Below are 115,343 nucleotides of genomic sequence, written 5' to 3' on the forward strand. Positions count from 1 at the left end.
AGGGTCCAGGCGACCGACCAGGCAAAGGCGGAATGCCCGCTGGGATAGGCCTTGAGCGCCTGCTCGCCCTTGCCGCAATGCGGCAGGGCGGGATCGACCATGAACGGTCGGGCGCGGCGGAAGTGATGCTTGGCAGCAGCGACCACGCGCTCCACTTCGTCCTGCACAAGATTGGCCAGCGCCAAAGTATGGGGCAGCGTGGCAATGTCCTTGCCCAGCGCCTTGTCAAAGATCGCCGGCTCCTTGTGCTCGCCATCCCAATCGGCCTGGGTGATCCGCTCGGGCGACGAGGCCGCGATCAGCGCGCGCAGGCGATCGAGATCGAGCTTTTCCTCCAGCGAGCCGGGCGCGGGCGGCGGGGCAAAGGCATGGTCGGGCGCAAACGTCGTTGCCGAAAGCCAGCGCGGCGCCGGATCGGCATGATCGGCCGCGTGGGCCGCAGGCACAACCATGCAGGCAGCCGCCAGCGCGGCCGCAGACCGGAAGAATCGCATTGTGTGAAACCCCATGGGCGCCGGGCCATTCCCGTTGCGCCTGCCGACCCGCTAGGCACCGTCCATGACATTTGTGCGACAAGTTCCGCACCTGGCATGATTTGCCCGCAACATTGCAAATTGAGAATGTTTTGGGGCGTGGGTGTTAGGTTTCGCACCACCCCCCGACCCCCTCCTCTGAAGAGGAGGGGGAGAGCCACTTTAAGCCCCATCCTCTTTAGAGGAGGGGGTCGGGGGGTGGTGGAAACCTAACGCAAACGCCGCAATCACCCAGGAAACATCATCCGCACTTCCAGCCCCGGCGCATTGTCGGCCAGGGCCAGCGTGCCGCCGTGAAAGCGCACGATCGCTTGGGCGATCGACAGGCCCAGCCCGCTGCCGCGCCGGCCGGCGGTTTCCGGGCCCCGTTCGAACGGGCGCACCACGCGGCTGCGATCTGCCGGGGCGAGGCCTGGACCATCGTCGGCCAGGATCACCATCGCGCCCTCGTCGCGCTGCTCCACCCGCAGCGTGGCCGTGGTGCCGGGCGGGGTGTGCGTCGCCACGTTTTCAAGCAGGTTGACCAGCAACTGGTTGACCAGCCCGGCATCGGCCCGCACCACCGATGAGTCCACCCGGCCCAGGCGCAGCGCGCCGCCGTGGTCGGCCAGCACCGGCTCCATCGTTTCGGCCACGTCGGCCACCAAGGCACCCAGGTCGAGCGGGGCGACGGCAGTGGGATGGCGACCCGATTCCAGCTCGGCCAGGCGCAGCAGCGCATCGAAAATGGCGATGACCGAGGCGCACTCGCGCTCTGCCCGCTCGACCAGCGCATCGGTATCGGCGGTGGCATTGGCCGCAGCCAGCAGGCCGCGCAGCCGGGTCAGCGGGGTGCGCAGGTCATGCGCCAGGGCGCTGGAAAACTGTCGCTGCGCGTTGACCAGTTCTTCCATGCGATCGAGCATGCGGTTAAGACTGGCCGCCTGCTGGGCAAACATGCCATCAAGCCGATCGGTGGCGATGCGGCACGACAAGTCACCGCGCGCGATGGCATCGGCTGCGGCCTGGGTTTCCGCCAGGCGCAGCGCCGTCTGCCGCGCAAACAGCATGGTTGCGGCCAGCCCCGCCAATAGGGCGCTGGCAAAGATCGCCACGATCACGCCAGGCAGGATCGCCTGTAGGCTTTCGGCCGCCTCGCTGTGCTGCACCACCACGAACAGCGCACCATCGGGCAGGCGTGTGGCCAGCGCCCGCCCCTTGTGCACCACATGCGCGCGGCTGACATAGCGCACCGGTGAAAAGCCCGGCGGCGGCGGCGGAATGCGCAGCCGCCCGGCCAAGAGGCGGCCATCGGCGGCAAACAGGATATAGGTGCGCTCGCTCAGCGCCTTCTGCTGCTGCCACGCCTCGATCCGCGCGGCGACGATCGCGGCGTTCACCGACTGGCCGTTCTCCGGCGCCAGATACTTGCTGCTATGGTATTCCAGCGCATCGTCGATGCGCCGGGCAATGCGTTGCTGCGCCACGGCAAAGACCACCAGCCCCATCGCCAGCATGGCCAGCGCAAACAGCGCGCCGAACTGGATCGCCAGGCGGCCCATGCCCAGCGGGAACGCCGCCTCGCGCCCGCCGCGTGCGGAAGCGATGCTGCCGGCGATCACGCGCATAGCCCGCTGCGCAGCACATAGCCGTGCCCGCGCTGCGTCTCGATCGGATCGATGCCCAGGTCGAGCAGGCGGGTACGCAGCCGGCTCATGTTGCTTTCGACGATATTGGTAGTGGGCGCAAAGGCATAGCCCCAGACATGTTCGAGCAGCATGTCGCGCGTCACCACCTTGTCGGCATGGCGCATCATGTGCGCCAGCAGCGAATAGAGCTTGCGGTTGAGCAGCGCCTGTTGCCCGGCAAAGGCAGCGCTGTGGCGCGAGGGATCGAGTTCCAGCCGCCCCACGGCCAGGCGCGCCGCCTCGGCCGGGCCTGACCGCCGACGGGTGATGGCGTTGAGACGCGCGAGCAGTTCTTCCATGGCAAAGGGTTTGGCCAGGTAATCGTCCCCGCCCGCTTCCAGCCCCTCGATCCGGTCGGCCAGCGAACCAAGCGCGCTCAGCACCAGCACCGGAGGCCGCGCGTCACCAGCCGCGCGCATCGCGCTCAACACTTCAAGCCCGCCCAGATCGGGCAGCATGCGATCGAGCACCACGGCGTCATAGCGTCCGCGTGACAGCCGCTCCAGCGCAGCACGCCCGGTCGCGGCATGATCGGCCGATCGCCCCGCAGCGCGCAAGCCGTCGAGCACGTGCGCGGCGATCACCGGATCGTCTTCCACCACCAGGCAATGCATCGCCACCCCCATGGAAAAGGCGTGACCTAGGGTCGGAATGTTGCCGTGGTATGACGGCAATCGAACGATTGCGCGCGATCCCCGCCGGTCAACGCCAAATGCCCGGCACCGAACATGTTTTGCAGCGTTATCTGGCGCATGACCCCACCCACCATGACCTTTCGCCCCGCCTCCGTCGCAATCGTGACCGGGGGTGAATCCGGCATTGGCCGGGCCACCGCGATCAAGCTGGGCCGGGCCGGTGTGCCGGTGGTCTTGACCTATTTCAAGGATGCCAATGCTGCCGATGCGGTGGTGGCAGAGATCACCCACACCGGCCGACAAGCCGCAGCGATTGCTGCCGATGTTGGTGACGAGGCCGCCGTGGAAAGCCTGTTCGAACTGGCCGAGCGCCGCTTTGGCCCGGTCAACCTGCTGGTTAATTCCGCCGGGCTCAACATGACCGGGGTGATGATCGAGGATATGGCGCTGGCCCAGTTCGATCGCTTGATCCGCGCCGATCTCTATGGCCCGTTCCTCACCTGCCGGCGCATGGTGCGTGGACTGGCATCGGCAGCCACGCCACATGGCGGTCGCATCGTCAACATCTCGTCGATCCATGAAAACGCGCCGCGCCCCGGCGGCGTAGATTATGACGCGGCCAAGGGCGGGTTGGCGCAGTTGACCAGAACTCTCGCGCTCGAACTCGCGCCCAAGGCCATCGCGGTCAACGGCGTGGCGCCGGGCATGATACTCACGCCGATGAACCAGTCCGCGTTGGATCACCCTGAGGAATTGCGGCGCAAGCAGGCGGCGATACCCTGGGGCCGCGCCGGCACGCCAGAGGAAGTGGCCGATCTTGTGCTGTTCCTGCTCTCGCCCCTGGCCGACTATATCACCGGCACCACCGTCACGATCGACGGCGCGCTGTCGCTTACCGTTGCGCAAGGAGCCTGAGCCATGGTCGCCTATGTGGTGGAAGAACTCCAGGACGTGACGCTCGATATCGCCGGGCCGGAAGGCCGGCTGGCGCATTACGATCTAATGAGCCCGTTCGTCTGGACCGAAGGCAGCACTTACCGTCTCTTGGTAAGAGTGCTGCCCAACCCATTGGAACAGAACGATCCCACTGGCATCATCTGGGCAGGCGATTCCACCGATGGGCGCTGCTTCAGGATGCGGGACGCCCCCGCGATCGTGCCAGGCCCCCACCCCGACGACGCTGGCGGATGCGAAGATCCCACCGTGGTGCACGGCGAAGACGGCAACTATACGATCTTCTACACCGGCGTGGACGCCAAGCGGTCGCAAGGATCGCTGCTGGTGGCGCAAGGGCCCTCGCTGACCGACCTGCGCGAGCATCGCGTGCTGCTCAAGGCGCCAGAGGGCGAAGGCAATATCAAGGAAGCCACCGTGGCCCAGGCGCCGGACGGAACGTTTCGCCTGTTCTACGAATATGCCAAGGACAATGCCTCGCGCATTGGCCTGGCCACCGGGCTATCGCTGGAAGGGCCGTGGACGGTGATCGACGATCCCTTCACCGTGCGCGACGACAGCTGGGACAATTGGCACCTTTCGACCGGGCCGATCGTGCAGCGCGATGGCCAGGATCCGGTGATGTTCTACAACGGCGCCACTGCCGATGCGCGCTGGCGCATTGGCTGGATCAGCTTCTCGCCCGATTTTTCGCGCATTACAGGGCGCGGCATCGAGCCGATCCTGTTGCCCCCGCCCGCGCGCAGCCGCGACGCGACAGACATTGCCTTTGCCGCCTCGTGCCTCGTCATGCCCGATGCAATCTGGCTCTATTATTCGTTGGAAGACAAGATCCTGCGCCGCGCGCGGATCGCCTGCTACGGTTGATCGCCGTCAGTCTATGGCGATGCCCTGCTCGGCAAAGAACGCCGCCACTTCGCCCAGCGCGGCCTTGTGCCGCTTCCATCGCGCCAGGGCATCGCGATAGATCGGGCGACGGACCTGGGCGGCGCTGGGCGTGGAAACCGGGGCTCTGTTGCGGTGAAAATCGAGGCAGGCCGCGTCCCACGGCAGCCCGGCATGATCGAGCATGCGGCGCGTCACGCCTTCCTGGTCTGCCACCAGGTCTTCGTAGGAAACCTCGAGGATGCGGCCCGGCATGGCCGCTTGCCAGAAGCGCATCAGCCCGTCGAAGCGCGCATAATAGCGGGCGATGTCCATCAGGTCATAGCTGTAGTCGTAATAGCGCGAGGTGATCGCAAACAGGTTGCGGAAGTTGCTCAGCACCGTGTCCATCGGATGGCGGCGCAGGCATATGATGCGCGCGTTGGGCAAAGAACCGGCCACTATTCCGGCATAATGAAAATTTCCGGGAAATTTGTCGACAAAGCGCCGCGTCGTGTCGCGTCGGTGATGGCGCGCGCGGACAAGGTAATCATGGCCGATGGCGCCCAGATCCGCCGCACGCAGCGCGGCGATGGTGTCGGGATCGAGCACGGTGCGCGTGCGCGTGCCGGCGGCGTGCTTCACCGCCAGCGGCATGGCCTGCAGTTCGCCGGCGCTTTCCACCGCAGGATGCGAAGACAGGATGCGGTCGACCAGCGTGGTGCCGGTGCGCGGCATCCCGATCACGAAGATCGGCGCCTCCGTCGGCGCGCCAGACACCGCCGCCCGCGACAGCCCCGGCCAGGCCGCCTCGATCGCGTCGAAATTGGCGGCATCGCTGGCAAAGCGATAGGGCAGCCGGGCGCGATGCTCCGCATTGGCAGCAGCCAGCGCGGTGAACGCGGCGTCGTGCTCGCCAAGATCGTCAAGCTCCTTGGCCAGGGCATAGCCCAGCAGCAGGCGATCGCGCGGATCGTGCGCCGCGTCCAGTTGCGCGCGCAGGCGTGGCACATGGTGGCTGTCTGCCGTGTGCCGCTTGAGGCTGGCGAGCAGATGGTGCGCGCGGCCATGGCCCGGCGCGCGCGCGATCAGCGCTTCGAGCGCGGCCTCCGCCTCGCTCACCTGCCCAACGAAATTGAGCGCGGCAGCATGGTTGTAGCGGTATTCGAGAATGTCGGGCGCTTGTGCCACGGCATGGGCAAAATGGGGCAGCGAGGCGGCATGGTCGCCCAGGCGGGCATAGACGCAGCCCATGGTATCGCGGCTCAGCGCATCATCGGGCAGTGCGTGTTCGGCCTCGGCCAGGGCCTGCGCGGCAGCGCTGTCCTGCCGGGTCATGATCAACAGGCGGGCAAGCTGCGCGCGGTATTCGCCCTGTGGATCGCGCGCCACAGCCTGGCGCAGCAGGGCGATCGCGGCGCTGATCCGTCCCTGCCCGGCTTCGGCCAGGCCCAGCAGGAACAGCGCCTCCGCCCGCTGCGGGGCCGCATCGCCAACCATCTGCGCCGCGCGCGCAACGGCCGGCCAATCACCCCGCGCCAAGGCGGCGCGCGCGGCGGCAATCTGCGGATCGGTCTTGCTCATCCCGCCCTGTGCCATGGGCGCGGTGGAACTGGCAAGCGTCGCCACGAGGTCAGCGCTGCACCGCTTCCTCATTGCCCGCGCGGCGCTGCTTGATCGCATCGATCACCGGCACGAAGGGGAACATGAACTGTTCGCGGATGGTCAGGCGGCGTCGCTCGTCCTGGCCAACCAGGATCCCCTCGCCCTCGCGATAGGTGCCCAGCACGCGATCGATCAGGATCATCGAGTTGGCATAGTTGCAGCGGGTTTCTTCATAGCCGACCGAATGGTGCAGGCTGTGATGGCGGATCGTGGTGAAGAAGAACGAATAGAACCACGGCGGGTCAGACTTGACGTTGGCATGGGCAAAGCCAGCCACCACGTTGCCCACGCTCGCCGCACACAGGATCGCCACCGGGCTGAAATCGAGCAGCGTAATCACGCCCAGGCTGATCAAGAACAGCTCCAGCGGATTGCCGACATAGCCTTTCAGCGCGTTCAACTGGGTAATATGATGGTGCGGCGCATGGGTCAGCCACAGCGGCGTCCAGTTGTGCATCGCGCGATGCATCCAATATTGGCCAAATTCGAACAGGAAGAAGATCAGCCCCACCTGTGCCAGGAACGGCAGGTGTTCCAGCCAGGGCGTGGCCAGCCCGGCGCTGGCCTTGGCGGCCTTCATCGGCGCATCGGCAAAGAAATCGGTGGCACGGGAAATCACGGTGGAACTGAGCACGACATAAAAGGTGTCGGTAAAGAACTCGCGCCAGTTCATCCGCCAATCGGCGTGGCGTTCGAACAGCCATTCCAGCAGCAGCAGCCAGGCGGAAATCGCCGTGGCCACGATCGTGAGAGTCCACGGGTAATCGATCACGCTCTTGGGCGCATAGGCCCAGAACAGGATCACTGCCAAAAGCGTGGCGGGCGGAATCAGCCCGATCAGCCGCTGTTTCATGTCTGTCCCATCCATGGCGAAGCTCTGTTACGAAATTCTGGGAAATAGCGGGACCCCGGATCAAGTCCGGGGTCCCGCTTCCTGTCGTCACGATCCATTCACGCAGCAACAGGAAGCGGGCTTTTCGCCTCACTTGTAGTGGAAGGTCATTTCCAGGCCGACGCGGCGCGGCGTCAGGACGCCATAGGCATAGAACCGTTCCACTACGCCGCTGCGGGCGCGGTTATAGGAACTTGTGTCGTTCTCCACCGCCGTCACGGCATACTTGTCAAAGATATTGTCGGCATAGACGCCCACGTCGAACATCGGGCTGTGATAGGTTACCGAGGCGCGGTGCGTGGTATAGGCCGGGATCACTTCGCCATTGCCGCGCAGGCCGACGCGGGAATAGATGTCGCCGGTATAGGTCATCGCCCAGGTCGCTTCGATATCGCGGCCCTCGGTCAGCGGGTAGGTATAGGTGGCCCCAACGCTGCCCGAATGCTTGGTCGAACCCGGCAGACGATCGCCGGCAAAGGCATCATAGTTGACCCCACTGCTCACCACGATGCCCGGGGCATCGGCGGTAAGGTGCGCGTCGTTGTAGGAATAGGTGCCATCGATCGTCAGTTGCGGCGTGATCTTGAGGTGTCCCGAGAAATCGATGCCCTTCGACACGGCGGTGCTGCCGTTGACAGTGATGCCCACTGCGCCGTTGACCGTCTGGCTCGGCACCTGCACGCCCGCCCAGGTGACGATGAAGCCGCTCAGCGTAAACTGGAACTTGCGGTCAAACAGCGACCCACGCAGGCCCAGTTCACGGTTGCGCGTCTTGTCCGGGCCATAGGCCAGCTCGTTGGGCAGCGCGCAGACGTTCTGCACCTTGGGATCAAGCGGCAGGACGCATGGCGCCACGCGGTTCACGTTGCCGGTACGATAGCCCGTGCTGTAGGTGAAATAGGCCATGAGATCGGGGCTGAACTTGTAAGACGTGTTGGCCTTCCAGACAAAGCCGTCCTTGCCTGTGCTGCCCGACTTGATGCGCTGCGGGGCGAAGACCACCAGCGGATAGGGCGTGTACTTGCTGAACAGCGGCGTATCCGTGCCGCCCTCGGCAAAGGCGTCATACTTGAAGTAGCGCAAGCCGCCGGTAACCTGCCAATCCTTGGTGATGTGGAACGTGCCTTCGCCATAGGCCGCCTTTTCCTTGGTGCGGGTGTTGACGAACGACATGTATTCGAGGTTGTCGGGCCGATAGATGCCGGCCCAATCGGGATAACCGGGCACATATTCGCGATACTGCGAACCATAGCGCATGTTGTTGTAGAACCCGCCGATCACCCAGCTGAACGGGCCGCCATGGGTCGAAACCAGGCGCACTTCCTCGTTGAACTGGTGATACTTCGAGGTCGCCTGATTGTAGGACGAAAACTCTGGAAAGGCTTCATAGCCATAGTCCAGGTCCAGCAGCAGGTCGGTGTTGTCGCGCTGGGTATAGATCTTCTGGTTGGTAAAGGCCGTGGTCGCCACCAGCTGGGCCACGTCGAACACGTTGACGTTGAACTCGGCCGAATAGAGGTCCGACGTGCGGTTGGTCGGTTCCAGATAGCGCCAGGGCGCTTCATACTTGCCAGTGCCCAGCACGCCAGCGCCGTTGGCCTGGCGGCCCTGCGTCTTGGTGATCTGGTGGGCGTAGGTCAGATAGACCTTGAAGTCCGGGCTGGCTTCCAGCAGCAGCTGGTTGCGCGTGGTGAAGGTGTGTTCATAGTTCACATCCTTCTTGGAATAGAAGTTCGCCGCCTGCTGCGCCGGTGTGCCAAACGAGCCATCGGCCGCCGTCGTGCCGCGCACCGGCTGCGGGTTGGACACGCCGGGCTGGCGCAGCAGGTAGTTGTAATCCATGAAACCGGGGTTGTCGTAATACCCCACGGTGCTGCGCAGCGCGATGTGGTCTTTCACGATCGGGATATTGACCGTGCCATCGGCATTCACGCCGGCTTCGCTGCTGTGGCTTTCGCCAAACCAGCGGCCATGCAGATCGACGCTGTAGTGGTCGGTATCGGGCCGGTTGGGCATGTAGCGCACCGCGCCGGCCAGCGTACCCAGGCCATAGAGCGTGCCCTGCGGGCCCTGCAGCACTTCGACGTGGTCGATATCGAGCAGCTTGAAATCGAGATAGAGCGGCACTTCGCCCAGGTAGACACCCACCGCGCTGTTGGCGCTGGCGCCTTCCACGCTGGAATCGCCCGAGTTGATGCCGCGCAGCACGATCTTGCCGGTGGAGCCCGGGCCGGTATCGGCCACGGTCATGCCCGGCGTGAACGCGGCAAGCGACTTCACGTCGTCGATACGCTGGCGGGCAAGTTCCTGCGGGCTGACCGCGCTGATGTTGATCGGCGCATCCTGCAAGGTGGTGGCGCGCCGCGTGGCCGTCACCACGATGTAGTTGGCGTCGCTGCCAGACGCGGCCGCGGCATCGGCCGCTGGCTCGCCTTGCGGTTGCGGGGCTGCCTGCGCGTAGGCCGAATTCGGCGCCAAGGCCGGGATGAGCAGCATCGTGGCGCCCAGCAGGTTCGTTCGGAAAGATCGCTTGGTCACTTCAGCCCCTCGCTTTGTTCTCAAAAAGCCTGTGCTGTGACATCCCCTCCCAGGGATCAGCCCGCTTGCCGGGCAAGTGCCGACCGCTAACCGGCCTGGCACCAAGATTTGCGTGGCAAGCGAACCCATCCGGCTCGCTTGCGCCTGCCTTGCCAAAAGTGGTCGGGATCAAAACGCGGCGCCAGGCCCTGGCAGGGTGGGAGCGCTTGCTGTCGCTCCGGCAGTCAGCAACCGGCCTGAAATCCGCACTATTACCCATCGCCCGCACCGCAACGCGGCGTGGCTCTGGTGACCCGCTCTTGGTATATTTATTGTGTCGCCCTGAACTATCGACACCTGCCACGGTACCGATATTACATAATCGGTCAAGCGTAATAATTTTCGTGGCATTCAGTATGATTCACTCACAGGAAATACGAGGAAACCCGCCATTTTTCCTCGCACTTGCGGCATTGCGGGGTACCGTCACCGCACACGCGCGGCCCACAGCGATGCCGTTGCTGGCCAAAATTGCCGCTTGATTCGCGACTCAATCTGGCGTCAAAGTGTGATCGCTGCACAGCATGCCGTTCACGGAATATCGCGATGAACGCTGGATAGGCGGCGTATGCGTCGCTTCCAGCATGGCGATGCCAGAACGCGCTGCTGCATTTCTCACCCATGGCGTGTGTTATTACAAAAATGACGATGGGTAATATTTTTGCCATGGACAAGGGTGGGCTTTGCAACCATGGTGCAGTGCGAAAGGGGCGCGAATCATGATGAAGATGATCGGCACGGCGGGTAAGATCGCACTTCTGGCCAGCACACTGATGATGGCGTCATGCTCCTCGGCACCCGATGCCGGAGCCGCGAAGAAAACCGAATTCAATATCGGCTGGTCGATCTATGCTGGCTGGATGCCATGGCCCTATGCGCAGCAGGCTGGTATCGTCAAGAAATGGGCCGACAAATACGGCATCAAGATCAATATTGTTCAGGTGAACGACTATGTCGAATCCGTGAACCAATATAACGCCGGCAAGTTTGATGGTGTTACCGTCACCAACATGGATGCGCTGACCATCCCTGCCGCCGGGGGCAAGGATACCAGCGCGATCATCGTCGGTGACTATTCCAACGGCAACGATGGCGTCCTGCTCAAAGGTGCCAATTCGGTTGCTGCCCTCAAGGGTAAGCAGATCTACCTGGTCGAGCTCTCGGTGTCGCACTACCTGCTCGCCCGCGCCCTGGGATCGGCCGGCCTGTCGCTCAGCGATGTAAAGACAATCAATACGTCAGACGCTGATATCGTGGGCGCCTTTTCCAGCCCCGATGCCCCGGCCGCAGTGGCCTGGAACCCGCAGCTGTCGGTCATGCGCGGGCAGCCTGGCGCCAACGAAGTGTTTTCCTCGGCACAGATTCCGGGCGAAATCCTCGATCTGATGGCGGTGGATACCGCCACGCTCAAGGCCAATCCCGCGCTGGGCAAGGCACTGGCCGGCATCTGGTATGAAACCATGGCGCTGATGAAGCGCCAGGATGCCCAGGGCAAGGAAGCGCGCGCCGCAATGGCCAAGCTCGCCGGGACCACGCCCGATGTGTTTGACAAGCAGCTGACCACCACGTTCCTCTATGACCAGCCCGCCGCAGCAGTGGCCGCGGCAGACAGCCCGGCGCTGGTCACGACGATGACGCGGGTGCGCGATTTCAGCTTTTCCAAGGGTCTGTTCAAGGGCGCCAGTTCGGCTGACGCGGTTGGCATGGCCTTTCCGGGTGGCAAGACGCTGGGCGATCCCGCCCATATCACGCTGCGCTTTGACGACAGCTTCATGAAGCTGGCAGCCGCCGGCAAGCTCTGATCCGGCGGTTCTAATCCGGCAGGCCCGGCACGCTGCCGGGGCTTGCCGTCTGTTTCCAAGGGGTTCACGCGATGCGCTGGGTCAACCGCAAGATGCGCCGCAATGACAGGATGATCGCTGGCGCGGTCCCGATCCTGGCGCTGCTGGTGCTCTATCTCGTCTTGGCGGCGCAGCGCCACGCGCTCAACCCCAGTGACAAGATCCTGCCGCTGCCCGATGCCATGGCGCGCGGCCTTTCGGCCCTGCTGTTTCAGGCCGATCCGCTTTCGGGCCACTTCCTGTTCTGGACCGACACGTTCGCCAGCCTTCAGCGGCTGGGTCTGGGCCTGGGCATCGCCACGCTGGGCGCGCTGGTCGCCGGGCTGGTGCTGGGCGTGTTGCCGCCGGTGCGCGCCACGCTGGGGCCACTGGTCACCGCGATTGCGGTGATCCCGCCGATCGCGCTGCTGCCGGTCTTGTTCATCGCGCTGGGCCTGGGTGAAACGGCCAAGGTGGCGCTGATCGTGGTGGGCATCGCCCCGCCGATGATCCGCGACATCACCGATCATATCGCCAGCCTGCCGCGCGAACAGATTATCAAGGCGCAGACCCTGGGGGCCAGCAGCTGGCAGATCATGATCCGCGTTGCCCTGCCCCAGGCCATGCCGCGCCTGATCCAGGCGGTGCGCTTGGCGCTTGGGCCGGCCTGGGTGTTCCTCATCTCGGCCGAGGCGATCGCCGCCGATACTGGCCTCGGCTATCGCATCTTCCTGGTGCGGCGCTACCTCGCGATGGACGTGATCATCCCCTACGTCGCATGGATCGCGCTTCTGGCGATTACCCTGGACTTTGCCCTGTCCCTCGCCAGCCGCCGCCTGTTTCCCTGGGCTCATGGAGCAAGCCATTGACCGCGCTCCTTTCCCTTCGCGATATCTGGGTCGAATTCGGGGACAAGATCGTCCTGGAAAAGATCAATCTCGATGTGGCGGCCGGCAGTTTCGTCTCGATCGTCGGGCCATCGGGCGCGGGCAAGAGCAGCCTGCTACGCCTGGTCCTGGGGCAAGAGGCGCCAAGCCAGGGAACGATCAGCCTGGATGGCGCGGTGCTGCCGCCCGAATGCGGCCCCGATCGCGGCGTGGTGTTTCAGCGCTATTCGGTGTTCCCCCATCTCACCGCCTTACAGAACACCATGTTCGGCCTGGAATGCGCGCAAGCGCCGCTGCTCGCGCGCCTGTTTGGCAGCGCCCGCCGCGCCGCGCGGGACGAAGCTGTCGCCATGCTCGAGGCGGTTGGCCTGGGCGATGCACTGCAGCTCTATCCCGCGCAGCTGTCGGGCGGGATGCAGCAGCGCCTGGCGATTGCCCAGGCCCTGCTCAAGCGGCCGCGCATCCTCTTGCTGGATGAGCCGTTCGGCGCGCTCGATCCCGGTATCCGTGCCGACATGCACGTGCTGATCCGCCGTCTGTGGCGCGAACACGCGCTGACGGTGATCATGGTCACCCACGACATCCGCGAGGCGTTCTCGCTCGGCACGCGCGTGCTGGCGCTCGACAAGCGGCGCCACGATCCCCACGCGCCGCACCGCTATGGCGCCACAGTGGTCTATGACCTGCCGCTGCGCCCGCGCGAAGACGAAGCGCCGGCCGAAACCGCCGAGCCGGAAGACAAGACGCCGCCGCAAAAGGTGGCCGTATGACAAGAGAGGAACTCGCATGAGCAGCGAACCCGCCAGCCTGGCGCGGCTCAGCATGAGCTTGCCGGCCGATCTGTTCCGCAAGCTCGACATGATGGTGGAAGAGCGCCAGTTGCCCTCGCGCTCGCAACTGATTGCCGAGCTGATCCGCCACGCCCTGGCCGACCACGAAGCGCTGACCCGCCCGGACGAGATGCTCGCCGGCACGATCACCATGGTCTATCGCGGTGACCGTGGCCGCGTGCGCCACCAGCTGGCGCAGACCCAGGCCGATTACCTCAAGGAGGTGATTTCCGCCCAGCACGTGTTCCTGGAAGACGACCAGAGCTTGGAAGTCCTGCTCGTTCAGGGTCCGGCCGTGCGGCTGAAAGAACTTTCCGATGCGCTGCGCCGCGTGCGCGGCGTGCAACAGCTTGAACTTGTCACCACCACTGCCCTGCTGCCGCCGATCTATGTTCAGGACGACGGCAAGAGCACCAGCAATGGAGCGGCCGCATGACCGATACGCTCACCCCTTCCCCGGCCCCAACCCCGGCCGCAACCCCGGCCGCCGCCGGAGGCAACCTCGCCAACCCGCTTGCCGCGCGCGATCATGCCCGCAGCATGGGCGGCACGGTGGTGGAAACCATGCCGGTGCTGCCGCCCAAGGCTGATGATCTGCCCGAGGGGGTCGATCCGGCAGACCTGGTGTGGGAAGAAACCACCGCTGCCGGCGGCTATGCCACGCGGGTTCTGGCACGCGGCACGCGGCTGCGCCTGATCGATACGCGCGGCGATGCCTGCGCCGGGCTGCAAGTATTCAACGCCGCCATGCCGACCGAGCGGCTCAACGTGGCCGATACGGTCAAGGTGCAGTGGAACGCCTATCTCGGCGCGGGCAAGCTCCTGCTGTCGGACATGGGCCGCGTGCTGCTCAGCATCGTGGAGGATGAAGCCGGTACGCACGATTGCTTTGCCGGCACATCGAACGCGGCCAGCAATGCTGCCAAATATGGCGAGGGCCGCAACAGCGGCGCCTGCCCCAACGGGCGCGATCGGTTCCTGCTCGGCGCAGCCAAGCATGGCCTGACACGGCGCGACGTGCATCCCTGCATCAATCTGTTCAAGGGCACACGGATCGAGGAAGACGGCACGATCACGCCGCTGGTCGGCCCGTTTGCGCCCGGCCGGCAGGTGCTGCTGCGCGCCGAAATGGACGTGATCGTGGTCATTGCCAATGTGCCCCACGTGCTTGATCCGCGCGCGGAATACAGCGTCACCCCGCTGCGCGCCACCGCCTGGCGCGGGCCGGCAACGCTGGGCAACGATCCCATCCGCAACGCGACACCCGAAGGCCTGCGCGCCTTCCTCAATGTCGAAGACTATTTCCGCCGCTAAACGCGAAGGACGGATTGCGATGTCAACCGATACCCACCTCGCCGGCCTGTCCGGAACCATCGTGCATGACGAGATCGTGCCCGCCCGCGCCCCCTGGCTCTATCATGTCGCCAAGGGGCAGACGCTGCGCATCGTCGATCTGGAGGGCAACCAGGCGGTCGATTTCCTGCTCTACAGCGCGGCCGACGATGCCGAACGCTATTCCGCGCAGGATACCGTGGCGGCGCAGGGCAACCTGTTCCTGCGCGCGGGCACCACGCTGTTGTCCAACGAAGGGCGCCCGATGATGACCATCGCGGCCAGCGCGGTGGACTATCACGATACGATTGGCGGGGCCTGTTCCTGTGAATCCAACACCTTGCGTTATGGTCATCATACCAAGTGGCAACATGCCTGTGTCGAAAACTTCCTGGAGGCCAACCTGTGGGAAGGGCGCGGCAAGCGTGACATCGTGTCGAACATCAACTTCTTCATGAACGTGCCGGTGGAGGCCGATGGCGCGCTGGGCATCGTCGACGGGATTTCCGCGCCGGGCCTGACGGTGGACCTCAAGGCCGAGATGGACGTGGTGGTCGTCGTGTCCAATTGCCCGCAGATCAACAACCCGTGCAACGCGTTCAATCCCACCCCCGTGCGCATGATCGTGGCGGCATGATGTTCGATACCGTCCTCATCGCCAATCGCGGGGCGATTGCCACCCGGATCATCCGCACCCTGCGCCAGATGGGCCTGCGCTCTGTCGCGGTCTATTCCGAGGCGGACGAGGGATCGGCCCATGTCGCCCTGGCGGACGAGGCCGTGTGCATCGGCCCGGCACGCGCCAGCGAAAGCTATCTCAATATCCCGGCGATCATCGCCGCGGCCAAGCAGACCGGCGCCGGCGCGATCCACCCCGGCTATGGCTTCCTGGCCGAAAACGTCGAATTTGCCGATGCCTGCGCGGCAGAGGGGATCGTCTTCATCGGCCCCACCCCCGACAATATCCGCACGTTTGGCCTCAAGCACAGCGCGCGCGAACTGGCCAAGGCCCATGGCGTGCCGCTGGCGCCGGGCAGCGACCTGCTGACCAGCGAGGACGAAGCGGTGGAGGCGGCGGCGGCCATCGGCTATCCCATCATGCTCAAGGCCACGGCCGGCGGTGGCGGCATCGGCATGCGCGTGTGCGAGACCGAGGCCGACGTGCGCGAGGGCTTTGCCACCGTGGCGCGCCTGGGGCAGAGCAATTTCGGCGACGCCGGCGTGTTCCTGGAACGCTATGTGCGCCGCGCCCGCCATGTCGAAGTGCAGATCTTTGGCGATGGCGCGGGGCGCATCGTCGCCCTGGGGGAGCGCGATTGCTCGCTGCAACGCCGCAACCAGAAGGTGGTGGAGGAAGCCCCCGCGCCGCTGCTGCCCGAAAGCGTCCGCGCCGATCTCTATGCCGCCGCCATCCGCCTGGGCGAGGCGGCGCGCTACCGCTCGGCCGGGACGGTAGAATTTCTCTACGATGCCGATCGTAAGGAGTTCTTTTTCCTGGAAATGAACACCCGGCTTCAGGTCGAACACGGCGTGACCGAAGAGGTTATGGGCATCGACCTGGTCGCATGGATGGTGCGCGGCGGCGCGGGTGACTTCACGTTTCTGGACAGCGCGCCCACCACGCCGTCGGGCCATTCGGTGCAAGTGCGCCTCTATGCCGAGGATCCCGCGCTGGACTACCGACCAACCTCCGGCACGCTGACAGCGGTGGAATTTCCCGCCGATATCCGCACCGAAACCTGGGTGGTCGCGGGCACCGAAGTGAGCGCATGGTACGATCCCATGCTGGCCAAGCTGATCGTGCATGCCCCCACGCGCGAGGCGGCGGTGGCAGCGATGCAGCAGGCGCTGGCCGCCACGCGCATCGACGGCATCGAAACCAACCTGCGCTGGCTGCGCCAGGTGGTGGCGAGCCCCGCGTTTACCAGCGGCGAGGTTTCCACCCGCGTGCTCGACACGATCAGCTTCGTGCCCGCCAGCCTGCGCGTGATCGCCGGCGGCACGGCCACCACGGTGCAGGACTGGCCCGGCCGCCAGCATCTGTGGGCCGTGGGCGTGCCGCCGTCGGGGCCGATGGACGATCAATCGTTCCGCCTGGGCAACCGCCTGCTCGGCAATCCCGAAGGCATGGCTGGCCTCGAAATGACGCACACCGGGCCCACCCTGGCGTTCACCGCGCCGGCGCGCATCTGCCTGACCGGGGCCGATTTTGGCGCGACGCTCGATGGCGTGGCGGTGCCGCTGGGCGAAGTTATTGCCGTGGCTGCGGGGCAAACCCTGGCCACCGGACGCACGCGGGGCGGCGGCATGCGCGGCTATCTGCTGATCGGCGGTGGTCTCGATATCGCGCCCTACCTGGGCAGCCGCGCCACGTTCGAACTGGGCCAGTTCGGCGGCCATGCCGCGCGGCGCCTGGTGGCGGGCGATGTGCTGCACCTGGGCGACGAGGAAACCGCTGCGCCACTTCCCGCCGTGGCTTTGCCCGCGATGGGCAGCGAATGGACGCTGCGCGTGCTCTATGGCCCGCACGGCGCTCCCGATTTCTTCACCGATGAAGACATCGCCATGGTGGTCGGCGCCGATTGGCAGGTGCACTACAACTCCAACCGCACCGGGGTGCGCCTGATCGGCCCCAAGCCGCAATGGGCGCGCGCCGATGGGGGCGAAGCCGGACTGCATCCCTCGAATATCCACGACAATCCTTATGCCATCGGCGCGGTGGATTTCACCGGCGACATGCCGATCATCCTTGGCCCCGATGGCCCGTCGCTGGGCGGGTTCGTCTGCCCGTTCGTGGTGATCGCGGCCGATCGCTGGAAGATCGGGCAACTCGTGCCGGGCGATCGCCTGCGCTTCGTGCCCGTGTCCATCGCCGATGCGCAGGCCGCCGATGCGGCGCAACGCGCGCTGGTGGCAGACGGCACGCCGCCGGCGCCGCGCCCCGCGCGCGAGATCGAGACGCTTTCGCCGATCCTGGCGGAGATCGCCGGGCACGGCACGCGCCCGCGCACGGTCTATCGCCAGCAGGGTGATCGCAATATCCTGGTCGAATACGGCCCGATCACGCTGGATATCGAGTTGCGCATCCGCGTGCATGCCTTGATGACCGAGCTGGAACGCATGGCGTTGCCCGGTGTGATCGACGTTGTGCCGGGCATCCGCTCACTGCAGGTCCATTTCGACGGGCAAAGCCTCGATCAGCAGGCCATGCTCGCCGCGCTGGTGGAGGCGGAGGAGCGCCTGGGCGATCTGGAAGATTTCACCATCCCCTCGCGCATCGTCCACCTGCCGTTGAGCTGGCGCGACCCCGCCACGCTGGAAACCATCCAGAAGTACATGGGCGCGGTGCGCGACGATGCGCCTTGGTGCCCCGACAACATCGAGTTCATCCGTCGCGTCAACGGCTTGCCCGATGCCGCCGCGGTGGAGAACCTGATCTTCGAGGCTAACTACCTCGTCATGGGCCTGGGTGACGTGTACCTGGGCGCGCCGGTGGCCACCCCGGTCGATCCACGCCACCGCCTGGTTACCACCAAGTACAACCCCGCCCGCACCTGGACCCCGCCCAATGTGGTTGGCATCGGCGGCGCCTATATGTGCATCTATGGCATGGAGGGGCCGGGCGGATACCAGCTGTTTGGCCGCACCATCCAGGTGTGGAACACCCACCGCCAGACCGACGCCTTTATCGAGGGCAAGCCCTGGCTGCTGCGCTTCTTCGACCAGATCCGGTTCTATCCGGTGAGCGCCGATGAACTGGTGGAATGGCGCCGCGACTTTCCCACTGGGCGCCGGTCGATCCAGATCGAGCCATCGGAGTTTCGCCTCGCCGATTACCGCCAGTTCCTGGCCGACAATGCCGCTGAAATCGCCGCGTTCGAAGCCCAGCGCGTGGCCGCTTTCGACGCGGAACGCGCCGATTGGCAGCGCCGTGGCGAGTTCGACCGCGTGACGGACCTGGCCGATGCCGATGCCCCCGTGGCCGGCAGCGTGGACGTGCCCGATGGCGCCGATCTGGTGGAAGCGCCCTTTGGCGGCAGCGTGTGGAAGCTGCTCGTCGCCGAAGGAGACGAGGTCAAGGCTGGCGATACCATCGCCGTGCTGGAGGCAATGAAGATGGAGTGCGCGGTGGAAAGCCCCGGCAGCGGCGTGGTCGCCGCGCTCTACATGCAGGAGAAGCAGGCCCTGCAACCCGGCGCGCCGATGCTCGCCCTGCGCCGGCACGCGGCATGAGCGGGCCGGCGCCGCGCCTATCGGCCGCCGCCCTCGCCCAGGCGGTTGGCAGCGGGCGAACCACAGCGCTCGCTGCGATGGAACAGGCACTGGCGCGCATTGCCGCCTATGATGCCGTGCAGCCGCAGATCTGGATCAGCCGCCCGGCCGATGCCGCCCTGCTGGACGCTGCCCGCGCCGTCGATGCGCGCGTGGCGGCGGGCGAACACCTGCCGCTGGCCGGCGTGCCCTTTGCGGTGAAAGACAATATCGACGTGGCGGGGCTCGATACCACCGCCGCCTGCCCCGCCTTTGCCTATAGCCCGTCAGGATCGGCTACGGTGGTGGCGCGGCTTGAGGCGGCCGGCGCGATCTGCGTCGGCAAGACCAACCTCGATCAGTTTGCTACCGGCCTGGTTGGCACGCGCAGCCCCTATGGCATTCCGCGCAATGCCAGCAACCTGGCCTATGTCTCGGGCGGGTCCAGTTCGGGCTCGTCGATCGCGGTGGCCGCTGGCTTGGTACCGTTCGCGCTCGGCACCGATACCGCCGGATCGGGCCGCGTGCCCGCCGCGTTCAACCATCTGATCGGCATGAAGCCCAGCAAGGGCCGCTGGTCCACATCTGGCCTGGTGCCTGCCTGCCGCTCGCTCGATTGCATTTCGGTTTTCACCGGCGATACCGCCGATGCCCGGCTGATCGATCATGTTGTCGCTGGCTATGACGCCGCCGATCCCTGGTCGAAATCGCTGGCCGACAAGCCGATCGCCGGCCGCGTGATCGGCGTGCCCAAACGCGCACAGCGCCAGTGGTTTGGTGACGCGGAATCCGAATATTTCTATGATCGCGCGCTGGCCCAGCTGGCCGAAATCGGCACCTTGGTTGAAATCGATTATGCCCCGCTGCAAGAGGCGGCGCTTCTGCTCTATGGCGGGCCGTGGGTGGCGGAACGCACCGCCGCGCTGGCGCCGCTGCTGGCCAGCAACCCCGGCGCGATCGATCCCACCGTGCGCGCCGTGGTCGAACCCGGCCTGGAAAAAAGCGCGGTCGAGCTGTTCAACGGCATCTATCGCCTGGCCGAATTGAAACGCCATGCCGACCAGCTGTGGGACGAGATCGACGCACTGGCGTTCCCCACCACCGGCACGGCCTATCGCGTCGCCGAATTGCAGGCCGCGCCCATCGCGCTCAACAGCAACCTTGGCGCCTATACCAACTTCGTCAATCTGCTGGACATGGCTGCGCTCGCCGTGCCGGCCGGGGTGCGCCACAACGCCACCGGTTTTGGCATCACGCTGATCGGCCCGGCCGACAGCGACCGCGCGCTGCTCGATCTGGCCGATGCCTATCTTTCCGTGGCCCAGCTGCCACCCCCACCCCCGCTCGATCTGGAGGGCAAGATGCAGACCGTGAAACTCGCCGTGGTTGGCGCTCATTTGAAGGACATGCCGCTGCACTGGCAGCTGACCAGCCGCAACGCCACGTTCGTGGAAGCAACCACCACCGCGCCCAGCTATCGCCTCTATGCCATGGCCGACAGCGTGCCGCCCAAGCCCGCGCTGATCCATGCCGGAGACGAAGGCGCGGCGATTGCGGTGGAAGTCTACGAACTGGGCGTGGCCGAGTTCGGCAGCTTCACCGTCGAAGTGCCCGCGCCGCTGGCGATCGGCACGGTGACCCTGGCCGATGGCAGCAGCGTCAAAGGCTTCGTCGCCGAACCACGCGCGATCACTGGCGCGCAAGACATTACCGACCTCGGTGGCTGGCGCGCCTTCATTGCGCAGAAGGCCTGACCACCATCATATTTCGTCACCCCGGGCTTGATCCGGGGTCCCGCTTCCTTTGAGCGGCGGGAGAGGAAGCAAGCTGGACCCCGGATCAAGTCCGGGGTGACGAAGAGGAGGAAAGCCGATGAAGCGCTTTGTTGCCGCCACGCTCTTGGCGCTCGCCCCATTTGCGGCCCCAATTGCCGCCCACGCCGCTCCCAAGCCCAAGGTTATCGCCGTGCCCGGCTTTGCCGATTTTCTTGCGGTTGACGGCGACACCGTCTGGGCGACCAATCGCGGCCGGGTGGAGCAATGGTCACTCACCGGCATGAAAGCGACAGTGCCGCTGGCCCATCCGTGCGGCGGGATGGCTGTTGCCGATGGCGCACTGTGGGTGGCCAATTGCGCCGATCGCACCGTCAACCGCATCGACACCGCCACCGGCAAGCTTGTCGCCACGATTGCCAGCGGCATCGCCAACGACAAGGAAGGCGAACTCAATGTCGTGGCGGGCGCGGGCTCGATCTGGGTGGCGAGCGATGCCAAGGGCGTGGTCTCGCGCATCGATCCGGCGACCAACACGGTGGTTGCAACCGTCACGGTCGATCCCGGCAGCTGGTACATGGCCGCTGGCGAAGGCGCGATCTGGGTGGTCAGCGCCGCACAGCAAAGCCTGCAGCGCATCGATCCGGCCACCAACACCGTCACCGCGCGCACCCCGCTGGGCAAGGCGCCGGGTTTCCTGGCGGCCGGCGAAGGCAGCGTCTGGGTGCAGGAACAGGGCGATGGCACCCTGGCGCGTATCGACCCGAAGACCGGCGCGCTGCTCGGCCGGGTAAAGGTGGGCGAAAATCTCAAGTGGGGGGATATCGATACCGGCGCCGGCAAGGTGTGGCTGCGCACCACCGATGATCAGGTCTTTGCCGTGATCGACGCCCAGACCATGGTGATCGACGCGCGCGTGGGCAAGCCCGCTGGCAGTGGCGGCCTGCGCTTTGCCCCGGCAGGAATCTGGACATCGGCGCATGATGCCCACACGCTGACATGGTGGCCCAAGCCGCGCAGGTATGGGAAGTAAGCGTTAGGGTTCCACCACCCCCCGACCCCCTCCTCTGAAGAGGAGGGGGTTTGGGGTTGGTGGAAACCACGCACCAACATCACTCCGTCACCCACCCCCCAGCCGTCGCCACATAAAGCCGCGCGACATTGAGGAACTGCTGCGCGCGCGCCTGCACCAGCGCGGTGCTGGCGCGCTGCCAGGTGCGCTGGCTGTCGATCACCTGCAACACGCCGCTGTTGCCCACGTCAAAGCTCTTGCGCGACAGCGTGCGCGCACGGTCTGCCACGTTCAGCGCATCCTGCTGCATCGCCAGGCCTTGCGCATCGTTGTCGAGCGCGTGGAGCAGTTCGGCCACTTGGGCAAAGGCGGTGAGGACGGTCTGGCGATAGGTGTGGTCGGCCGCCCGCGCCCGCGCCACGGCCGCCTCGCGCTGCGCCTTGAGCGTGCCGCCATGAAAGATCGGCGCAGTCAGCCCGGCGAAGATATCATATCCGCGAAAGGCATTGGCGGTAAGATCGCCCAGCCCCGGCGCCCCTTGTTCCAGCGTCGCGCCCAGGGTGATGTTGGGATAGAGCCGCGCGGTGGCCACCCCAATCTCGGCCGTCGCGGCATGCAACTGCGCCTCGGCCGCGAGGATATCGGGCCGCTTGTGCACCAGCGCCGATGGCAGCGAGACCGGCACTTGCGCGGGCAGGGCAAACTGTTCCAGCGTGAAATCGGTCTTCCCCAGCGTATCGGGCGTCATGCCCAACAGCGTGGCGAGCATCGCCCGCGCCTGGGCCAGTTGCTGCTGCAAAGCAGGCAAGGCCGGCCGGTCTGCGGCAAGCTGGGCCTGCGCGCTCAGGACTTCTACCGCCGTGCCCTCGCCGCCCTGCTGCCGCTTTTGCATGAGGTCGAGATTGCGCGCGTCATCGCTGAGCAGCGCCTGCTGCGCGGCCATCTGGCTGCGGATTGCAGCGATGGTCAGCACCTGGTTCACCACCTGGCCGGCCAGTGCCAGATGCGCGGCCTCGGTCTGGCGCTGCTGCGCCAGGGCCAGTGCGCCGCTCTGTTCAGCCTGGCGCTTGAGGCCACCGAACAGATCGAGGTCATAGCTGACGCCGCCGCCCACCGAATAGAGATGGAAATCGGGATTGCCATCCAGCCCCAGCGCGGGTGAGGCGCCAAATCCGAAGGCCGCCAGGTTCACCTGCTGCTGTTCGGCGCGGGCATTGGCATCGATCTGCGGCGCGCGGCGGCCCAGCACGGCGCGCCATTGCGCCTGCGCCGCTGCCAATGTCGCATCGCTGGCGGCCAGGCTCTCGTTATGGGCCAGCGCCTGATCGACCAGCTGATCGAGCGCATCCGAACCAAACGCGCGCCACCATTGCGCCTGCGGCCCTTCGCCCAGGCTGGCCTGCGGCGGGGCGCCGGCGGCAGGCGCGACATCGTCGGCCGCGCGATAGGCGGTGGCCACAGGGGCGGCCGGGCGATGGAAATCGGGGCCGACCGTGCATCCGGCAACCAGTGCAGCCGGGAAGAAAGCCAACGGAACAAGGCATCGTCTGGCGCGCATCGGTCAATCCATGTGCAGATGAAGATCGTCACCATCCCGGCTGCGGCGTGGCCCGCGCAGGAACAGCAGCAGCGGAATGGCCAGCAGCGTGACCAGGAACAGCGCCCAGAACGCATCGATATAGCCGACCATGGCCGCCTGGTTGGTGATTGCTGCGTTGATCCGCGCCACTTGGTCCGGCGCGTGGAAATCCAGGCCCGGCGCCGTCCAGGGCAGCACGGGATTGTCGGGCCGCACCCCTTCGACCAGGCGGGCATGCACTGTGGCGGTGTTGCGCACGGTCATCGCCTGCAGCACCGAAATGCCGATGGCCGAGCCGATGTTGCGGATCAGCGTGAACATCGCCGCGCCTTCGTTGCGGAACCGGGGATCGAGCGTGGCAAACGTGATGGTGGACAGCGGCACAAAGATCATGCCGGTCCCCAGACCCTGGATGAAGCCCGACCAGATCATCAGGCTTTCATCCATGCCCAGCGAAAACGCGCTCATCCGATACATCGACCAGGCGCTCAGGATAAACCCGATCAGGATCAGCAGCCGCGCATCGACACGCTTGATCAGCCGCCCGGCCAGCATCATCGCGATCAGCGAACCCACCCCGCGCGGCGCGGTGACGAGGCCGGTCAGCACCACCGGATAGTGCATCAGCCCTTCCAGCATGGGCGGCAGCACGGCGAGCACCGAAAAGATCAGCACGCCCAGGAAAAAACCGAAGATCGAACCCAGCGTGAAATTGCGGTTGGCAAACAAGGCCAGATCGATGAACGGGCGCCGCGCTGTCAGGATGTGCACCACGAACAGATAGGCAAAGAGCAGCGCGAGCATGGCCTCGACCACGATCTCGGTGGCGCTGAACCAGTCCTTGGTCTGTCCGCGATCAAGCATCAGTTGCAGCGAACCTACCGCCAGGCCCAGCATGGCAAAGCCGAACAGGTCGAGCCGGGTCTGCGTACGTTGCGGGCTTTCCTTGAGGAACAGCGACAAGCCGGCAAAGGCCAGCGCGCCGATCGGCAGGTTGATGAAAAACACCCATCGCCACGTCAGGTTATCGGTCAGCCAGCCGCCCAGCGCCGGGCCCACGATCGGCCCCAGCACCGCGCCCATCGACCACACCGACATAGCCGGGCCATGGCGTTCCGGCTGGTTGATATCGAGCAGGATGGCCTGGCTCATCGGCACCAGCGCCGCGCCGAACACGCCCTGCAACAGGCGGAATCCCACGATTTCGGTAAGATTGGTGGCCATGCCACACAGGCCCGAGGCGATGGTGAACCCCACGATCGACCACAGCATCAGCCGCCGCCGGCCAAACCGTCCGGCCAGCCACCCGGTCAGCGGCGTACAGATCGCGGCGGCGACGATGTACGATGTCAGCACCCAGGTGATCTCGTCGGCCGAGGCCGAGACGCTGCCCTGGATATGCGGCAGGGCGACGTTGGCGATCGTGCTGTCGAGCGAGTTCATCACCGTGGCGGCCATGACCGAGGCGGTGACCATGCGCCGCACCCCGGCCGGCGGATAGCCCGCGGTCATCGCCGTGGTCATGGGCGCGCGGCCTGCCCGCTGCCGGCACCCCTGGTATCGACCGTCACTTCCGCGCTCAAACCGGCATGGAGCGGCACCCCGGCCGGCGGGTTCTCGATCTCGAACTCCACCGGCAGGCGCTGCACAACCTTGACCCAGTTGCCCGTGGCGTTTTCGGCCGGCAGCAGGGCAAAGCTGTTGCCCGTGCCAGGGCTGAAACTGGCCAGGCGCGCGCGCAGGTGGAGCGACGGAAAGGCATCGAGCCGCACAGTCGCCCGCTGCCCGATGCGCATCTGATCAAGCTGGTTTTCCTTGAAATTCGCCTCGATCCACAGATGCGTGCCGGCCAGGGTGAACACCGGCTTGGCCGCCGTGACATAGCTGCCCACCTGCAATTGCGGCACCTTGGTCACCACGCCATCCTGCGCGGCGCGCACCACCGTGTAAGACAGGTTGAGCCGCGCCTGATCGAGGGCCGCCTGCGCGCGGCGGACGGCAGGTTGGTCGGCGATCGGCGCATCGACCTTGCCCGAAAGGCCGGCGGCAAGGCTGGCATTGTGCTGCTGCGCGGCGACCACGGCGGCGCGCGCGGTGCGCTCGGCCAGCACCGCCTGATCGGCCTGGTTCTGCGAGGAAATGCTCTGCGCCAGCAAGGCCTTCTGCCGCGCCGCCTCGCGCATGGCGTAGTCCAGCTGGGCGCGCGCCGTCGTCAGTTCCGATTGGCCTTGGGCATAGGTGGCGCGCTGCGCCTCTACCTGGGTGCGGGCATTGGCCAGGTCGGCCTCGGCCGCCGCCACGGCCACCTGGAACGGCGCGGGATCGATGCGGAACAGCACGTCGCGTTTCTTGACGCGGCTGTTTTCGTGCACCTCCACCGCGATCACCGGCCCGCTGACATTGGCGCTGACGGCGACAAGGCCGGCCTGGATATAGGCGTTGTCGGTGGTTTCGTGCCCCTGGCTGCCCAGATAGAGCCAGGTTCCCACCGCCGCAGCGATTACCACCCCGCCGACCAACAGGGGCAGGCGCCACCGCTGCCGCCGTGCCGGCGGTGCCGGATCTGCCACCACGTTGGCGTTCGGGCCACTGCCCGCCACATCATCTCGTGCCATTCTTTTGCCCACATCGCGCCCCGGCGCGCAAAGACGCCGTTTCGGGGTTCTCGTATCGCTGCATGCCCATAAGTCGAATGATTATTTGGCGATTTAGATATAAGCAGTGTGCATGATGGCTCTCGATCTCAACCTGCTGCGCGTGTTCGATGCGCTGATGGAAACCCGCAGCGTCACCCGCGCCGCGCGCCAACTCGGGCTTACGCAGCCTGCGGTCAGCCATGCCCTGGCACGCCTGCGCCGCGCGATGGACGATCCGCTGTTCCGGCGTCAGCAAAGCGGCTTGCAACCCACTGCGCGCGCAGAGGAAATTGCCGGCGGCGTGCGGCGCGGCCTGGTCCAGTTCCAGGCCGCCCTGGCCCCCACGGCGTTCGAACCGGCGCGCGCCGATCGCACGTTCACCTTGGCGGCCAGCCCCTATTTCTGCCACCTGATGGTGCCGGCCCTGGTGGCGCATGTGCGGCAGGTCGCGCCCGGCGTCAGCCTGCGGATCGTCCCTTCCGGAGAGGCGGTGGTCACCCTGCTGGACCATGGCACGGCTGATCTGGCCCTGGGCGCCGCGATGAGCCTGCCCGAACGGATCGTGGTCGAACCGTTTTACGAAGAACAGATGGTGTGGATCGCCGCGCCGGATAATCCCGTGGTGACCCAGCGCCTGCCACTGGCCGCGATCGATCCCGCCGCACGGATCACCATTACGCCCGGCGGCCCGGCGCCGCTGCCGGGCTTTCCCGCCGGGATAGGCGCCACGGCGCAGGCGGATCTGGGCGATTGGCGCACCAGCCCCACCGTACCCAGCCGCATCACCGTCTATGAATCGCAGACCGCCGTGGCCCTGGTGGCGCGCACCGATCTGGTCGCCCGCGTTTCCGCGCGCATCGCAGCGCCGGCGGTGGCGCGCGGCGATGTCGTCGTGCTCGATGGAGTGGATGAGGAAGTGCGCATTCCCATCGCGCTGATCTGGCATGCCCGCCAGCGCGCAGACCAGGGCCTGGCCTGGCTGCGCGCGACGATCCGCGCCTTATAGCTTAGACCAGGCGCTCCACGATGGTGACGTTTGCCACCCCGCCCCCTTCGCACATGGTCTGCAGGCCATAGCGGCCACCCGTGGCCGACAGGGCGTGCAACAGCGTGGTCATCAGCTTGGTGCCCGATGCCCCCAGCGGATGGCCCAGGGCAATCGCGCCGCCGCGCACGTTGAGGCGCGCCGGATCGGCCCCGAGCGCGGCCAGCCAGGCCATCGGGATGGAGGCAAACGCCTCGTTCACCTCGAACAGGTCGATATCGCCCAGCGCCATGCCGGCGCGTTGCAGCGCGCGGCGCGTGGCCGGGATCGGTTCTTCCAGCATGATCACCGGATCGCCGGCGGTCACCGTCAGGTTGACGATCCGCGCGATAGGCGAAAGGTTGTAGCGCTTGAGCGCCGCCTCGCTCGCCACCAGCACACCCGATGCGCCATCGGTCATCTGGCTGGCATTGCCCGCCGTGAGCGAGCCGCCTTCGATCAGCGGCTTGAGGCTGGCCAGCGCATCCAGCGAGGCATCGGCGCGGACGCCTTCATCGCGTGCAAACGGACCGTCTGCCGTCATCACCGGCACGATTTCAGCGTCGAAATGCCCTGCCGCGATCGCTGCAGCGGCCCTCTCGTGGCTGGCCAGGGCATAGGCGTCCATCGCCTCGCGGCTGAAGCCATACTTGTCGGCAATCGCCTGGGCGCCATGGAACTGGTTGAAGGCCGGCACGCCAAAGCGGCTCTGCACCGTTTCCGGCCAGGGGCCCTGGCCCAGCCCCGCCGCTGTGTGCAGCGCCACGTTCGACCCCATCGGCACGCGCGTCATGCTTTCCACGCCGGCGGCGATGACCACGTCCTGGGTTCCGCTCATCACCGCCTGCGCGGCAAAGTGCAGTGCCTGTTGCGACGATCCGCACTGGCGATCGATCGTCACGCCCGGCACCGATTGCGGCAGATTGGATGCCAGCACCACGTTGCGGCCCAGGGCCGAACCCTGCTCGCCCGCCTGGGTAACGCAGCCCAGGATCACGTCATCCACGCCGGCCGGGTCCATCCCCGCGCGCGCGATCAGGGCATTGAGCACCACGGCGCCAAGATCGGCCGGATGCACGCCAGACAGCGCGCCCTTGCGCCGGCCGCCGGCAGTGCGCGCGGCGGCCACGATATAGGCTTCAGGCATAAGTCATCTGTCCTTGTTGCTCGGGAAAAGGCACGCCGCCACTCAGCGCGGCGCCATGCGGATGCCGCCATCGAGGCGCACATCCTCACCATTGAAATAGCTGTTTTCGATCAGCCCGATCGCCGCCGCGGCGTATTCGGCCGGCATGCCAAAGCGCTTGGGAAACGGCACCGATGCCGCCAGCGTTTCCTTCACCGCGTCGGGCGCGGCATTCATCAGCGGGGTATCGAAAATGCCCGGCAGGATAGTGTTGATCCGCACGCCATCGCCCATAAGATCGCGTGCAATGGGTAGGGTCATGCCGACGATGCCACCCTTGGAAGCCGAATAGGCGGCCTGGCCCACCTGGCCATCCTCGGCCGCGACCGAGGCGGTCATCACGATTGCGCCGCGCTCGCCATCCTCGCCAGGTTCCAGCGTCAGCATGCCGGCTGCCGCCTTGGCCACGCAGCGGAACGTGCCGACCAGGTTGACCTGGATAACCGAATTGAACGCATCGAGCGGGAAATGCCCGATCGTGCCATCCTTGCGCGATCGCGCGGCGGTCTTGGCGGGAAAGCCGATGCCGGCGCAGCACACCAGCACGTTTTCCTGGCCGTGCGCCGCGCGCGCAGCGGCAAACCCGGCATCGACCGATGCCTCACTGGTCACGTCAACCTGCGCGAAATGGCCGTCGATTTCTGCCGCCAGGCTGCTGCCCAGGGTTGCATTGAGATCGAACAGCGTCACCTTGGCGCCGCGTGCCGCCAAGGCGCGCGCAGTCGCGGCGCCCAGGCCCGATGCGCCGCCGGTGACCACGGCAACAGTGGATGGTCCAATTTTCATCTGATCGGCTTCCTCTCGATTAGGCGTAAGCGGTAATGCGCTCGATGATGATCGCCGGGGCCATGCCGCCGGCCGCGCACATCGTGGCGAGGCCCAGGCGCTGGCCGGTGCGCTCCAGCTCGTCCAGCAACGTGCCCACCAGGATGGCGCCGGTTGCGCCGATTGGGTGGCCCAGCGCGATCGCCCCGCCGTTGACGTTGACCTTGTCGCGATCGAGCCCCAGGTCGCGGATGACCTTTTCCGGCACCACGGCAAACGCCTCGTTGATTTCCCACAGATCGATGTCCGCCACCCCCAGGCCGGCACGGGCCAGAGCCTTGCGGGCGGCGGGCACCGGGGCATTGAGCATCAGCGTGGGATCATCGCCCGCGTTCACTGCCGCCACCACCCGGGCGCGGGGCACCAGGCCATGACGCTCGCCAAATGCGCGGGAGCCGACCAGTACGGCTGCGGCGCCATCGACCACGCCCGAACTGCTACCGGCGTGATGCACCGGCACGATCTCAAGATCGGGATAGCGCCGCGCGATCTGCCGACGAAAGGTATCGCCGGCCGCGTTATAGGGCATGTCCATCAGGTCGGCGAAGGCGGGCTTGAGCTGTGCCAGGCTTTCGGCCGTGGTCTGCGGGCGGGGGAACTCCTCGTGGTCGAGCACCACCGCCCTGGCGTCGTCGAGCACGGGCACGACCGAGCGGGCAAAGCGCTTTTCGGCGATGGCAATCGCCGCGCGACGCTGGCTTTCAGCGGCAAAGGCATCGAGCGCCTCGCGCGTGATCCCCTCCATGCTGGCGACCGCATCGGCACACACGCCCTGGTGTGATTGCGGATGCCGCTGGTCGAGCCGGTCATTACCCGCCCCCATCATCGTCGGGCCAAGCCCGGCCGCCACTTCGGCCCTTTCGCGATCGGCGGTGAAGCTCATCATTTCGGTGCCGCCGGCGATCACCGCGTCTTCCAGACCGGCCATCACCTGCCCGGCGGCGAGCGCTATGGCGGTGATCCCCCCACCGCAGAACCGATCGAGCGTCATGCCCGAGGTCTGCACGTCCATCCCGGCGTCGAGCAGGGCCATGCGGGCAAGGTCGCCGCCCTGCTTGCCGCGCTGCGAGGAGGTGGACCAGATCACATCGTCGATCACGGCGCCCGCGAGACCGTTGCGGGCGACGAGAGCCTCAAGCACTGTTGCCGCGAGGTGCTGTGGGTGAAGATGGGCGAGTGCGCCCTTGCCCGACTTGCCGATGCCGCGCGGCGTCCGCACCGCGTCAAAGATATACGCATTGCCCATGGCGAGTCGGCCTCCTCTGGCTGCATCGATCTTTATTAATCGATTGATTGGTTTTGTAGAGCGCGTTTTACGCAAACCGCGTCGCTTGTAAACCGCCTTGACGCGCGCATTCGCTCCCGACGCGCGCAGTCGAGGAAAAAAGATCAATTTCTCAGCGGTTCAGTCCTTGCCCGGGCGCAATCCGCGCAGGAACAGGTCGCGCAGCAGCGTGGCGTAGGCCTGCTTGATTCCCACGTCGACCTTGGCCACACCCAGCGTGGTGGGCACCGAATAGGCGGCGAAGAAGATATGATCGGCCGCGCCGACCAGCGCGTAATAGAGCAAGGCCGGATCGACATCGACCATTGTGCCTTCGCGCACGCCCTGGGCCACGATCTGGCGATAGGCGGCCATCATCGGCGTGATGAACATGTCCGACACGCGCGCGCTGGCTTCCGGTCCGCCGGCTTCGACCATGTAATGCACCAGCCGGTTGAGATAGGGCGAACGGTAATAGGCGTTAACGATCCCCTCGACGTGGATCGTCATCTTGCGCTCGGCCGAGACATCCATCGCCACCAGCGCGTCGAGGCCGCTCATTTCCCGTTCGGCCTCGCGCTCCAGCAAGGCCATCAGCAGTCCCTGCTTGTCACCGAAATAATACTTGATCATCGCGGAGTTGACGCCGGATCGCCGCGAGATTTCGCTCAGCGATGCTTCGATCTGGGTGGCTTCGGACAGGATTTCTGCCGTGGCATTGAGCAGCGCGGTGCGTGCCGTCTCGCGCCGGGCGGCACGCAGGGTTCCTTCGCGGGCGATTTCGGATGCCGTCGTCATCCCAGCAGTCATAAACCGATCAATTAACATCGCAAGGGGGGATGCAGACGGGCGCGGCGGAGAATTCTCCGAAGCAGGCGTATTGACACCGCCGTGCGACCGCCGATAGAAGTTAGCCAATCGATCGATTAACTTTGACGAATGGGCGCGCCGGACTTCCTGCCGATCAGACGCCCGCCATACCGAGAGAGGATACCCCATGAGGCTTCAGGTGGTTACCGCGCGACTCGCATTCCTGCTAGGATGTGCATGGTCCCCCGCTTTGGTTCACGCGCAAGCTATGCCTGAGGCGTCGGCCGAAGCCACGCCCGCAGCCGCGCCCGACGACATTATCGTCACCGCGCAGCGGCGCTCGCAGTCGATCCAGACCGTGCCGATCGCGATCACCGCGCTCAGCGGCGACCAGTTGGGCAACAAGGGCGTGACCAATGCCAATCAGCTTGGCCAGATCGTGCCCAACCTGCAGATCAACAGCGCCATGGGCGATACCCAGCCCAACTTTGCGCTGCGCGGGGTCAGCGTGGCCAACGAATATAACCCGAACCAGGTCTCGCCGATTGGCGTCTACATCGACGACGTCAACATGGTGAACCGCGTGGGCCAGGGCGGCGGGCTCTATGATCTTCAGCGCGTGGAAGTGCTGCGCGGGCCACAGGGCACCCTGTTTGGCCGCAATACCACAGGTGGTGCGATCAACTTCATCACCAACACCCCGACGCTGTCGGGCAATCGCGGCTATGCCGAAGCCGGATATGGCAATTTCAACACGTTCAAGGCGCAAGGCGCGCTCGAAACGACGATGGTGGAAGACGAACTCGGCTTCCGCGTGGCCGCCACTTATGAGAAGGGCGACGGCAAGTTCCGCAACATCTATCCCGGCCAGCCCGACGCCGGCTCGGTCGATAGCCTCCAGGTGCGCGGCACGCTGCATATCCGCCCTGGCGCAGGCCCGCTGGATATCGTGATCAAGGCCTATGCCAGCCGCGCCAACGGCACGCAGCAGCCGATCAAGGGTCTTGCCGCCACCGCCGCGCCCGGTTTCTTTGAAATCAACGAAAATCGCATCGGTCAAAACCGCACGCGGCAATACGGCACCTCGGCCAAGATTTCCTACGAACTGTCGCCGCGCCTCTCGTTCACGTCGATCACCGCCATCGGCAATGGCCTGCTCGACGCCGCATTCGATGCCGACGGTTCGCCACTCGATATCCTCGATCTTCAACAGAAGGCCAAGTTCGACCAGTTCAGCGAGGAAGCCCGCTTCAATTACGAAGGCAAGGCGGTCAAGGCCGTGGCCGGCGTGTTCTATGGCTGGGACAAGACCGTCTCTGACAACGGCTTCGATATCGGCAGCGCCATCGCGCCCGGCGTGGACGGTGGGTTCTTCCAGCATTTCCGCCAGGTGCGGCGTACTTATGCGGTGTTCGGGCAGACCGACGTGAACCTGACGCCCAAGCTCGTGGCCACGGTCGGCCTGCGCTACAGCGCCGATCGCTCGGCCTATGACGATGGCTATGCCTATCTCTTCATGGGCGCTTTCGGCGGCACGCGCACGCCGCTGTTCACCACGGTGCCCTGCACCACCGGCGTCGGCACCTGCCCTTATGACGCCAACGCGCGCTATGCCATCAAGGGGCGCAACAACGCGCTCACCGGCCGCGCCGCGCTGACCTATACGTTCGACAGCGGTACGCTGCTCTATGCCAGCTACAACCGCGGCTATCGTTCCGGCGCGTTCAACGGCGGTGGCTACACCAATTCGGCCGGGATTACCTATATCAAGCCGGAATACGTCAACGCCTATGAAATCGGCGCCAAGGGGCGTTTCCTCGATCGCCGGCTGTCCCTCGCCCTCGCCGCCTTCTATTACGATTACCAGAACCAGCAGTTGCAGGATACGCGGCCCGGTCCGGTCTCGTTCCTGCTCAACGCGCCCAAGTCGGAAAGCTATGGCTTCGAAGGCGAGGCGACCTATCGCGCCTCTTCGCGCTTCTCGGTCAATGCGTCGGTCGGCTATCTCCACGCCACCTACAAGGAACTCACGCTTTCCGGCACGAACCTTGCCGGCAACGACCTGCCTTTCGCGCCGCGCTGGACCGCGCAGGGTGGGTTCGACTGGGCACCGTTCGACATTGCCGGCGGGCCGCTGACCTTCTCTCCCAACCTCAACTACGTCAGCCGCCAGTTCTTCTCGCCGTTCAACGCCGTCAACGCCGCTGGCGGTGCGCAGGTCAATTCCGAATTGCAGCAAGGCGCCTACATCAAGGTCAACGGCGCGATCACCTGGACGCGCGGCAACGTCACGCTGCGGGCTTGGGTGCAGAACCTGTTGCAGGAAAAAACCCTGGCCTACGGCCTCGATCTGCGCGGCGCCGGCTTCCCGTTCAACTATCTCGTCCCGGCCCAGCCCCGTACCTATGGCGGGTCGGTTCGTTTCACGTTCTGATCCCGGCACCAGGAGCCTTCATGATCCCTATCGAGACCCGGCCCGCCGCCAGCGACGAACTCGCGCTGTTCCGTGATGCCGTGCGCAAGTTCTTTGCCGCCCACTTGCTGCCCAACCTTGACCGTTGGGAGGAGCAGGGCATTGTCGACCGCGCCTTCTGGCACGCTGCCGGGGAAGCGGGTCTGCTCTGCCCCACCGCGCCCGAGGACCATGGCGGGCTGGGTCTCGATTACCGCTACAACGCCGTCATCGGCGAGGAACTGGCCTATACCGGCAGTTCGGCGGGCCTGGTCCTGCAATCAGACATCGTGCTGGACTACATCGTCCACTATGCGTCCGAGGAACTCAAGGCACGCTGGCTGCCGCGCATGATCACCGGAGAGGCGATCGTCGCCATCGCCATGACCGAGCCGGGCACGGGCAGCGATCTTCAGGGCATCCGCACCACGGCGGTGCGGGATGGCGACGCCTATGTGATCAACGGCAACAAGACCTACATCACCAACGGTCAGCTCGCCGATCTGGTAATCGTGGTGGTCAAGACCGATCCGGCTGCCGGGGGCAAGGGCATTTCCCTGATCCTGGTGGAGGCCGATCGGCCCGGTTTTGCCCGTGGGCGCAATCTCGACAAGATCGGCCAGCACTCGGCCGATACCTCGGAACTGTTCTTCAGCGATGTGCGTGTGCCGGTCGACAACCGGCTGGGCGAGGAAGGCGCCGGCTTTGCCTATCTCATGGCACAATTGCCGCAGGAACGCCTGTCGATCGCCATCAGCGCGCAGGCCCTGGCGCAGCGCGCGTTTGACGAGGCCGTGGCGTTCACCAAGGATCGCAAGGCTTTCGGCAAGACGGTGTTCGATTTCCAGAACACCCGGTTTCAGTTGGCCGCGCTCCAGGCAGAACTGCAAGTGGGCTGGAGCCATATCGACTGGGCGCTGGAACGCCACGTGGCGGGGAAGCTGACCACTGCCGAGGCTTCTGCGGCCAAGCTCTATCACACCGAGTTGCTCGGACGCGTGGCGGACGCGGCGCTGCAATTGCATGGCGGCGCGGGCTACATGAACGAGTATCCGATCGCCCGGATCTGGCGCGATGCGCGCGTGATGCGGATCTATGGCGGCACGTCGGAAATCATGAAGGAAGTGATTGCCCGCAGTCTCTGACGGCTGTTCGGCAATCCGGGAAAAAGGCGCCGCCCGATCGTTGGATCGGGCGACGCCTTCTTGCGTTCAGAGGAAAGTTTCGCCTGCCGCTGCCTTGGTGCGCAGCAGGTTGGACACCGTGATCGGCGCACCTTGGGCAATCTGCTCGTCCAGCGCGGCCACGATCCGCACCAGGCCGCAGTGGTCGCCCCAGAGCATCGGCCCACCGGTATAGACCGGCCAGGCATAGCCCGCCACAAGCGCCATATCGATGTCTGACGCACGCAGCGCGATGCCTTCTTCCAGCAGCTTGGCCCCTTCGTTGACCACCGGAAACAGCAGGCGCTCGATGATATCCTGCGCCGACAGCGTGGGTGCAGGCTGGCCCGGGCGTGCGGCAAAATCGCGGATCGTGGCTTCGGCGAAAGCCGAGGGCGTGCCGCGCCGCTGCGCGTCATAGTCGTAATAGCCGCTGCCCGATTTCTGGCCCAGGCGCCCGGCTTCGCACAGCACTTCCTGCACGGTGCGCCCGGCGGTGTTTTCCTTATCCCAGCCGATCACATCCAGGCCAACAAGGTCCATCATCTGGAACGGCCCCATCGGAAAGCCATAGCCGACCATGGCCGCGTCCACGTCCCACGGCATCACGCCCTGCTCCAGCAGGCGATCGGCCGCTTCGCTGCGCCGCGCCATCGCCCGGTTGGCAATGAAGCCATCACACACGCCCGACAGCACCGCCACCTTGCCCAGCTTGCGGCCCAGCGTCATGGCGGTCTGGATCACGCGGTCGCTGGTCCTGGCCCCGCGCACCACCTCGAGCAGGCGCATGATGTTGGCCGGGGCAAAGAAGTGCAGCCCGACCACGTCCGCCGGGCGGGCGGTGACGGCGGCAATCGCGTCAAGATCGAGGAACGAGGTGTTGGACGCCAGCACCGCGCCCGGCTTGGCCAGCGCATCGATCTGGCGGAACACCTGCTGCTTCAAGTCAAGCCGTTCGAACACGGCTTCCACCACCAGATCGGCATGCGACACGGCATCGAGCGCCGCGGCCGAGGCAAAGGCGGCTAGGCGCGCGTCGCGCACGCCTGGCGTGATCCGGCCCTTGCTGGCCAGCGCCTCCAGCGTGGCGCGCACATGCGCGGCGCCACGCTCCAGCGCTGCCGGGTTCACGTCGATCATCGTCACCGGAAAGCCGGCGTTGAGGAAGGCCAGGGTGATGCCGCTGCCCATCGTGCCCGCGCCCACCACCGCGACCGAGGCAATCGCCACTTCGCCGCAATCGCGCGCCACCGGCACTTTGGCGGCGGCGCGTTCGGCGAAGAAGATGTGGCGCTGTGCGGCCGATTCCGGGCTAGCCATCAGTTCCTCGAACAGTTCCCATTCGCGGGTCAGCCCGGCCTCGAACGGGCGGTCGGTGGCCGCCTCGATCGCGCGCACGATGTTGCCCGGCGCCTTGAAGCCGACGAAGCTTTTCGCATGGCGGGCGCAATAGTCGGCGATCGTGGCGGCGGCCTCCTGCGGGGTAAGGTCGGCCGGCAAGTCGCGCGTGCGGCGCAGCGGGGCGCCGCTTGCCACCAGTTCGCGGGCATAGGCCACAGCCTCGGCGCGCATGTCCTGGCCTTCCAGCACGCGATCGATCAGGCCGATGCGCAGGGCCTGCGCCGCAGCGACCGGTTTGCCGCCGACGATCAGGTCCAGCGCATGGGCCACGCCGATCAGACGCGGGGCGCGCTGCGTGCCGCCGGCGCCAGGCAACAGGCCCAGCGCCACTTCGGGCAGCCCGAGCTTGGCGGTGGGCACGGCAACGCGATAATGGCAGGCCAGCGCCAGTTCCAGCCCGCCACCCAGCGCCGTGCCATGGATCGCGGCAACGATCGGCTTGCTGGCCCCGTCAAACCGATCAAACATGTCATGCAGGCCAGGAGCGGCAAAGGGCTTGCCGAACTCGGTGATATCGGCCCCGGCAAAGAACGTGCGCCCCGCACACAGGATCACCACGGCGGTCACTGCCGGATCAGCCAGGGCCTTGCCCATGGTTTCGTGGATCGCCTGGCGCACCGCCTGGCCCAGCGCATTGACCGGGGGCGAATCGATGGCGAGCACGGCCACGCCGTCCTCGTGCGTCAGAGTGCAAAGCGGATTGGTCATCGATCGGAAAGCCTCTCACCATGGCGGCCGGAAACAGCCCCGGCCCACCTTGATGGCTGGCTTAAAAACTCCACATGGCGAAGTCAATTGATCGATCAGTTAAGTTCATTGTTGCACCGCTGGCCCGGTCGTGGCTATGCTGCTGGCCAGACGATCGCCGGCCACGGCGCGCGTCCGCAACGGCGCCCCGGAAAGAGACCGCGCCGCCCGAAACGAGAGGTTGTCGATGCACCCCAGCGAGTTTGCCCGCGCCACGCCGGACAAGGCAGCCATCATCATGGCCGGCTCGGGCCAGACCATCACCTTCGCGCAGCTGGAAGCCCGTTCCAACCAGGGCGCGCATCTGTTGCGTGGCGCCGGGCTGCAACCGGGCGCGGTGGTGGCGATCATGCTGGAAAACGACGCGCGCTATCTCGAGATCACGTGTGCGGCCCATCGCGCCGGGCTCTATTTCGTATGCCTGTCCACCCGCCTCGCCCCTGCCGAGATCGCCTATATCCTGCAAGACAGCGGTGCCCAGATGCTGATCGCCTCAGGCACGCTGGCGCCGCTGCTGCAGACGCTGGGTGATGCCGCGCCGGCCTTGCGCTATACGCTCGGCCCGGCTGTTCCGGGCTGGCAGACCTGGGAAGACGCTACCGCCTCGCTGCCGACCACGCCGATCGCGGACGAGCGCGCCGGGATCGACATGCTCTATTCTTCGGGCACCACCGGCCGTCCCAAGGGCATCAAGCCGCCCCTGCCGAGCGATCCCGCCATCACCACGCCCTCTCCGCTGGGCACCGTCTGCGCGCGCTTGGGGTTCGGGGCCGAGACGATCTATCTCAATCCCGCGCCGCTCTATCACGCTGCGCCCCTGCGCTGGTGCCGCGAAGTGCTGGCGCTGGGCGGCACGGTGGTGATCATGGAAAAGTTCGATCCCGAAGCGGCCCTGGCGCTGATCGCGCGCTATCGCGTCACGCACAGCCAGTGGGTGCCCACCCATTTCGTGCGCATGCTCAAGCTGCCGGACGAAGCACGCGCGCGCCACGATTGCTCGTCGCTGCGCCTCGCGATCCACGCCGCTGCACCCTGCCCGGTGCCGGTCAAGCAGGCGATGATCGACTGGTGGGGCCCGATCCTGTTGGAATACTATTCCGGCACCGAGGCGATCGGCATGACACTGATCACCGCGCCCGAATGGCTGGCCCATCCCGGTTCGGTGGGACGCGCGATGATCGGCACGCTGCACATCTGCGATGAGGACGACAATCCCCTGCCCCCGCGCCAGGAAGGGCTGGTGTGCTTTGCCGATGGCCCGGCCTTTTCCTATCACAACGACCCCGAAAAGACCGCCGCAGCCCATAATCGCCATGGCTGGGCCACGTTTGGCGACTTGGGCTGGCTTGACGAGCACGGCTATCTCTATCTCACCGATCGCAAGAGCTTCATGATCATCTCGGGCGGGGTCAACATCTATCCGCAGGAAATCGAGAACGCCCTGGTGGTCCACCCGCGCATCGCCGATGCTGCCGTCGTCGGCGCGCCGGATGCGGAAATGGGCGAATGCGTGGTGGCGGTGATCCAGCCCATGGACATGGCCGATGCCACCCCGGCTTTTGCCCGCGCGCTGATCGACTGGCTGCGGCCACAGCTTTCCGGGGTCAAGATCCCGCGCCGCGTGGAATTCATGGCCGAGCTGCCGCGCCATCCCACCGGCAAGCTCTACAAGCGCCTGCTACACGATCGCTATCGCCAGCCTGACGCCGCACTGCCGGCGCTGCTGGCATAGCGCCTGCCAATTTGACCAGACACAAGACCGGAGAGTGCCAAGATGAGCGGGTTTGTCGTCAACCAGATCGCCGATCCCACGTTGTATGGAGACCCGCAGCGGCTGCACCAGTTCTATGACTGGCTGCGCCGCGAACATCCGGTCGCCTGGGCCGATCCTGAGGGCTTCCGCCCGTTCTGGGTGGTCTCGCGCCACGCCGATATCCGCGAACTGGAACGCCAGCCCGAAATCTTCAACGCCGGCCCGCGTATGACTCTGCTGCCAATCCCGGTGGAGCAGGCCAACGTCGCGATCTTCGGCGTCGAATCCGGGGTTTTCCCGCTCACCGCGATGGACGGCGCCCACCACCAGGCGATGCGCGCGCTGACCCAGGATTTCTTCCTACCCAAAAACATCCGCAAGCTGGAAAGCGCCATCGCGCAGCATGCTGCCGCGTTTGTGGCGCGCATGGCGCAGGATGAAGGGCAATGCGACCTCGCCACCGATATCGCCTTCTGGTATCCGCTGCGCGTCGCCATGGCGATCCTGGGCATCGACGAGCAGGACGAGGCGCGCATGCTGCGCCTCACCCACGAGTTGTTCGGCGCGTCCGATCCTGCAGTGCGCCGTCCCGGCCTGACCGAGGCCGAACATATCGTCGCGGTCAAGCAGGACTACATCGCCTTCTTCGATGCGATCACGCGCGATCGCCAGGCCAACCCGCGCGATGACGTGGCCACGCTAATCGCCACCGGCATGCCCGGCGGCGCCGAGATGAGCGCGGAAGAGCGCTTGGGCTATTACGTGATCATTGCCACGGCCGGGCACGATACCACCGCTGCCTCGATCGTGGGCGGCATGCAGGCGCTGCTCGACAATCCCGAGCAGATGGCCCTGCTCAAGGCCCATCCCGAATTGTTGAAGACTTTCGTCAACGAGGCGATCCGCTGGACCGCGCCGGTCAAGCATTTCATGCGCAATGTGACGCAGGACTATACGCTGCACGGGCAGACCCTGCGCGCGGGCGATCATGTCTTGCTCTCGTTCGGCGCGGCGACGCGCGATCCCGAGGCCTTTGGCGATGCCGACCAGCTCCGCATCGATCGCGCGCTCAACAACCACCTCGCTTTCGGACACGGCCCGCACACCTGCCTTGGCCAATATCTCGCCAAGTTGGAGATCGAGGCGTTTTTCACCGCCTTCTTCGCGCAGATCGCCACGATCGAGCCGGCCGGCCCGCCGATCTATACCGAAGGCTCGTTCGTCAGTGGCATCCGCGCCATGCCGGTGCGCTATTCCCGCCTGCCGCAGCCGGTGGAACCGGCATGACCGCCGCCGCATTCGAACAGATCACGCTCGCGGTTGACCAGGGTGTCGCCACGCTCACGCTGTACCGGCCGGACAAGCTCAACGCCTTCACCACGCAGATGATGCGCGAAATGGTGGCGGCGTTCGACGCGATCGATGCCGATGACGCGATCCGCGCGGTGATCATCACCGGCAGCGGCCGGGCGTTCTGCGCCGGGGCAGACATTTCCGGCGGCGCCGCCAACTTCCGGGTCGACGCCAGCGCGGCCAGTGCGCCCGACTACAGCGATCCGGCCACGCGCGATGGCGGCGGCATTCTGGCCCTGCGCATCTTCCAGCTGAAGAAGCCAATCATCGCCGCGATCAACGGCCCGGCGATCGGCATTGGCGCCACCATGCTGCTGCCGATGGACCTGCGCATCGCCAGCGACACCGCGCGTTTCGGCTTCGTCTTTGCGCGGCGTGGCATCGTGCCGGAAGCGGCATCGAGCTATTTCCTCCCCCGCCTGGTCGGCATCAGCCGCGCGCTGCGCTGGTGCTACACCGGCGCGGTGTTCGGCGCCGATGAGGCGCTGGCAGGCGGCCTGGTGGAACAGGTCGTTCCGCCCGCAGACCTCTTGCCCACCGCCCAGGCCCTGGCGCGCGAGATCGCCGATAACGCCGCGCCGGTTTCCGTCGCACTCACCCGCCAGATGCTGTGGCGTGGCCTGGGCATGAGCGATCCGATGGAAGCCCATCGCATCGAAAGCCGTGGCATTCTCACCCGCAGCCAGAGCGCCGACGCCCAGGAAGGCGTCGCCGCCTTCCTCGAAAAGCGCCCGGCCCGCTTCCCCGATCGCGTCTCGGCCGACATGCCGGACTATTTCCCGTGGTGGGAAGAGACGCCCTATGGCTGAGGCGCGATAAGCGCCAGCGCCTGCACTTCGCTCACCACCTCGGCATATTTGGCCTGAAGGTCGAACAGATTGGCCTGGTGCGGCGCGGGGTGGCGGTCGCCGCAGGCATCGGCCACCACAAACGGCAGGAAACCATGCTGGCACGCATCGAGCGCGGTGGCGCGGATGCAGCCGGAGGTGGAGGTGCCGCAGATCAACACCGTATCCACGCCCATCGCGGTCAGCGTGGCGGCAAGATGCGTGGCGAAAAATGCCGAGGCATAGCGCTTGGTGATCACCACGTCGCCGTCCTGCGGGGCGAGAACGGCGGGAAAGGCGCCGAGTGGAGAGCCTTTTTCGAACGCCTTGAGCGCAGGCACCTTGCGGTAGAAGACGCCGCCATCGGCCCCGCCGGGCTGGTATTCCACATTGGTGAAAATCACCGGCAGCCCAGCAGCGCGTGCGGCGGTGGTGATCCGCACGGCGCTGTCCAGCGCGCTTTCGATCCCAGCATAGAGCGGCGATCCCGGCTGGAGATAGGCCTCCACCAGATCGACCAGCAGTAGCGCCGGGCGCTGCCCGAACGGCAGGCGCCCGTCGAACGCGCCGGCATAGTTGGCATCGAGATCGCCGGCGTCCTTGGCCATCGCCTCAGATCACCCCGCGCGCGGCCAGGTCGTCCAGGTCATCGGCACCCAGGCCCAGCAATTCGCCATAGATTTCCGCATTATGCTGCCCCACCACCGATGGTGCCGGGCGGCGCACGCCGCCGGGCGTGGCGGAAAACTTGGGGAACGTCGATTGCATCTTGAGCGGGCCGAACCGCTCGGTCTCCACCTCGATGATCGCCTCGCGCGCCTGGAAATGCGGATCGTCCAGCATGTCGGGGGCGCGATAGACGCGGCCGGCGGGGATCGAATGCGCGATCATCAGCGCGTCCACCTCATCCATGGTCAGCGTGCTGGTCCAGGCATTGATCAGCGCGTCCAGCTCGGTCTGATTTTCGCCCCGCGCCAAATGCGTGGCATAGCGGGGATCATCGCCCAATTCGGGCCGGTCCATCGCCGTGGCCAGGCGCTTCCACAGCGAATCCTTGTTGGCCCCGATCATGAACTCGCCATCCTTGCAGGAATAGACGTTGGACGGCGCGATACCCTTGAGGATGGAGCCCGACCGTTCGCGGATCAGGCCCATGCGATCGTATTCCGACACCAGGCCTTCCATCACCTGCAGCACGCTTTCATAGAGCGCGGTGTCGATCACCTGGCCCTGCCCGGTCTTGTCCTTGACGTGCAGCGCCGCCAGCACGCCCATGCAGCCATAGGTGGCGGTCAGCGTATCGCCGATCGAAACGCCCATGCGGCTGGGCGGCCGATCGGGTTCCCCCACGATATAGCGCCAGCCGCCCATCGCCTCGCCAATCCCGCCAAAGCCGGCGCGATCGGAATAGGGGCCGGTCTGGCCATAGCCAGACATGCGCGCGATGATCAGATGCGGGAATTCAGCCAGCAGCACGTCAGGCCCCATGCCCCACTTTTCCAGCGTGCCGGGCTTGAAGTTCTCGATCACGACATCGGCGTGGGCGATCAGCCGCCTGACCAGCGCCTGGCCTTCGGGCACGCGCAAGTTGGCGCTGACCGAGCGCTTGTTGCGCGCGATCACTTCCCACTGCACCTTTTCGTTGCCCTGGCCCCACTCGCGCATGGGATCGCCGGTGACGGGCGGTTCCACCTTGATCACGTCGGCGCCCATGTCGCCCAGCAACTGGCCGCAGAACGGGCCGGCCAAAAGCTGGCCCAGTTCGACGACGCGGATATCCTGCAAAGCACCTTTGGTCATGGTCACTCCGCCGCTTCTGCTTGCGGCCACACCGGCGGGATGGGCGCCGGCAACCCGGTTTCCGCCTGGCAGGCCGCGCGCAGGGCATCAAGCCCCGGCCCGGTGTTGAACACCGGCAAGGCGCCGCCCCGGTCGGCCATCATCGCGTCGCGCAGGGCCTGCGTCGCTGCCGCGTCCACCACGCCGGCGTCATCGGCCACTACGCCATAGGCGCGCGCGCCCTGCGGCGTGACCAGCCCCTGCACGATCTCCTTGCCCACCAGCGCCGGATCGCGTGCCAGCGGATCGCCCCAGCCACCGCCGCCCCAGGTGATGAAGTGCAGCTGGTCGCCTTCCTCCACGGCCAGGTCTTCCACCTTGTTGCCGACGATGACCTGGCTGCCATCGGCCTTTTCCAGGATCTTGCGCGCGCGCTTGCCCGGATCGCCGCCGTTCACGCCCCAAGGCGGCACGAACCAGCGATCGTCATGGATGGCGATCGTGCCCGCGCTCAGGAAACGGTAGGTCATGTGAATGCCGTTGCCGCCGCGATGCAGCCCCGCCCCGCCCGAATCCGGTTCGGTGGAATAGCGCTCGATCATCATCGGGAAATAGCGTTCGAGGAACTCGTTGGGCACGTTGGTAAAGCCCGGCCATAGCGAATGGCCATCCGGCCCATCGCCCAGCGGCCGGCCGGGAATGCCGCCAAAGCCGATCTGGAACAGCTGGAACCAGGCATGCCCCTTGCCCGGCCGCGTATCGTTGCCGGCATAGAACAGGTGCGGCGACGACGAGAACCCTGCGGCGTTGAGAAACTCTGGCGTCTTCTGCCCCAACAGACCGCCCAGGATATCGAAAATCCGGCCCAGCGCATGGGTGCGGCCCGATAGCGCGGCCGGAAAGCGCGGCTTGAGCAGGCTGCCTTCGGGAATGCGCACATCGATCAGGTCATAGAACCCGTCGTTGAACAGGATCTGCGGATCGAACACCATGATCATATAGATGCCGAAGAACATCTTGAACATGTTTTCATTGAGATAGAAATTGATCGAGGCCACGCTCTGCGGATCGGTACCATCGAAATCGAGCACGACGGTCTCGCCATCGCGCCACATCGTGCACTTGATGCGATAGGGGCCAAAGCCCATGCCATCGTCGCAGATATAGTCTTCAAAGCTGACCGGCTCTTCGCTCACCGCCTGGCCCAGCAAGGTCTTCATGGCGCGGTGGTTGCGCGCCAGCAGTTCCTGCGTCGCCGAAACATAGACATCGTCGCCAAACCGCTCGGCCATTTCCACCACGCGGCGCGCGGCCACCCGGCAGCTGGCGATCAAGGCATTGAGATCTGCCGCGCACCAATCGGGCTTGCGCGTCTGGTGCATCACCAGCTTCATCAAGTCGGCGTTGTATTCGCCCTTCTTCCAGATCTTGACCGGCGGAATGCGCACCCCTTCTTCATAGATGGAGCGGGCATTGATCGGCATCGATCCCACCACTTTGCCGCCGATGTCGCTCTGGTGCCCGAACATCGAGGTATAGGCGATTAGGCGCCCGTCCTTGAACACCGGCAGCAGCACCAGCCAATCGTTGGAATGGCTGATCGCTCCATCCACCGAATAGGGATCGGACAGAAAGATCATGTCGCCATCTTCCAGCGTCCCGTCATAGTTGGACAGGAACCCGCCGATGAAGCTGCCGAACTGGCCCACGATCATCTTGCCGGTATGATCGGCAATCAGCGGAAAGGCATCGCCCTGCTCGCGAATGCCCGGTGACATCGCGGTGCGCACCAGGGTGGCATCCATTTCCACGCGGGCATTGCGCAGCGCGTTCTCGATGATGTCGAGCGTGACCGGATCGATCGCCACCTTGGCAAACGGGGTGTGGTTGGTCTGGACGATTGTTGCAGGCATCGGGCTTCCCTTTCGTCAGGCCAGGGTGATGAGGATATTGCCCACGGTATCGACCGTGGCGATGCAGCCGGTCTCGATCAGCGTGGTCGAATCCATTTCGCACACGATCGCCGGGCCATGAATCACGTCACCGGCCTTGAGCCGCGCGCGGTCATAGATCACCGCGGCCTGCTCGGCCCCATCCATCCACAGCACATGATCGCGGATCTTGGCGGCGGCAGGATCACCGTTGCCCTGCTCGAGCGGTGCTGCCGGCAGATCGAGCGCGCGACCCAGTGCCACGGCGCGCAGGTTCACGATCTCGTGCGGGGTGTCCATGTTGAACGTGAACAGTCGCTTGTGCTCTTCGTCAAAGCGGGCGAGCACGCCGGCAATGCCATCGTCGGCCAGGGTCTGCGCGGTGATCGACAGCGGCACTTCAAAGGCCTGGCCGGCATAGCGCACGTCGATTTCAAAGCTGGTGGTGATTTCCGCCTCGGGCACGCCATCGGCCAGCAGTTCGCCGCGCACGTGGGTGGCCATTTCCTCCAGCACGGCCACCAGATCGGCCGGCGCGGTATCACGCGCCAGGCGCGACCACGATCGCGCGGTTTCGGTGCGCATGCGCGTGGTGGCATCGCCCAGCGCGCACAGCACGCCGGGGCTGACCGGCGAGACGGCGGGCCACGATCCCATCAGCCGCGCCACGGCATTGACATGCAGCGGACCCGCGCCGCCAAAGCCCATCAGCGCAAAATCGCGCGGGTCATAGCCCTGCTGCACCGAAATCATGCGCAATGCGCCGAACATATTCTCGTTGACGATATCGATGATGCCGCGCGCCGCTTCCATCAGGCCGATGCCCAGCGCATCGGCAATGGTCTGCACCGCCGCCTTGGCGCCTTCGCGATCGAGCTGGAACGTGCCGCCCAGCAGGTTTTCCGGCAGATAGCCCAGCACGACATTGGCATCGGTTACGGTGGGGGCCGTGCCGCCTTTTCCATAGGCGACCGGCCCCGGCACCGCTCCTGCGCTCTGTGGCCCGACCCGAAGGGCTCTGGTCAGCGCGGGAACATAAGCGATCGAGCCACCCCCGGCGCCCACCGTCTTGACGTCCAGCGCCGAGGCGCGAACGGAAAGGTGGCCCACTTCGGTGGTGCGCTGGCGGCGCGGCTCAAGGTTTTCGATCAGGGCCACGTCGGTGCTGGTGCCGCCCACATCGAGCGTGAGGATATTGCGGATGCCGGCATTGCGCCCCACCCAGATCGCCCCGGTCACGCCGCCCGCCGGGCCCGACATGAGGATGTTGACCGGGTGCTCCTCGGCCTTTTGCGCGCTCATCAGCCCGCCGTCCGAGCGCAGCAGCGAGAGCTTGCCGGTCATCCCCTCTGCCGCCAGGCGATTGCGCAGGTTTGACACATACTTGCCCACCACCGGGCGCACGCTGGCATTGGCCACCGTGGTCAGCGTGCGTTCGTATTCCTGCATTTCGGGCAGCACTTCATGGCTGAGCGACACCGGCACGCCGGGCAGCACCTGGGCGGCCAATTCGCCGATCCGCGCCTCGTGCGCGCCGTTGGCATAGGCGTTGATCAGGCTCACCGTCACCGCCTCCACGCCCTGCGCCTTGAGCCTGGCCAGCTGCGCGCGCACGTCCGCTTCGTCCAGCGGGCGCACTTCCTGGCCCTCGGCGTTCATCCGGCCTTTCACCGTCACGGTATCTTCCAGCGCGGCGAGCGGCTGTGGCTTGGGCCAGATGATCCAGCCCGCCAGGCCGCCGGGCACATAGCTGCGCGCGATCTGCATGATATCGCGATAGCCTTCGGTGGTGACCAGGCCGACGCGCGCACCCTTGCCTTCCAGCACGGCATTGGTGGCAACGGTGGTGCCGTGCAGGAAATAGTCGATCGCCCCGGCGGTGATCCCCGCCTTGGCGCAAACGGCGGTCACGCCGTTGAGAATGCCTTCGGAACTGTCATGCGGGGTCGATGGCGTCTTGTGCCGCCAGAACGCGCCGCTGTCGGTGTCGAACAGCAAGAGGTCGGTAAACGTGCCGCCAACGTCCACGCCAAGCCGGTAACCCATCGATCAACCACCCTTTCCAAAAAGCGTTCGTGCGTGCCGGTGCATCCTGCGGTTCAGGCTTGCGCCGGCCGGGGGAACGGCGGCGCCTTGGCCACCATGCCCGGAAGCGTGCGATCCATCACCGAGCCCAGCCAGTGATTGGCCTCGACCAGGGCGGCCAGGTCCAGCCCGGTGCCCACTCCGGCGCGTTCAAGCATGTAGACCACGTCCTCGGTCGAAACGTTGCCGGCCGCGCCGGGCGCAAACGGGCAACCGCCCAGGCCACCGATCGCGGCATCGACCGTCACGGCGCCCGCGCCGATCGCCGCCCAGACATTGGCCAGGCCGGTGCCGCGCGTGTTGTGGAAATGCACCCGCACCGGAATGGCCGGCACCGCCGCGCGCACTTTGCCCACCAGCGTGGCGACATGCGCCGGGTTGGCCACGCCGATCGTATCGGCCAAGCCGATTTCAACGGGATTGGCCTGGGCCAGTGCCACGGCCATGGCCACCACGCGGTCCTCGCTCACTTCGCCTTCGAACGGGCAGCCAAAGGCAGAGGCGATGGTTACCTGGCCGGTCTTGCCCGCCTGGCGTGCCATGGCGATGATCTCGCTGGCGGCCACCACCGAGCCGTCGCTGGTCTGGCCCTGGTTGGCCTTGGCAAAGGTGTCGGTCGCCACCGAGACAGCACCCAGCTGGTCGATCCGCCCGGTCTCGATCGCGCGGGCCGCACCGCGCGCGTTCATCACCAGGCCGATATAGGTCACGTCGTCGAGGCGCGGCAGGCCGGCGCAGACCGCCTCGGCATCGGCCATCTGCGGCACCGCCTTGGGATTGACGAAACTGGTCACCTCGATCCGCCGCGCGCCGGCGGCAATGGCGCGTTCGACCAGCGCAATCTTGTCGGCGGTGGAAATCATGGTCTTTTCGTTCTGCAACCCGTCTCTCGGGGCAACCTCGACCATTTCGATGGATTCTGTATACATTACTCGGCAGCCTCCCGCTGACTCTGCTCGGCCAGCCCGCGGTGTGCATCGGCATAGGCGTGATAAGCGCGCAGGATGTGGCCGGTCATGATCGCTTCGGCCCAGGCGCCGTCCCGCCGGGCAAAGGCGGCGATCAGTTCTTCGTGCTCGCCGTAAGAGCGGTGTAGCGCCTCGCGCCCGTAATGGTGCGCCGTGCGCCACACCACTGGCTGCTCGATCAGCGTGGCGAGAAGCGCGGCGAGGCGGCGCGATCCGGCCACGTCCAGGATGGCAGCGTGGAAATCGCGATTGCCTTCGAGGAACCCGGCGACATCGGGCACGGGCTTGCGAATCGCCTCGCCCAGCCGGCGATTCGCCGCCCGGATGCGCTCCAGCGCTTCATCGCTCATCCGCTCGGCGGCGCGGCGGGCGGCCTTGCCTTCCAGCATCGCGCGCAGCTCGAACGCATCGGCCACATCGTCGATCGACCAATCCGCCACAAAGCTACGCTGGGTATCGGTGCGCGTCACCAAAAGGTCGGATTCCAGCCGGCGCAGCGCCTCGCGCACCGGGGTGCGCGACACGCCGCAGCGTTCGGCCAGCGCCTCTTCCGCCAATTGCGCGCCGGCGGGCAGTTCGCCCGACAGGATCATGCTGCGGATCGCCTCATAGGCGCGGTCAGAAGCGCGTGACACATCCTTCTCCAAAGACCTTGACCTGAGATTTGTATACAATACTATTTGTATCCATCAAGCCGCGTCAGCCATGGGGGCACGAAAAAGACCGGCGGGTGATATCGGCGCCAAGCCCTGGGTGGGGCCGCGCCAGCGAACAGGGAGAATGCAATGCGACTTTCCCACTCGAGCTTCCTTGCCACCGTTTCGGTGCTGGCCGCCATGGCCACGCTTGCCACCACCGCGCCTGCCCTGGCGCAAGAGGCGCCACAGTCTGGTGCCGCGTCTGGCGACGATAGCGGCATCATCGTCACCGCGCGCCGCCAAAACGAGCGGTTGCAGGACGTGCCAGCCTCGGTCGCCGTGCTCACCGCCGATGCCCTGCAGCGCACCGGCGCGGTCAAGGCAGAGGATTTCGTCAAGCTGACGCCGGGCGTTACCATCGTCACCGGCACGGCCGAGGCCGGCGATACCCAGATCAACATCCGCGGCATGAACGGCGCGCGCGACGCGGAAAGCTCGGTCGCGCTGGTAGTCGATGGCATCCTCAAAACCAACACTGCCCAGCTCAACCAGCCGCAGGGCACGCTGCAACAGGTGGAACTGCTCAAGGGTCCGCAGGGCGCGCTCTATGGCCGCAACGCGGCCGCCGGCGCCATTGTGATCCAGTCGCTCAAGCCCACCGACACGATGACCGGCGCGGCCAAGCTGTCCTATGCCGATTACAACACCTGGGAAGCGAGCGCGCACATCGCCGGCCCAGTGGCCGACAATGTCGGCTTCGTCCTGGCGGGCTATTACTACAAGACCGACGGGTTCTACAAAAACACCTTCACCAATTCCAAGACGGTGGACGACAAGGAAAACTGGGCGGTCGATGGCCGCGTGATGGTGGGCCAGGGCGGCCCCACGCAGCTGGATATCAAGGCGCGCTACAGCGAGTTTCACGGGGCCTCCTTGCCATTCAACGCCGCGTTCCACCTGCCCAATTTCGGTGGGGCGTTCTATGAGAACGTCAACACCCACCCGTTCCATTTCTACAACAACATCCGCCCCACCAACGACCAGACCAGCTTTGACGCCTCGATCAAGCTGGACCATCAGCTGACCGACAAGATCAAGCTGGTGGGCTGGGCGCTCTATTCCAACGTCAACCAGGATCTGGTCGCCGATGGCACCTCGGCCGATTTCGGCCGCTTCCTCAGCGCCGCCAATCCCCAGGCGCAGGCCGCGGTCAATTCCTGCTTTTCCAGCACGGCGGCGCTTACCGGTTATCCGGTCAACCCGCCCGGCTTCATCGGGCAGACCCCGGTGCCGTTCATCTTTGCGCCGACCACGGGTTCAACCTTTGGCCCCTACAGCCCGACCACCTGCGACGGCACGCAATACCAGGTGCGCAAGCAGCAGGATTTCAGCACCGAATGGCGCCTGATCGGCGATGCCGGGGCGATCAACTGGCAGCTCGGCGCCTATTACCTGCACATCAAGCGCACGGTCGGCGTGAGCCTTGGCGCCGATACCGGCAACGGCGTGATCAAGCAGCTCTACAACGCGCCCGATTCCACCAACCCCACCACGCTGCTGCTGGCCGATCGCTTCAAGACCAATGTCTATGCCGCGTTCGGCTCGGTGGAGTGGAAGCCCAACGAAAAGTTCGATGCCGGCCTCGCGCTGCGCTACGATATCGAGGATCGCAAGTCGTCCTCGCTGGTGCCCACCGCCACCGATCCCTTCACCGGCGGCCCGATCAACCCCGGCCAGGCGTTCGGCCCGTTGACCGACAAGCATGCCCGCTTCGAACAGTTCGAGCCCAAGGTCACGCTCAGCTACAAGCCCACCCGCGAATTCAACCTCTATGCCAACTGGGGCATCGGCTTCAAATCGGGCGGCTTCAACAACCAGGGTTCGGCGCAGATCATCAAGGACAACTTCGTCAACGCCTTTGGCGCCAATGTCACGGTCAACGACCAGTATCGCAAGGAATGGTCGAGCGCGTGGGAGGCCGGCCTCAAGGGCAATCTGCTCAATGGCGCGCTCACCTTCGACCTCGCCGGGTATTACACCCAGGTCCACGACATGCAGTTCTTCGAATTCTTCGTCGGCAGCTTCGGCCTGTTGCGCGTGGTCTCGAATATCGATCGGGTGGACCTGAAAGGCATCGAGGCCAGCGTCACGGTCAAGCCGGTCAAGGGCATCAAGCTGTTCGGATCGTTCAACTATACCGACAGCGAGATCAAGAAGAACTCGTCGCGGCCCTATACCGTGGGCAACAAGTCGCCCTATACCGCCGATTACACGCTCAACGTGGGGGGAGAGTTCGAGCAGGCGATCAGCGGTGACCTGCGCTTCTTCACCCGCGCCGATTATCGCCTGACCGGGCCCACCTGGTTCCACACCGTGCAGAACCAGTCGGTGCCCACGGTATTTTCGGGCCTGCTGCCGATTTCGGCGCTGCAGCTCCCGGCCTTTGTCGGCGATGGCAAGTATGACGTCGCGCGGCGCGATGCCTTTGGCATCGTCAACCTGCGCGCCGGCATCCAGACCGATCGCTTCAGCCTGGCGGTCTTCGCCAACAACCTGCTCGACAAGCAATATCTCAATGAAGTGATCACGGCGGTGGAATTTGGCGGGTCGTTCATCACGCCCGGCACCCGCCGCCTTATCGGCGTGGAAGGCAGCGTGAAGTTCTAAGGTTTCCCCACCTCTTCATGCCTGCCAACCATGAACCCGGCCGCATCTGGATCGGTGCGGCCGGGTTTTTCCTGAATGATCAGCCCTGGCGCGCGATGGCAACCGGCGCGACATCGCTTTGGCCCGGCGCGATCGGCACGGCCTGCCCAGCAATCACCGCCGTGCCGCGCTCGCGGCGCTTGGCGGCATAGAGCGCGGCATCGGCATTGCGCAGCAGGTCACTGCGGCTCGCGGTCTGCGCATCGAGCCAGGCAGCACCGATCGTTGCGGAAACACGGAACGTCTGCTTGTCGGCGCGGATCGAATAGCGCAGGTCAAGCAACAGGCGGCGCAACAGACCGCGCAGATCGCGCAGCAAGGCCTGGTCGGTGATCAGCAGCACGAATTCATCGCCGCCCAGCCGCGCGGCAAAGCTGCCGGCCAGATAGGGCGCCTGCAGGCGCGAGGCGATCACCCGCAGCACATCGTCACCCGCCTGGTGGCCCAGGCGATCGTTCACCGCCTTGAAGTGATCGAGATCGATCAGCAGCAGCGCACAGCGTTGCCCGGCGGCCGCAGTCGTCTTGATGCTGTCATCGATCACCTGGTTGCACCGCCCACGGCTGGCGATCCGGGTCAGATCGTCGGTATGGGCGGCGTGGCGCAGCGCCTCTTCCATCTTGTGGCGCTCGGTAATGTCCTGGAAAACGCCAATCAGCGCAACCGGCTTGCCGTTTTCCAGTTCCAATTCACCCATGCTGCGCACGCGGCGATAGTTGCCACGTGCGGTGGTGAAATCGGCTTCGACATCGAATGGCTCGCCCGTCACCAGCGTCTGCTCGATCGTGCTCACCAGGATTTCACGCGACTTTTCGGCATAAAAATCGAGTGCGGCTTTCAACGATATCTCCGCGCCACACTCCATCTCATGAATGGCATAGGTCTGGTCGGACCATTCCAGCTGGTTGTCCCCCAGCGTCAGCCGCCACGAGCCGATGTTGGCAATGCGCTCGGCCTGGCGCAGTTGCCGGTGCTTGCGGCTCAGATCGCGCAAGTTGTGCCCGCGCTCTTCGGCCATCTGTACGGCCAGCGCGGCCGTGCGCCGCGCCGAAATGAGCGTTTCCACCAAGGTGGCCAAATGCCCAAGCATCTTGAGTCCGGCCGGATCGATCGTGCGCGGCTGGTCATCGATCACGCACAACGTGCCCAGCGGCAGGCGCGGCGATGTGTCATCGCTTGCGTCCTCGGCGGCATGGATCGGCACGCCCGCGTAGAACCGGATATCGGGCGCACCGGTGACCAGCGGATTGTCCGCAAAGCGGTCATCCTGCCGCGCATCGGGAACGACGAGCACATCATCGGCAGCCACGGCGTGGGCGCAAAAGGCGATGTCGCGCGGGGTTTCGTTCACGTCCAAGCCGGCCTTGGCCTTGAACCACTGGCGGTGTGCATCGACCAGCGAAACCAGCGCGATCTTGCAGCCCGTCAGCTGCTGCGCCAGTTGCACCACCGCGTCGAATTCCTGCTCTGGCGCGCTGTCGAGCAGTTCCAGGCGTTCCAGCAGCGCAAGCCGTGCCTCTTCCGATGTGTCTACCACATCCCGTCCCTTTCCTGTCCCGACCCTTTGCCAAGAAATTAACGAACCAGGGTAAACTTTTCCCTAATCCCTGCACTTCGGGTGGCAGCATAGGGCCGGTCGTATTACTATTTATTGTTATAGGTCAAAGCGTTGCAACAAAGAAGAAAATCTGTCCGCCTGGCCGGGTAAAACCCGATATCTTAAGGTGCGCGCCTAACCCAAACCGGTTCGGCTCATTCGGAATGTCCGCTGATTTCCGCCCCGGCATCGGGCGCGAAGCGGCGGTTCCAGATCGTGGCGCACAGCGATATGGCGGTCACCGTCCAGAACGCCGCGGCAAAATCGTCGAGCAGCGGCCGCGCATGGCCGTGCAGCAGCATCGCCACGTGCAGCGCTGCCGCCGCCAGACAGATGCCCAAGGACAGCATCAGCTGCTGGAACGTGGCATAGAATGCGGTGGCGCTGCTCATCTGCTGCGGGGCGATGCCGTCATAAGCGATGGTGTTATAGGCGGTGAACTGCAACGACATGAAAAAGCCCGAGAGCACCAGCACGCCAAACATCGCCCATACCGGCCAGCCTGGCCCGAACAGCCCGCAGATGGCATAACCCGCCGTGCCGATCACGCCATTCCACACCAGGGTGCGGCGAAAGCCCAGCGCCCGCAGCACGCGCGGCGCAGCGGCCTTCATCGCCAGCGAGCCGATCGCCGTCGCTACCGTGATCATCCCGCTGCGCGCTGCGGAAAAGCCGAAACCAACCTGCATCATCAAGGGCAACAGAAATGGCTGCGCCCCTTGCGTGATCCGCGTGACGGAGCCGGCAATCACCGACAGGCGGAACGTGCGATCCTGCAACAGCGCGAGGTTGAGGATTGCCCCTTCCCGCCCCTTGGCGTGGCGGACATAGAACACGCCGGCGACGGCGCCGACCGCGAGCAGGCTGCCGGCCAGTGTCCCCTGGCCGGCACGGCTGGCCATTTCAAAGCCGAACAGCAGGCAACCCAGCGATACGCCGCTGAGCACGAAGCCAGCCCAATCGATCGTGGCCGGCACGTCTTCGCGAAAGTTGGCGATATAGCGACTGACCAGCCAGAGGCCGAGCACGCCGACCGGCAGGTTAAGGTAGAAAATCCAGCGCCAATCGAGATAGGTCACGATGAAACCGCCCAGCGGCGGCCCGATCACCGGCCCGATCAAGGCCGGCACCAGCAGCCACGACATGGCATTGACCATATCCTGCTTGGCCACGCTGCGCAGCAGCACGAGCCGGCCAACCGGGATCATCATCGCCCCGCCCATCCCCTGGAGAAAGCGCGCGGCGACCATCAAGGAAAGGCTGGGTGCCTGGCCACAGGCAAAGCTGCCCGCCATGAACAACGCGATCGCGGCGCGAAACACGGTGCGCGATCCGAACCGGTCTGCCAGCAGGCCCGACGCGGGAATGAACACCGCCAGCGCCAAGAGGTACGAGGTCAGCGCAATGCTCATTTCCGCCGGCCGCACGCCGAAATCGCGCGCCATTGTCGGCAGCGCGGTGGCGAGCACGGTGGCGTCGACGAATTCCATGAACAACGCCGAAGCGACGATCAGCGCAACCAGGCGATAGTTTGCGCCCGATGCCTCCGGCCCGCCAGGATCGCGCGCCGGGGTGAGCGCGTGGGCGGCCGGCACGATGCCATCGCGGATCTCGGCGTTGACCGTGGCAATCCCCCGGCGGCGCGGCGCTAGCATGGGCAGCCCCACGGGCCGAGCCGGGTGCAGGCAGGAAAGATCATGGGCAAACGTTCACTTCTGGTCTGACGAGACAGCGCACCACCATCGCCGGGAAGCGGGGCGCGCAGCAACGGGAAAGGCCACGGGCAACCCCGCCAGCCTTATGCTTGCCCGCGATATAGGCACCATGGCCGGATTTGAAACCCCGCCCCTTTGGCTGGCTTTGGGCTTGCCGATCAACGCTTGCCCGGGGGATCGGCAACGAACGCGGGCGGTGTTGCCTCGTCGGCAAAACGCCAGGCGGAAAGATAGGCCAGCTTGAGGATGCGCGTCATCTTGCCGTAGTTGATCTTGTCGGCCGTGTCGGTGGTGTGGTGATAATCGGGATGGAAACCGGTGAAGAACCAGAACGCGGGAATGTTGTTGAGCACGAAGGGAAACTGGTCGCTGCGGAAAAACACGTTGAGCGCGTTTTCGTGGTCGAACCGGTCGTCCAGCACCAGCCCGACGCTGCGGTTGGCCTCCGCCACGGTGCGCGCATAATCCGGGCTATAGGCCGCGCCTATCAGGTTGAGGCGGTTGGTGGTGTCGGCGGGAATGTCGATCAGCCCGGTGGTCTGGTCGCTGGGCGCCTCGTTGCGGCCGATCATGTCGAAATTGATCATCGCGCGCGTCGTCGCCAGCGGGCGCAGGGGATGGGCGGCCATGTAATAGGCACCCAGCAACCCGCGCTCTTCGGCGGCAAACACCGTGAACAGGATCGATCGCCGTGGCCGCGCACCATTGGCCATGAACGCGCGCGCCAGCTCCACCACGCCCACCGTGCCCGAGCCGTTGTCATCCGCGCCGTGCCAGATCTCCGGGCCGTTGGACCCGTCGTGATCGTGATGCGCGCTGATGATCACGGTTTCGGGCGCCAGGGTAGGGTCCGATCCATTGAGCAGCCCGGCCACGTTCCAGGTGGTCCCGCGCGAGCGCACGGTGTTTTCCAGGTGCAGCGTTACCTCGGCCCCGGGCACGGCGCGCGATTGTGGCACCAGCGCGCGGTCGATCGCAGCCTGCAGCGCACTGGCGCTCTGCCCCGTGCCGGCCAGCAGCGCCGCCCCGGCCTCATCATCCACGGTGATCACCGGAATATGCAGCGCATCATCGACCAGGGCCTGCGCCGGGATCGGCGGTGTACGCTTGGCGCTGCCGCCAATGCGCATCATGCGGTCGAAATTCGAGGGATGCTTGCGGTTGGGCTCGGCCATCACCACCAGCGCCAGTGCGCCATGGGCCTGCGCGTTCAGGGCCTTGACCCGGTTGGTGGCATAGCGGGTGTTGCCCGTGCCGCCAAAGCGCGAGGCCGGATCGTTTTCCTGCGGCTCGTGCTCGAACACCACCACGATCCGCCCCTTGGCGTCAATCCCGCGATAATCGTCATAACTCACGCCAGGGGCGGTGATGCCATAGCCGGCAAAGACCAGCGGCGCGGTGATATCTACGTCATCGCGATAGCCGCCCACCAGATGCGGCGCCTGCCAGCGGCGCGTGGCATTGCCGCTGCGCAGGGCCACGAAATTGGCCGCCGCATTGGGCCGGTATTCGACCAGCGGCACGCTTTGCAGGAAGCTCGGCGCGCCAGCGGCGTCCTGCGCCACCGGTTCGAGGCCCGCCTTGGCAAATTCGGCCGCAACCCACTGCACCGTGGCATCGTCACCGGGTTGCAACGACATGCGCCCCTGCAATGCATCCGACGCCACCAGACCCAGATCGGCGCGCAGATCGCCCTCGCGAATGCGGTCAAACCCGGCGGCCTGGTTGGCCGGAACCGGCACGCCGGCGCCATCCTGGGCCAGGGCAGCAGCGGGCAGGGCCACTGACAGCAAAAGGGTGAGTGCGGCCTGTTTCATGGGGGGCATGCTCCACGACGATTGGGGGATATGGCCCAGCTATACCCCCCTGATCATCGCTGGCAATCATGCCCGCCAACGCAGCGGTTCAAAACCGGTAGCTGATCCAGCCGGCAATGAAATCCGAACTGCGATAGCCCGCATCGGTCAATGCCGCGCGCGCCATCAGGTGTTCATAGCGGCCCGTCAGCGTCAGGCGCGGCGTGGCATTCCACACCATCTGCGCGCGCACCACATCGGCAATCTTGCGCCCGCGCCCGTTCTGCGTGCCGGCAAAGGGCTGGCCATTGGCGCGATAGACCGCGTCGTGCACATCATCGCGCCAGGCCAGTTCGTATTCCGCGCTGATCCGCGCATTGCGAAACGGGGTGAAGCTGGCGTTCGGCGTCACCGCCACCAGGTTCGACGGGGTGAGATAGAGCTGATAGCTGAAATAGATGTTGTTGCCGAACGGGGCATAGGCATTGCGCAGCTTGCCCTGGCCATAGCCACCGCCGCCGCTGGCATAGTCGACATGCACGCCAATGCGCGGCGCGGTCTTGGCCGGGCCGTTGCCGATCCGCCAGGTCTGCGCCAGGAACGCCTGCCAGGCATCGATGCCCTGGTTCATGAACGTGCCCCACTGGTGGTTGACCGACCAGTCCAGCCCCAGCCGCCCAACATCGCCGCGCAGCTGCGCCCCGGCGTAATACCGCGTGGCCGGGCCGATCCGCCCGCCCCAGGTGCCCACCAGGTTGCGCCGCCGCCAGGCAAACAGATCGAGATAGAGCTGCGAGCCGCCCAGCGTGGTCTTGGGCAGGACAAACCCCGCCGTCACCCCGGAGAAACGCCGCGCGGGATCGATCACGTCATCATCGGTGCCCAGGTCGCCATAGGCCGTGGGCTTGAGATCGAACACCGTCAGCCGCGCCTTGGCCCCGCGCACCCAGCCGCGAAAGCCGTTGAGGGTATAGCGGATGGTGTTGTTGTCGCGCTGGGAAACCAGGATATTGGGCCCATCGGTAAATTCCTGCCGGCCATAGCGCGCGCCAACCTCGGCGCTGCCGATGTCTGCCCCCACTTCGACGAAATGCTGGAGCAGAACCAGGTCGTTGCGCAGCGTGGCCGCCGGCGTGCCGAGATTGCGCCCGCCCAGCCCACCGTGCGAAACTTCGCCATAGAGGCGCAGGTGCGGCCCGATATGCAGATCGGCGCCCAGCGTTTCGCGGTTGATATCCTGCCGCTGCGCCTGGGCATCGCGCAAGTTGGGGTTCGTCGTCAGGTTCATGCGCAGGCGCAATTCGCCCGAGACCGTGAGATAGACATCGCCATCGTCATCGAGCGGGATGAACTTGAGCCGGTCGAGCGGATCGTCGCGCTTGGCCGGGTTCTGCATCACCCGCCAATCCTCTGCCCAGCGCGACAGGGCATAGCCGCCCGGTGCCGCCGCCGCATCGCCATTATAGGCGGCCGGATAGCTCTTGCGCTGGGCTTCGCCAGCCGGTTCGGCGGTGGTTTCGGCCAGGGCCGGAGTGGCGGAAAGCAGGCAAAGCGGGGCCGTGGCGGCCCGCAGCCGCGAAAAACGCAGGTCCATGATGGTTTCTCTCCCTAGATGCGCCGCTGCTTAGGCAGCGTGCGCCTGTTCCACCGCGGCCGGCAGCGACCGGCCGTGCAGCGCAGCGTCGAGGCGTTCATGATCGAGCGCGTTTTCCCAGCGCGAGACGACCACGGTGGCCACGGCATTGCCGATGAAGTTGGTCAGGCTGCGGCATTCCGACATGAAGCGGTCGATGCCCAGGATCAGCGCCATGCCCGCCACCGGCACGCTCGGCACGATCGACAGCGTGGCGGCCAGCGTGATGAAGCCCGCGCCGGTAACCCCGGCCGCGCCCTTGGACGAGAGCATCGCCACGCCCAGCAGCAGCAGTTGCTGCCCCAGCGTCAATTCCACGTTACACGCCTGGGCGATGAACAGCGCGGCCAGCGTCATGTAGATATTGGTGCCATCGAGATTGAAGCTGTAGCCAGTCGGCACGACCAGGCCCACCACCGTCTTGGAACAGCCGGCCCGCTCCATCTTCTCGATCAGCGCGGGCAGCGCGCTTTCCGAAGACGAGGTGCCCAGCACCAGCAGCAGTTCTTCGCGCAGATAGGCAATCAGGCGCAGGATCGAAAAACCCGCGAGGCGCGCCACCACGCCCAGCACCACGAGCACGAACAGCGCGGAAGTGACATAGAACGCCGCCACCAGCTGCGCGAGATTGGCCAGGCTGCCCACGCCATACTTGCCGATGGTGAATGCCATGGCGCCAAAGGCACCGATCGGCGCGGCCTTCATCACGATGGACACCAGCTTGAACACCACGCCCGAAACGTCTTCGAGCAGATCGAGCACGCGCTGTCCGCGATCGCCGACCGAGGCCAGGGCAATGCCGAACAGCACTGCCACCACCAGCACTTGCAGGATATTGCCCTGCGTCAGCGCCGAAAGGAACGTGTCCGGGATCATCGCGCCCAGAAAGCCCACGATCGTGCTTTCGTGCGCCTTGGCGGCATAATCCGCCACCTTGCCGGCATCGAGCGTGGCGGGGTTGATATTCAGCCCCGCCCCCGGCCGCAGCACATTGGCCACGATGAGGCCCACGATCAGCGCCAGCGTCGAAAAAAACAGGAAATAGGCAAAGGCCTTGGCCGCCACGCGGCCCACTGCCGCCAGATCGCGCATGCCGGCAATCCCGGTGACGATGGTAAGGAAGATCACCGGGGCGATCACCATCTTGACCAGCTTGATGAACATATCGCCCAGCGGCTTGAGCGCTTCACCTGTTGCCGGATAGAAATGCCCCAGCAGCACACCCGCGGCAATCGCGGTCAAGACCTGGACATAGAGGTGGCGATACCACTTGCGAGGCCGCTGTGGCCCCTGCCCGGCCACGGGCGCAGACGGAGTGGTGACAGCGAAATTCATCGTGGGAAAGCCTTTCGTCCTCTCGGCAGGGCGCGTTGCTCGGTCCTGCTCAGCCATTACCATAGGCGGTGGCCCTGCCTCCCGAAAGCTTTTGCTATTGCTTGCATAAGCGGCGCTTTTTCAGCACATTATCAAATCGCGATGGCATTCTGTGTCCAGAAATCGGCACACTGGAAAATCCAGATGTGCAGATTTTGACACATCATGCTATACGTCTGGCGTGGGTAGTTTGAACCGATTCCGCGCCGTGGCGATGGCGCTGGTGGCCGCCGTGCTGGTGGCCATGGCGGCGGCCGGGGTGGCCGGCGCGATCACGCGCCATGTCATGCTGGCCCGACTGCAAACGCGCGCCGGGCAAGACCTGCGGCTGCGCCAGGCCCTGCTCACCAGCGAAATCGCGCGTTTTCGCCTGCTGCCTCGCGCGCTGGCTGATGACCGGGACCTGGTGGCAGCCACGCCTGTCCCTGGCCATACGCCCGCCCCGGCAGCGCAAGCCGCGCTCAACCGCAAGCTGGAGGCACTGGCCCAGGAATTCGGCGCGGCAGCGATCTATGTGATCGATCGCCAGGGCATGGCCTTTGGCGCCAGCAACTGGCGCCAGCCGCACAGCTTCATCGGGCGCGACTACACCTTCCGCCCCTATTTCCAGCAGGCCCTGCAAACCGGGCAGGCACAGCAGTTTGCCCTGGGCACTGCCAGCCACCGGCCTGGGCTCTACCTCGCCACCCGCGCCGCCGGCGGGGCGGCGGTGGTGGTGGTCAAGCTGGAGTTCGACGGCATCGAAAGCGCGTGGCGCCGCGCGGGCGGGATCACCTATGTCACCGATCGCGCCGGCGTGATCCTGGTGGCGAGCCGTCCGGCCTGGCGCTTTGCCGCAACAACCGCGCTCGATCCTGGCCTGGCGCGGGTCGAACGGCTGTCGCTGGGTGTGGCAGCCCTGCCCACGTCGCCCTTTGCCCTGGCCCGCGACGGCATGGTGGTGCCCGCCGGCACGGATACGCCGCACCTTGCGGTCGCGACGGCGCCAGATGCAGCGGGCTGGCGGGTCAACCTGGCGCTGCCCTTGGCCGGCGCGGTCTATCCCGCCGTGCGCGTGGCCCAGGCGATCACCGCGCTGATCGTGCTGCTGATCGGCGCCGTCGCCGCCGCGCTGGTGGAGCGCGCGCGGCAACGGCGCCGCCGCACTGCCCAGTTGGAAAGCGCGGTGGCCCAGGCGACAGCTGAACTGCGCAGCGAAATACACGAGCGCGCCGCGGCCGAAGCCCGCGCCGCCACCCTGCGCGAAGGGCTGCGCCAGGCCAACCGCCTGGCCACGCTGGGCCAGGTCACGGCCAGCGTGGCCCACGAAACCGCGCAACCTGTCGCCGCGATCCGCAACTATGCCGCCAGCGCCGCGCTGCTGCTCAACCGCGGCGAGAGCGCCGAAGTTGCGCAGAACCTGGCGGCGATCACCCGCCTGGCCGATCGCATCGGCGCCGTGACCGAGCATCTGCGCGGCTTTGCCCGCAAGGGCAGCCGGGGCGATCGCGCGGTGCCCCTGGCCGAGGCGATCGATGGCGCGCGGCTGATCCTGAAAGAACAGCTGGGCCGTGTGGCGCTGTCCCTTCCCGCGCCCGATCCGGCCTGGCAGGTACGGGCGGAAAAGACCCGGCTGGAACAGGTGCTGGTGATCGTGCTGCAAAACGCGATCGAGGCGCTGGCCGGCACCGCCGCTCCGGCGATCCGCCTGGATATCCGCCGCGATGGCGCGATGGTCGATGTGGACATCGCCGACAATGGCCCCGGCCTTGCCCCCGATATCGCCGCGCGGCTGTTCACCCCGTTTGCCACGAGCCGGCCGATGGGCCTTGGCTTGGGGCTGGTGATCGCCAAGGACATCATGGAAGAATTCGGCGGCAGCCTGGTCCATGTGCCCAGCCCCACCGGCGCTTGTTTCCGCATCAGCCTGGCCGTGGCGGAATAGCCAGTGGCAGAACCTGCCCGCCTGATCGCCCTGGTCGAAGATGACGAGGATCTGCGCGCCTCCACCGCGCAACTGCTGCGCCTGGCCGACTTTACCGTGGAAGCCTTTGCCGACGCGCCCGCAGCGCTGGCGGCGGTGGGTACTGCGTGGCCCGGCCTGGTGATCAGCGACGTGCGCATGCCCGGCCTTTCGGGCATAGACCTGTTCCGCGCGCTACATGCCCGCGATGCCGAACTGCCGGTGATCCTCATCACCGGGCATGGTGACGTTGGCATGGCGGTCGATGCGCTAAAGGCAGGCGTCTGGGATTTCCTGACCAAGCCTTTTGCCGCAGAGGCCCTGATCGCGGCGGCAGAGCGCGCCGCCCATGCCCGCGCCCTGGCCCTGGAAAACCGCCGACTTCAGGCCCTGGCGCAAGACAGCGGCGGCAGCGCGCTGATCGGCGCCTCGCCCGCGATCCGCCGCCTGCGCGACATGATCCCGACGCTCGCCGATGCCGATCTCGACCTGCTGATCGAGGGCGAAACCGGCACCGGCAAGGAACTGCTGGCGCGGCTGATCCACCAGGGCGGCAAGCGCCGGCGCCACCGCCTGGCCACGATCAACTGCGCCGGTCTGGCGCCCGCGCTCGAGGACGAGATATTCTCGCTGTCGGGCGGGGCCAGCCTGGTCCACGCCAGCTATGGCACCGTGCTGCTCGACGATATCGACGGCGCCAGCAGCCGCTTTCACAACCTGCTCGTGCCCGTGCTGGAAGAGCGTGCCCTGGCCGTGCCGGGCAAGGCGCCCGTGCCGCTCGACCTGCGCGTGATTGCCACGGCCGGCGCGGGCGGCCAAGGCAGCGAGGCGGCCGCCCCCCTGCCCCCAGCCCTGCTGCACCGCATTGCCGGCATGCGCATCGCCATTCCGCCGCTGCGTGCCCGGCGCGAGGATATTCCGCTATTGTTTGCCCACTTCGCGCAAGAGGCCGCTGCCCGCGCCCGGCTGCCAGTGCCACGCCTGGTGCCCGCCGTGCAGGATCGGCTCGATCATCACACATGGCCCGGCAATGCCCACGAACTGGCCCGCTTTGCCCAGCAGTTCGTGCTGGGCCTGGTCACGCCCGACAGCAGCGACAATGCTGCACCTGCCCCGCAACCCTTGGCAGACCGCGTCGATGCGTTCGAGCGCGAGGCGATCATCGCCGCCGTGCGCGCCGCACAAGGGCGCATTGCCACGGCGATCGCCACGCTGGGTCTGCCGCGCAAGACCTTTTACTACAAGATCAACAAGCTGGGCATCGATCTTCAGGCTCTGCGGCAAGAATGACAGCGCCGCGCCAAAACGGAACGATGCCGTTCAATTGAGCAGGGCGGCTTCTCCCCACACCACTGGATCGGGCGCCACGCTGGCATTTTCCGGGCGAGCGATCAGCTCGATCAGATGCACGCCGCGCACATCGGCCGCAAGCGGCACCAGCGCATGGCCCGCGTGCAGCGGTGCGGACTGCGCCAGCAAGCGTCCATCGCCATAGACCAGGAACGTCACCGCGCCGCTGTTGCCCCAGGCCGCATCATCCACCCCGACGCGCGCGGTGAAGCGGGCATGGCCGGCGTTGCGCACTTCCATACGCGATCCAGCCAGGATGCCGATCCCGGTATCGAGCTTTTCGTGGCCGGCCTGCAACTGCTGGCCATAGGGGCCGGTATCGACCGCCGCCCCGCCCCAGCCGCCATAGCGCGGATGCTCGCCGCCCCCGCGCGTATCGTTCCACGGCAGCAAGCCGCGATGCACCAGCGGATCGGGCTGTGGTTGCACCACGCCATCGATCGCCGGATTCACACTGCCGGGCATTTCCGACAGATATAGCCCGCCCGCCAGGCGATGGCGGCCCACCAGCTTGAGCAGCACGGTTTCATGCGGGCCAAGCGGCACAGTGGTTTCGCCGGTGAAGCTGCCGGTCTTGCCGGTCCACAGGTCGGTCGTGGCGATCGTTCCGGTCAGCTTGGCATGCTCGGCCGTCAAGGTGGCGTGGGTCGGCGCGGCGCTGCGGTTGAGCAGGGCCACCGCCTTGGTGCCATCGGCCAGCGTCTTGACGTAGATCTGCACTTCGGCGCTGTCATAGGCGAGCACGGCCTGGTTGCCGGCGCGATCCTGGTTGAGCGCAATCGCCTGGGCCCAGCCGAGCAGCGCGATCTGGTCGGACGTGGCCTGCCGCAGGTCCATCCCGATCAGCAGCGGGGCGTTGAGCATGGCCCACAGCGCCAGGTGCGAGCGCGCCTCCACCATATGCGCGGCATCGAATTCGCCCTTGCCGATGAACAGCATGTCGGGATCGTTCCAACTGCCGGGATGGGCATAGAGCGCGCGCCGCGCCGTGGTATCGAGGTTGTGCAGCAGGCGCGCCCAGGTGGGGGAGATGTCCTCGCTGGTGCGGCTGATGTTGCCGATGTCCTTGCCCCAGCTGCGCACGTCGGCCGAACCCCAAAGGCACAGCGACAGCACATAGTCGCCCGCCGGGCGGGTGCGCGCCAAGGCATCGGCCACCGCGCCATAAAGCCGGCGCACTTCGGCAATGTCGGTGCGTGGCAGGTCATCGAAATCGATCACCGGCCCGAGCGGGCGATAGAGCCCGGCCTTGACCCGCGGATTGTCTGGCCCAAGCCCGCGGATGCCGCAGCCATCCACCTTGATCAGGTCGAAATTCCACTCGTGGAAATAGAGCGCGATATCCTGCTCGACGTGGCCATAGAGGCCGGTTTCGCGCTCGGCCTGGGTGCCTTCGGGCAGATTGGGCGCATCCACGCCGCCGAACACCTGGCTGCAGTTGTTGCGGCCAATGTCGGAATAGATCCCGGCCTTCAGGCCCATGGCATGCAGCCGATCGGTCAACGGGCGCAAGGAGGTGCCGCCATCGGCCGTGGCGGCAGACGGGAAGTTGGCCGTGCGCACCAGCATGCGGCCATCGGGCATGCGCCGCTTGAGCCACCAGCCATCGTCGATATCGACATAGCGATAGCCCTTGGCCGCCAGCCCGCTGTCGATCAGCAAGCGGGCCGAGGCCATCAGCTTGGTTTCATCGACCGCCGCGCCAAAGGCATTCCAGCTGTTCCACCCCATCGGCGGCGTGGCGGCTTGCCCGCGCGTGTTGGCGCTCCACCGGCCAGTGGGCGCCAGCGGATCGGGCGCCGCTGCGGCGTGGCAGCCCGGCGTCAGGCAGGCAAGCACGGCAAGAAACGACGCAAGAGGCAGCTTGGTCATGGGGCGGTCCGTTCGGCAGGGGCAATCGCGCTGATATCGCTACCATGCAACGCGGCGCCCTTGGGCGCAACCATCCGCTACGCCCGCGCCTAAATCGAACCGCGGGTCAGCCGAACGCGGCGTCATCCTCGTCCATGCCGCCAGCCGACAGATCGAGCGCAAAGCCCTGGAGCCGGGCCTGCTGATCGCCCAGCGATCCCGCCGCCGCGGTCAGCCGTGGGATGCGCGCCGGGGGCGCTGGCCGCGCGCGCGGGGCGGCCGGGTTGGCGATGGGCAGCTTGGCCCGTGCCTTGCCATCCCGCGCGCGGCCGGCTGGGCGTGCCGCGCGCGGGATGGCATCAAGCGTGAAATACCCAAGGCTGGCCTGCAATTCGTCCGCCTGCTCGGCCAGCTGTTCCGAGGTGGCCGAAACCTGTTCCGAAGCGCCGGCATTCTGCTGGGTCACCTGGTCAAGCTGCTGGATCGCCTGGTTGATCTGCGCCGCGCCGATATCCTGTTCGCGGCACGCGGCGCTGATCTCGCTGATCAGTTCGGCGGTGCGGCGGATATCGGGCACCAGGCGGCCGAGCATGTCGCCCGCCTCGGTCGCGGCCTTGACCGTATCGGCAGAAACCGCGCCGATTTCCGAAGCGGCAGTCTGGCTGCGTTCGGCCAGCTTGCGCACTTCGCTGGCCACTACGGCAAAGCCCTTGCCATGCTCGCCGGCCCGTGCGGCCTCGACCGCGGCATTCAACGCCAAGAGGTCGGTCTGCCGGGCGATTTCCTGGACGATGCCGATCTTGTCGGCAATGGTGCGCATGGCTTCGACCGCCCGGCTGACCACCACGCCCGAGCTTTCGGCATCCTTGGATGATTGCCGGGCGATCTTTTCGGTCTGGGCGGCGTTGTCGGCGTTCTGCTTGATGTTGGCGGCCATCTCTTCCATCGCGGAAGAAGCCTGCTCGCTCGCGGCCGCCTGCTCTGCCGCGCCTTGGGAAACCTGTTGCGAACTCGCGGCCAGTTCCTGGCTGCTCGACGAGACGGTTTCGCTGGCGTCGCTGATCTGGCCGGCAAAGGTGCGCAGATTGTCCACCAGGGCGTTGATGGCGTTCTTCATGCGCTGGTGATCGCCTTCGCAGGCGATTTCGACCTTTTCGCGCAGATCACCCTCGCTGACATTGGCGAGCACGCGGTTGCCTTCGGCAATGGGCAGCAGGATCGCGTCGAGCATGCTGTTGATGCCCTGGATCAGCCCGGCAAAATCGCCGGAAAAGCGCTGCGCCTCGCCACGCCGGGTCAGCTCGCCCGCGGTGGAGGCCTTGATCAACTGCCCGATCTCGCCGGTGATCGCGCGCAGGTTGCGGCGCAGCCCTTCGATATTGTCGTTGATGAAGGCCTTCTTGCCGGGGAACTGCTCGATCGGCGCATCGAAATCGCCTTCGCCAAACGCCTTGATACAGGCCATGGCCTTTCTCTTGACGGCAATATGTTCGCCCACCATCGTATTGATGCCCTGCGCCATCGTGGCGAAATCGCCGTGATACCGCTCCATCGGCAGGACCACATCGATATCGCCCTGGTCGTGCGCTGCGCTCATCGCGTTCATGTCGCGGATCAGACCAATAAGGTTGCCGCGCAGGGTTTCGATCACCTCGTTGATGAAGGCTTTCTTGCCGGGGAAGGCTTCGAGCGGGGCGTTGAAATCGCCCACGCCGATCGCCTGGACGCAGGCCATGGTCTTTTTCTTCACGGCGATATGTTCGCCCACCATGGCGTTGATCGCGCCGGCAACCTGGTGCAATTCGCCCTTGAAGCGATCGGCAGCGATGGTCGCGTCGATATCGCCGCGCGAATGCTCGCTGGCCATGGCCTGTACCGCCGCGCCCAGATCGCGCGCAGGGGCAGTGGCGCTGTCGAGCAGCTGGTTGATCGCCTCGGCCAGGGCGGCGGAGCGGCGATTGCCGAACGGAACCGCCAACCGGGCACCGAGGTCACCGCTGGCCAGCGCCGCCTCGACCCGGGCGATGTCGCGATATGTGGGGTCGAGCGACCCGATGAAGAATGTTGAGCCGGCCATAAATCCTCGCCTTTGCCATGCCTGGGCAGGCCCGATGATCTAGCGGGGCGCGCTGAAGGCGGCGTAAAGCGGCGATGCGCCGGACTACGCAGCCAAGCGGCGCGCTGTTATTAGGCATCGCCCAGGCCCATGATTCTGGCGGCAAATTGGTATCGTTTCCACACCCGCACGGCGCGCGGGCGAGAGCTGCGGAAAGCCACGCGGAACGGCGCCTCAGACTCCGCTGGCCGCCATGACAGGCAAATTGCATGTGATACCATTGCAGGGCCGATTGCACGGCTGGATCGGCGCACGATGGCTCCTTTCGTCCCGCACGACCGCGCTGGCGATCCGCTGACTGTATGCGGGGCGACGCCAGCCCCCATGCTCATTTGTCGTGGTATTTATATAAATCAGTTATATAAAGTCGCGCGCCTTCCCACAAAATGCCGCTTGTGCCGCTGCGCTTTGCAGAGTTTCGACAACGCATGCGAAAGCCGCTTGGCCCCACCCCTTTGTAGCGAAACCAAGGCTTTCGCCATACGGTGCGGGAGACGGCACAAGGACAAAAAAATACCTATTTGCTACCATTGCACTCATTTGCCTGGCATGTATAACAAACCTGTCTTGCACGGTGCTGCCGGTAGGGCACGCGACAGACCACGATCCCATCGTTCAACCAACCCGAAAGGTTATTGCGTGGAGGCCAAGTTGATCACGCCCACAAGTTCCCCTGAACCGGGCGCAGGCGCCACGGCCACCTGGATGCACCGCGAAGCGGCCGAGGCCGGCGCGGCGGTTGCCCGCTTCATGGCCCACAATGCCCAGGCCCTGGCAGACCTGGGCGCGCGGCTGCGCCAGGCCCCGCCATCTTTGGTGCTGACCTGTGCGCGCGGATCGTCGGACCATGCGGCAACCTATGCCAAGTACATGATCGAAACGCTGCTCGGCGTGCCGACTGCCTCGGCGGCGTTCTCCACCGTGTCGCTCTATGATGCGCCGATGCGCGCCGCGGCCGGCAACGCGCCGCTGTGCATCGCCATTTCGCAGTCGGGCCACAGCCCCGACATGCTCGCCACCGTAGAGCGCTATCAAGCCGCTGGCGCCCTGGTGGTGGCCCTGGTCAACAACGATCAATCACCCCTGGCGCAGATGGCCGACGTGGCCCTGCCGCTGTGCGCCGGGCCGGAAATCTCGGTGGCGGCGACCAAGTCGTTCATCACCTCGCTGGCCGGCATTGCCGCGCTGGTTGCCGCGTGGAGCCAGGACGAAGCGCTGAATGCGGCCCTGGCCACCCTGCCCGCCGCGCTCGATGAAAGCTTTGCCCTGGATTGGGACGCCGCCCGCGCCGGCCTGCAGGATGCCACCAACCTGTTCCTGATCAGCCGCGGCTATGGCCTGTCGATCGCGCAGGAAGCCGCGCTCAAGCTCAAGGAAACCAGCGGCCTGCATGGCGAAGCGTTCAGCTCTGCCGAAGTGCGCCATGGCCCGATGGCGATCGTGCGCGATGGTTTCCCGGTGCTGGGTTTCGACATCGGCGGCCAGGCCGGGGCCGACGTGCGCCAGGTCTGCGCCGATTTCGCCGAACGCGGTGCGCAGGTATTCCTGGCCACGCCCGAGCCTGAAGCCGTTCCCGCCGGGCCGAACCTGACCGTGCTGCCCGCCGTGGCCGCCGACGAGGCGATCGCCCCGCTGCTGCGCATTGCGAGCTTTTATCGCATGGTCAATGCGCTATCCATCAGCCGGGGCTTCAATCCCGACGAGCCTCCGTTTCTGGCGAAAGTGACCCGCACGCGATGACCGTTCTGGCGTTTACCAACGGCCATATCCTGCTGGGTGATCGCATCGTTCCTTCGGCTACGGTGCAGATCGAGGCCGGGCGCATCGCGGATATTGCGGCCGATGTGCCGGTTGATGGCACCGTGTATGATCTCGACGGCGGCTGGTTGCTGCCTGGCTTTGTCGATAGCCAGGTCAATGGCGGTGGCGGCGCGCTGCTCAACAACGATATCACGGTTGAAGGGCTGGCGACGATTGCCCAGGCGCACGCGCGTTTTGGCACCACGGCCCTGATGCCCACGCTGATCACCGATACGCCGGCGGCGATTTCCGCAGCGCTCGACGTGGTCGATGCCGCCATTGCCCAGGGCCTGCCCGGCATCGTGGGGCTGCACATCGAAGGGCCGTTCATCAATGCCGTGCGCAAGGGCGTGCACGATCCCGCGCTGATCCGCCGCCTGGACGAAGACCTGCTGGTGGAACTGTGCCGCCCGCGGCGCGGCAAGGTCATGCTGACAATCGCGCCCGAACAGGTGGAGCCGCAGGCGCTGGAACGTCTGCGCGCGGCCGGCGTGATCATCAGCGCGGGGCATACCAATGCCACGTTTGCCGAGGCGCAGGCCGGCTTTGCCGCCGGGCTGACCGGGGTGACGCACCTTTATAACGCCATGTCACCCTTGCTGCATCGCGCGCCTGGCGTGGTCGGCGCCGCGCTGCTCAACGATGCGGTGTGGTGCGGCATCATTGCCGATGGCGTGCACGTGGCCGGGCCTGCGCTGGAAATCGCGCTGCGCATGAAAGGCACCGAGCGGCTGATGCTGGTGACCGACGCCATGCCCAGCGTGGGGATGAGCGCCGGTTCGTTCGAGTTGAACGGCCGTACCATCACCGTGACCGATGGCGTGTGCCAGGACGAGAACGGCACGCTGGCCGGCTCCAGCCTCGACATGGCGGGCGCGGTGCGCACGATGGTGGCTCTGACCAGCGCTGACGTGCCGATGGCCAGCCGCATGGCCAGCGCGACGCCGGCCGCGTTCCTGGGCCTGGCCGACGAGATCGGCACCCTGGCCACCGGGCAGCGCGCCGATATGGTGTGGCTGGACGCCGCCCTGCAGCCGGTGCAGTGCTGGATCGGCGGCGGCGCCGTGATCTGATCTGCGTGGCAGGTGGCGCGCCAGCGATGCTGCCCCCCCTGCCACGGCCTGCCTGAACAAAGCCCCAGAAGAAAGCTGATGCAGCCCATGTCCAGCCTGATCCTTGCCGCGCCGTTCGATGGCTGGCTCTCTCCGCTCGACGATGTGCCCGATCCAGTCTTTGCGCAAAGGCTGCTGGGCGATGGCATGGCGATCGATCCGCTCGATGGCACGCTGCATGCCCCCGCCGATGGCACGGTGGTGTCGGTTCACGCCGCCCGCCACGCCATCACGCTGCGCCTGGCCGGCGGGGTCGAAGTGCTGATGCACATCGGGCTGGAAACCGTGCGCCTTAATGGCGAGGGCTTTGTCGCCCATGTCGAGGCCGGCGATACCGTGGCTGCCGGTGACCGGCTGATCAGCGTGGACCTGGGGACGGTGGCGCCGCGCGTCAAAGGCATGATCACCCCGATCGTGATCACCGAAACCGCCGGCCACGCCGTGATCGAGCGCGCCGCGCCCGGCCGCATCGCCCGTGGCGCGCCGCTGTTGGTGCTGGGTTCCGCGCAAGCTGAAAGCGCCGCGCCCGCTGCTGCCTTTGCCGCCACGGCGCAGGCCACGCTGCGCCTGCCGCTGGCGCATGGCCTGCACGCCCGCCCTGCCGCGCGGCTGGCTGAACTGGCGAAGAGCTATGACGCCGATGTGCGCATCGTGCCGGCCGCCACGCCAAACGCCACACCGTGCCGGTTGCGCAGCCCCAGCGCGGTGATGGCCCTGGGCCTGCGCCATGGCGATGCATTGACGCTTCTGGCCAGCGGCCCGGCCGCAGCGGCCGTGATCGAGGCCCTGGCCGACCTGATCGCCACCGGCATGGGCGAATTGCGCCCGCTGGGCCAATCCGCGCCCGCGCCGGCACAAGCGGTGGCCGAAAGCACCGACACCAGCCCGATCGCGCCGGGCGAGCGGCTGATGGCAGTAACTGCTGCGGCCGGCTATGCCATTGGCCAGGCGGCCTGGCTGGAACGCCCCGAACCGCCGCGCACCGCCCGTGCCAGCGGCGATGCCGGCGCCGAAATCGCCCGCTTCACCCAGGCCCTCGCTGCGTTTCGCGCGGCCCTGGAACAGCGCGCGCAGGAACAGGCCGGCAGCGAGCAGGCCGCGATCCTGACCGCCCATCGCCACTTGCTGGACGACGAAGACATCCTGGAAAGCGTCGGCGATGCCATGGCGCGTGGTGACAGCGCCAGCCTGGCCTGGCAGCGCACGATGCAGGCCCGCGCCGCCACGCTGCGCGCCGCGCCCGATCCGCATATCGCCCAACGCGCCGACGATTTCATCGATCTGGAATGGCAACTGCAATGGCACCTGGCTGGCCAGGAACCGCCCGCCGTATCGCTGCCCGAGGCGGCGATCGTGATCGCGCGCGATCTCGTGCCTTCGCAAGTCGCGGTGCTTTCACCCGCGCAAGTAGCCGGCCTGGTTACTGCGCAGGGCGGGCCAACCTCGCACGTGGCGATCATCGCCGCCAGCAAGGGCATCCCCGCGCTGGTCGCGGCCGGGCCGCGCGTGCTGTCGATCGCGCCGGGCACCCCGCTGCTGCTCGATGCCACCGGCGCCACGCTGACGGTCGATCCCGATGCCGCCACCTGGGCCACGGCGCAGGCCGAAGCGGCACGGCGCCAGGCACGCAAGGCCGCTGCCCAGGCCGCGTCCGGCCTGGAAGGTCGCACCAGCGATGGCCTGCGGATCGAGGTCTGCGCAAACCTCGGCAAGCGCAGCGAGGCCGCCCCGGCCGTAGCCAACGGCGCCGAAGGCTGCGGCTTGCTGCGCACCGAATTCCTGTTCCTCGATCGCGCCAGTGCACCCGATGAAGACGAGCAGACCGCCGATTACACCGCCATCGCCCAGGCACTGAACGGGCGGCCGCTGATCATCCGCCTGCTCGATATCGGCGGAGACAAGCCAGCGCCGTATCTGCCAATGGCGGCAGAGGAAAACCCGGCGCTGGGGCTGCGCGGCATTCGCGTGGGGCTGGCCCAGCGCGAGATGCTGGTGCCGCAGCTGCGCGCCGTGCTGCGCGCGGGCGCCGGGGCAGAGGCAGGCGCGGTCAAGGTCATGGCGCCGATGATCGCGCGGGTCGAGGAACTGCGCGCCGTGCGCGCTGCCCTTGATGCCGAGGCCGCCAAGCTGGGCGTGGCCACCGTGCCGCTGGGCGTGATGGTGGAAACGCCCGCCGCCGCCGTGATGGCCGATGCCCTGGCCGCCGAATGCGATTTCCTGTCGATCGGCACCAACGATCTTACGCAATATGCCCTGGCCATGGACCGTGGCAACCCGGCCGTGGCAGGCAGCATCGACGGACTTGATCCCGCCGTGCTGCGCCTGATCGGCCTGTGCTGCGAAGGCGCGCAAAGCCACGGCAAATGGGTGGGCGTGTGCGGCGGCCTGGCATCCGATCCACTCGCCGTGCCGATCCTGATCGGCCTTGGCGTGACCGAACTTTCCGCCGCGCCGGCGATGGTGCCCGAAATCAAGGCGCTGGTGCGCGCCCTGTCTGCCCAGGATTGCCGGGGCCTGGCCAGTGCCGTGCTCCAGGCATCGAGCGCCGCGCAAGTGCGCGTGCTGGCCACACAGATGATCGAAAGGGTTACCCAATGAGCCAAGCCGTGAACAACGCGCTGCAACATCTGCAAAGCCTGGGCCGCGCCTTGATGCTGCCGATCGCCGTGCTGCCGGTGGCGGCGCTACTGCTGCGCCTGGGCCAGCCCGATCTGCTGGGCCTCGATTTCGTCAGCGCGGCGGGCAATGCCATGTTTGCCAACCTGGGCCTGCTGTTTGCCACTGGCGTGGCCACCGGCTTCGCCAAGGATGGCAACGGCGCCGCGCCGCTTGCCGGCGTGGTGTGCTTCCTGGTGGCGAGCGAAGGCGCCAAGGCGCTGCTGGCGGTGCCGGCCGATGTGGTGGCGGGCGTTGCCAAGGCGGCGCTCCCGGCGGTGACGGCCGCCTGGCGCAGCGCGCAAGTCGATCATGTCGCCGTGCCGTTGGGTATTGTTTCAGGCATCATCGGCGGCATCGGCTACAACCGCTTTTCCACGGTCAAGCCGCCCGAATACCTCGCCTTCTTCGGCGGCCGGCGGTTCGTGCCGATCATCAGCGGGGTGGCCGGCGTGGCGCTGGCCGGGCTGCTGGGCGCCAGCCTTGCCAGCATCAATGCCGGCGCCAATGCCGCGAGCGAGGCGGCGTTGGCCAGCGGCGGCATCGGGCTGTTCATCTTCGGCACGCTCAACCGCCTGCTGCTGGTGACGGGCTTGCATCACATTCTCAACAACATCGCCTGGTTCGTGCTGGGCGATTACCACGGCACCACCGGCGATCTGCGCCGCTTCTTTGCCGGCGATCCGACTGCTGGCGCGTTCATGAGCGGGTTCTTCCCGGTGATGATGTTTGGCCTGCCTGCCGCGTGCCTGGCGATGTATCACACCGCGCGGCCCGAGCGGCGCAAGGCCACCGGGGGCATGCTGCTGAGCCTTGCCGCCACCTCGTTCCTGACCGGGGTGACCGAGCCGATCGAGTTCAGCTTCATGTTCCTGGCGCCGGTGCTCTATGCGTTCCACGCGGTGCTGACCGGCATTGCGATGGCGCTGATGGCGGCGCTGGGCGTGCACATGGGCTTTGGCTTTTCGGCCGGGCTGCTCGACTACGTGCTCAATTTCTCCAAGGCGCAGAAGCCCTTGCTGCTGATCCCGGTGGGGCTGGTCTATGCCAGCGTCTATTACGGGGTGTTCCGCTGGGCGATCCTGCGCTTCGATCTCAAGACGCCGGGCCGCGATGACGTGCCCATGGGCAACGGCGGCGCGCCGGTGCTGGCGGGCGAACGCGGCCAGGCCTTTGTCGCGGCGCTGGGCGGCGCGGCCAATCTGGTGGAAGTGGGCGCCTGCACCACGCGGCTGCGCCTGGTGGTGGCCGATCAGGCCAGCATCGACGAAGCCGCGCTGCGTGGCCTGGGAGCTAAAGGCCTGATCCGCCCCTCTCCGCGCGCCCTGCAGGTCGTGCTCGGCCCGCAGGCCGATCAGGTGGCGGTGGAAATCCGCGCTGCAATGGGTGCGCCTGCACCCAGCGCGGCACCGGCCAAGGCCCCGATTGCCGAGGCCGGCAGCTTTGCCAGCATGATCGATCCCGCCAGCGTTCCGGCCGAGTTGGCGCAGGCGCTGGGTGGCACGGCGGCCCTGGCCCAAGCCCGAAGCGTACATGGGCGCCTGCTGCTGCCGGCCGGCACGGTGGTAGACGAAAGCACCCTTGCCGCGCTCGGAGCGCGCGGCGTAGTGGCCACGCCCGCCGGCCCGCAGGTGCTCTTTGCCGAGGCCGCGATCGTCCCCTGGCGCTCCTGAGCTACGTCAGGGACGATGCGGCAGCGCCATCAGCGGATGGCGCAGGCACAGCAGCGTTCCGCCCAGCACCACGAAGGCGGTCAGCGCCAGCGGCAGCGCCAGCCCGGTGTGCAGCACCAGCACGGCGCCGGCCGCCGCGCCAATAAAGATCATGGCGATCGCCAAAAGGCGCGTGCGCAGGTTGGGCCCGCCCGCGTCAGAGGCAATGCCGGTGATCGTCAGGGTCAACACGGTGGTGGTCAGATCGGGCACTTTGAGCTGGCGCACCGTGGCATTGCGAAAACCCATGGCCCCTGCCGTCAGCCCGATCATCACCAGCACGGCCCAGGCGGGATGCGCCACGATGCCGTCGGCGCCGGGCACCAGCGCCACCGCCGCAGCCGCCAGGAACAGCACGGCTTCAAGCAAGGCCGCGCGCAGCAGCCAATAGCGCAGCGGATGGCTCGACGCGTGGCGCCACAGCCGCCCCGCCACGCTCGCGCCCACCATGAACAGGCCCAGCGCCACCAAGTAGGGCACGGGCGTGAAACCCGGCGCGCGGGCCAGCGCAAAGGCCAGGAACACCACATTGCCGGTCATGTTCGCCGTAAACACCTTGCCCAGGCCAAGGACGCTGACGGCGTCGACAAAGCCGGTCGTGGCCGACAGCAACAGCAGCAGGCGCGGCAGCGGCGATGGCGTGCGCACCGCCACAGGCGCGCCGGCGACGGGGGGCGATTGGGGCGGATGAGAGTCCATGGCACTTTCCCTTTCAGAACCGGAACGAAGCTTCGCCGGCAAACAGATCGATCGGCCGGCCGGCACCGGCCTGGACCAGAAAGCCGCCGGGCACGAAATGGCTGGCAGAGGCAGTCAGCGCCAGTTCGCGCGTGGCCTGCCAGGTTACCACCGCCTCTGCCTGCTTGCCGAGAAAGCGCGCCTGGCCGGCCGTGGCGGGGTGCAGCTGACGGCCGGGAATGTCATAGACGCCATCGCCCCGGCTTTGCCGCCAATAGGCCATGCCCGTAACACCCAGTTGCACCGCGCCGCCGTTCAGCTTGCCCAGCGCGAGCGTAAGCGCCGGGTGCACGTCGATCAGGTTGCGCGGGCCCAGCGGCGAAAGCTCGCCGAAATACTTGCCTTTGGGAAACAGCGGGTTGAAGCCGTTGATCCGGCCATCGGCGGGCGCCTTGTCGCCACTCGCGAGATCGACATGGAGCGACAGATCGGGCGTGGCCGGCAAGGCCGGAAAGCGGCGCCCGGCGCGCAGCGCCACCGACCAGGCGTGGATGGGCGCGCCGGCCAGGCGCCCGCCCTGGGCCATCGCCTCCATGTCCCAATAGGCAGACCCGGCACGCCCGGCGCTGCGCAGGCCCAGGGTAACGCGCCGTTCGTCACCCAGTCCGCCGGGAAATCCGGCCTGTTGCAGGCTGGCGGCGCGATCGTGATAGACCATGGCATAGGCATCGATCCGCACGGCATGCCCGCTGCCCAGCCAGCGCGTGGCATATAGCCCCCACAGCGCCTTTTGCCGCGATCGCCGATCGTCCATGCTGTGCGGCCCGGCCGCGACCGGCACCAGGTAGAACAGGCTGGCAGTATAAGGGCCGGAATCGAGCAGCGCCCGCGTGCCATCGAACGGCAGCGGCGTATTGGGGCCATAGCGCGTGCCGACCAGCCGCTCGCTGCCCAGGCTGACCAGCTGGCGCCCGCCTTCCAGGCGCAGTGTGGTGCCCGGCGCGATCGGCACGGTCACATCGGCAAAGGCCTGCAACAGATCAACGCCGGTGCGATCGACCGGCGACGGTCCGCCGACCACGCCCTGCGCCGCATTGGCCAGGCCCTGAACAAACACGCGAAAGCGGCCGACGTGCAGATCGGCATGGGGCATCGCCCGCCAATAGCGCGCGGTCTGACCCTGGGTTGCCTCAACCCGCGCGCGCAGTTCCAGGCCGGTCGACAGCCACACCTGCGGCGCCGCCAATGGAATGTATTTCAGCGGCGCGGTCCACCGCGCGCGGCGGGCGGCGGGGTCGGCCAGGCTCGACCAGTTTTCGGTATAGCGCGTGATGGTCAGGGTGGGCGGGCGCCAGGCCTCGATCACGCTGCGTGGCAGGGCATCCTGATCGGCAGACTGCTGCGCGCGCGCAGCCCCATGCGGCACCAGCGCCGCCAGCATGGCCGTGACGACGGCCCGGCCGGCGCGGGGCACGCTCACATGCGCCCCTCGCGCCGCGCATGTTCGGCCACCAATGCCGCCAGGACAAAGCCGCCGGCCAGGCCGAGATGCTCGAAAAACGCGTTGGTGGCGGCAAAGCGCGCCGGCCCCTGCAGCGCCCAGAACGGATTGGCGAGGCAGGCCGCCAGCACCGTGAACACGCCCAGCATCCCCGCGCCCAGCCACACCAGCCGGCCGACCAGGATCAGCGCCGGGCCGATCAGTTCCACCGCGATGGTCACGCCGGCCCACAGCGCCGGCAGCGTCATGCCGAAATGCGCCTGTTCGGCAACCGCGCCGGGCCAGTCACCCAGCTTGGCCAGTGCCCCCACCAGATAGGCGCCCACCAGCAGCAGCCGGGCAACGAACCAGGTGGGCGGCCAATCCAGGATGGCATCGACAAAGCGCGGATCGGCCGGGGCCGGTGGAACAGGCGCAAGACGGGGCATGGCGCTTAACGCATTGCGTTCTGGTGGATTTCGGCGATGTAGCCGCCCGGGAAGCGCACCAACGCGGCACGGCGGCCGCCCACTTCGCGCGCCGGCACCAGGGTTTCCACGCCAGCGGCGGTCGCCTTCGCCAGGGTGGCGGCCAGATCGGGCACGGCATAGCCGGTCATGTCGCGGCCCCAGGGCCAGGGCAACTGGCCGTTGGACACCAGCACCGTCAATTTGCCATAGCCGCTCTCGATCATCACGCGGCGGATCGGGGCCGGCAGGCCCGCCTCGGCGCCCGGCGCGGTCTTGTCGTCAGACACCACGCGGCCATGGGCAAAGCGGGTCCATGCCGCGATGAACGCGTCGGCGGCATCGGCGGTCAGGTACACGCGGTTTTCCGGCACGGTGGCCAGCGGCGCATAGTGCGGCGTGGCGGTGTGCCAATAGAGCTGCATGTTCACGCCGCCCGGCCACTGCACCACCACATCGCGCCCGATCGGATCGGGAAAGGTTTCGATAAGGCGCGTGGCACCGGCGGCGCGCGCGGCCTTCACCGCGGCGTCCATGTCCGTCACCAGATAGCCGGTGCGTTCGGCGCCAAACGGATAGGGGATCGGCGTCTTGAACCCGAACACCGAGACCGTTCCTGCCGGGGTAAGCACAAGCTGCGACTTGGTCAGGCTGGGCGTGGGGGTAACCTGAAATTCGCCCTGCTTGCTGGTTGTACCGCCAAAGGTGGCCTGGAACGCGGTGACGAACGCGTCGAACTGCTCCTGCGGCACATAGACGTGGGTTGTATCGTATTGCGGGCCCACGGCATAATCGGCCATCGGCACCGGCTTGGCAGCCAGCGGGGCCGAGGCCGACAACAGCGCGGCCGCAAGGGCGAGGGAAAGGCGCAGCTTCATCATCGTTTCTCCTGTCAAACCGCCCAGCAGCCGCAGCCCAGTGCGCCCCAGAACGTTTGCACATCGGCAACCGGCGCGGCCTGGCCCAGCGCAGCGGCATGATCGTGGCCATGGACACCGCAGGCGCTGGCGCAGCCGCACGCATTGGCCAGCATGTTCCGTGCCTGGTCGGTCTGGAAATAGCCGCCGAACGTGTTGACCGGCGACCAATCGGGCATGGCCGGCGGCAGATCCGGGGCCAGCGGGGCAAAGTCCCCCTGCCCATGCACCACTTCGCCGCCCAGCACGGTCAGCACGCTGCGGATATGGGCGATATCGTGCTCGGGCACGGCGAAGTAATCGGCGCTCAAGAGCGCGCAATCGGCCAGCTGGCCGGCCATGATCTGGCCTTTCTTGCCCACCTCGTTGGAAAACCAGGTGTTCTCGTGCGTCCACATCGCCAGCGCCTTTTCGCGGCTGACGCGGTTGGCGCCGGGATAGAGCGCCATGCCGCCCACCGTTCGGCCCGTGACCAGCCACGAGAGCGATACCCACGGGTTGTAGCTCGCCACCCGCGTGGCATCGGTGCCGGCGCCCACGGGAATGCCTGCCGCGATCATCCGCGCGATCGGCGGCGTGCGCTCTGCCGCGCGGTGGCCATAGCGTTCGACGAAGTATTCGCCCTGATAGGCCATGCGGTGCTGCACGGCGATGCCGCCGCCCAGTGCGGCGATGCGATCGATGTTTCGGTCGCTGATCGTTTCGGCATGGTCGAAGAACCAGTTGATACCCGTCAGCGGGATATCGCGGTTGACCTTCTCATAGACATCGAGCGCGCGCGAAATCGTCTGGTCATAGGTGGCGTGCAGCCGCCAGGGCCAGCGATGCTCGGCCAAGAGGCGGATAACCGGCTCCAGATCGCCTTCCATGCTTGGCGGCATGTCGGGGCGCTCCACCCGGAAGTCCTCGAAATCGGCAGCCGAATAGACCAGCATCTCGCCCGCGCCGTTGTGGCGATAGGTATCATCGCCCTGCCCCGGCGAAACCTGCTTCACCCAGCCGGCAAAATCGGCCAGCTCTTCCTTGGGCTTTTGCGTGAACAGGTTGTAGCTGATGCGCACGGTGAGCTGGTTGTCGGCGTGCAGCTTTTCGATGATGGCATAATCATCGGGATAGTTCTGGAAACCACCCCCGGCATCGATCACCCCGGTCACGCCCAGGCTGTTGACCTCGCGCATGAAATGGCGGGTGGAATTGACCTGGTAATCCTCGGGCAGCTTGGGCCCCTTGGCCAGCGTGGAATAGAGGATCGTGGCATTGGGCTGGGCCAGCAGCAGCCCGGTGGGATTGCCGGCGGCATCGCGCACGATCTCGCCGCCGGGCGGATTGGGCGTGTCCTTGCCATAGCCCACCACCCGCAGCGCGGCGGCATTGAGCAGCGCGCGATCATAGAGATGCAGGATGAACACCGGCGTATCGGGCGCCACGGCGTTGAGTTCGGCCAGCGTCGGCAGGCGCTTTTCGGCAAACTGGTGCTCGGTAAAGCCGCCAACCACGCGCACCCATTGCGGCGCAGGGGTGCGGGCAACCTGGGCTTTGAGCATGGCCATGGCATCGGCCAGGCTGGGCACGCCGTCCCAGCGCAGCTCCATGTTGTAATTGAGGCCGCCCCGGATGATGTGCATGTGGCTGTCGATCAGGCCGGGGATCAGGCGGCGCCCGCCGGCATCGATCACGCGCGCCTGGGGCGCGGCAGCGGCGCGCACGTCGGCCTCGCTGCCCACCGCCAGGAAACGTCCGTCGCGGATGGCCACGGCCTGCGCCTGGGGGTTGGCGCGATCCAGCGTGGTGACCTTGGCGTTGACGATCAGGGTATCGGCCATGGCCTTACGCGTCCTTTTCCGGTGCGGAGCCATCGGGCAGGCGGCCGAACACGTGGCTGCGGCAATCGGTGCGGACAAAGGCAGTGATCGAATGGCCGGCAGCGGCATGGCGCACCAGCGGCACCACCTGTTCGCCCACCAGGATGCCCAGCAGCCCGACCAGCGCGATGACCGGCGGCGCGGGGGAACGCACCCCGATCAGCGAATAGACAATGCCGACCAGCAGGCCGGCCGCCAGCGACGCGAGATATGCCTTCATGGCGCAGTTTCCTTGGGGAAACGGCCCGCCCCGCAAGAGGGATGGGGCGGGCCGCCGGGGGGATTGGTAACAAAGTCTGCAATTTCGCCTGATGGTCACCCCGGGCTAAACCCGGGGTCCCGCTTCCTTGTCAGCGCACGGCCAGAAGCCAGCGGGATCCCGGATCAAGTCCGGGATGACGGAGACAGGATCAATGCTCGGCGCCGCCCACCACTTCGTGCGCGAACTGGCCTCGCTGCGGCGCGCCGTGGAGCATGGTATAGGCATAATCGACGCCCATGCCGTAGGCACCGAAATGCTCGCGCGCGATGGCCATGACGCCGTCATAGGTTCCGCGCCGCGCCCAGTCGCGCTGCAGTTCCAGCACGGCGTTGATCGTGGTCAGCGAGTGGGCGCCGGCCTGCTCCATGCGGCGGATCGCCACATCGTGCGCTTCGGGCGAGGTGCCGCCCGAGGCGTCGGTGATGATATAGACCTCGAACCCTTCCTCGATCGCGCTGAGCGTGGGGAAGAGCAGGCAGGCTTCGGTCCACAGCGCGGCGATCACCAGCTTCTTGCGGCCGGTGGCCTTGACGGTGGCGACCAGTTCGTCGCTGTCCCAGCTGTTCATCGAGGTGCGCTCGATCGGGGTTTGCTGCACCACGTCGAGCAGTTCGGGCCAGATATAGCCCGAGAACGACTTGGTCTCCACCGCCGTCAGGATGATCGGCGCGCCGAACAGCTTGGCCGCCTTGGCCAGGGCCACGGTGTTGTTCTTGAGCTGCTGGCGATCGATGCTGGTGACGCCAAAGGCCATCTGCGGCTGGTGATCGACGAAGATGAACACGGTGTCGTCAGGATTGATCAGCGACTTGGCATGAAAGGTCATGGGATCTGTCCTTGAAGGAGAAAGGGTGTGGGTCAGTCGGCCAGCAGATGCGCTTCGAGCAGCCACAGCTGCTTGTCGCTCTCGCGCGAGATCTGGGTGAACAGGTCGGCCGTGGTGGCATCGCCCTCGCCCGCCGCGCTGTCGATCGCGGCGCGCACGGCCTTGCCGAACAGCGCAAGGCTGGCCGCCAGCGCGCGGATATGCGCGTCACCGCCATGGGCGGCGAGCGGATATTCATAGAGCGTGGTGGCGCCGGCGGTGGTCTGCACCCGGCCATCGGCGACATGGCCCAGCGTGGTGATCCGCTCGGCCAGGAGATCGACGAATTCCTCTACCTGGCCATGCACGGCATCGAACAGGCCGTGCAGTTGCAGGAAATGGCGGCCGCGCACGTTCCAGTGCGCCTGCTTGGCCTGCGCTTCCAGGTCGAGCGCATCGGACAGCCGGGCCTGGAGCAGCGCCACCGATGCCTTGCGGACGTGGGCGGAAAGATCGATGCTGGTTTCGTAGGTCATCGGCTCAGGCCTTGAAGAAGCTGAGCAGATCGGCGTTGATCACCTCGGGATGGGTCGAGGCCATGCCATGGGGGAAGCCGGCATAGGTCTTGAGCGTGCCGTGCTTGACCAGCTTGATCGCCAGGTGCGCCGAATCCGCGATCGGCACGATCTGGTCGTCTTCGCCGTGCATGATCAGCACGGGCACGTCGATCGCCTTCAGGTCTTCGGTGAAATCGGTTTCGGAAAAGGCCTTGATGCAATCATAGTGGGCCTTGGCCCCGCCCATCATGCCCTGGCGCCACCAGTTGTCGATCAGGCCTTGCGAAACCTTGGCATCGGGGCGGTTGAAGCCGAAGAACGGGCCTTCGGGCACATCGCGGAAGAACTGCGCGCGGTTGGCCAGCAGCGCCGAACGGAACCCGTCGAACACGTCCATCGGCAGGCCACCGGGATTGGCCGGGGTTTGCAGCATGATCGGCGGCACCGCGCCGATCAGCACGGCCTTGGCGACGCGGCCGGGCTTGGCCCGCGCCACATAGTGCGCCACTTCGCCGCCGCCGGTGGAATGGCCAACGTGGATCGCATCCTTGAGATCAAGATGATCGGCCAGCTCCGCGACGTCGGCGGCATAGGTATCCATCTCGTTGCCGTCGCCGGTCTGGGTGGACCGGCCATGGCCGCGCCGATCGTGCGCGATCACGCGATAACCCTGCCCCAAGAAGAACATCATCTGGGCATCCCAATCGTCGGCAGAAAGCGGCCAGCCATGGTGGAAAACCACCGGCTGCGCGGTCTTGCTGCCCCAGTCCTTGTAGAAGATTTCGGTGCCATCGGCGGTGGTGATCGTGGGCATGACGTGAAGGCTCCCATTCCGGCCGCAACACCAGGGGCAACCTTTGCCCGGTGCGGCCAGCTTTGTGTTCCAGCCCAAGTGTGCGCCCTCGCGCCTGCCCTGCCAGCCCCAGCATGGGGGCTGGGCGCACCCCCATTTCGGGTGGCTACCCAGGCCGCGACGCGCGTGGTATCGCCTTCGTCCATGCCCGCGCGCACCGATACCACGATAGGCATCCTGATTGCCGACGATCACCCGATGCTGCGCGAAGGGGTGGCCGCCGTTATCGCGATGCAGCCCGACATGGCCGTGGTGGGAGAGGCAGCGACCGGCGATGAAGCCGTGGCGATGTACGATGCCCTGCGCCCGGCGGTGGTGCTGATGGACCTGCGCATGCCGGGGATGACCGGCCTTCAGGCGATCGAGGCGATCCGCGCCCGCCATCCCCAGGCGCGCATCCTAGTTCTCACCACCTATTCCGGTGACGCGCAGGCGCTGCAGGCGCTGCGCGCGGGGGCGGCGGGTTTCCTGCTCAAAAGCAGCCTGCGCCGCGAACTTCTCGGCGCGATCCGCACCGTCCACGAAGGCCAGCGTCACCTGGCGCCCGATGTGGCGCAGGAAATTGCCCTGCACGCGATCGACGAGCCGCTGACCCCGCGCGAAACCCAGATCCTGCAACTGATCGCCTCGGGCCATGCCAACAAGCAGATCGCCTGGACGCTCAACCTGGCCGAGGAAACGGTCAAGTCCGGCATCAAGAACATCTTTGGCAAACTGCATGTCAACGATCGGACCCACGCCGTGACCAAGGCCGCGCGGCGGGGCATCATTGAACTGTAGGCGCGGCATTGCCGTGCTGGCGGCCGGCGGGCTGGCGCTCATGGCCAGTGCGCCGATGGCCCAGCGGCAGGGCCAGGCCCAAGCGCCAGTTCAGGCGCCGGTTCAGGCGCAAGCGGGTGTGCTGGCGGGATACAAGCACGAACACTGGACCCTGGAAGAAGGCGCGCCGGGCCGGATCAACGCGCTGACGCAATCGCGCGACGGGTTTCTGTGGATCGGCAGCGTGGAAGGACTGTTCCGCTTTGACGGGTTGACGTTCGAACCCGTGCCCCAGCCCGGCGGCCAGGGCGCGCGGCTGGTGGTGTCGCAACTGGCCAGCGCGCAGGACGGCACCGTGTGGGTGGGGCTGGGCCGTGGGCGCGGGGTGATGGCCTGGCGCGATGGGCGGCTGGTCGACATGGCAATGCCGCATCCCTCGCGCCAGGTCACCGACATGGCCCAGGCGCCCGACGGCGCGATGTGGGTGGTGCGGGGCGGCCGCAGTGATGGCACCCTGGCCCGCTATGCCGATGGGCGCTGGCAGGAATTCGGCCAGGACGCCGGCTTGCCCGCCGAACAGGCGTGGAGCACGGCGTTTTCCGCCGATGGCACGCAATGGCTGGTAACCGAACGCCAGGTGCTGATCCGCCCGCGCGGCAGCCAGCGCTTTGCCGCAACCGGCATCGCGGTTACCCCGCGCGCCAGCCTTGCCGCCGGGCCCAATGGGGCGATGTGGCTGTCAGACGCGGCCGGCACCCGCCTGCTGACCCTGGCGCAAGGCCGCGTCACGGCCGGGGCGCGGCTGGCGATCAACCCCGATCCGGTGGGCGGCACGCGCATGCTGTTCACTACCGACGGCGCGCTGTGGGAAACCACCTGGAACAGCGGCGTGCAGCGCCTGACTACGCCCGACAAAGCCACCGGCAGTGCGCAGGCCGCGCCTGCGGCGATGCGCCGTTTCACCTTCGATGCCACGCAAGGGCTGACCTCTGACCAGACCCATGCCCTGTTGCAGGATCGCGAGGGGAACCTGTGGATCGGCACGGAAATGGGGCTGGACAAGCTGCGTCGCGTGCCGATCGTGGTGGAAACCGCGATCCCTGCCAATTCGCCCACCAGCTATCGCCTGGCCGGCGGCGATGATGGCGTGGTCTATGTTGGCGATGCCCGCGCCACCTATGCCATTGCCCCTGGCCAGGCGGCGCGCACGATCCTGCGCTTGGCCAGCCCCGCTGGCGCATTGTGCACGGCGCGCGGGGGCGGCGCATGGCTGGTGACGGGTGAACGCCTGGTGCGGCTGAACCCGCGCGGCGCGGCTGGGCGGGCCATTGCCCTGCCGCGCGGCCTGATGCCGCTGGCCTGCGGGCAGGATGGCGCGGGTCGCATCTGGCTGGCGGCGCTGGACCAGGGGCTGTGGTGGCACGAAGGCGGCGCCTGGCACACCCTGGCGACACCGCGCGCGCTGCCCGCCAACATCGCGATTGGCGGCGATGGCCGGGCGATCGTGGCATTTCGCGGGCCGGCGCCGCGCAGGGCAGATCTGCCGTTCGTGGCGATTTCGCCCGCACAGTTGCAGGTCGACGGGATCGAAGGCCTGCTGCCCGGCCCCCTCGGCGATGGCCCGCTGATCAGCGGCGCGCGTGGTCTTCAGGCGCCACTCGCGCGGGGCAGCACACCCGTGCTGGCAAGCGCAAACCCCTGGGCAGCCTCGCTCAATGGCCTGGTGTGGACGCGCAGCGGCGATGGCTGGGGCATTGGCGATAGCGGCATCGTGCAGTTGCGCGGCGCCGATCTGGCGCGGGCGTTGATGCACCCCGGCCAGGCGGTCCCCTGGCGCCGGTTCGATTTTCGCGATGGCCTCAACAGCTTTGCCCAGAAGGCCGCCGGCGCTCAGGTGGTGCAGGGCGGCGACGGGCGTATCTGGTTCCTCACGCGCCGCAACTTGGTGTGGATCGATCCGGCCGCGCTGCGCCGCAATCTGCTGCCGCCCGCGGTCATGGTGCGCAGCCTGGTGGCTGGCGGCACGCCGCGGACGCCGGGCGCCGGGCTGCGCCTGCCGCCGGGCACGCAATCGGTGCGGATCGATTTTACCGCCACGAGCCTGACCGTGCCGCAACGCGTGCAGTTCCGCACCCGCCTGTCTGGCCCGGGCCTGCCAGGGCAATGGACCGCCCCATCGACCGAGCGCAGCGTGACGTTCAGCGATCTGGGGCCGGGCCGCTATACGTTCCAGGTCATCGCTGCCAACGAGGACGGTGTGTGGAACGCGGGCGGCCAGACCATGCAGTTTGCCATCGCCCAGCGGTTCTACCAGACTTGGTGGTTCCCCCTCGCTGCGATCGTGGCGCTCTCGGCCATGCTCTATCTGCTCTACATCGCGCGGGTGCAGTATCTGGGCCGGTTGATCCGCGATCGCATGGCCGAACGCACCAGCGAGCGCGAACGCATTGCCCGCGAACTGCACGACACCTTGATCCAGGGCGTGCAGGGCCTGATCATGCGCTTTCAGTCGGTGGCCGATCACCTTTCGCACGATCCCGCCGCGCAAGCCGTGCTGACCCCGGCGCTGGACCGGGCCGAGGAAATGCTGATCGAGGGGCGCGACCGGGTGAAAGGCCTGCGCCGCCTGGAAGACCGCCACCTGCGCCGCGAACTGCAACGCCTGCTCGACAACCTGGTCACCGGCGCCAGCCTGACGCTGAACGTCAAAGGCGAAGTGCGGCCGCTGCACCCCGATATCGTCGATGAAATCCTCGCCATCGTCGGCGAGGCGCTGTGCAACGCGGCGCGCCATGCCCAGGCCGATGCGATCGATGTGAACGTGGAGTATGGCGCGCGGGCGCTGGCGGTGTTTGTCAGCGACGATGGCATCGGCATTGCCAGCATCGACGGCGAGGACGGCGCGAACGGCAGGGCGGTCAGCGCGGCGCTGATGAAGGGCCATTATGGCCTGATCGGCATGCGCGAGCGGGCGCGGCGCATTGGCGCATCGTTTTCCATCGAAAGCGGGCATCGCCTCGGCACGCTGGTGCGCCTGTCGGTGCCCGCGCGCCTGGCCTACGCCGCCTGAATAGCGTCAAGGCGCGGTGGGCAAGGCAGGTTCGGGCGTGGCGCTCTTGTGCGGATGGCGCAGGTTCTCGATCTCGGCAGCGCGGCGCTTGAGATAGAAATCGCGCGTGGCGTTGTAGGGATCGGCCGATTCCGCGCGGAACTTCTTGAGCTGGCCATCGATCGCCACGCGGTCATCCAGCCCGCCGATCACCGTGACGGCCAGGCCATACGGCACGGTATCGAGTGGCTCGCCCACAGCCAGCGGGAACCAGGAGCGATCGACCGTGGTGCCAATCAGATCGCGCAGCGTGGTCGGCCCGATCAGCGGCAGGAACAGGTATGGCCCCGATTTCACGCCGTAAAAGCCCAGCACATCGGCCAGGCCATTGGGCCGATAGGGTATCTTGAGCGGCTTGGCCTTGGCCACGTCGATCAGCCCGGCGAGGCCAATGGTGGAATTGACGGTAAAGCGCACCAGCACCTGCCCCGCCTTGCCGAACTTGTGTTCGAGCAGGAACGCCACGAAGTTCGACGGCTCACGCAAGTTGTAGAGCACATTGTGCAGCCCGTGGCGCAGCGGCGAAGGCAGGCCGTGGACATAGAGCCGCGCCACCGGCGCCACCACCAGCTTGTCGCCCTTCTGGATCGCCTCGTAAGACTTTTCGTTGACGGCGTGGACCGGGTCCTGCCGCGAATAGGCATCGCCCTGCACCACGATACCGGGTTCTTCCTGCACATCTGCAGGTTCGGACGGGGGCATGGCGGCCGGCGGCGCCGTAGGCGCAGGCGTGGTGGGCCCAGGCGTGGTGGGCGCGGCCGCAGGCGGGGAGGCAGGTGGGACGGCAGATGGCGCAGCAGATGGGGCAGGCGTTGCGACGGGCGCTGCCTGCGCCACGGGGGGCTGGCTGGGCGGCACGGCGCTGGATGGCGCCTGGGCATGCGCGGTTCCGGCCAGCAGCAAGCCGGGCGCCGCCACCATGGCCGCCGCCCACTTGCAGCCGGCCGACTTTGCTTTTCCCATCGTCGTCATATCCTGCCACTTGGCCGGATTTCCTGTACGCCAGATGAACTGAAAGCCGCATTTCCGTAAATTACGGGCAGTCCCCGCAGGTGTAACAATGCTGCGTCAATACGCGACAAGTTGAGTGCAGAAAGCCGGTCCAAATCGCGGCAAAATGGGACAAGATGCCCCAGGTGCGCGCCCGGCCAGCGGCCCGCGCCATGCGGAAAACCCGTAGATTTCCATATAACAGAACCTTAAGCATGCGGCCGGCATGATCCATGGCTGCTGCAAAGGGCTGGCCTTGACGCGATGCGCGATTTTCAAAGCACCATTCTGGAAATGATCGCCCGCGGCGCGCCGCTGGCCGCCACCATCGACCGGCTGTGCCGCGAGGTGGAGCGCCGCGCGCCCGGCGTGGTCTGCTCGGTGGTAACAGTCGATGCCATGCGCCGCCTGCGCCCACTGGCTGCGCCGAGCCTGCCGCCTGCCATGCGCACGGCGTTCGACGGCATTGACATCGGCCCTGGTGTCGGCGCCTGCGGCACCGCGACGGCGCTGGGCATCGAGGTTGTCTCTGCCGATATTGCCACCGATCCCGCCTGGGCGCCCTATCGCGATCTGGTGCTGCCCCTGGGCATCAAGGCATGCTGGTCGCGGCCGATCATGGCAGGCAATGACCAGCCGGTGGGTGCCTTTGCCTTTTACTATCACGAAGCGCGCGGGCCTTCGGCGCTGGAGCGCGTGCTGGTGGACCGCTCCATCGCGCTGTGTGCCATCGCGCTCGACCGGCAACGGCGGGTGGAAGAGCGGGATCGCCGTGCCAATACCGATGGGCTGACCGGCCTGCCCAACCGCGCCGCGTTCAACACCGCGATGGCCACCGTCGATTGCAGCCAGCCCGGCAACTGGGCGCTGTTCCTGATCGACCTGGATGGCTTCAAGGCGGTGAACGATACCTATGGCCACCACGCCGGTGACCGCTTGCTGGTGCAGGTAGGGCAGCGGCTGGCACAAATGGCCGCGCCGGATACGGTGTTCCGCATCGGCGGCGACGAATTTGCCGTGCTGGTGCAGGATGACGAGCACCTGCGCACGCTCGATGCCCTGGCAGAGCGGCTGCTCGACGGCTTGAAAGTGCCCATCACCATACCCGGCCACGTGCTGCGCCCGGCCGGCACCATGGGCATCGCCATCTTCAACGCCGGCGATGTGACGCCCGAACGCGTGCAGCAGAACGCCGACTTTGCGCTCTATCACGCCAAGGACGTGGCGCGCGGTGGTTCTATCCGCTTTTGGCCGGGCATCGGCACGCGGATGACACGGCGCATTACCGCGGTGCGCGAGTTGGACGCCGCGCTGCGCGAGGGCCGCCTGGTGGCGCATTACCAGCCGGTCGTAGACCTTGCCACCGGCACGGTGAGCGGGCTGGAGGCGCTGTGCCGCATCCGCATGGGGCAGCGCCTGCTATCGGCCATGGCGTTTCACGATGCCACCAGCGATCCGCAGACCGCCAATACCCTGACGCGCGAGATGATCCGCCAAGTGGCGCGCGATGCCCGCACCTGGCTCGATCTAAATGTGCCCTTTGCCCGCGTGGGCATCAATGTCAGTTCAACCGACCTGCACAGCGCCGGCTTTTTCGGCGCCACCGCCACCGCGTTCGAGGAACACGGCGTACCGCTGGACATGATCATCCTGGAAGTGACCGAGGCGGTCTATATGGATGATGATGGCGGCGTCATTCGCCGCTCGGTCGCGGCGCTGCGCGAACGTGGGCTGAAAGTCGCGCTCGATGATTTCGGCACCGGCTTTGCCTCGCTCACCCATCTGATGACCGTGCCAGTCGATTACATCAAGATCGACAAGTCGTTCGTGGATCGCATCGCCACGCACCGGCCCAGCCAGATCATCGTCGAAGGCGTGATCGACATCGCCACCAAGCTGGGTATCCAGGTGGTGGCCGAAGGCATCGAGGCGGCTGACCAGGCGCAGATCCTGCAAAGCCTCGGCTGCGTCCTGGGCCAAGGCTATCTCTATTCGCACGCGGTCGATTGCGATGCGATGACCGCGCTGCTGCGCGGCGGGCCGCTGCGGACCCTGCCAGCCCCGCGCGTGCAGCAGCAGGCCTGATCACCCGTCAATCGCGCGGGCGGGTGGCGCGCGGTGGCTCTGCCCCGGTTGTCCCCAACAGCGCCATATCGGCCCAATGGGGCCAGGCAATCACTGCCGGCTGCTCTCCCAGCCAGACCAGGCGCGGGCGACGCGGATCGAGCGCGGGCCAGGTGCCGATCGGCGCGCTGGCCGGAATGCCGCTGCGGGCAAAGGCCAGGAGCGCGCCGGCCATAGTGTCTTCCAGCGCCTGGTCCACCCCCTGCCAATCGCGCGTCACGCGAAACAAGTTGAGCGCGTCGCGCGTGCGCAGCCAATAGGGCACGTCACCGGTGTGATAGGCGCCGACAGTGGCCGGATCATGATCGGAAAAGACCACCCCTGGGGCATAGGGCTGCCGCCGGGCAAAGAGATAGGCATAGACCGGCTGCGTGCCAAAGCGGCGCTGCGCCGCCGCCCAGACGGCCATCTGCCGCCCGACAGTGGCATCGCGGGCGATATCGGCCGCCGCGCGGGCGGGATCAGGCCCGGCATAGGCCGCCAGGATGGCATCGGCCTCGCCGCCAAACCGCGCCTTGACCGCTGCGGCCAGATCCTGCGCCGTGGTCACCGGCCCCAGCGGGCGAAAGCTTTCGTCGCGGGTATAGCCGATCAGCACGGGCACATCGTTTTGCCCATGGGCGGCAAACACCGCTTCCGCGCGGCCGGTGATCACCTGTCCATCGCGCACGATCGGGCTGCGCGGGCTGGCAGCGGCAATGATGCGGTCACCGGGCAAGGTACGCAGCTGCGCCAGCGAGGTCGCGCCCAGTTCCTGTTGCAGGGCCAGCCCTTGCGCCTCTCCCTCGGCCAGGGGTGCGGGGCCGAGCATGCCGCCAAACGGGCTACCGCTCATCGCCACGGCACGGGCAAACAGACCGCGCGCCATCGGGCTGATCTGCAACAGCGCCACTGACATGGCCCCGGCCGATTGGCCCACGATCGTGACGTTATCGGGATCGCCGCCAAAGCGGGCGATGTTGCGCTTCACCCATTGCAGCGCGGCGATCTGGTCCATCAGGCCATAGTTGCCCGATCCATGCCCGCTTTCGGCCGACAGCGCAGGATGCGCCAGGAAGCCGAGAGCCCCGACGCGGTAGGCGATATTGACGCGCACCACGCCCTCGCGCGCCATCGGCTCTCCCGAATAGTTGGCCATCGAGGCGGAACCGATGTTGAACCCGCCGCCATAGATCCACACCACCACGGGGGCTTTGCCCGCCGCCTTGGCCTGTGGCGCCGGCGCCCAGATGTTGAGGTAGAGGCAGTCCTCGCTCGTCGCCTCGTTGCCGAAATAGTGGTTCTGCAGCGATCCGCGCAGCGGTTGCAGGCATTCGGGGGCATAGCGATCGGTGTGCAACGTGCCGGCCCACGGGACAACCGGCTGCGGCGCGCGCCAGCGCAATTCGCGCAATGGCGGCGCGGCAAACGGCACGCCCAGCCATGCCTGGATGCCCGAGGGCAGCGTGGTGCCCTCGATCATCCCGCCATCGACGGCGATGGGCGCAGCCTGCGCCGGGGCGGCGAGGCCCAGCGCAAGTGCCGCCAACAGGCGTCGGATCACTTGCCCGTCCCGGCCGGGCCCGGAACCTTGAGCACGCGGTGGAAGAAATCGAACGTGGCATTGAGCGCCTGCATCGATGCGGCGTGGGTTTCGGCCGGGGTGCGGCCAATGAAGCTGTGATCGACATGGGGGATGTAGATCGCCGTGACCGGCACGCCCGCTGCCTTCAACGCCGCCTCGCCCAGGTGCGATTGCGCCACGGGCACGGTCTTGTCTTCCTCGCCATGGATCAGCAGGAACGGCGGGTCTTTCGCGTCGATATAGGCGACCGGGCTGACACTGCGGAGCTTGTCGGCGCTGCACGGGCCATCGCATCCCAGCAGGCGGGCACCGGCCGAATTGCCATCGGGCGTGGCATTCATGCCGGCAAAGTCATAGACGCCGTACCAGGTCACCGCGCCTTGGACGCAAGCATCGGCACCGGCGGCCGGATCGAGCGCGGTGTTCTTGCAGGTCAGCGCGGTCAACGCGGTCAGATGCCCGCCGGCAGAGCCACCCCACAGCGCCACGCGCGCCGGGTCGATGGCATATTGCGCGGCGTGCCCGCGCAGGAAGCGCAGCGCGGCATTGGCGTCCTGCAGCTGGGCGGGAAACTTCGCCTCGCCCGACAGGCGGTATTCCAGGCTGGCCACGGTGAAGCCTTCGGCCGCGAGCGCAGCAAGCACCTTGGGCCAATCGGCAAAGGCACCGGAATGGCGGGTGTGCCCGGCCATCCAGCCACCGCCGTGGATATAGAGCACCAGCGGATGCGGCCCCTTGGTGGCCGGCACATAGATATCCAGCGCCTGCGGGCGATAGCCGGGCAATTGCTGATAGGTCACATCGCGCCAGGCCTTGACCCCGCCAGGAAAGGCCACCGGCACTTGCGGAAAGCGATCGGCCAGAACCGGCGCGGCTTCGGTGGGGAAATCGCGCGCGGGTGCCACGGCCGGCGTGGCGAGCAGGGCCAGCAGCCCCAGCGCAGCGGGAAGGCGTGCAAACATCAGGTCTCTCTCCATGGTCTTTGTTATCGTTGTGTCGTGCCGGGCGTGCCCGGCCGGTCAGTCGGGAAAATCGGGCTTGTGGCGGGCCTGGGCGGCCAGGCGGATCGGCGCGTTGACCGCGCCATAACCGGCATAGCCGCGCCGCTCGACCACCTCGAAAAACACCCGGCGAGCAAAGGCGCGGCTGTAGAATTGCAGGTATTCGGCTTCGCCATCGCGGTCATAGAGAATGTCGCGCGCGGCCATCGACTCGATCAGCTCGGGCTCCAGCCCCCAGCGTGCCTCCAGATCATCGAAATAGTTGCGCGGGATCGCCAGGCGCGGCAGGCCCTGGGCATGGGCGGCATCGGCCACGGCCACGATATCGTCGGTGGCAAAGGCGATGTGCTGCACCCCAGCGCCGAAATAGTTCTGGATGAAGCGCGAGGTGAGCGATTGCGCCGCCAGCGAGCCATTGAGCGTGAAGCGCACCGAGCGATCGGCGTTTTCCACTGCCTGGCTCTGGATCAGGCCCATCGGATCGGCAATGTCGAGCTGCGGCGTCTTGCCCACGTCGAACAGCGCGACGTAGAACAGCAGCCAGCTGAGGAATTCCTCGTACTGCATGGTCTGCGCAATGTGATCGATCGCCAGGCGCGGGCCGGGCACGGGATCTTCGAGCCGGTGGGGAAATTCGTGGGCCCACATCGCCGCGCGGGTGGCGGCATCGACGAAATAGATCAGGCTCCCGCCCACGCCGCGCACGCTGGGGATCGGCCATTCATCGGGCGCCAGCGCCTGGATGAACCGCGGCACGCGCAGGAAATCGGCCCGCGCCAGTGCGCCGGGCACATCGTCCACCGCCAGGCCCAGCGCGCAGACCGAGGCGCCGTGGACCACGTCGAAACTGTGGGCGAGGCCTTCGGGTTCGCAGTTGATCACGATGTTGACGGGGTTTTCCAGCCCCTGCGTCCAGCGCGTGACGTCCTTGCTGCGGTGGCGCGCGGTGGGGCGAAAGCCCAGGGGGCGCAGCATCGCCGCCAGATTTTCCGCCTCTTCATGGCTGGCGGCAAATTCGATGAATTCCACGCCGCTGGTTTTCACGCGCGGCGGCAGGCTGGCGGCGCTGGCCGAAGGGCGAGTGATCCCGCCTTCCAGCAGGCGCAGCGCGCGATAGCCATCGAGCGCCACCCCGCTGGCCGATCCGGCGCGGAAACGGTCGTTGAAGATTTCCAGGCTCCAATAGCCCTGATAGCCGATCTTGCGGATCGCGGCGGCCCAGTCATCGAGCGGGAAATCGCCCTGGCCGGGCATGGAGCGGAAATGGCGGCTCCACCCCAGGTGATCCATGTCGAGCATGGGGGCGTCGGCCACCTGGACGATGAACAGCTTGTCCGCGCGGATATCGCCGATGCTGGACGAGGGAATCTTGCGCGACAGCGAGTGGAACGAATCCAGCACCAGGCCCAGCGCGGGATGATCGGCATCGCGCACGATGCCCCATGCCTCGCGGTGATCATGCACGTGTCGGCCCCAGGCCAGCGCTTCGTAGCCCAGGCGCAGGCCGCGGGCGGCGGCGCGCTCGGCCGCCTCGGTCAGATCGGCAATGGTCCGCTCGCGGTTGCCATCGGCGATCGGCGAACAGCTGGAGCAGACCAGCAGCAAGTCGGTGCCGAGTTCCTGCATCACGTCGAACTTGCGCTCCAGCCGGTCGAACGCGCGGGCGCGCTGCGGCTCGGGCAGGCCATCGAGATCGCGGAACGGCTGGAACATCGTGCAGACGAGGCCCAGGTCACCCATCAGCGCGGCAATTTCGCGCGCGGAGAGATGCGTCGAGAGCAGGTCGTTCTCGAAGATTTCGGCGCCGTCATAGCCGGCCGCAGCGATCGCCTGCAGCTTGGCCTCGAGCGTGCCCGAAATCGATACGGTGGCGATGGATGTCTTGAATGCGGGATTCGTCATGGCCGCCTGCCGTTCGTTGCCTTTGGTTTCCTGCCCCGGCCACGGGCCTATCACGGGCCGCTGCTTGACAAAAGCAAAAATGTTAGGGACTAGTTCGTTACATAAATTGAACTGGCCCGGGGAGCGGAAACGAACCTGCCGGGCCTTGCAACGAGGGACAGGTGCGGCAAGGAAGGGCATACGGCGCAACCAGGATGGTGCCCGCAGCGATGCGGGGCCAGGCCGATGCGCGCGCGATTGCCCAGGAGAGTTCCTTGCCGGAAGACGACGCCCCCGCCCCACTAGCCGACGCTTCTGCTGCCACTGCGGCAAAGCCGCCGCGCCGCTCCCGCGCCGAAACGCGCGAGGCCGCGATCAACCAGATCGTGGACATCGCCACGCAGGAATTCGTGGAAAAGGGCCTGGCCGGCGCGCGGATCGACGAGATCGCCGGCAAGGCCACCAAGCGCAAGATCTACTACTATTTCGACGGCAAGGAAGAGCTTTACCGCGCCGTGCTGGAGCGCGCCTACCGCCGCGTGCGCGACAGCGAGGCGCAGGTGGATATCACCACCGGCACTGCCGAGCAGGCGCTGCGCCGCCTGATCGAGCATGACGTGCACTATCACGCGCGCCATCCCGAACTGGTGCGCCTGGTGATGAACGAGAACATCCACCACGCCCAGCATCTCAAGCAGATCACCGAACTGCCCAGCCGCAACCACAGCGTGATCGATATCCTGCGGCAGCTGATCAGCCGGGGCGAGGCTGAGGGCAGCTTTCGCGTCGGGATCGACCCGGTCGATCTGCATTTCAACATGACGGCGCTGGCGTTCTACAACGTTTCCAACCAGTTCACCTTTGCCCACAATTTCGGCGTGGACATGACCAGCGACAGCGCGCTGGCCCACCGGGCACGCCAGGTGGCAGACATCATAATCGCCTGGGTGACGCGCAAGGATTGAGCGCCTGACCGTGGCCTGCAAAGGCTGCGGCCGCGCCGGCCTGCACCGTCATCCGCGCATGCGGGAGAGAGACAGGCATGGCCACACCCATCACAGCAAGCGCCGGCACGTGCCCGGCGCAATGGACCCGCACGGGCCTGGCCATCGTGGCCCTGTGCTTTGCGATCAACATGGCCGACGGCATCGATGTGACGATCCTGTCGTTCATCGCGCCGCGCATCCAGGCCGATTGGGCGATCGGTGCCGATACCATGGGCCTGCTGTTTGGCGCGGGGCTGGTCGGCATGGCGATCGGCGGCATGGGCATTGCCCCGCTGGCCGACCGGCTGGGCCGCCGCCGCATCATCCTGGCAGCACTGGGGCTGATGTCGGCCGGGATGGTCGCCAGCGGTTTTGCCGGCTCTGTGCCCATGCTCTATGGCTTGCGCGTGGTGGTGGGCATGGGCATCGGCACGGTGCTCGCAGCCATGGCCGCGCTGGCCGCAGAATCCGCGCCGGCCGCGCAGCGCAACCTGGCGGTGGGCATCGTCCAGGCGGGCTATCCCTTTGCCGCAGTGTTTACCGCGCTGCTGACCGCGCATCTCCTGCCGCTGTGGGGCTGGCACCGCCTGCTGCTGATGGCGGGCGGGTTGACGGTAGTGCTGTTTCCCGCCGCGCTGCTGATCCTGCCGCGCAGCGGTGCAGCGCGGACGGCCGATGGCCCGGCGCGCGAACCGGCAGGGCGGATCGGTGACCTGCTCTCTCCCGCCTTCCGTGCTCGCACGCTCACGCTGTGGGCGGCGGTGTTCTGCGGGCTGATGGTGCTCTATTTCATCGTCAGCTGGATCACCAAGCTGTCGATCGCGGCCGGCCTTTCCGAAACCGACGGCATCTATGCTGGGGCGCTCTACAATTTCGGGGCATTCGTCGGCACGGCGGGGATGAGCATGCTGGCCGTGCGGGTGCCACTGGGGCGCCTGGTGCCCGGCATGCTGGTCAGCGCTGGCGTCGCCATGCTGGTGTTCGGATCGCTCGCCATGCCGGTCGCGGCAACGCTCGCCCTCGCCTTCCTCATCGGGGTCACGCTGCAGGGTGGCTACAACGGCGTGTGGCCGCTCGCCGCCTCGGTCTATCCGGCGCGGATGCGCGCCACGGGCGTGGGCTGGGCGATCGGCCTGGGCCGCGCAGGCGCGGTGATCGGCCCGATGATGGGCGGTTGGCTGATGGCGGCCAAGGCGCCGCTGCCGCTGCTGTTTGCCGCCTATTGCCTGCCGCTGCTGGCCTGCGCCGCCGCCGCATTTGCCGTTGACCACATGTCTCGGCGTGTTGCGGAATAATTTGACAGGAACTAGTTCGTAACATAAATGAGTCGTCGGAAGGCGAAACGGCAAACGTTCGCCAGGGAGGATGACCATGCGTTTGGAAGGCACTCGTCTCGTGCTGTCCGCGTCTGCGCTGAGCGTGGCCGTGGCCCTTGCAACCCCGGCTCTGGCGCAGGCTGCGCCGCAAGCCAATGCTGCGCCCGATACGGCGCCGGCGGCCGAAGCGGCCCAGCCCGATGTCAAGGAAATCGTGGTGACCGGCTCGCTGATCCAGCGGCCCAACAACACCGCCGTCAGCCCGATCGTGTCGGTCAGCAACGAAGCGATCAAGGCCAGCGGCAACGTCAACCTGCAGGATGCGCTCAACCAGTTTCCGGGCTTCACCCCAGCCGGCAATTCCGGCACCGGCGGCCAGGGCACCGGCGGGCGCGCCTCGGTCAACCTGCACGGCCTTGGCCCCAACCGCAACCTCGTGCTGCTCGATGGCAAGCGCCTGCCGCTCTCGGATATCTCGGGCACGGTCGATACCAACATCATCCCGGAATCGATCATCGGCGGGGTTGACGTGATCACCGGCGGCGCATCGGCCGTCTATGGTTCGGATGCCATGTCGGGCGTGGTCAATTTCAAGACCCTGCGCAGCTTTGACGGGGTCAAGGCCGACGTCCAGAACAGCCTGAGCGAAAAGGGCGACGCCTACAAGTTCTCGGGCTCGATCGCGTTCGGCAGCAGCTTTGCCCAGGATCGCGGCCATGTCATCGCCGCGTTCAGCTATACCGACCAGGACCCGATCAACGGCAAGGCGCGCAGCTTCTTTTCCGACAAGACGCCCTCGTCCTACATCGGCACCGGCACGTTCGTGCCAAACGCCACCAACGCGCCCAATGCTGCCGTCGTGCAATCGGTGTTCGCCGGCTATGGCGTGACCAGCACGATCAACCCGCTGCTCAACCTGGGCTTCAACAACGACGGCTCGCTGTTCGTGCAGACCGGCGCGGTCAACTACAAGGGCCAGACCAACAGCGGCGGCTATGCCCTGGTCGGCGGCAACGTGCGCATGCCGGTGGGCCAGCAGGTCGATTTCATGAACGGCCTCAAGCGCAAGACCGCCTTCATCAAGGCGGACTATGACCTGACGCCCAACCTGACCCTTTATGGCCAGTTCCTGTTCGTCGATCTCAACGTCCACACTGCCAGCGGCAACACGCTGACGCAGTTTGGCCAGCTGACCACCATTCCGGTCACCAACCCGTTCATTCCGCAAGACCTGCGCACGGTGCTCGCCTCGCGCCCCAATCCCACCGCCAATTTCCTGTGGAACGGGCGCTATGTCGGCCTGCCGTACAAGAGCTGGGATGAAGACTATACCGTCCAGCAATACATGGCGGGGCTGAAGGGCAATATTGCCCCGGGCTGGACCTTCGATGTCTATGCCTCGTACGATCAGTCGGTCCACAACCAGACGATGCGCAATGCCGTGGTCAAGAGCCGCGTGCAGAACCTGCTGAGCGCGGCCGATGGCGGCAACTCGCTGTGCCAGGGCGGCTTCAATCCGTTTGGCGATGCTAACATGCGCTCGGTCTCGGCTGCCTGTGCCGCCTATATGACCAAGGACGCATTCAGCGCCGAGCGCCTGGGGCAAACCCAGTTCCAGGGCCAGATCAACGGCAAGCTGTTCGATCTGGGCGCAGGCCCGGCGCAGATCGCGCTGGTCGCCGGCTATCGCAAGAACACCTACAACTATCGCCCCGACAGCGACCTGCAGGCGCAGAACCTGGAAGCGGTGACCGCCTCGCAGCCGGCCTCGGGCCGCATCTCGGTCAAGGAACTGGCCGGGCAGATCGACATTCCGCTGGTGGCCGACAAGCCGTTCATCCGCGAACTGGGCATCGGCGCGGCCGCGCGCGTATCGAACTATTCGGTCAGCGGCACGGTGACCAGCTATGAAGCCGATATGCGCTGGCGCCCGACCGACACGATCATGCTGCGCGGCGGCTATCAGCGCGCGGTGCGTGCGCCCAATATCGGCGAGCTGTTCTCGCCGCAGCAGGGCACGCAGCTGGTGATCGGCACCCCGCCCGGCTCGCTCGGCGATCCGTGCGACTATCGCTCCACCGCGCGCACCGGTGCCAATGGCGCCCAGGTGGCCGCGCTCTGCGTGGCGCAGGGCGTACCGCAGGCGGCGATCGGCAGCTATTCGTTCCCCACCACCGCCACCGGGCAGCTGGTGTCGGGCAACATCGGCCTGCGCCCCGAACATGCCGATACGTTCAACGCCGGGATGGTATTCAACGCCCCGCGCGGCGGCGGTCTGTTCGGCGATTTCTCGTTCTCGGTCGATTACTACAACATCTCGATCAAGAACGTGATTTCCACCGTGCCTGGCCTCACCGTGCTGTCCAAGTGCTATAATCTCGATGGCAGCAATCCGGGCTATGCCGCCAGCAACCCCTATTGCGCGCTGATCCAGCGTGACAGCAACGGGCAGCTGGTGAACGTCGCCACGCCCTATCTCAACCTCGGTTCGCTCAAGACCGACGGCGTGGAAGCGCAGGTCAACTGGGCAACCCCGGCGCCGTTCCTGGGCCGCACCGGCAAGATCTATGCCACCACCACGGTGGGCTGGCTCCATGCCTACAAGGTGCAGCTGCTGCCCGGCGCTGCGGAAATGAACTATACCAACATCAGCAATGGCGCAGCCAACCCCAGCTCCGTGCCGCCGCGCGCCACGCCGCGGTGGAAGGCGCTGACCACGCTGGGCTATCGCTCTGACAACATGGGCATCGGCCTGCGCTGGCGCTTCCAGAGCGCGATGCAGGATGTCAGTTCGGTGCTCACGCCCAACAACACGCAGGTGGGCATTGCCGCCTACAACCTCTACGACCTGTTCGGGAATGTGAAGGTCGGCAAGATGTTCGAGCTGCGCGCCGGCATCAACAACCTGCTCAACGCCAAGCTGCCCTACGTCGCCAGTTCGCAGAACGGCACCGACGTGGCGCTCTATGACCCCATCGGCCGCTCGTTCTATATCGGCGCGCGAGTTAGCTTCTGATCCACCCTGCCCCGGCGCTGCATCCCTGGTGGTGCAGCGCCGGAGCCTTTTTGCAAAGACACAGGTTTTGATGATCCGCTCCGGGCTTCTTGGTCGCGCCATCCTGGCATCCAGCTCTCCACGCCTGCACGAGGAAGAGGCCCGCGCCCTGGGGCTGGAGCTGACCTATGAACTGTTCGATTTCACCCAGCGTGGCCTTGCCGATGCCGATCTTGCCGGCGTGGTCGACAATCTAAAGCGGCAGGGCTTTGCCGGCTTCAACGTGACCTATCCGTTCAAGCAGGCGATCATGCCGCTGATGGATGAACTCGCGCCCAGTGCCCAGGCGGCCGGCGCGGTCAACACCGTGGCGATCCGCGATGGCCGGCTCATCGGCCACAACACCGATATGCCCGGTTTTCGCGACAGCCTGCTGGCCGGCCTGCCCGGCGCGGCGCTCGGCCATGTCATCCAGTTGGGCGCAGGCGGCGCCGGTTCGGCGGTGGCCAACGCGCTGCTTTCGCTTGGCGTCGCGCGCCTGGAACTGGTCGATCCCGATGCCGCGCGGGCCGGCGCTCTCGCCACTGACTTGGCGGCACGCTATCCCAGCGCCCGCGTGCTGGTCACGCCGCTGGCCGATCTCGATACCGCGCCGGCCGATGGCATCGTCAACGCCACGCCGATCGGCATGGCCGCCAAGCCGGGTACGCCGATCCCCGCCGATGCCATCGCCACGCACCACTGGCTGGCCGATATCATCTATTTCCCGCTGGAAACAGAGCTGCTTCGGGTCGCACGAAGCAAGGGCTGCCGGGCCATCAACGGCATCGGCATGGTCGTGGGCCAGGCCGCGCTGGCGCTTGGCATCATCACCGGCCACACGCCCGATGCCGAACGGATGAAGCAAAGCTTGGCCTGATCGGCCGGCTCAGCCGGCGGCGCGCGCCACGGCGTTGATCAGCTGTTCGGTGGCAAAGGGCTTGCGCAGCACTTGCGCATCCGGGCCGGCGACGGCCTCGATCGCGGCAAGATCGGCAAAGCCGCTCATGAACACTACGCGCAGGGCGGGGTGGTGGCGGGCGAGCTTGGCCGCCAGTTCTGCGCCGGTCATTCCCGGCATGGCGAAATCGATCGCGGCCACTTCGGGCAGCGCCTCGCCCGCCTGTTGCGCGCGTTCCAGCAGGGCCAGGGCCGCAGGACCATCGGCCGCCACGTCAACCACATGGCCGTGATCGGCGAGCGCCGCCACCAGCGCACGGCGCAGATCGGGATCATCGTCCACCAGCAAGACCCGCGCCAGGCTGGTGCCGGGGCCGGCGGGCGCGGCCGGCGTATCGTCATCCTGTGCGGCGCTGGCGGTGCGCGGCAGGAACAGGCGCACCGTGGTGCCCTGGCCCGGCGCGCTGTCGATCCGCACCGCGCCGCCAATCTGGCGCATGCTGCCATAGATCTGTGCCAGGCCCAGGCCGGTGCCCTTGCCCACCGGCTTGGTGGTAAAGAACGGCTCCATCGCGCGGCGCAGGGTTTCCTCGTCCATCCCCGCGCCGGTATCGGCCACTTCGACCATGACATAGCGACCATCGGCAAGATCCGCCGCGCCCTGCGCCAGATAGGGATGCAGCGCGATGGTCAGCGCGCCGCCCGCCGGCATGGCATCGCGGCCGTTGACCGCCAGGTTGAGCACCGCCATTTCCAGCTGCGTCGGATCGGCCAGCACCGCCCAGCCCTCGCCAGCCGGATCGGCCAGATGGCAATCCAGGGTGATCAGCGGGCCCAGCGTGCGCATCAGCATCGGGCGCAGGCGCTCGATCACCAGCGCCGGATCGAGCGCCTGGGTCGCCAGCCGCTGCGTGCGGGAAAAGGCCAGCAACTGAGCGATCAGGTTGGCCGCGCGCTGCGCTGCCTGGCGCCCTTCGCCGGCCAGACGCTCCACCCGCGCGGCATCGCCGCTGCGCCGGGCGATTAGATCGAACGAAGCCAGGATCGCGCCCAGCACGTTGTTGAAATCGTGCGAGAGGCCGGCGACGAGCTGGCCCATCGCCTCCATCTTCTGGCTTTGCACCAGGGCTTCCTGCGCGGCGCGCAATTCGCTGGTGCGCGCTTCCACCCGTGCCTCCAGCGTGGCGTTCAACTCGCGCAGCTGTTCGGCGATCGCTGCCCGCTCGCTCACCAGGCGGGTGCGCTCGGCGATCTCCTCCATGAAGGCAACGTCATCGGGATGCCAATCGCGCGTCGTCCGGCTGTTGAGATAGACGATCGTGCGCAGCCGCCCTTCGCGCAGGAATGGCACGACCAGGATGGCGCGGGTATCGACCGTGCGCGCGGTTTCCAGGCTGCGCGCGTCGACCCGCGGATCGGCGGCGAACAGATCGCCCACCACCACCGTCTCTCCCCGGTTGAGCGCGGCCACGATGCGGGCGCCGAAATCGGCCGCCGGCATGCGCCCCAGCAGCGGCGGGGCCGTGCCATCGGTCCAGCAGATATCGTAATCGAACACGTCCTCTTCGGCCAGCAGTTGGCCAAAGCCGGTGCGGCTCACCCCGAAATGCTCGCCCATCAGCGCGGCAATCTCGTCCAGCGCGGCGGTGGTATCGTAATCGCGCAAGACATCGGCGATCTTGAGCCGCAGCGCGATGCGCGCCTCACGCCGGGCGATCTTGTGGAACACTCGCTCCAGCCAGGCCGCGCCCAGTGCGATGGCCAGAATCAGCAGCGTGATCGTGGCGATCAGCACGGCCAGAAACGTCTGGCCGATGCCGCTGGTCACCATGTGCGCGTGCGCCGCGCTGTCCATGGTGATCACGGCAGCATGCATGCCGGCATAGTGCATGCCGGCAATCGCCAGGCCCATCAGCCCGGCCGCGCCCAGCCGCATCCCCAGCGCCTGGTCCCGCGCGGCAAACCACAGCGCAGCGGTGGCCGCACCGATCGCGATCAGCACCGAAATGCCCACCCACAGCCGGTCATAATGCATGGTGCCGGGCATGCGCATCGCCGCCATGCCCACGTAATGCATCGCCACCACGCCCAGACCCATCAACAGCCCGGCCGAGGCGATGCGCCGGGATGACAGGCCGGTGCGGCCCAGCGCGGCAAAGCCCGCGCCGGTAAAGCCGATGGCGATGGCCAGCGACAGCAGCGTCAGCCCCAGGTCATAGCCCATTGCCATGCCCGGCACGCGAAACGCCAGCATGGCCACGAAATGCATCGACCAGATGCCGCCACCCAGCGCGATCGAGGCCGCCGCCAGCCACACCCGGCGTGCCCAACCCTGGCCCACGCGCACCCGGCCGGCCAGGCTGAGCGCGGTGAACGAGGCGAACACCGCGATCAGAATCGAGAGAATGACCAGATTGGCCTCGTGCGTTCCGGTCGTGTTCATGGCCCCCTGCTCCCACAGAACCGCGACCCCGGCAATCCCATCATGGTGGCCATAAAGGGACATGCCGCGATGGCGGATCGGGGTGCGCAACGCACGGGCCGGGCTTTGGTGCCCGCAATCAATCCCGCGTGGTTGCGCGCGCCTTGAGCCGGGCATGGATCGCCTCGGCCTCGTTGCGATCAGCCAGGGGCACAGGCCCCTGCGCCAGGGCATGGGGCGGCGGCAAACGCAGGCCTTGCGCCGCGATGCCGCGCGCCAGCCCCAGCCGCCGCGCCAGGGCCGCACGCGGTGCGTCGTCGCCCTGCGCCAGGCGATCGTAATCGACAAAGCACTGGCGCGCCGCCACCGTGGCCGGCTGTTCCAGCAGATGGCGATAGACCCCGCACCACGTGCGCAGCCAGAACGCCAGCTTATCGGGATCGCCCGCAACCGGCGCACCGGCAGGCAGGCAGAACGGGCGCTGGTGCACGCCGAATTCGTGATGGCCCAGCCAGCGCATGTAATCGGCGCGAAACCGGTCGCCCGCCGCCAGGGCGCAGGCGCGGCGGTGCTGGGCCAGCAGGCTGGCGGCCTGTTGCAGCGGATCACGAAACGGATGGACCAGCACCGCGCCGGGCAGCGGGGCCAGCGCGCCCACGCGCAGCACATTGGCGTTGTTCTTGGACAGATAACGCCCCTGCCCGCGCGCGTGGCAGACCAGCGCCATCATCTCCCCGAATGCAGCGAGCGTGGCGGCATCGGGCTGGTGCGCGCACAGCCCGCGATCGGTGTGGTAATCGGGCCCGCAATGCAGGCGCCAGAACACTTCCTCCATCGCTTCTGCCGTATCGAGATCGTGTTCCAGCCCATCGCCATGACCGCGCGGCGTGCGCGCCAGCCGGCGCCGATGGCGTGCCACCAGCCCGGCCCAGGTGTTGGGCGCCAGGGGAAACGGCATGTCGGCATAGCGCAGGCTGGCAAAGTGATCGGCCGCCTCCAGCCGCTGCATCAGCACGGTGGTGCCCGCCCGCGCGAGGCCCGCCACGAAGACCGGGGGGCGCAGCGTCAAGGCCGCCGCCGCCCGCCCGAACCGCGCGCGTTCCAGGTCAAAGCTAAGGTCCAGCGCGGCGCGGCTGCCCAGGGCCAGCCGATGCAGCAGCCGGTCAAGCCGGCGATAGGCGGGCGCGCCGGCCGGCGCCGCTGCGGGCAAGGGCAAATCGGACGAAGGCAAGACAGATCCCCGCAACAAGAATGGCCAGGCGCACCAGCGGATCAAGCAAGGCCGCAGTGGTCGGCACGCCCAGCTGCGGCCCCAGGCTCAGCGCCAGTGCCAGCGGCAGGGCGGCCAGGGCCAGTGCGCCCCCGGCCACGAGCGAACGGCCCATCAGGTGGATGGCCAGCAGCCGCGCGGCGCGTTCCTTCCAGCAGTCAGAAGCGCGGCGCCGCGCGAGGACACGCAGCGCACGCCGGCCCGCAAGGCCCAGCGCGGCAAAGCGGCGCAGCACGCCCCAGCGCCGCACCAGGTGCAGCGTGGCCAGCAGCGCGCCGGCCAGAACCAGCGCGGCGGCGATCACCGCCGGCCAGCTCCACCACCGCGCGCGGCCTTGCGCGCCAGGCGGATCAGCCGCTTGACCGGATACCACACGAAGGCCAGCAGCCCGAGCAGGATCGCCCCGACCACGCCCAGCGCGGTAGAGGCCGCGCCCAGGCCCAGGCCAGGGCCGACATAGGCCTGCGCGGGAACGGCGGTGGCGGCCAGCAACAGGATCGCCGGCAACAGCAGGCGCGACGCGGGGGCGATCGGCAGAACGGTCATTCGCATCGGGCATTCTCCGCAGCTTGGATGCCGATCTTGTCGGCGACGGGATCGATGTAACGGGTCCAGCGCAGCTCGAACCGGTTGCGGTCAGCGTCGGCGCTGATGAAGTTCCAGCGCACGGTGCCATCGGCGGCCAGGCGCACGACGCGGCCCAGTTCGGTCTCTTCCACCATGGTATCGCCACCGGGCAGCGGCGTGGCACGGCCCTGCGCGCGGGTGTGGATGTTCAAATCGCGAAAGGCGCGGGCCAGCGGTTCGCTCACCTGGTCGGTGGCGAAATCATAGACCAGCATGCGGTTGGTGCCGTCGGGTTCGGCCTGTTCGGGCTGGTCCCAGGCAAAGCGCCAGTGGTTGTCGAACACCGAGATGCGGTGATCATCGAGCACGCTGACATCGTGCTGAAACCGCCAGGGCAGGCCGCGGCTCCACACCACCTTGCCGGTGGATGGGCGATAGAGCAGCAACAGCGACAGGTTGCGCAGGCTGATCAGCAGATCGCCCGATCGCCAATAGGGGCCATCGCCCGGCACCGGCTGAATATCGTTGAGGTGGATGGGATCATCCGAATAGGGACGGCCGCGCCAGAGCTGGCCCATATTGTTGGCATCGAGCAGGTCGATCACAGCAGTGCGGCTCAACACTTTGCCCGCAGCGGTCAGGTGCATCAGCCCTTCGTCGGCAAATTGCGGGCCAAGGCCGGGGCGCGTGGTGCGCGGCAGGCGGTAGGACGCCCATAGCGTGCCATCGGGCGCGCGTTCCAGCGAGTGGTGGAAAATGCCATCGATCATCCATTCCGGCCGTCCGCAGGCATCGATCCGTACCAGGGGCGAGGTATCGTGCACGATCAGCCCGCCATCGGGCATCAGCATCGGATGCATCGCCATGAAGCGCTGGTTGGTCTTGTCTCGCGCCAGATCGATCAGCGCCGAACGGAACGTGGAATGCGCCAGGATCGCGGCGATATCCGGGGCATAGGTGCGCACCACCTGGCCATCGCGCAGCCGCAACAGCTGCACCACCCAGCGCCGGCGCGCGGTATCGAACACGGTCAGCAGGATATAGCCGGGATCGACAAAGCCGGGCCTGCGCCACAGGCCGCCGGGCAGCGGCTCATAGGGTTGGCCGATCGTGGGGTGATAGGGCAGCAAAGCGCCAGCGGCGCGCCCCACGGTATCGGGAATGCTGGCCACCTGCACCGCCAGTTCGCCCAGCGCGCCATGGCGGCGCGGCGCCAGCAGCACGAACCCGAAGCCCAGCAGCACCAGCGCGCCCAGCGCCAGGGTCAGCCCCAATGCCCACAACGGCACCGGACGGCTCATCAGGCGCTCCCACCGCGATGGCGCCGGGGCGCGCGGTGATGGGGCAACAGGATCAACAGGCAGTGCAGGTATTTGGGGCAACGCCGGGCGGTTCATGGCCACGGCATCTAGCGCGCAGTTGTATCACCGCAATTTCGCCGGGCTACAGGCCTGCAATCTTTACTGACACAGTGAAACATCAACAGCGACGGGCACATCCAACAGGGATGAAATAGTATTCTGTATCAAGGTGATGCCGCAGAAGAAAGGCCATGCTGCAGCCCGTGGGACTGCGGCATGGCCATACAACTTGTTACAAAATTGCCGTCCGGCGTCAGGCCGGCAGGCTGACCGCGTTGATGATGTGCGCCTGGGTATATTCGAGCAGGCCGGCCTCGCCCAGTTCGCCGCCCAGCCCCGATTGCCTGACACCGCGGAACGGGATGGCGGGGTCGATCGCCAAGTGCTGGTTGACCCACACCGTGCCAGTATCGATCCGCCGCGCCACGTCCATCGCGCGGGCCACGTCCTTGCCCCAGACGGTGCCGCCCAGGCCATAATCGCTGTCGTTGGCGCGGGCGATCACATCGTCCACGTCAGAGAACTTGAGCACCGGAAGCACGGGGCCGAACTGCTCTTCGCGCACCAGCGGCGCATCGTCATCAAGATCGGCGACGATGGTCGGCGCGATGAAGTAGCCCGGCCGATCGAGCGGCGCGCCGCCGGCCAGCACGGTGCCGCGTTCGCGCGCATCGGCCAGCAGGGCGGAAACCTTGTCGAACTGCATCTTGTTCTGCACCGGGCCGATCGTGACGCCCTGGCGGGTGCCTTCGTCCACCACGGCATCCTGCGCCAGGCGGGTGATCTCTTCCAGGAATTCGTCATAGACGGTTTCGTGCACATAGGCGCGCTTGATCGCCACGCAGACCTGGCCGGCATTGACCATGGCGCCCTGATAGACCTTTTCGGCGGCCAGCTTGGCCGGCATGTCATCCAGCACGATCGCGGCATCGTTGCCACCCAGTTCCAGCGTCACGCGCTTCACGCCGCTCGCGGCCGAGGCCATGACCTTCTTGCCGGTGGCGGTCGATCCGGTGAAGGCAACCTTGGCGACGTCGGCATGGGTGGACAGCGCGCCGCCCAGATCGTTGACATCGGCAATCACGTTGACCACGCCCGGCGGCAGAATCTGCGCGATCACCTCGCCCAGCAGCAGCGTGGTGAGCGGCGTGGTGGGCGCGGGCTTGGCCACCATGGTATTGCCGGTGAGCAGGCACGGGCCCAGCTTGTTGGCCAGCAGCACCACCGGGAAATTCCACGGCGTGATCGCGGCACACACGCCCAGCGGGGTGCGGTGCTCGATCACCGTGTTGCCGCCCTCTTCGCGCAGCACCTTGTCGGTCACGCGCATGCCGGCAAAGGCCTTGAGCACGAAATAGGTGGCCATCATCTCGCCACGTGCCTGGTCCAGCGGCTTGCCCTGCTCGGCGGTCAAGAGCTGCGCGAAATCCTCCTGCCGGGCGTGCACCGCCTCGGCCAGCTGGTCGATCAGCGCGGCGCGATCATCCTGGCTGCGCGCCGCCCAGGCGGGAAACGCGCGCTTGGCGGCGGCGACCGCAGCATCGAGCTGGGCCATGTCGGCCCGTGGCGCCTGGGTCAGCACGGTTTCCGTCGCGGGGTTGATTACGTCGAACGTGGCCGCGCCGGGCACCAGCTGGCCATCGATCAACAGGCTGAATTGCTTGTCCATAGGGGGATTTCCTTTGCCGTTGAGGCTATAGTGGGACGCGCTCAGGGAATGCGCAAGATGGGCTTGACCACATGGCCGGCCTCGCCCTGGGCGATGGCATCGGCAATGTCGGCAAACGCGAAGAAGCGCACCAGGCGATCGAACGGAAAGCGCCCGGCGCGATAATGGGCCAGCAGTTCGGGGATGAACGTCTGCGGATCGGCGCCGCCTTCCACCACCCCGCGGATCACACGCCCGCCGCTCATCAGGAACGTCGCATCGGCGGCGATGTCACCCGGGCCATAGGCGCCCACCAGCGCCATCTGCCCGCGCGGGGCCAGCGCTGCCATCGCGGCGTTGACCACGTCGGGCCGGCCGGTGGTGTCGATCACGCAGTCAAACCCCTGCGCCAGGCCAGCGCTGCGGGCATGATCGGCCAGGCTGCCGGCGCGCGCGTCAAAGCCATGGGTGGCGCCCAGTTCCTGCGCCAGGGCAATGCGCGCGGGGTTGATATCCACCGCCGCGACCACGCCCGCCCCGGCAATGCCGCAGGCCATGATCGCGGAAAGCCCGACCGCGCCGGTGCCGATCACCGCTACGCTGGCGCCGGGGCGCGGGCGCAATTCATTGAGCACGGCGCCAGCCCCGGTCTGGATGCCGCAGCCCAGCGGGCCAAGCAGATCGAGCGGCAGATCTGCATCGACCTTTACCGCATTGCGCGCATGCACGATGGCATGGGTGGCAAACGACGATTGCCCGAACACGTGGCTGTGGATCACCGCGCCTTCGGGCGTTGCCAGCGCCGTGGTGCCATCGCTGCGGCTGCCGCCAAAGTTATAGGCAAACCAGTCATGGCAATAGGCCGGGGCATGATCATCGCACGAGGGGCAGTGGCCACACGAATCAAAGCTGAGCACGACATGATCGCCCGGTGCCAACCCGGTCACCGCCGTACCGACCTGCTCGACCACGCCAGACCCTTCGTGCCCCAGCACCACCGGAAACGGCAGCGGCAGGTGCCCATCGCGCAGCACCATGTCGGTGTGGCACACCCCCACGCCCACCAGGCGCACCACCACCTCGTCTTCGCGCGGATCATCGAGCACGACCGGCTCGATCACAGGCGGCGCGCCGGGCTGGCGGAAAACAGCGGCATGGGCAGCAGTGGGCATGGGGGCGTATCCTTGCAGTGAAACGGCAATCACGGGGTACAAAAAGAAGCGCCGGACCGGGGGATTTTCGTGGAGGAAGCGGCCCGGCGCCAGTGGGTGGATCGATCAGAACTTGAAGCCGGCGCGCAGATACCATTCGCGCGGACGGTTATAGCTGCCAAAGATCGCGCCGGCCGAAAGGTTGGTATTGCCGCTGACGAGATAGCGGGTGTCGGTCAGGTTGGTGCCACCCACGGTCAGCGACCAGCGATCGCCGGGCGTGTTGTAGGTGAGGCTGGCGTTGATCATGTCGTTCGTGGGCCGGCGCAGCAGCAGGGTGCGGGCAATGTCATTCCACACCGGCGTGGTGTGCGTCCAGTCGGCCAGCGCCACCACGTTGCCCCCGTTCGCCAGGTTGAATTGATAGCGCGGCGACAGGTTGATCTTCCAGTTGGCCGTCTTGGGCAGCGGCGCGCCCAGATAGATGCCCGCCTGGATGCCCGGGATCGTGCCGGCATTGACCAGCGCGGCGGGATCGATCTGGGTATAGTGCGCATCGATATAGCCGACAGAGCCATTGATGGTCAGGCCGGTAACCGGCGCCAGCACCATTTCGGCCTCGACCCCCTTGATCCGCGCGCGCCCGGCGTTGGCGATCGTGGGCGAGGTGCCGATCTGGATATTGAGCTGAACCCCTTCATAGTCGGTGGTGAAAGCGGCCAGGTTCAGCTGCAGCTTGCGATCGAGCAGGGTCGATTTCACCCCCACTTCCCAGGTCGTGGCCTTTTCCGGGCCAAAGCCGGGCGCCACATTGCCCTGCGGGTTGGTCAACCGCGTGGTCCAGCCGCCGGTCTTGTAGCCCTTGGACCACGAACCATAGACCATGACGCGCTCGGCGGGATAGAGCTGCACCCCGACCTTGGGCGAGAAGTTATTGAAGTTCTTGCGGTTTACCCCAGGGGCATAGACCTGCACGGGATTGGCCGGGTTGGGATAGCCGATGCCGTTCTGGCAAGAGACCGGCGCCAGCGGGAACGGCCCGTTCGGCGTGACATTGCCATTGGCATCGCTGCATCCGAACAGCTTGTAGTTGAAGCCATTCAACTCCTGCTGGCCGCCTTCGAACTGCTTGGCTTCGTGCGTATAGCGGCCGCCCACGGTGATGCCCAGAATCTCTACCGGGCGATAATCGACCTGGCCAAAGAACGCATAGTTTTCGGTGTTGAAGCGGTTGGGGCCATCCACCTGCACCAGGCCTTCGTCAAAGGTCACATAATCGTGCAGGCTGCCCTTTTCCTTGAAGTAATAGCCGCCCAGCACATAGTTCAGCTTCTTGTCGAGCGCCTTGCCCAGGATCTGCACTTCCTGGCTGAACTGCCACTGGTTCTGCTGGAACGACAGCTCGAGGAACGAGAGCGGCGATCCATCGGCATCCAGCCCGGCGCGCCAGTGCGTGTTGCGATAGGCGGTGATGGACTTGATCGTCAGGTCATCGCTCACCTGCGCCTGCACCGTTGCGCCCAGGCCCCAGGTCGTCAGCTTGTTGAAGCTGGGCCCGGTGGCATAGCTGGTGTCGGGGTCTGCGGTGACGAAGCGGGAATCCCATGGCAGGCGATCGTTGGTGGGATCGCCATCCACGTTCACGCTGGCCAGCGGGGAAAGCCGGCGGCCGAACTGGGTGCCGCGCGCGCCGCACAGCGCCTGGGCATTGCGCGCGGCGATCTGCTGCGCGGTTGAGCCGATGCAGAAGTTGTAGAGGCCGGAAAACAGGAAGCCGGTGTTGCCCGAGGCCGAGAGCGCCGTGCCGGGCAAGTTGTCGGTGCCGGCAAATGGCCCAGGCAGGTTGAGCGCGGCCAGAAGCTTGCTCGCCTGCGAGGAACTGTCCTGCCGCGTCCAGTCGCCGGTGAGCGTGGCCGTGATCGCGCCGCCATTGTCCCACTTGAGCTTGCCGCGCAGCGAGGCGGTATTGTCGCCGCCTTCGCGGCTGGAGCTGGCATAGTCGGCGTGGTTGAAGTTCAGGAACGTGTCGGAATTGCTGGCGCGCTGATCGGGATAGGGAATGCGCTTCAGGAACCCCTCGCGGTTGGTGACGGCAAAGGTCACCGACGAAAACAGCGAAGGCGCCAGCGGCACGTCCACCGTGCCGCGCACCTTGACGAGGTTGTAGCTGCCGGTGGTGGCGTCGATCGAGCCCTTGAATTCCTTGCCCGGCTCGTGCGTGACGATCGAGATCGCGCCGCCGATGGTATTGCGCCCGAACAGCGTGCCCTGTGGGCCCTTGAGCACTTCCACGCGTTCCACGTCGGGCAGGTCCTGGTTGGCGCCCACGGTGCGCGCCAGATAGACGCCGTCGAGGTAGATGCCCACGCCCGGATCGATGTTGAACGCAAAGTCATCCGAACCGATGCCGCGGATCGTGGCCGACAGTACGGCCGAAGAACCCGAAAACGGCGTGCCGCCATCGAGGTTGACGTTGGGCGCCAGGGCCGAGAGCGACGCCACGCTGGTCACCGCGCGCTCCTTGAGCGAAGAGGCGGTGAACGCGGAAATCGCGATCGGCACGTTCTGGACGTTCTGCGCGCGCTTTTGCGCGGTGACGACGATTTCCTGAATGCCCCCCTGCGGCGCGGCGGCCGCAGTATCAGCCGGCGACGCGGCATCCTGGGCATGGGCCAGGCCGGGCACGGTGGTGGCCACGGCCAGGGCCACCAGGCTCGATCGAGTGAAAACCTGCGGCATCCTGCACTCCCTTGCGATGTGTTATCGCCATGGGAGCTACCGCCCTGTCCCGCCGCCATCTTGGACGATCGCGCGAAAAGCATGGACAAAAACGACGAGGCAACGACCGCTGTTTTGTACGGCGGCAGGCCGGATCAATGCATGGCGCGATAGCGGCGCGGGGTTTCGCCAAAGCGTTCCTGGAACCGCCGGCTGAAATAGGAACTATCGGAAAAGCCGCAGTCGAACGCGATCTGGGTAATGCTGCGCTGGGGTTCCAGCGTCAGCTTCTGCGCGGCCAATGCCAGGCGGCGTTCATTGATATAGCCACCCAGCGTCACGCCCTGGCCAGCGGCAGCGGCCTGCAGGCGGCGCAGCGACACGCCCATTTCTGCAGCGATCGTGGCCGGGGACAGGGTGTGATCGGCCAGTCGCGCCGCCACGATCGCCCGCGCGCGTTCCAGCAGGCCGTGGCGGCTGGGCTGCACCCTCGCCCCGCCCGGACGCAGGCTGGCGAGCAGCAGCGAGCAGAACACGCCGTCATAGCCGTCATCGGGCAGGCCCTGCGGGCTGGCCTCGCACTCACGCCACAGCGACAGCAGGAAATCGTGGAGCAGACGGGTCGACGGCGCCTCGCGCGGGATGCAGGTTGCCACGGCATCGTCCACCCAGCCCGGCATATCGGCCAGCACCGCGCGGTCGAATTCGGCCACGATCAGTTCGTGATCGTTGCGCAGATCAAAGCGATAGACCTCTTCGCTGGCGCACAGCACCATGTCGCCGGCGCGCACGTCCATCTCGCGGCGGCGATGCACCACGCGCCCCTGCCCCGAACGGAACACGTGCAGCTTGAGCCGCGGGCCGCCGGCATGCCCGGATTCCATCAGGCGCCGTTCCACCGAAACCGGCGTGGCGCGCGGGCGCGTCATGGTAATCCCGCCCATCTGCCAGCGCGATACGGTCGCTTCGAAATGCGGGCTGAGCGGCTGGGTGGACAGGCCGGAATAGGTGCGCGCCATCAGGCTGCGCCAATAGCTCAGCTTGTCTGTCCCGGTCAGGCTGCGCGTCGAAAAATGCTCGATCATCTGCCTCGATCCACCACCCTCTGCCGCCATGTCACATGGCGCGTGCGGACTCGGTCTGGCGCCAAGTCTCTCCTGGTGAATTAGTCAGCAATACATACAAATGCAATGACACGTCCGATAGGGCAGCGTGATCGCCCACGTATCAGGCGACCAGCACTGCGCGGATATCGTTGACGTTGGTGTGGCTGGGGCCGGTGATCAGCAGATCGTCGATCGCGGCAAAGAAGCTATAGCTGTCATGCCCGGCCAGGGCCTGGGCCGCGCTGGCGCCGGCCGCGCCAGCACGGGCCAGCGTATCGGGCGCGACGAAAGCGCCGGCGGCATCGTCGCTGCCATCGATCCCGTCGCTGTCGGCCGCCAGTGCCCAGATCCCCGGCGCGCCATCGAGGGCAATGGCCAAGGCCAGGGCAAATTCGCAATTGCGCCCGCCCCGGCCATAGGCACCCCCTGCCAGCGTGACCGTGGTTTCCCCGCCCGAGAGGATCACGCCCGGTGCGCGCAGCGGATCGCCCCAGGTCTGTGCCGAGCGGGCAATGCCGGCCATCGCCCTGCCCAGTTCGCGCGCCTCCCCCTCCAGCGCGTCGCCCAGGATCAGCGGAGTGAGCCCGGCCTGGCGCGCGCAGTCGGCCGCCGCGGTCAGCGCCTGGCGGGGCGAGGCGATGATGCGATGCTCGCCCTGCGTGGGCGGAAGCGGTGACGCGGCGCGCAAGGCGGCCAGCGCGGCTTCGGGCACGGGCAGGCGGTGCAGCGCGATGATCGCCAGGGCATCGGCGGCCCGCGTCGCATCGGCCAGCGTCGGGCCCGAGGCGATCGCCGCCGGGTCATCGCCCGGCACATCGCTGATCAACAGGGTAAGCACGGGCGCCGGCGCGGCCAGCGCGGCCAGGCGACCGCCCTTCACCCGCGAGAGATGGCGGCGCACCGTGTTGATCTCGGCAATGCTCGCGCCCGATTCCAGCATGGCGCGGGTCAAGGCCTGCAAGGCATCGAGGTCCATGCCCGCGACTGGCCATTCCATGCAGGCCGAACCGCCGCCCGATATCAGCGCGATGACCAGGTCTTGCGGCGTAAGACCATGCAACGCCGCCACGATCTGCTGCGCGGCCACCAGGCTGGATTGATCGGGCACGGGGTGCCCCGCTTCCACCACGGCGATGCGCGCGGGAGGAGGCAGGCCGGCGGCATGGCCGTAGCGCGTGGCAACCACGCCCGAAACCGGCACCCGCGCGCCCCATTGCGCCAAGAGCGCGGCATCGAGCGCGCTGGCCATGGCCGCGGCGGCCTTGCCCGCGCCGATCACCACGCAGCGCCCGGCGGGCGGCGGGGGCACATGCCGGTGCATGATCGCGGCCGGCTGGCTGGCGGCGATGGCGGCATCGTGGACCATGCGCAACAGGCGGCGGGCGGCGGCATCGTCGATGGCAATCCGGTCTGACATTTTCCCTCCCGCGGGTGGCCCCTTGCATTGGCGCATATACGGCCAGGATATTCCTGCCTATCATGCGCTTGAGCGATCGCGAAGGAGACACCGCGTGGGGGCATGGGGCGCGCTGATCATGGGCTTTTTCGGCGCGGTCTTTGCCGCGCTGACGCTGGCCTGGCACTGGCATGTGACGGGCGCGGCGCTGGCCCTGCCCTTCGTGCCGTTCGTGGCGATTGCGCTGGCGGCATGGGTGGTCATCCGCCGGCCGGGCAAAGGGATCAGGCCTGTCCCTCACGTGGAAAGAGCCATCATGTGGAGCAGCATCGGCGAAGGCCTGGGCCTGTTCCTGGCGGGCAACATCGTGATGAACCTGCACCGTCCCGATCTCTTACTGCCGGCGATGGCGCTGGTGGTGGGGCTGCATTTCCTGCCAATCGCCCAGGCTGCGCGCTTCCGCCCGTTTCATCTGCTGGGCGGGGCGCTGATCGTGGCAGCACTGGCCGGATTTGCCCTGGCCGCGCCCCTGGGCGGCAGCCTTGCCGGCTTTTCCGCCGCAGCGGCGCTGTGGCTGGCCGCGGCCATGGCGGTCCGCCGCGATCATCGCGCCAAGGCGCTGGGCTTCCACTGACGAACACAGACATACAACGGGAGAGGACAACAGGATGATCGGGCGGACATGGGCGATGGCCCTGGCCATGACAGTGGCCACCACCATTTCAGGCGTCGCGCCAGCCGCGCGGGCCGCCCCGGCAGCGCCAGCGCCCACCCTGGAATATGCGTTCACCGCCAAGGTCATGCTGGCCCCGGCGGTGGAGCAGGGCGAGATTGGCGGCGGGCGCAGGCGGTTCATCGCCATCACCGGCGGCAGCGTGGATGGGCCGCTGTTCCACGGCCGCGTCCTGCCCGGCGGCGGTGATTGGCAGACTATCCTGCCCGATGGATTGACCCAGGTGGACGCCCGCTATTTCCTGCAGGCGGCCGATGGCACGGTGGTGGATGTCAACAACCCCGGCGTGCGCGTGGCCAGCACCGCGGTGACCGAGCGCATTGCACGGGGCGAAGACGTGCCGAGCGACGCCTATTACTTCCGCACCACACCCCGCCTGGCCGCCCGGGCCGGCCCGTTCGCGTGGATGAACCGCGCCGTGTTCGTCGCGCGGGGCATCCGCAAGCCCGACCATGTGGAGATCGATTTCTACGTGGTGCGCTAGGGTGTGTGGGGATTCAGCCCATGGCGGGCTGCGAACGGCCGCTTTTCGCGCTTCCGGTGCTCACGTACCAAAAGTACGCTGCGCTCCGGGTCGCGAAAATCAGCCATTCTCGCACCACCCTGGCCTGAATCCCCACACACCCTAGGCGCCGCGCGATCAACGCGGTGATGGCGCGGGCAGAAACGCCTTGGGAGCAAGCGCCGCAGTGGTGAACCGCGCCAGGGCAATCGCGCCGTGGAAGTGGTTCACCCCATTGCGGCGCATGCCCACGCTGCTGCTGCCCGGCCCCTGCGGCGCAAAGGCCACGCGCGCCTCGCCTTCCAGCACGCCGTTGACATAGCTGCGATAGGTGGTGCCGTCATAGGTCTGCGCAACATGGTACCAGCGCCCCAGCGGATGCAGCCGAGCCGGATCAACCAGGACCTGGTTATAGCCGGCGCCTTTGACAAAGGTGTCGAGATACCACGAGGCGCCCACCACGCGGATTTCGAACAGCATGCGGGTTTCGCCTGGCGGACGGCCGGGCACATCGTCGCTGGCGAGGTGCAGCCAGCGCTGCTCGAACGCGCCACCATCGGGGCGGAACACCGCCTCGGCCGTAAAGCGCGCCGCGCCCGCCAGCGGGTGGCGCGGCAGGATCAGCGCATCGTTCTGCCCGTCGAACGCCACTGCCTTGCCCACCGCGCTGCGCTCCACGCGGGGATGGCCCAGCACCTGCGGCGCCAAGTGGCCGATGCGGGCCAGATTGTCGAACCGCCACACCACCTGGCGCGCCATGGCCAGGCCCGGCGCCAGGGCCAGCAGGGCCAGCGCCAGTGTGCAGAGCCGCCGCGCGATCACGCTCCACCGTCCAGCATGACCACGTTGTTGCGCTGGGTCACTTCGGCTGCGCCCATATCCACGCGCACGCGCAGGCCAGTGGCTGGCGCGCCAGGCGGGATCGCCAACGTGACGCTGGCCGTGCGCGACGCAAGATCGGCCGGCGGCGCCAGGGGCGGCACCGGCGCGCTGGCCAGCACGCGGCCATCGGCGGTTTCCAGGCGCACCTGCCCGGCCGGCGCGGCAACGCTGCCCAGGCTGTGCACGCGCACGGTCAGCTTGCGGCCCTGCCGCACCACGTCATCGGCGCCGATGCCCAGATCGGGGCGGTGTTCGGGCTGGATGGCAGCACGCCGGGCCAGACGGAAGGTCATCACCGTGGTCTGCCCCGGTGCCAAGCGCACCGGAATGGAACCGCCGCGTTCCATTTCCACCTCGCGCGTGGTGACCGGCCCGCTTGCCACATCGGCCTGGCCCGCCGCGATGCCTTGCGTCATGGTCCAGGTGCCGGCCACCACGTTCCAGGTGCCCATATCGGCCGGTTGTTCGCGCGCGGTGGTGTTGTGGGCCAGCACGGTAAAGCCTTCGGGCGTGGCATCGCGCACCAGGATCGCCACCTGCACCGCTGCCTCGGGATCGGCAAAACGCCAGC

The 115,343-nt window shown here is 66.7% G+C and carries 85 protein-coding genes (2 of these 85 cut by a window edge); 33 read left to right on the top strand and 52 right to left on the bottom strand.

Going from position 1 to position 115,343, the window contains the following annotated elements; all coding sequences use genetic code 11:
- The 3 genes from ABIC78_RS08360 to ABIC78_RS08370 all read right to left on the bottom strand — a co-directional run.
- On the bottom strand, window positions 1-452 hold the 5' portion of the coding sequence (locus ABIC78_RS08360; RefSeq protein WP_354488913.1) for a phosphatase PAP2 family protein. The gene continues 205 nt to the left of window position 1, outside the view; only the first 452 of its 657 coding nucleotides appear in the window; the start codon lies at window positions 450-452; the stop codon falls past the left edge of the window.
- Window positions 453-760: 308 nt separating this feature from the next.
- A complete protein-coding gene (locus ABIC78_RS08365; protein ID WP_502915663.1) occupies window positions 761-2,134 on the bottom strand; it encodes a HAMP domain-containing sensor histidine kinase in 1,374 nt (457 codons plus the stop codon).
- Entirely contained in the window at window positions 2,131-2,814 is a 684-nt protein-coding gene (locus tag ABIC78_RS08370; RefSeq protein ID WP_354488917.1) for a response regulator transcription factor, read from the bottom strand. Before ABIC78_RS08370 ends, ABIC78_RS08365 begins: the two co-directional genes overlap by 4 nt.
- 153 nt (window positions 2,815-2,967) lie before the next feature.
- On the opposite strand from ABIC78_RS08370, the gene ABIC78_RS08375 reads away from it, so the two are divergent.
- Both ABIC78_RS08375 and ABIC78_RS08380 read left to right on the top strand, forming a co-directional pair.
- A complete protein-coding gene (locus tag ABIC78_RS08375) occupies window positions 2,968-3,750 on the top strand; it encodes an SDR family NAD(P)-dependent oxidoreductase (protein ID WP_354488919.1) in 783 nt (260 codons plus the stop codon).
- A 3-nt stretch (window positions 3,751-3,753) separates the two neighbouring features.
- On the top strand, window positions 3,754-4,656 hold the full coding sequence (locus tag ABIC78_RS08380; RefSeq protein WP_354488921.1) for a glycoside hydrolase family protein: 903 nt from the start codon (window positions 3,754-3,756) through the stop codon (window positions 4,654-4,656).
- Between the two features lie 6 nt (window positions 4,657-4,662).
- On the opposite strand, the gene ABIC78_RS08385 is transcribed toward ABIC78_RS08380, so the two are convergent.
- From ABIC78_RS08385 to ABIC78_RS08395, 3 genes are all read right to left on the bottom strand, one after another.
- Window positions 4,663-6,237, bottom strand: a complete 1,575-nt coding sequence (locus tag ABIC78_RS08385) for a tetratricopeptide repeat-containing sulfotransferase family protein (RefSeq protein ID WP_354489479.1) — start codon at window positions 6,235-6,237, stop codon at window positions 4,663-4,665.
- A 49-nt stretch (window positions 6,238-6,286) separates the two neighbouring features.
- A complete protein-coding gene (locus ABIC78_RS08390) occupies window positions 6,287-7,171 on the bottom strand; it encodes a sterol desaturase family protein (RefSeq protein ID WP_107715416.1) in 885 nt (294 codons plus the stop codon).
- 129 nt (window positions 7,172-7,300) lie between these two features.
- Complete coding sequence (locus tag ABIC78_RS08395) at window positions 7,301-9,706, bottom strand: TonB-dependent receptor (RefSeq protein WP_502915670.1); 2,406 nt, start codon at window positions 9,704-9,706, stop codon at window positions 7,301-7,303.
- Between the two features lie 800 nt (window positions 9,707-10,506).
- Here ABIC78_RS08395 and ABIC78_RS08400 point away from each other — a divergent pair.
- The 9 genes from ABIC78_RS08400 to ABIC78_RS08440 all read left to right on the top strand — a co-directional run bounded on the left by ABIC78_RS08400 (window position 10,507) and on the right by ABIC78_RS08440 (window position 21,712).
- Window positions 10,507-11,589 (top strand): putative urea ABC transporter substrate-binding protein, encoded by a 1,083-nt coding sequence (locus tag ABIC78_RS08400; RefSeq protein ID WP_354488926.1) that lies wholly within the window; start codon window positions 10,507-10,509, stop codon window positions 11,587-11,589.
- Window positions 11,590-11,660: 71 nt separating this feature from the next.
- Entirely contained in the window at window positions 11,661-12,476 is an 816-nt protein-coding gene (locus tag ABIC78_RS08405) for an ABC transporter permease (RefSeq protein ID WP_354488928.1), read from the top strand.
- Window positions 12,473-13,264 carry an ABC transporter ATP-binding protein gene (locus ABIC78_RS08410; RefSeq protein WP_354488930.1) on the top strand — a complete coding sequence of 264 codons (792 nt, stop codon included), beginning with the start codon at window positions 12,473-12,475 and terminating at the stop codon, window positions 13,262-13,264. Before ABIC78_RS08405 ends, ABIC78_RS08410 begins: the two co-directional genes overlap by 4 nt.
- A gap of 16 nt (window positions 13,265-13,280) precedes the next feature.
- On the top strand, window positions 13,281-13,760 hold the full coding sequence (locus tag ABIC78_RS08415; protein WP_022677795.1) for a CopG family ribbon-helix-helix protein: 480 nt from the start codon (window positions 13,281-13,283) through the stop codon (window positions 13,758-13,760).
- Between the two features lie 104 nt (window positions 13,761-13,864).
- Complete coding sequence (locus ABIC78_RS08420) at window positions 13,865-14,638, top strand: urea amidolyase associated protein UAAP1 (RefSeq protein ID WP_354489481.1); 774 nt, start codon at window positions 13,865-13,867, stop codon at window positions 14,636-14,638.
- Window positions 14,639-14,657: 19 nt separating this feature from the next.
- Window positions 14,658-15,293 (top strand): urea amidolyase associated protein UAAP2, encoded by a 636-nt coding sequence (locus tag ABIC78_RS08425; protein WP_062783879.1) that lies wholly within the window; start codon window positions 14,658-14,660, stop codon window positions 15,291-15,293.
- A complete protein-coding gene (uca, locus tag ABIC78_RS08430) occupies window positions 15,290-18,889 on the top strand; it encodes an urea carboxylase (protein ID WP_354488932.1) in 3,600 nt (1,199 codons plus the stop codon). Before ABIC78_RS08425 ends, uca begins: the two co-directional genes overlap by 4 nt.
- Window positions 18,886-20,661: an allophanate hydrolase gene (atzF, locus tag ABIC78_RS08435; protein ID WP_354488934.1), complete on the top strand. Its 1,776-nt coding sequence runs from the start codon at window positions 18,886-18,888 to the stop codon at window positions 20,659-20,661. Before uca ends, atzF begins: the two co-directional genes overlap by 4 nt.
- 118 nt (window positions 20,662-20,779) lie before the next feature.
- A complete protein-coding gene (locus ABIC78_RS08440; RefSeq protein WP_354488936.1) occupies window positions 20,780-21,712 on the top strand; it encodes a Vgb family protein in 933 nt (310 codons plus the stop codon).
- Window positions 21,713-21,791: 79 nt separating this feature from the next.
- On the opposite strand, the gene ABIC78_RS08445 is transcribed toward ABIC78_RS08440, so the two are convergent.
- Genes ABIC78_RS08445 through ABIC78_RS08455 form a run of 3 tightly spaced genes read right to left on the bottom strand, consistent with a single transcriptional unit; the run spans window position 21,792 to window position 25,885 of the window.
- Window positions 21,792-23,249, bottom strand: a complete 1,458-nt coding sequence (locus ABIC78_RS08445; RefSeq protein ID WP_354488938.1) for an efflux transporter outer membrane subunit — start codon at window positions 23,247-23,249, stop codon at window positions 21,792-21,794.
- A 3-nt stretch (window positions 23,250-23,252) separates the two neighbouring features.
- Window positions 23,253-24,794: a DHA2 family efflux MFS transporter permease subunit gene (locus tag ABIC78_RS08450; protein WP_354488940.1), complete on the bottom strand. Its 1,542-nt coding sequence runs from the start codon at window positions 24,792-24,794 to the stop codon at window positions 23,253-23,255.
- On the bottom strand, window positions 24,791-25,885 hold the full coding sequence (locus tag ABIC78_RS08455; protein WP_354488942.1) for an HlyD family secretion protein: 1,095 nt from the start codon (window positions 25,883-25,885) through the stop codon (window positions 24,791-24,793). The genes ABIC78_RS08450 and ABIC78_RS08455 overlap by 4 nt, the downstream gene beginning before the upstream one ends.
- Window positions 25,886-25,997: 112 nt before the next feature.
- Here ABIC78_RS08455 and ABIC78_RS08460 point away from each other — a divergent pair, with 112 nt between their 5' ends.
- Window positions 25,998-26,912: a LysR family transcriptional regulator gene (locus tag ABIC78_RS08460; RefSeq protein WP_354488944.1), complete on the top strand. Its 915-nt coding sequence runs from the start codon at window positions 25,998-26,000 to the stop codon at window positions 26,910-26,912.
- Between the two features lies 1 nt (window position 26,913).
- On the opposite strand, the gene ABIC78_RS08465 is transcribed toward ABIC78_RS08460, so the two are convergent.
- From ABIC78_RS08465 to ABIC78_RS08480, 4 genes are all read right to left on the bottom strand, one after another.
- Window positions 26,914-28,077 carry an acetyl-CoA C-acetyltransferase gene (locus ABIC78_RS08465; protein ID WP_354488946.1) on the bottom strand — a complete coding sequence of 388 codons (1,164 nt, stop codon included), beginning with the start codon at window positions 28,075-28,077 and terminating at the stop codon, window positions 26,914-26,916.
- A gap of 42 nt (window positions 28,078-28,119) precedes the next feature.
- A complete protein-coding gene (locus tag ABIC78_RS08470) occupies window positions 28,120-28,902 on the bottom strand; it encodes an SDR family NAD(P)-dependent oxidoreductase (RefSeq protein WP_354488947.1) in 783 nt (260 codons plus the stop codon).
- A gap of 19 nt (window positions 28,903-28,921) precedes the next feature.
- On the bottom strand, window positions 28,922-30,187 hold the full coding sequence (locus ABIC78_RS08475) for an acetyl-CoA C-acetyltransferase (RefSeq protein WP_354488949.1): 1,266 nt from the start codon (window positions 30,185-30,187) through the stop codon (window positions 28,922-28,924).
- Window positions 30,188-30,346: 159 nt separating this feature from the next.
- Window positions 30,347-31,003, bottom strand: coding sequence for a TetR family transcriptional regulator (locus tag ABIC78_RS08480; RefSeq protein ID WP_022678574.1), 657 nt, complete (start codon window positions 31,001-31,003; stop codon window positions 30,347-30,349).
- A gap of 280 nt (window positions 31,004-31,283) precedes the next feature.
- On the opposite strand from ABIC78_RS08480, the gene ABIC78_RS08485 reads away from it, so the two are divergent.
- Both ABIC78_RS08485 and ABIC78_RS08490 read left to right on the top strand, forming a co-directional pair.
- Entirely contained in the window at window positions 31,284-33,449 is a 2,166-nt protein-coding gene (locus tag ABIC78_RS08485; protein ID WP_354488951.1) for a TonB-dependent receptor, read from the top strand.
- Between the two features lie 20 nt (window positions 33,450-33,469).
- A complete protein-coding gene (locus ABIC78_RS08490) occupies window positions 33,470-34,612 on the top strand; it encodes an acyl-CoA dehydrogenase family protein (protein ID WP_354488953.1) in 1,143 nt (380 codons plus the stop codon).
- A 66-nt stretch (window positions 34,613-34,678) separates the two neighbouring features.
- Here ABIC78_RS08490 and ABIC78_RS08495 read toward each other — a convergent pair whose 3' ends face one another.
- Window positions 34,679-36,739, bottom strand: coding sequence for a 3-hydroxyacyl-CoA dehydrogenase NAD-binding domain-containing protein (locus tag ABIC78_RS08495; protein ID WP_171796708.1), 2,061 nt, complete (start codon window positions 36,737-36,739; stop codon window positions 34,679-34,681).
- A 226-nt stretch (window positions 36,740-36,965) separates the two neighbouring features.
- Between ABIC78_RS08495 and ABIC78_RS08500 the strand changes: the two genes are divergently transcribed.
- Genes ABIC78_RS08500 through ABIC78_RS08510 form a run of 3 tightly spaced genes read left to right on the top strand, consistent with a single transcriptional unit; the run spans window position 36,966 to window position 40,693 of the window.
- The gene (locus ABIC78_RS08500; RefSeq protein ID WP_354488955.1) at window positions 36,966-38,510 is read left to right on the top strand and encodes an acyl-CoA synthetase; all 1,545 of its coding nucleotides are present in this window, start codon (window positions 36,966-36,968) and stop codon (window positions 38,508-38,510) included.
- A gap of 42 nt (window positions 38,511-38,552) precedes the next feature.
- On the top strand, window positions 38,553-39,818 hold the full coding sequence (locus ABIC78_RS08505; protein WP_354488957.1) for a cytochrome P450: 1,266 nt from the start codon (window positions 38,553-38,555) through the stop codon (window positions 39,816-39,818).
- The gene (locus tag ABIC78_RS08510; protein ID WP_354488959.1) at window positions 39,815-40,693 is read left to right on the top strand and encodes a crotonase/enoyl-CoA hydratase family protein; all 879 of its coding nucleotides are present in this window, start codon (window positions 39,815-39,817) and stop codon (window positions 40,691-40,693) included. Before ABIC78_RS08505 ends, ABIC78_RS08510 begins: the two co-directional genes overlap by 4 nt.
- Here ABIC78_RS08510 and ABIC78_RS08515 read toward each other — a convergent pair.
- From ABIC78_RS08515 to ABIC78_RS08540, 6 genes are read right to left on the bottom strand one after another with little or no spacing between them, the layout of a single operon-like run.
- Window positions 40,684-41,319 (bottom strand): N-carbamoylsarcosine amidohydrolase, encoded by a 636-nt coding sequence (locus ABIC78_RS08515; protein ID WP_354488961.1) that lies wholly within the window; start codon window positions 41,317-41,319, stop codon window positions 40,684-40,686. The two genes, ABIC78_RS08510 and ABIC78_RS08515, sit on opposite strands and share 10 nt — an antisense overlap.
- Window positions 41,320-41,323: 4 nt before the next feature.
- On the bottom strand, window positions 41,324-42,511 hold the full coding sequence (locus ABIC78_RS08520; RefSeq protein ID WP_354488963.1) for a CaiB/BaiF CoA transferase family protein: 1,188 nt from the start codon (window positions 42,509-42,511) through the stop codon (window positions 41,324-41,326).
- Window positions 42,512-42,513: 2 nt separating this feature from the next.
- A complete protein-coding gene (locus tag ABIC78_RS08525; RefSeq protein ID WP_022678582.1) occupies window positions 42,514-44,403 on the bottom strand; it encodes a hydantoinase B/oxoprolinase family protein in 1,890 nt (629 codons plus the stop codon).
- A 15-nt stretch (window positions 44,404-44,418) separates the two neighbouring features.
- Window positions 44,419-46,467, bottom strand: coding sequence for a hydantoinase/oxoprolinase family protein (locus ABIC78_RS08530; protein WP_354488965.1), 2,049 nt, complete (start codon window positions 46,465-46,467; stop codon window positions 44,419-44,421).
- Window positions 46,468-46,520: 53 nt separating this feature from the next.
- A complete protein-coding gene (locus tag ABIC78_RS08535) occupies window positions 46,521-47,435 on the bottom strand; it encodes a hydroxymethylglutaryl-CoA lyase (RefSeq protein ID WP_354488967.1) in 915 nt (304 codons plus the stop codon).
- Window positions 47,435-48,109, bottom strand: coding sequence for a GntR family transcriptional regulator (locus ABIC78_RS08540; protein WP_054131539.1), 675 nt, complete (start codon window positions 48,107-48,109; stop codon window positions 47,435-47,437). The genes ABIC78_RS08535 and ABIC78_RS08540 overlap by 1 nt, the downstream gene beginning before the upstream one ends.
- Window positions 48,110-48,259: 150 nt before the next feature.
- Between ABIC78_RS08540 and ABIC78_RS08545 the strand changes: the two genes are divergently transcribed.
- Window positions 48,260-50,779 (top strand): TonB-dependent receptor, encoded by a 2,520-nt coding sequence (locus ABIC78_RS08545; protein WP_354488970.1) that lies wholly within the window; start codon window positions 48,260-48,262, stop codon window positions 50,777-50,779.
- A 79-nt stretch (window positions 50,780-50,858) separates the two neighbouring features.
- On the opposite strand, the gene ABIC78_RS08550 is transcribed toward ABIC78_RS08545, so the two are convergent.
- The 5 genes from ABIC78_RS08550 to ABIC78_RS08570 form a co-directional block, all read right to left on the bottom strand.
- Window positions 50,859-52,355, bottom strand: coding sequence for a diguanylate cyclase domain-containing protein (locus ABIC78_RS08550; RefSeq protein ID WP_231627607.1), 1,497 nt, complete (start codon window positions 52,353-52,355; stop codon window positions 50,859-50,861).
- A 215-nt stretch (window positions 52,356-52,570) separates the two neighbouring features.
- Window positions 52,571-54,070 carry an MDR family MFS transporter gene (locus tag ABIC78_RS08555; RefSeq protein WP_354488972.1) on the bottom strand — a complete coding sequence of 500 codons (1,500 nt, stop codon included), beginning with the start codon at window positions 54,068-54,070 and terminating at the stop codon, window positions 52,571-52,573.
- Window positions 54,071-54,288: 218 nt separating this feature from the next.
- Window positions 54,289-55,947: a M20/M25/M40 family metallo-hydrolase gene (locus ABIC78_RS08560; RefSeq protein ID WP_354488974.1), complete on the bottom strand. Its 1,659-nt coding sequence runs from the start codon at window positions 55,945-55,947 to the stop codon at window positions 54,289-54,291.
- An 88-nt stretch (window positions 55,948-56,035) separates the two neighbouring features.
- A complete protein-coding gene (locus ABIC78_RS08565; RefSeq protein ID WP_354488976.1) occupies window positions 56,036-57,520 on the bottom strand; it encodes an alginate export family protein in 1,485 nt (494 codons plus the stop codon).
- Between the two features lie 30 nt (window positions 57,521-57,550).
- Window positions 57,551-58,894, bottom strand: coding sequence for a dicarboxylate/amino acid:cation symporter (locus ABIC78_RS08570; protein WP_354488978.1), 1,344 nt, complete (start codon window positions 58,892-58,894; stop codon window positions 57,551-57,553).
- Between the two features lie 229 nt (window positions 58,895-59,123).
- On the opposite strand from ABIC78_RS08570, the gene ABIC78_RS08575 reads away from it, so the two are divergent.
- Window positions 59,124-60,857 (top strand): sensor histidine kinase, encoded by a 1,734-nt coding sequence (locus ABIC78_RS08575; protein WP_502915664.1) that lies wholly within the window; start codon window positions 59,124-59,126, stop codon window positions 60,855-60,857.
- A gap of 3 nt (window positions 60,858-60,860) precedes the next feature.
- On the top strand, window positions 60,861-62,165 hold the full coding sequence (locus ABIC78_RS08580) for a sigma-54-dependent transcriptional regulator (protein ID WP_354488982.1): 1,305 nt from the start codon (window positions 60,861-60,863) through the stop codon (window positions 62,163-62,165).
- A gap of 30 nt (window positions 62,166-62,195) precedes the next feature.
- On the opposite strand, the gene ABIC78_RS08585 is transcribed toward ABIC78_RS08580, so the two are convergent.
- Together ABIC78_RS08585 and ABIC78_RS08590 are read right to left on the bottom strand one after the other, a co-directional pair.
- Window positions 62,196-64,097, bottom strand: coding sequence for an NPCBM/NEW2 domain-containing protein (locus tag ABIC78_RS08585; RefSeq protein WP_354488984.1), 1,902 nt, complete (start codon window positions 64,095-64,097; stop codon window positions 62,196-62,198).
- Window positions 64,098-64,203: 106 nt separating this feature from the next.
- Complete coding sequence (locus ABIC78_RS08590) at window positions 64,204-66,153, bottom strand: methyl-accepting chemotaxis protein (protein ID WP_354488986.1); 1,950 nt, start codon at window positions 66,151-66,153, stop codon at window positions 64,204-64,206.
- Between the two features lie 744 nt (window positions 66,154-66,897).
- Between ABIC78_RS08590 and ABIC78_RS08595 the strand changes: the two genes are divergently transcribed.
- From ABIC78_RS08595 to nagE, 4 genes are all read left to right on the top strand, one after another.
- A complete protein-coding gene (locus tag ABIC78_RS08595) occupies window positions 66,898-67,932 on the top strand; it encodes an SIS domain-containing protein (protein WP_107715485.1) in 1,035 nt (344 codons plus the stop codon).
- Window positions 67,929-69,065, top strand: a complete 1,137-nt coding sequence (gene nagA, locus ABIC78_RS08600) for an N-acetylglucosamine-6-phosphate deacetylase (protein ID WP_354488988.1) — start codon at window positions 67,929-67,931, stop codon at window positions 69,063-69,065. The genes ABIC78_RS08595 and nagA overlap by 4 nt, the downstream gene beginning before the upstream one ends.
- Before the next feature lie 87 nt (window positions 69,066-69,152).
- Entirely contained in the window at window positions 69,153-71,702 is a 2,550-nt protein-coding gene (ptsP, locus tag ABIC78_RS08605) for a phosphoenolpyruvate--protein phosphotransferase (RefSeq protein ID WP_354488990.1), read from the top strand.
- Window positions 71,699-73,432, top strand: a complete 1,734-nt coding sequence (gene nagE / locus ABIC78_RS08610; protein ID WP_354488992.1) for an N-acetylglucosamine-specific PTS transporter subunit IIBC — start codon at window positions 71,699-71,701, stop codon at window positions 73,430-73,432. The genes ptsP and nagE overlap by 4 nt, the downstream gene beginning before the upstream one ends.
- Before the next feature lie 6 nt (window positions 73,433-73,438).
- Here the strand turns inward: nagE and ABIC78_RS08615 are convergent, their stop codons facing one another.
- From ABIC78_RS08615 to ABIC78_RS08655, 9 genes are all read right to left on the bottom strand, one after another.
- A complete protein-coding gene (locus tag ABIC78_RS08615; protein ID WP_354488994.1) occupies window positions 73,439-74,170 on the bottom strand; it encodes a YoaK family protein in 732 nt (243 codons plus the stop codon).
- A 13-nt stretch (window positions 74,171-74,183) separates the two neighbouring features.
- Entirely contained in the window at window positions 74,184-75,629 is a 1,446-nt protein-coding gene (locus ABIC78_RS08620; RefSeq protein ID WP_354488996.1) for an alginate export family protein, read from the bottom strand.
- A complete protein-coding gene (locus ABIC78_RS08625) occupies window positions 75,626-76,078 on the bottom strand; it encodes a DoxX family protein (protein WP_354488998.1) in 453 nt (150 codons plus the stop codon). Before ABIC78_RS08625 ends, ABIC78_RS08620 begins: the two co-directional genes overlap by 4 nt.
- 5 nt (window positions 76,079-76,083) lie before the next feature.
- The gene (locus tag ABIC78_RS08630) at window positions 76,084-76,977 is read right to left on the bottom strand and encodes a glyoxalase (RefSeq protein WP_502915665.1); all 894 of its coding nucleotides are present in this window, start codon (window positions 76,975-76,977) and stop codon (window positions 76,084-76,086) included.
- An 11-nt stretch (window positions 76,978-76,988) separates the two neighbouring features.
- Entirely contained in the window at window positions 76,989-78,836 is a 1,848-nt protein-coding gene (locus tag ABIC78_RS08635) for an amidohydrolase (RefSeq protein WP_354489000.1), read from the bottom strand.
- A 4-nt stretch (window positions 78,837-78,840) separates the two neighbouring features.
- Window positions 78,841-79,095: a XapX domain-containing protein gene (locus ABIC78_RS08640; protein WP_022677548.1), complete on the bottom strand. Its 255-nt coding sequence runs from the start codon at window positions 79,093-79,095 to the stop codon at window positions 78,841-78,843.
- Between the two features lie 190 nt (window positions 79,096-79,285).
- Window positions 79,286-79,963 (bottom strand): hydrolase, encoded by a 678-nt coding sequence (locus tag ABIC78_RS08645; RefSeq protein ID WP_022677547.1) that lies wholly within the window; start codon window positions 79,961-79,963, stop codon window positions 79,286-79,288.
- Between the two features lie 32 nt (window positions 79,964-79,995).
- Window positions 79,996-80,478 carry a DNA starvation/stationary phase protection protein Dps gene (gene dps / locus ABIC78_RS08650; RefSeq protein WP_022677546.1) on the bottom strand — a complete coding sequence of 161 codons (483 nt, stop codon included), beginning with the start codon at window positions 80,476-80,478 and terminating at the stop codon, window positions 79,996-79,998.
- Between the two features lie 4 nt (window positions 80,479-80,482).
- Window positions 80,483-81,313, bottom strand: a complete 831-nt coding sequence (locus tag ABIC78_RS08655; protein WP_354489003.1) for an alpha/beta fold hydrolase — start codon at window positions 81,311-81,313, stop codon at window positions 80,483-80,485.
- Window positions 81,314-81,496: 183 nt separating this feature from the next.
- Here ABIC78_RS08655 and ABIC78_RS08660 point away from each other — a divergent pair, with 183 nt between their 5' ends.
- Window positions 81,497-82,132 (top strand): response regulator transcription factor, encoded by a 636-nt coding sequence (locus ABIC78_RS08660; RefSeq protein WP_054131341.1) that lies wholly within the window; start codon window positions 81,497-81,499, stop codon window positions 82,130-82,132.
- Window positions 82,122-85,181 carry a sensor histidine kinase gene (locus ABIC78_RS08665; protein ID WP_354489006.1) on the top strand — a complete coding sequence of 1,020 codons (3,060 nt, stop codon included), beginning with the start codon at window positions 82,122-82,124 and terminating at the stop codon, window positions 85,179-85,181. The genes ABIC78_RS08660 and ABIC78_RS08665 overlap by 11 nt, the downstream gene beginning before the upstream one ends.
- A gap of 6 nt (window positions 85,182-85,187) precedes the next feature.
- Here ABIC78_RS08665 and ABIC78_RS08670 read toward each other — a convergent pair whose 3' ends face one another.
- Complete coding sequence (locus ABIC78_RS08670; protein WP_158271846.1) at window positions 85,188-86,183, bottom strand: MlaA family lipoprotein; 996 nt, start codon at window positions 86,181-86,183, stop codon at window positions 85,188-85,190.
- A 291-nt stretch (window positions 86,184-86,474) separates the two neighbouring features.
- On the opposite strand from ABIC78_RS08670, the gene ABIC78_RS08675 reads away from it, so the two are divergent.
- Entirely contained in the window at window positions 86,475-88,295 is a 1,821-nt protein-coding gene (locus tag ABIC78_RS08675; protein ID WP_354489008.1) for a putative bifunctional diguanylate cyclase/phosphodiesterase, read from the top strand.
- A 7-nt stretch (window positions 88,296-88,302) separates the two neighbouring features.
- On the opposite strand, the gene ABIC78_RS08680 is transcribed toward ABIC78_RS08675, so the two are convergent.
- Genes ABIC78_RS08680 through ABIC78_RS08690 form a run of 3 tightly spaced genes read right to left on the bottom strand, consistent with a single transcriptional unit; the run spans window position 88,303 to window position 92,801 of the window.
- Window positions 88,303-89,877, bottom strand: a complete 1,575-nt coding sequence (locus tag ABIC78_RS08680) for a carboxylesterase/lipase family protein (RefSeq protein WP_354489010.1) — start codon at window positions 89,875-89,877, stop codon at window positions 88,303-88,305.
- Window positions 89,874-90,860, bottom strand: a complete 987-nt coding sequence (locus tag ABIC78_RS08685) for an alpha/beta hydrolase fold domain-containing protein (RefSeq protein ID WP_169048614.1) — start codon at window positions 90,858-90,860, stop codon at window positions 89,874-89,876. The genes ABIC78_RS08680 and ABIC78_RS08685 overlap by 4 nt, the downstream gene beginning before the upstream one ends.
- Window positions 90,861-90,917: 57 nt before the next feature.
- The gene (locus tag ABIC78_RS08690) at window positions 90,918-92,801 is read right to left on the bottom strand and encodes a bifunctional sugar phosphate isomerase/epimerase/4-hydroxyphenylpyruvate dioxygenase family protein (protein WP_354489012.1); all 1,884 of its coding nucleotides are present in this window, start codon (window positions 92,799-92,801) and stop codon (window positions 90,918-90,920) included.
- A gap of 194 nt (window positions 92,802-92,995) precedes the next feature.
- Here ABIC78_RS08690 and ABIC78_RS08695 point away from each other — a divergent pair, with 194 nt between their 5' ends.
- The 4 genes from ABIC78_RS08695 to ABIC78_RS08710 all read left to right on the top strand — a co-directional run bounded on the left by ABIC78_RS08695 (window position 92,996) and on the right by ABIC78_RS08710 (window position 98,996).
- The gene (locus ABIC78_RS08695; protein WP_354489014.1) at window positions 92,996-93,745 is read left to right on the top strand and encodes a TetR/AcrR family transcriptional regulator; all 750 of its coding nucleotides are present in this window, start codon (window positions 92,996-92,998) and stop codon (window positions 93,743-93,745) included.
- Between the two features lie 77 nt (window positions 93,746-93,822).
- A complete protein-coding gene (locus tag ABIC78_RS08700) occupies window positions 93,823-95,061 on the top strand; it encodes an MFS transporter (protein ID WP_354489016.1) in 1,239 nt (412 codons plus the stop codon).
- Window positions 95,062-95,137: 76 nt separating this feature from the next.
- Window positions 95,138-98,098 carry a TonB-dependent receptor domain-containing protein gene (locus ABIC78_RS08705; RefSeq protein ID WP_309805889.1) on the top strand — a complete coding sequence of 987 codons (2,961 nt, stop codon included), beginning with the start codon at window positions 95,138-95,140 and terminating at the stop codon, window positions 98,096-98,098.
- A 70-nt stretch (window positions 98,099-98,168) separates the two neighbouring features.
- Window positions 98,169-98,996: a shikimate dehydrogenase gene (locus ABIC78_RS08710; protein ID WP_354489018.1), complete on the top strand. Its 828-nt coding sequence runs from the start codon at window positions 98,169-98,171 to the stop codon at window positions 98,994-98,996.
- Between the two features lie 9 nt (window positions 98,997-99,005).
- On the opposite strand, the gene ABIC78_RS08715 is transcribed toward ABIC78_RS08710, so the two are convergent.
- The 10 genes from ABIC78_RS08715 to ABIC78_RS08760 all read right to left on the bottom strand — a co-directional run bounded on the left by ABIC78_RS08715 (window position 99,006) and on the right by ABIC78_RS08760 (window position 112,676).
- Window positions 99,006-101,459 (bottom strand): MHYT domain-containing protein, encoded by a 2,454-nt coding sequence (locus ABIC78_RS08715; protein ID WP_354489020.1) that lies wholly within the window; start codon window positions 101,457-101,459, stop codon window positions 99,006-99,008.
- A 118-nt stretch (window positions 101,460-101,577) separates the two neighbouring features.
- Window positions 101,578-102,669 (bottom strand): sulfotransferase, encoded by a 1,092-nt coding sequence (locus ABIC78_RS08720; RefSeq protein ID WP_354489022.1) that lies wholly within the window; start codon window positions 102,667-102,669, stop codon window positions 101,578-101,580.
- A complete protein-coding gene (locus ABIC78_RS08725) occupies window positions 102,602-103,012 on the bottom strand; it encodes a hypothetical protein (protein ID WP_062784014.1) in 411 nt (136 codons plus the stop codon). Before ABIC78_RS08725 ends, ABIC78_RS08720 begins: the two co-directional genes overlap by 68 nt.
- Window positions 103,009-103,254, bottom strand: a complete 246-nt coding sequence (locus tag ABIC78_RS08730) for a hypothetical protein (RefSeq protein ID WP_062784016.1) — start codon at window positions 103,252-103,254, stop codon at window positions 103,009-103,011. The genes ABIC78_RS08725 and ABIC78_RS08730 overlap by 4 nt, the downstream gene beginning before the upstream one ends.
- Entirely contained in the window at window positions 103,251-104,576 is a 1,326-nt protein-coding gene (locus ABIC78_RS08735; RefSeq protein ID WP_171793367.1) for an arylsulfotransferase family protein, read from the bottom strand. The genes ABIC78_RS08730 and ABIC78_RS08735 overlap by 4 nt, the downstream gene beginning before the upstream one ends.
- A gap of 313 nt (window positions 104,577-104,889) precedes the next feature.
- The gene (locus ABIC78_RS08740; protein ID WP_354489025.1) at window positions 104,890-106,305 is read right to left on the bottom strand and encodes an aldehyde dehydrogenase family protein; all 1,416 of its coding nucleotides are present in this window, start codon (window positions 106,303-106,305) and stop codon (window positions 104,890-104,892) included.
- Window positions 106,306-106,346: 41 nt separating this feature from the next.
- Window positions 106,347-107,456, bottom strand: a complete 1,110-nt coding sequence (locus ABIC78_RS08745; protein ID WP_022675175.1) for an NAD(P)-dependent alcohol dehydrogenase — start codon at window positions 107,454-107,456, stop codon at window positions 106,347-106,349.
- A gap of 105 nt (window positions 107,457-107,561) precedes the next feature.
- Window positions 107,562-110,174, bottom strand: a complete 2,613-nt coding sequence (locus ABIC78_RS08750) for a TonB-dependent receptor (protein ID WP_354489027.1) — start codon at window positions 110,172-110,174, stop codon at window positions 107,562-107,564.
- Between the two features lie 134 nt (window positions 110,175-110,308).
- The gene (locus ABIC78_RS08755; RefSeq protein WP_354489029.1) at window positions 110,309-111,238 is read right to left on the bottom strand and encodes a helix-turn-helix domain-containing protein; all 930 of its coding nucleotides are present in this window, start codon (window positions 111,236-111,238) and stop codon (window positions 110,309-110,311) included.
- 142 nt (window positions 111,239-111,380) lie between these two features.
- Window positions 111,381-112,676: a glycerate kinase type-2 family protein gene (locus tag ABIC78_RS08760; protein ID WP_354489031.1), complete on the bottom strand. Its 1,296-nt coding sequence runs from the start codon at window positions 112,674-112,676 to the stop codon at window positions 111,381-111,383.
- Between the two features lie 94 nt (window positions 112,677-112,770).
- On the opposite strand from ABIC78_RS08760, the gene ABIC78_RS08765 reads away from it, so the two are divergent.
- Both ABIC78_RS08765 and ABIC78_RS08770 read left to right on the top strand, forming a co-directional pair.
- Complete coding sequence (locus tag ABIC78_RS08765) at window positions 112,771-113,289, top strand: hypothetical protein (protein WP_354489033.1); 519 nt, start codon at window positions 112,771-112,773, stop codon at window positions 113,287-113,289.
- Between the two features lie 34 nt (window positions 113,290-113,323).
- Complete coding sequence (locus tag ABIC78_RS08770) at window positions 113,324-113,872, top strand: DUF3237 domain-containing protein (protein WP_354489034.1); 549 nt, start codon at window positions 113,324-113,326, stop codon at window positions 113,870-113,872.
- A gap of 156 nt (window positions 113,873-114,028) precedes the next feature.
- Here ABIC78_RS08770 and ABIC78_RS08775 read toward each other — a convergent pair whose 3' ends face one another.
- Window positions 114,029-114,712 (bottom strand): LamG domain-containing protein, encoded by a 684-nt coding sequence (locus ABIC78_RS08775; RefSeq protein ID WP_354489036.1) that lies wholly within the window; start codon window positions 114,710-114,712, stop codon window positions 114,029-114,031.
- Window positions 114,709-115,343, bottom strand: partial view of a LamG-like jellyroll fold domain-containing protein gene (locus ABIC78_RS08780; protein WP_354489037.1) — the final stretch only. It continues 3,196 nt past the right edge of the window; the window shows 635 of its 3,831 coding nt (coding positions 3,197-3,831); its start codon lies off the right edge, out of view; it ends in the stop codon at window positions 114,709-114,711. Before ABIC78_RS08780 ends, ABIC78_RS08775 begins: the two co-directional genes overlap by 4 nt.

This window comes from Novosphingobium sp. 1529, assembly GCF_040544855.1.
In the GTDB taxonomy this organism is placed as follows: domain Bacteria; phylum Pseudomonadota; class Alphaproteobacteria; order Sphingomonadales; family Sphingomonadaceae; genus Novosphingobium; species Novosphingobium capsulatum.

Coding starts and splice junctions, on each gene's coding strand:
- ABIC78_RS08370 (WP_354488917.1), bottom strand. CDS start 2,814: ATGCATTGCCTGGTGGTGGAAGACGATCCGGTGATCGCCGCGCACGTG.
- ABIC78_RS08375 (WP_354488919.1), top strand. CDS start 2,968: ATGACCTTTCGCCCCGCCTCCGTCGCAATCGTGACCGGGGGTGAATCC.
- ABIC78_RS08380 (WP_354488921.1), top strand. CDS start 3,754: ATGGTCGCCTATGTGGTGGAAGAACTCCAGGACGTGACGCTCGATATC.
- ABIC78_RS08385 (WP_354489479.1), bottom strand. CDS start 6,237: ATGAGCAAGACCGATCCGCAGATTGCCGCCGCGCGCGCCGCCTTGGCG.
- ABIC78_RS08390 (WP_107715416.1), bottom strand. CDS start 7,171: ATGAAACAGCGGCTGATCGGGCTGATTCCGCCCGCCACGCTTTTGGCA.
- ABIC78_RS08395 (WP_502915670.1), bottom strand. CDS start 9,706: ATGCTGCTCATCCCGGCCTTGGCGCCGAATTCGGCCTACGCGCAGGCA.
- ABIC78_RS08400 (WP_354488926.1), top strand. CDS start 10,507: ATGATGAAGATGATCGGCACGGCGGGTAAGATCGCACTTCTGGCCAGC.
- ABIC78_RS08405 (WP_354488928.1), top strand. CDS start 11,661: ATGCGCTGGGTCAACCGCAAGATGCGCCGCAATGACAGGATGATCGCT.
- ABIC78_RS08415 (WP_022677795.1), top strand. CDS start 13,281: ATGAGCAGCGAACCCGCCAGCCTGGCGCGGCTCAGCATGAGCTTGCCG.
- ABIC78_RS08420 (WP_354489481.1), top strand. CDS start 13,865: ATGGGCGGCACGGTGGTGGAAACCATGCCGGTGCTGCCGCCCAAGGCT.
- ABIC78_RS08425 (WP_062783879.1), top strand. CDS start 14,658: ATGTCAACCGATACCCACCTCGCCGGCCTGTCCGGAACCATCGTGCAT.
- uca (WP_354488932.1), top strand. CDS start 15,290: ATGATGTTCGATACCGTCCTCATCGCCAATCGCGGGGCGATTGCCACC.
- atzF (WP_354488934.1), top strand. CDS start 18,886: ATGAGCGGGCCGGCGCCGCGCCTATCGGCCGCCGCCCTCGCCCAGGCG.
- ABIC78_RS08440 (WP_354488936.1), top strand. CDS start 20,780: ATGAAGCGCTTTGTTGCCGCCACGCTCTTGGCGCTCGCCCCATTTGCG.
- ABIC78_RS08445 (WP_354488938.1), bottom strand. CDS start 23,249: ATGCGCGCCAGACGATGCCTTGTTCCGTTGGCTTTCTTCCCGGCTGCA.
- ABIC78_RS08450 (WP_354488940.1), bottom strand. CDS start 24,794: ATGACCACGGCGATGACCGCGGGCTATCCGCCGGCCGGGGTGCGGCGC.
- ABIC78_RS08455 (WP_354488942.1), bottom strand. CDS start 25,885: ATGGCACGAGATGATGTGGCGGGCAGTGGCCCGAACGCCAACGTGGTG.
- ABIC78_RS08460 (WP_354488944.1), top strand. CDS start 25,998: ATGATGGCTCTCGATCTCAACCTGCTGCGCGTGTTCGATGCGCTGATG.
- ABIC78_RS08465 (WP_354488946.1), bottom strand. CDS start 28,077: ATGCCTGAAGCCTATATCGTGGCCGCCGCGCGCACTGCCGGCGGCCGG.
- ABIC78_RS08470 (WP_354488947.1), bottom strand. CDS start 28,902: ATGAAAATTGGACCATCCACTGTTGCCGTGGTCACCGGCGGCGCATCG.
- ABIC78_RS08475 (WP_354488949.1), bottom strand. CDS start 30,187: ATGGGCAATGCGTATATCTTTGACGCGGTGCGGACGCCGCGCGGCATC.
- ABIC78_RS08480 (WP_022678574.1), bottom strand. CDS start 31,003: ATGACGACGGCATCCGAAATCGCCCGCGAAGGAACCCTGCGTGCCGCC.
- ABIC78_RS08485 (WP_354488951.1), top strand. CDS start 31,284: ATGCCTGAGGCGTCGGCCGAAGCCACGCCCGCAGCCGCGCCCGACGAC.
- ABIC78_RS08490 (WP_354488953.1), top strand. CDS start 33,470: ATGATCCCTATCGAGACCCGGCCCGCCGCCAGCGACGAACTCGCGCTG.
- ABIC78_RS08495 (WP_171796708.1), bottom strand. CDS start 36,739: ATGACCAATCCGCTTTGCACTCTGACGCACGAGGACGGCGTGGCCGTG.
- ABIC78_RS08500 (WP_354488955.1), top strand. CDS start 36,966: ATGCACCCCAGCGAGTTTGCCCGCGCCACGCCGGACAAGGCAGCCATC.
- ABIC78_RS08505 (WP_354488957.1), top strand. CDS start 38,553: ATGAGCGGGTTTGTCGTCAACCAGATCGCCGATCCCACGTTGTATGGA.
- ABIC78_RS08510 (WP_354488959.1), top strand. CDS start 39,815: ATGACCGCCGCCGCATTCGAACAGATCACGCTCGCGGTTGACCAGGGT.
- ABIC78_RS08515 (WP_354488961.1), bottom strand. CDS start 41,319: ATGGCCAAGGACGCCGGCGATCTCGATGCCAACTATGCCGGCGCGTTC.
- ABIC78_RS08520 (WP_354488963.1), bottom strand. CDS start 42,511: ATGACCAAAGGTGCTTTGCAGGATATCCGCGTCGTCGAACTGGGCCAG.
- ABIC78_RS08525 (WP_022678582.1), bottom strand. CDS start 44,403: ATGCCTGCAACAATCGTCCAGACCAACCACACCCCGTTTGCCAAGGTG.
- ABIC78_RS08530 (WP_354488965.1), bottom strand. CDS start 46,467: ATGGGTTACCGGCTTGGCGTGGACGTTGGCGGCACGTTTACCGACCTC.
- ABIC78_RS08535 (WP_354488967.1), bottom strand. CDS start 47,435: ATGTATACAGAATCCATCGAAATGGTCGAGGTTGCCCCGAGAGACGGG.
- ABIC78_RS08545 (WP_354488970.1), top strand. CDS start 48,260: ATGCGACTTTCCCACTCGAGCTTCCTTGCCACCGTTTCGGTGCTGGCC.
- ABIC78_RS08555 (WP_354488972.1), bottom strand. CDS start 54,070: ATGCTAGCGCCGCGCCGCCGGGGGATTGCCACGGTCAACGCCGAGATC.
- ABIC78_RS08560 (WP_354488974.1), bottom strand. CDS start 55,947: ATGAAACAGGCCGCACTCACCCTTTTGCTGTCAGTGGCCCTGCCCGCT.
- ABIC78_RS08565 (WP_354488976.1), bottom strand. CDS start 57,520: ATGGACCTGCGTTTTTCGCGGCTGCGGGCCGCCACGGCCCCGCTTTGC.
- ABIC78_RS08570 (WP_354488978.1), bottom strand. CDS start 58,894: ATGAATTTCGCTGTCACCACTCCGTCTGCGCCCGTGGCCGGGCAGGGG.
- ABIC78_RS08585 (WP_354488984.1), bottom strand. CDS start 64,097: ATGACCAAGCTGCCTCTTGCGTCGTTTCTTGCCGTGCTTGCCTGCCTG.
- ABIC78_RS08590 (WP_354488986.1), bottom strand. CDS start 66,153: ATGGCCGGCTCAACATTCTTCATCGGGTCGCTCGACCCCACATATCGC.
- ABIC78_RS08595 (WP_107715485.1), top strand. CDS start 66,898: ATGCACCGCGAAGCGGCCGAGGCCGGCGCGGCGGTTGCCCGCTTCATG.
- nagA (WP_354488988.1), top strand. CDS start 67,929: ATGACCGTTCTGGCGTTTACCAACGGCCATATCCTGCTGGGTGATCGC.
- ptsP (WP_354488990.1), top strand. CDS start 69,153: ATGTCCAGCCTGATCCTTGCCGCGCCGTTCGATGGCTGGCTCTCTCCG.
- nagE (WP_354488992.1), top strand. CDS start 71,699: ATGAGCCAAGCCGTGAACAACGCGCTGCAACATCTGCAAAGCCTGGGC.
- ABIC78_RS08615 (WP_354488994.1), bottom strand. CDS start 74,170: ATGGACTCTCATCCGCCCCAATCGCCCCCCGTCGCCGGCGCGCCTGTG.
- ABIC78_RS08625 (WP_354488998.1), bottom strand. CDS start 76,078: ATGCCCCGTCTTGCGCCTGTTCCACCGGCCCCGGCCGATCCGCGCTTT.
- ABIC78_RS08630 (WP_502915665.1), bottom strand. CDS start 76,977: ATGATGAAGCTGCGCCTTTCCCTCGCCCTTGCGGCCGCGCTGTTGTCG.
- ABIC78_RS08635 (WP_354489000.1), bottom strand. CDS start 78,836: ATGGCCGATACCCTGATCGTCAACGCCAAGGTCACCACGCTGGATCGC.
- ABIC78_RS08640 (WP_022677548.1), bottom strand. CDS start 79,095: ATGAAGGCATATCTCGCGTCGCTGGCGGCCGGCCTGCTGGTCGGCATT.
- ABIC78_RS08645 (WP_022677547.1), bottom strand. CDS start 79,963: ATGACCTTTCATGCCAAGTCGCTGATCAATCCTGACGACACCGTGTTC.
- dps (WP_022677546.1), bottom strand. CDS start 80,478: ATGACCTACGAAACCAGCATCGATCTTTCCGCCCACGTCCGCAAGGCA.
- ABIC78_RS08655 (WP_354489003.1), bottom strand. CDS start 81,313: ATGCCCACGATCACCACCGCCGATGGCACCGAAATCTTCTACAAGGAC.
- ABIC78_RS08660 (WP_054131341.1), top strand. CDS start 81,497: ATGCCCGCGCGCACCGATACCACGATAGGCATCCTGATTGCCGACGAT.
- ABIC78_RS08670 (WP_158271846.1), bottom strand. CDS start 86,183: ATGGGAAAAGCAAAGTCGGCCGGCTGCAAGTGGGCGGCGGCCATGGTG.
- ABIC78_RS08675 (WP_354489008.1), top strand. CDS start 86,475: ATGCGCGATTTTCAAAGCACCATTCTGGAAATGATCGCCCGCGGCGCG.
- ABIC78_RS08685 (WP_169048614.1), bottom strand. CDS start 90,860: ATGTTTGCACGCCTTCCCGCTGCGCTGGGGCTGCTGGCCCTGCTCGCC.
- ABIC78_RS08690 (WP_354489012.1), bottom strand. CDS start 92,801: ATGACGAATCCCGCATTCAAGACATCCATCGCCACCGTATCGATTTCG.
- ABIC78_RS08695 (WP_354489014.1), top strand. CDS start 92,996: ATGGTGCCCGCAGCGATGCGGGGCCAGGCCGATGCGCGCGCGATTGCC.
- ABIC78_RS08700 (WP_354489016.1), top strand. CDS start 93,823: ATGGCCACACCCATCACAGCAAGCGCCGGCACGTGCCCGGCGCAATGG.
- ABIC78_RS08705 (WP_309805889.1), top strand. CDS start 95,138: ATGCGTTTGGAAGGCACTCGTCTCGTGCTGTCCGCGTCTGCGCTGAGC.
- ABIC78_RS08710 (WP_354489018.1), top strand. CDS start 98,169: ATGATCCGCTCCGGGCTTCTTGGTCGCGCCATCCTGGCATCCAGCTCT.
- ABIC78_RS08715 (WP_354489020.1), bottom strand. CDS start 101,459: ATGAACACGACCGGAACGCACGAGGCCAATCTGGTCATTCTCTCGATT.
- ABIC78_RS08730 (WP_062784016.1), bottom strand. CDS start 103,254: ATGACCGTTCTGCCGATCGCCCCCGCGTCGCGCCTGCTGTTGCCGGCG.
- ABIC78_RS08735 (WP_171793367.1), bottom strand. CDS start 104,576: ATGAGCCGTCCGGTGCCGTTGTGGGCATTGGGGCTGACCCTGGCGCTG.
- ABIC78_RS08740 (WP_354489025.1), bottom strand. CDS start 106,305: ATGGACAAGCAATTCAGCCTGTTGATCGATGGCCAGCTGGTGCCCGGC.
- ABIC78_RS08745 (WP_022675175.1), bottom strand. CDS start 107,456: ATGCCCACTGCTGCCCATGCCGCTGTTTTCCGCCAGCCCGGCGCGCCG.
- ABIC78_RS08750 (WP_354489027.1), bottom strand. CDS start 110,174: ATGCCGCAGGTTTTCACTCGATCGAGCCTGGTGGCCCTGGCCGTGGCC.
- ABIC78_RS08755 (WP_354489029.1), bottom strand. CDS start 111,238: ATGATCGAGCATTTTTCGACGCGCAGCCTGACCGGGACAGACAAGCTG.
- ABIC78_RS08760 (WP_354489031.1), bottom strand. CDS start 112,676: ATGTCAGACCGGATTGCCATCGACGATGCCGCCGCCCGCCGCCTGTTG.
- ABIC78_RS08770 (WP_354489034.1), top strand. CDS start 113,324: ATGATCGGGCGGACATGGGCGATGGCCCTGGCCATGACAGTGGCCACC.